The following is a 113,597-nucleotide window of genomic DNA, read 5'->3' on the forward strand; positions in this document are numbered from 1 at the left end:
GCCCTCGAGAATTAAATAACACATACTCTGCCCGTTAACCTGGAGATCAAGTTGCTCACCGGGATCGGTTTTATACGTGGCGCAGTGCGGCTGTAAGTGGGAAATCAGTTCCTGGGCATAGGGAGAGCCGCGATGCGATGGTTTGTCAGAAGACATAGCGTTAACCTGGAAAGAGACTGTACTTTCTATAGTGTCGCTCTTATTTTCCACCTTCTCCAGAGATAAAAACAGCCTCAGTACTTGCGGGGTAAGTGATGGATCTCGATTAGCACGCCGCGCTCCATAGTGATGTATTTCCCCGTCCGCAACTCCGCCAGGATCCGCATAATGCCGCTGCGTGAAAGATAGGTGCGGCTTTTGATATAGGCTGCGGCGGTAATGCTTTGTCTTATGGCTTCCGGCTCCTGCATCAGTTCTACCAGCTGAAAGCGGATAATGTCGTAAGCCGACATCTGCGATATCTGGGCACAATGTTCGTAAACGCGCGATGCGGTATAGATCAGCAGGTTCGAGAAGGACTCCCATAAATTCTGTTGTGCGACTACGTGATTAAAACGCTCCAGCGTAACGCTAGCCACCTCTGAAGTTTCCAGCGCTCTGACGTAGAGGTGCTCAGAAGAAAACTGGCTGCTCACGCCGAGTATAAAAGGTGCGGATTCGGAATTTAAGACGATACCGTCACCTCGACGATGCAATGCCACGCTGCCATGTAACAGTAAAAAGCACTGGCGGATATCACCGGAATAATAATGGATGACTTCACCTTTAGCCATGATGCATCTTTCCGTATGCGGCAAAACATTATCGATTATTTTTTCAATGTGCTTAAGAGGCTTAGCGCCAAGCACTGTTGTTATTTCATTGCCTGAAACGGGCGCAATACGGGTGTTCATAAGAGGCCTCATACACTGATGCGATCATTTTTTGATCGACATAAAGAATTATCTTAAAAAACAGTTAGTCAGGGAATATTTTCGTCGAGTCTAATTATAGACTTGCCTATTAATGAGTGTTAATTAGTTGAATTTGAAACATTTTTGACTTAGGTCTAAAAGTAGACCGGGGACTTTATTGTTAAGATATTTCCAAAGTAATTTGTTTTGTTTTTGTTAAAAGAGAGTCTACAGCTAGACCCTAAAATCGATTGTGCGTAGAAAAAGAGTTGTATAAATTTTGATTCGTCGAAAGGGGTTTTATTTCTGCAACTGAATATCGGTAATAAATAAAGTAATACAGGAAAGAGAATTATGAATAAAAAATTGATGATGGCAATGTTAGCGGCAGGTTCTGTACTCACCATGACCAATGCATTTGCAGCGGCAGGTACCGTTAATTTTAACGGAAATATTCTGGATTCTGCCTGCGACGTAGATGTGGCATCTCAGAACCAGGTGGTGGTATTGGGCGATTATTATAAAACGGAATTCCCGACGGCGGGAGCCAGAACGGCTGCGACGCAGTTTAATATTATTTTGAAAAACTGTCCTGTGACGGTCACTAATGCAAAAGTCCGTTTTGACGGTACGCCGGATTTAACCAACGCCAGCCTGCTGGCGATTGATACGTCCGTGGCGGGGGCGGCCACAGGGGTAGCGATTAACCTGATGACTGCAGATAAAGCCGATCTGCCGCTGTACGGCAGCAACAGCTATACCTACGCGCTCAGCAGTACGGCTGATAATACACTGAACTTCTACGCGCAGTATATCTCCACCGCAGCGTCCGTGACCGCGGGCCCGGCTAACTCGGTCGCGAACTTCTCAGTGGTTTACAACTAAGTCATTGGCAGTAATTAGCAGGGGGCTTCCCGGCCCCTTGTTTTATGAGGTATTGAAATGCGTTTTATAACGACAACTGGCCTGGCGATGGCGCTGTTATCGCTGACGTTAACATCCGCCAGTGCTGGAGTAGTTATTGGCGGCACCCGCATTATTTTCGATGGGGCAAAAAAAGAAGCGTCAATAAGTATCACCAATCCTGATGACGTTCCTTATTTAATCCAGTCGTGGATTGATGTTCAGGATGGGCAATCCGGTAAAGCGCCTTTTATTATTACGCCTCCGCTGTATCGGCTGGATGGCGGGCAAAAAAACCTTGAGCGTATTGTCATGACAGGCTCGCTGCCTCAGGGGCAGGAGAGTTTATTCTGGCTGAACATTAAAGCTATTCCATCAGCTTCAAAGCAGATGAACTCGCTGCAAATTGCCGTCAAAACGCGCATTAAACTTATTTATCGGCCAGAGAGCCTTCGTGCGTCTACCCCTGAGGAACAAACCAACAAATTAACCTGGCATCGTGCGGGAAATGCTCTGCAGGTAAATAACCCAACGCCGTACGTTATCAATTTCAATGAAATAACGGTCGGGGGTAAAAAACTTGATGATGTCACGTACGTAATGCCTTCAGGCTCAGTTCGTTTCCCGTTACCGAATGGGACCAATGGCAATACGCTGACGTTTAAAGTCATTAACGATTATGGCAATCCTGGCGAATTACACCGGGCCAGTTTGTGATCACTTTGCATTAATCGGGTGCTCGTCATGACAACGGCATTTAATACAGTGCAGCCTGCGCGCCTGGCAATATTCATTGCCCTCGCGCTTGCGGGTTTCTCTCCCACACTGTGGGCCAGTGAGACGTTTAATACGGAACTGGTAGAACTGGATAATCCCGGAATGGGAAAAGCGGATTTATCTGCCTTTGAATCCGGCTCGCAGGCGCCCGGGACGTACCACGTGGATATTATTCTTGACGAGCGGCTGCTGGAAACGCGGGATATTCGTTTCATGGCCGTGAAGGATGCTAACGGCAGTGAAACGTTGCAGCCGTGCCTGAGTATCAGGCAGTTAAAAGCGTGGGGCGTGAAAACGGCGCTTTTCCCGCAGCTCGACGCCGGGCAAGGAGAATGCGCCGATCTCAAGGCGATTCCACAGGCCAGCGCGGACTTCCAGTTTGGCGCCCAGCGTCTGGCAATCAGCATCCCACAGGCGGCCATAGATCTGCCAGCGAGAGGTTACGTTCCGCCGGAGATGTGGGATGAAGGCATTACCGCGGCCATGCTCAACTACAGCCTGAGCGGCGCGAACAGCCGGGCAAGAAGCGGGGCAGGCACCCGCAGCGACAGTCAGTATGCAAACCTGCGACCGGGGATCAACGTCGGTCCCTGGCGGTTACGCAACTACACCACCTGGTCCCGCGATGCGTCCGGCCAGGATAAGTGGGACAATGTCTATACCTTGATGCAGCGCGCGATTATTCCCCTGCAAGCCCAGCTTACGCTCGGAGACAGTTCCGCCCCTGCCGATGTCTTTGACAGCATGCCTTTTCGCGGCGTCCAGCTGGCGTCCGACGACGATATGCTACCGGATTCCCTGAAAGGCTATGCGCCGGTGGTGCGCGGTATTGCGCGAACTAACGCGCAGGTCGTGGTGCGTCAGAATGGCTATCAAATCTACCAAAGCTATGTGGCGCCGGGCGCGTTTGAGATCGCGGATATGTATCCCACCGGCGGCGCGGGCGATCTTGATGTCACGATCGTCGAAGCCGATGGCAGTGAGCAACATTTCACCCTGCCGTACGCTTCGCTGCCGGTCCTGCAACGGGAGGGGCGCCTGAAATATGCCCTTACCGCCGGGCAGTATCGATCGTATAACCGTAGCGTGGAGAAAACCCCCTTCGGGCAACTGACCGGAATCTACGGCCTCCCTTACGGCCTCACGCTCTATGGCGGCGTTCAGGGGGCAGATAAGTACCAGTCGGCGGCTCTGGGGGTGGGCAAGAACATGGGCGTTCTCGGGGCGATATCCGCAGACCTCACCCAGGGCTGGTCAACGCCGGAGCATGCCGCGAAAACAAGCGGTCAGTCGTGGCGGGCCCGATACAGCAAGAATTTTATTAATTCCGGGACGAACTTTTCGATTGCCGGGTATCGCTACTCGACCCGCGGCTATTACGGGATGCAGGAGGTCCTCGATTCGTACGGCGACAGCAGCGCGCTTCAGGACAGGCGACGTAACCGTGCCGAGCTGACAATGAGCCAGACGCTGGGGGACAACCTGGGCGCGCTCACCCTCAGTGCGGCGCAGGAAGATTACTGGAATGACGGTAAGTCGATGGCTTCGTGGAGCGTCGGCTATAGCAACTACTGGCACAACATCAGCTATGGCCTGACATGGACCTACAGCAAAAATGTCCGCTCAGCGTCAGAAACCCGCGACAACCAAAAAAACGCTGTTCACGACCAGCTTCTGGCGTTCAACATCAGCATTCCGCTGGATAAATTTTTGCCGCAGACATGGGCGAACTATGGCATGAACGCCAGCAGGAATAACGGGACGACACACAGCATCGGTCTGAACGGGGTGGCACTCGAAAACCGAGCCCTGAACTGGAACGTGCAGCAGGGATACGGCACAGAGGGCGTGGGCTATACCGGCAACGTTAACGCGGACTACAGAGGCACCTATGGCGAAGCCACGGCGGGGTATGGTTATGACAAAAACAGTGAACGCCTGAATTACGGGCTACAAGGCGGCATCCTCGCCCATGCTGATGGCATCACGCTTTCTCAGCCGCTGGGGGAGACCAACGCCTTAATTAAAGCGCCTGGCGCCCACGGCGTGGATATCCGCAATCAGCCCGGTGTACGGACAGATTTTCGCGGTTATACGGTCGTGAGCAACCTTTCGGTCTACCGAAAAAACGATCTCACTCTCGATCCGGAAAATATGCCGGAGGATGTCGAACTGGAGATCAACACCCGCACGGTGACGCCGACGCGGGGAGCGGTGGTGAGAGCCGATTATTTGCCGAAGTCAGGTCGCCGGGTGCTGATGACCTTGACCGACAACGAACGCGCCGTTCCGTTTGGGGCGGTGGTCACCCTTGTCGGTGATGAGAGCAGCAGTTTTATTGTGGGCGATCGCGGTCAGGTTTATTTAACCGGTATGCGCGAGGAGGGGACGTTAGTCGCGACATGGGGGAGTCAGCCCAGCCAGCAATGCCGCGCTGATTTCAGCCTGCCGACACACTCAACATTCGGTGGGATCGCTGACATGCGCGCCTCCTGCCGTCAGGAACGTTAACATGAAATGGCTTATCGTGATTTTGCTTCTCTGTTTGCTCGCGGCGGGAAACCTCGCCCGTGCCGGTACGTGCACCACCATCACGCCGCAGCTGTCAACCCTGTCCGTGGGGACGATTAACGTGCAGCGTGATGCGCCTGTCGGCACGGTGGTCTTTTCCGGCGCGGCGACAGCCACCGGTTCCTATCTTACTGGATGTGCTAATCCGCTGATGCTGGGATTCAGCATGCGCTACAACAGCGCCACGTTGAGCAGCTACGGCAATCATGTTTACAACACTAACGTCAGCGGGATAGGCATACGCTTTTCCTCTAACGCCTATTTTGAAAACCCGAGCAATACGTTCTCGTACAATGCGCAGACCTCCTATGTCGACTGGTATGGCGGGAGGATTGAGCTGGTGGTGACTGGCCCGGTCTCATCGGGGGCGTTAACCCCGGGGGCGATCGGCGTCGTGACGCTTCAGGGGAGCGACGGCATCTATCGTGACGGCCTGACCACGCAGCTCACCGCCGGAACCATTAATGCCATGGCGTGCACGGTGAATACGTCACAGCTGACGTTTCCGATCGGGGATATCCCCGCCTCGGCGTTCGGCAACGTGGTGGGCACCACGCCAGCGGGAGCACAGAATACGCAAAACCTGGGCTTAACCTGCGCCGCCGGAACCAATATTACGGTCTCGCTCAGTGGAATACAGAATCCGGACAGCGCCAATACCAGCGTGATGGCCTTAACCGGGCAGGGAAATGCCGGCACCGCAAAAGGGGTTGGGGTGCAGCTTATCTATAACGGTGTGCCGCTGGTGATGAACAGCCGACTATTCTTGCGGCAGTCTGCCGGTGGGCAAGAGACATTGCCGTTAACGGCCCGATATTACCAGACGTTGAACCGCGTGGAGTCAGGTTCAGCAAATGCCTCCGCCACCCTTAATTTGACCTATCAGTAGCAGGTACGAAGATGAAAATAATATACGGGACACTGCTGTTACTGGCTTTACTCAGCGGGAAGGCTTTCACCGCTGATAGCGTCAACATTGGTGTGACGGGAAATATCGTTGCGTCGCCGTGCATATTTAATGGCGGGAGTAACAGCCTCGATGTCAATCTGGGCAATATTCAGGCAACCAATATGGCGACGCCGGGCTCAACATCGGATCCGGTGCCATTTAGTCTGCTGTTCACCCAGTGCCCAACGGGAACGCAAAGTGTGACCGTCTCTTTTACCGGCAGCCCCGATCCCGCGGCGGGCGCGGACTATTTTATGAACAGCGGTTCGGCCACGCACGTGGCGATAGCCATGCGCGATGCCCAAACGGGTACGCTTAAAGGAACAGGCTCTGGCATGACTCAAACTATTGGTGCCGACAGAACCGCGACAATGGCTATGCAGGCCTCGGTTAAATCCGTGACGGGTGGCGTCACGCCGGGAAGCATCAGTGCAGTTGTGGTGATGACGATGCAGTACAACTGAGCGCCGGTGATATGCCTTTTTTAAAGACGTTGGTATGAGCTATGTTAAATATTCTGATTCAGGAAACCGATCTATTTTTTCAGGCTGGGCTACATGAATTTTTCGAGGATTTTTTTAAACATAACTTTCATCGTGCCATCACATTTAACCTGGCGCTGACCCATGAAAACGTCAGTCAGGCCGATATTATTGTCCTGTCATTATGCCAGGGTGAAACACTGACCTGTTTTCCCGAGTTACTCGCCCGGCAAAAAGGGATTGTGCTAGGGTTTGTCGACGATGAACTGCGCTTTTCGGCGTTGCCCTCCTGCTTTCAGGACATTATTTTTCTCCCTCGCCGTGCATCGCTTGATCGTATCAGTGGCGTACTGTTTATCGCGTGGTTCAGGACGCAATTACCGGGTTACACATGGACTAAACATAACTGCTTCGACTGCCAGCATAAAGGGTTATCCCGGCAACAAATTCGTATTCTGGTCAATTTTTACCGAGGGCTGTCGGTAGTGCAGACCGCTCAGGCGCTGGAGATGAGCCAGAAAACGGTCTTTACCCATAAATATATGCTGATGCAAAAATTTAATCTGCGAAGCGATTACGAGCTGATCGTACTATTGAGAAGGCTGATGGAGAAAAAGAGCCGTCCGAACCTGCTTCGCGATTACCTTGAAAATAACCAGGCCTGATGGGGTAATTTCCGAATAGCCTACGCTTTTGCTGAGTTATGTGGCTATCGAATGTGGGCAGAACAATGGTATTTTCATTTGCTTTAGATGAAGATTAATTCGCTATGCAAATTCATAAAACCATCAAGCCGATTTTCGTGAGAAATTTTCAGTGTGTTGGGCCGGAGTGCTTAATGTCCTGTTGTCGTGGATGGACTATTTCCATCGATAAGAAAACACATGGGAAGTATATTTCCTCAACGAATACGGAAATCTCTCGTCTTGCAAAAGAGAACCTTATTCCACTGCAGAAGGGGAAAAACAGTTACTCAAGAGTGAAGTTAAATGAGGAAGGCAATTGTCCATTTATCGACGAAGATAAACTTTGCCTGATACATCGCGAGTTAGGTGAAAGCGCGCTGTCCCATACCTGTAGCACCTATCCGCGCGGTTCAACGCGTTACGAAGAAGAAACCCGGCATACAATGACGCTTTCATGCCCGGAGGTGGCCAGGTTAGTGCTTTTCGACCCTGATGCCATGCTCCTCCAGGAGGAGGAATCGTTACGGGCAGTATACAAAACCAACCTTATAGGTCGTCGTCAGTCTATGTCTGAAGTCGATCGGGTTATCCACCTGTTTGCCTGGAATATCATTCGGTCTCCGTCACGTAACGTTGAAGAAAACTTGATGGCGTTGGCTCATTTTATTGTATGCCTGCAACATGTTGATTTTGATCTGCATAATAAGCTTAACCAGGTAGAAGACTATTATGAAATGCTGATGGCCGATCTGAGAAATGGTCATTCTCTGTTAAAGACAACTAATATAGGTCGTTCAAACGCCATGAAGTATCTGGCGTTATCTGTCATGGGGTCTACTGTTGCTCGCTTTTCTGCGAGGGAAGAAATCATTCTAAGTGGACATAGAGCTATTGCGGACTATCTGGATTTCAATCAGCATCATGACCCTTTGGAACTGGATAAAAAATTTGACGCCCTCACTCAGCAATGGCATTCGCTTTGTGAAGATAGCTGTTTATCCGAACCGCATGTTTTACGGAACTACCTTTTATACAAATTATATAGCAGTTACTTCCCTGGCAATACGCGTGCCACCATCCTGCGTCAGTTTTATCGCATTGTTCTGGATTTTTTCTATCTGAAAATATTCCTGAGCGTGAAGGCGAGTCAGGAAGAGATTCATCCGCATACCCTAATGAAAACTATCGCAGGTTTCTCAGAAAAGACGATGCATAACTCAAGCATTGATGCGCGACTGGATAACGCGATTGATAAAATCAACGGCGGCGACGATTTGTCTTGTCTGCTGCTTATTGGCTAGAGCATTACGGATAAGAGGCTCGCTCTGCGAGCCTTCAGGATATGGAATCAGGGACAAAGAGAGAAAATTAAAGATCGTCCATAGTATAACCGACAACAATTTCCAGCGTCTTGCGGATCACATCCGCCTTAACGACATCGTCGGTGGTTTCCAGCGTCTGGATCAGCCAGAGAATGATCGCTTTGTTGGTCAGATGACCTTCAGAAGCGAGAACACAACGAACCGCAGTCGAAAAAATGGCAGACTCTTCAGCAAAGCGATCGCCTGCGTGACGGAAATACTCCGACAACGCGCTATCTAAAAAGGCGGAGTGGTATTCGGGTTGAAGCTGAATATTTTGTCTCATTTGTTCTCACCGTTGCTGTAAAGTTGTAGTCAATGCATCTTTTTGGGATCGGACGGTTTTCCATTTCCAAATAACGGCACTACATTTTCTCGATTATTTTTGAGAGATCCCTCTCTCTGTATTCGTCCTTGTGCGGTTCTGCGACCTTTAAAAGCGACCGTGCCTGTGCTGATTTCAGCTATCACCCTCGCTAATGTCTCCCGCCGCTGGGGATCCGTCTCACAGGCTTGCATGTTACGCAGACGCTGAACCAATCCCTCGGTCGTCACGGGACCTCGCTCCTTCAAAAGTGAAAGAGCGGCTTCTCCAATGAGCTGGTCGATCAGTCTGTCCGCATCACTGCTATTCATAACATTAACGTTCGAAGAGCAGACCAAGAAGCAGGTGATAATGATGTTCCTCTTCCGGACCATTGGCCCTTTCAAGGCGACTCAACAGTTTTGTGCAGAGCGATTTGCGATTCAGATTCCGCCCATCGCTAAGGATTTCAACAACAACCTGACCCAGGGTTTCCTGTTGGGTTGGAAGCGCGGCTTTATCGAAGTACTGCGCAATCGCTGTTGCTGAGTCTGCGACGTATCCGTTCTGCTGCATGTTTCGCTCCTGTAAAATTCTGTAATCAGTAACGTTACATTTAAGGTATACATAATTTTCAAATCTGTACATTTAAAATGTACAATTTTTTAAATATTTTATAATACATTTTATAAAATCATTATTTATCAGATGCTTATTCTTATACGATTTACTGCGGTATTCACAAGATATATTGTACAATCCGAAGCGGCGTCGCAGAGTTGTACAAGCCCGTAAATGACGCAAAAAAGCCGTGTAAATCGTTGAGATGTAAATTATTTGTTGGGCAATTAATGTGCTATAACAGAGTTTTCCCCACGTGTTTTCGTGGTCACCCCCTCAATCTTCAGGATTAGCATGCTCACAACCATCATTTACCGCAGTCATATCTGCGAGGACGTTCCAGTGAAAGCGCTGGAAGACATGGTCGCTGCTGCAAATTGTAGAAATCGCCAGTTCGATGTGACGGGGATTTTGCTGTTTAACGGCACACACTTTTTTCAGTTACTTGAAGGGCCCGCTGATAACGTTAAGGAGATCTATGAGCTCATCTGCCGTGACCCACGGCATCACAACGTGGTCGAATTGTTGAGCGATCACGGGCCTTCAAGACGTTTTGGCAATGTGGGTATGGAGCTCTTCGACCTTCGTCAGTACGACACCAACGAAGTGCTGCAACAGGTTCTTGATAAAGGCACAAGCCGCTATCAGCTAACCTATAACGATCGCGCCCTGCAATTTTTCCGCACCTTCGTTGAGGCCACTGAAAAAGCCAACTACTTTGAGCTGCCTCCTGCTGACGCCTGGGAGTTTATCACCGAAAACACGCCGTTATCCTCCCAGCCGACGGTAGTGGCAAAGGGAGCGGACTGTAGTTTCGCGTTTCAACCTATCGTCGATCCGTTTATGCAGCAGGTTGTTTCCTGGGAAGCCCTGATCCGCACGCCGTCCGGTGAGTCCCCGGAAAGCTATTTTGCCCACCTGTCGCGTGAGGCGCTGTACGAATCGGATCTGAAGAGTAAACAGGTGGCTTTGTCGATGGCCAGCGCGCTGGGCCTACAGACTCAAACATTGTCCATTAATCTGCTGCCGATGACGCTGGTCAATGTTCCTGGCGCCGTCGATTTTTTACTGACGGCAATTGAGGCGAACGGTTTTGTGCCGGAGCAAATTGTAGTCGAGTTCACCGAGAGCGAGGCCATCTCGCGCTTTGAAGAGTTCACCAGCGCGGTCAGACAGCTTAAAAGCGCCGGGATCAGCGTGGCCATCGATCACTTTGGCGCGGGATTCGCCGGTCTGCAACTGCTGGCCCAGTTCCAGCCGGACAGAATCAAGATCAACCGTGATTTGATTGCCAACGTGCACAAGAGCGGCCCGCGTCAGGCGATCATTCAGTCGATCATTAAATGCTGTGCGTCCCTGGAAATTCTGTTCTGTGCGGTTGGCGTAGAGCTGGCTGAAGAGTGGATGTGGCTGGAATCAGCCGGGATTTCTCAGTTCCAGGGACACCTTTTCGCCAGCCCGCGTCTGGGGGGCATTCCGGCGATTGCCTGGCCCGAGAAAAAGTACGATTTATAAAAACCTGTACGTAACTCTTAATAGTGACCTGTACGTACGGCTAAATTTATACAACAATACATTAACGAGTGAGGGGTTCTTTGAGCCATTCACTTGTCTCAGAACGAGGAGTTAGTTATACAAATGATTTGTACAATCTGATAAGGTTGGTTTGGTTAGGTATGGAAGTATTGTGCGTGAGGGAGTTAATGGCCTATTACAGTATCGGCGAAGTGGCCGAACGATGCGGTATCAACCCCGTTACGCTGCGTGCCTGGCAGCGCCGTTATGGATTGTTGAAGCCGCAGCGAAGTGAAGGGGGTCATCGTCAGTTTGACGATGAAGATATCCTGCGTATCGAAGAGATCAAACGCCTGATGAAAACGGGTGTTTCGGTCGGTAAAGTAAAAGCGCTTCTTGAAAATACAGAAGTGATGACTCAGGGGAACTGGGCATCGTTTCAGGAAGAGATGTTAACCGTTCTGCGCTATGCCAGCCCGGCAAAACTGCGCGCCAAAATCAGTGAGTTCCGCCGCGACCATGCGATGGATGTTCTGATAGATAACATCATCACCCCTGTGCGTCAGCGAATGAATCAGGATCAGAATACGGTGCGTCATATGGCGAGCCTGCTCGACGGTGTCCTGATTGAGTTTGCCGTTACTAGCCTGGTTGAATCACGAAAAAAAGCAGGTAAAGATGCGCTACTGGTTGGATGGGAGTGCGACGACCGTACGCATTTGTGGCTGGAAGCGGCCCGTCTTGCCTATAAGGGCTGGCATATTGACGTGCTGGCTGAGCCGATTGATTCTCCGCGTCCGGAACTCTTTCCCGGGCAAAAAATTTTCGTCTGGACCGGTAAAGCGCCTACGCCTCGTCAACAGGAGCAGCTTGACCACTGGCGTGAACAGGGTTTCGCCGTTTCGTTCCATCACTGATGTTAAGGGGGCCAACGGTAAACCGCCAGCGCGGGTTTTTAGCCTTCTGGCGATACGACAGGGGTATCCGCGAAGATGCATAGCATCAGTACCCCTGTCATATCGTCGGTTTATTCCATCATCAGGTTGTCTGAAATATTCATACTGGCCACGGATTCAACTTTCCACACGCCATCTTCCTTGACCATGCAGTCAATTACGGTGTGATCCCGCTTTTTGCCGAATGAGATATAAACCTGCATACAGGCGGCATCGTAATCCAGCGCCCGCGCACTGACGATGCCCCAGTCATCTTCATATCCCTGAGCCTTGATGAACATATCGACGTCAGGCACGTCATATTCATCTGGATCCAGCTTATCCATGTCTTTGAGTTTGCTGATGGTTTCACGGGTTACATATGGCCTCAGCGCTTCATAGTTTTTCAGGGGCTCTTTCCCGATAATAATTTGCGAGATGTACCACTTATTAAACTGAAGGGCAGCGGAGACCTCAGGGGGTAACTTCTGTGCAGCGGATGCGAGAGTGGGCAGAAGCAGGATCGCCAGAATTAAATTGCTTTTCATATCCTTAGCATAATGTGTGTTCTGTAGATTAGCACCGCCGGCGCGAATGAATTTTGAAACAAATTCTGCACATCTTTTCTGGCTATACTGACCTGCATGCTGGCGAGCATGAACTGCGGCTTTATGGGCACTCCACATAATTTAATCCCTTACTGAATAAATGGTTAACAAGGGAAACATTACGCCGAAAAGGGACGAGTTTATGTAATTAATCATGATCGGAATTTAACCACTATCAGACTGATAAATAATGGTTAACTTATCCATCAAACGTCTTTATGCGCGCCCAGGTAAGGCAAAAAAGAATTAAAAAGAACCTGGCTTAAGGGGGAGGCATACGTAAAAAATGTATATGATGCCTGGGCGTACTTTAGCTATCTTAAAAATAGGTATTTTCAATACAATTTTTATTATTGCCCGCCACCTTACCGCCTTTCTTATGAAATGCATTATTTATCAATGCATTGAACAAAACTAACCCATCCATCCGCATCCCGTCACAGGGTCTATGCTTAATGAAAGTAGCCAAAAAGGGCGGTTTAGCCCAAAGCCCCTGCTCGCAGGGGGTTGAAGTGATAATCGTTATCACTAACATGGTGTTATGCCCTGGTGGCTTATCAGATGAGGTGGACCTATGGAACTGCATTCAGAAACCTTCAATCCGGCCGATTTTGCCTGGCGTGGCTTAACGCTGACGCCCGCGGCGGCGGCGCATATTCATGAGCTGGTGGCAAAAAATCCCGACATCCTCGGCGTACACTTAGGCGTTAAGCAGACGGGCTGCGCAGGATTTGGCTACGTGCTGGATACCGTAACCGAACCCAAAAAGGACGATCTGGTCTTTGAAACCGACGGTGCAAAGTTATACGTCGCGCTACAGGCTATGCCGTTTATCGATGGAACCGAAGTCGACTACGTTCGGGAAGGTTTAAACCAGTTATTCAAATTTCATAACCCGAAAGCCCAGAACGAATGCGGCTGCGGCGAAAGCTTTGGGGTATAGGCGGTACTATGTCTCGTAATACTGAAGCAACGAGTGATGTAAACACCTGGAGCGGCGGACACCTCAACTATAAAGAGGGTTTCTTCACGCAGCTGCAAACTGACGAGCTGGCGAAAGGCATCAACGAAGAGGTCGTGCGCGCCATTTCGGCCAAACGTAACGAGCCGGAGTGGATGCTGGAGTTTCGCCTGAGCGCATTCCGCGCGTGGCTGGAGATGGAAGAACCCCACTGGCTGAAAGCGCATTACGATAAGCTGAACTATCAGGATTACAGCTATTACTCCGCGCCCTCATGCGGCAGCTGCGATGATACCTGTGCCTCGCAGCCCGGCGCGGTACAGCAAACCGGTGCCGAGAACAGCTTCCTGAGTAAAGAGGTGGAAGAGGCCTTCAATCAGCTCGGCGTGCCCGTGCGCGAAGGTAAAGAGGTGGCGGTGGACGCCATTTTTGACTCCGTCTCGGTGGCAACCACCTACCGTGAAAAGCTGGCGGAGCAGGGGATAATTTTCTGCTCCTTTGGGGAAGCCATTCACGATCACCCGGAGCTGGTGAAAAAGTACATTGGCACCGTGGTACCCAGTAACGATAACTTCTTCGCGGCACTGAATGCGGCGGTGGCGTCAGACGGCACCTTTATCTACGTGCCTAAAGGTGTGCGCTGCCCGATGGAGCTCTCGACCTATTTCCGCATCAACGCGGAAAAAACCGGCCAGTTTGAACGCACCATCCTGGTGGCCGATGAAGGCAGCTACGTCAGCTATATCGAAGGCTGTTCGGCGCCGGTGCGCGACAGCTACCAGCTGCACGCGGCGGTGGTAGAGGTGATCATCCATAAAGACGCGGAAGTGAAATACTCTACGGTACAGAACTGGTTCCCGGGCGATGGCAACACCGGTGGTATTCTGAACTTCGTCACCAAGCGTGCGCTGTGCGAGGGTGAAAACAGTAAGATGTCCTGGACGCAGTCAGAAACCGGCTCCGCCATTACCTGGAAATACCCGAGCTGTATTCTGCGCGGCGACAACTCCATCGGTGAGTTTTACTCCGTGGCGCTGACCAGCGGTCATCAGCAGGCCGATACCGGTACCAAGATGATCCACATCGGCAAAAACACCAGATCGACCATCATCTCCAAAGGGATCTCTGCCGGTCACAGCCAGAACAGCTATCGCGGGCTGGTGAAAATCATGCCGACAGCCACCAACGCACGTAACTTTACCCAGTGCGACTCCATGCTGATTGGTGCGGACTGCGGGGCGCATACCTTCCCCTATGTCGAATGCCGCAATAACAGCGCCCAGCTCGAGCATGAGGCGACTACGTCACGTATTGGTGAAGATCAGCTGTTCTACTGCCTGCAACGCGGGATCAGTGAAGAAGATGCGATTTCAATGATTGTTAACGGCTTCTGTAAGGACGTGTTCTCTGAACTGCCGCTGGAATTTGCCGTTGAAGCCCAGAAACTCCTCGCCATTAGTCTTGAACACAGCGTCGGTTAAGGAAAGCACATGTTAAGCATTAAAGATTTACAGGTTAGCGTGGAAGAGAAAGAGATCCTGCGTGGGCTCAATTTTGACGTCAAACCGGGTGAAGTTCACGCCATCATGGGGCCAAACGGCTCCGGGAAAAGTACGCTTTCAGCGACGCTGGCAGGACGCGAAGATTATGAGGTCACCAGCGGCTCCGTTGAGTTTAACGGCAAGGATCTGCTGGAGATGTCGCCTGAAGAGCGTGCCGGTGAGGGCATCTTTATGGCCTTCCAGTATCCGGTGGAAATCCCGGGCGTCAGCAACCAGTTCTTCCTGCAAACCGCGCTGAACGCGGTGCGCAAGTATCGCGGACTTGAGGCGCTGGATCGCTTTGACTTCCAGGATCTGATGGAAGAGAAAATCAAGCTGCTGAAAATGCCGGAAGATCTGCTCACCCGCTCGGTGAACGTGGGTTTCTCCGGCGGTGAGAAAAAACGTAACGATATTCTGCAAATGGCGGTTCTTGAGCCGGAGCTTTGCATTCTCGATGAAACCGATTCAGGGCTGGATATTGATGCCCTGAAGATCGTTGCCGACGGCGTAAACTCTCTGCGTGACGGTAACCGCTCATTTATTATCGTGACTCACTACCAGCGTATTCTGGACTACATCAAACCGGACTATGTCCACGTGCTTTATCAGGGGCGCATTGTGAAATCCGGTGACTTTACGCTGGTTAAACAACTGGAGGAGCAGGGTTATGGCTGGCTTACCGAACAGCAGTAATGCACTCCAGCAGTGGCACCGGCTGTTTGAAGCGCAGGGTGGAGCGCGCTCTGAACAGGCTCAGCACCATCTCCAGCAGATGCTGCGTCTCGGTTTACCGACGCGTAAGCATGAGAACTGGAAATATACCCCGCTGGACGGCCTGCTGAACGGCGAGTTTGTCACCCGTCTGGCGCAGGTTAGCCCCGGTCAGCGCGATGTGCTGGCGCTGAGCGTGGATGCCGTGCGTCTGGTGTTTGTAGACGGGCAGTTTCGTGAGGAACTCAGCGACAGCGTACAGGAGAGCGGGTTCGATATCGCCATTAACGACGAGCGCCAGTCGCTGAGTGCTCCGGTCCAGCCTGACGTCTTTCTGCACCTCACAGAGAGCCTGTCTCAGTCTGTCACCCATATTCACGTTAAGCGTAACCAGCGCCCGGCGAAACCGCTGCTGCTGATGCATATCACCCAGGGTGTTGAGGGCGACGAGATCAACACCGCCCACTATCGCCACCATCTCGAGCTGGCAGAAGGGGCAGAAGCGACGGTAATTGAGCATTACGTTAGTCTGAACGACACCCGCCATTTTACCGGCTCGCGTCTGACGATGAACGTGGCGGCCAACGCCCAGCTGCACCATATCAAGCTGGCGTTTGAGAATCCGCTCAGTCACCACTTCGCCCACAACGATATTCTGCTGGGCCAGGATGCCGCGGCGTACAGCCACAGCTTCCTGCTTGGCGGCGCGGTGCTGCGCCACAATACCAGCACCCAGCTGAACGGTGAGAACACTACGCTGCGTATTAACAGCCTGGCGATGCCGGTGAAGTCAGAAGTATGCGACACGCGCACCTGGCTTGAGCATAACAAAGGCTACTGCAACAGCCGTCAGCTGCACAAAACCATCGTCAGCGACAAAGGACGTGCGGTGTTTAACGGCCTGATCAATGTGGCGCAGCACGCCATCAAAACTGACGGGCAGATGACCAACAACAACCTTTTGCTGGGACGTCTGGCAGAGGTGGACACCAAACCACAGCTGGAAATTTATGCGGACGACGTGAAATGCAGCCACGGCGCAACGGTCGGGCGTATTGACGATGAGCAGATGTTCTACCTGCGCTCTCGCGGGATAGACCAGCAGGCCGCGCAAAAGATGATTATTTACGCCTTTGCGGCTGAGCTGACGGAAGCGCTGCCCGATGGCGGACTTAAACAGCAGGTGCTGGCCCGTATCGGTCAGCGGCTGCCTGGAGGCGAAGCATGACATTTCCCGTAGAGAAAGTCCGGGCAGATTTTCCGGTACTGACCCGTGAAGTGAACGGTCTGCCGCTGGCCTATCTCGACAGTGCGGCCAGCGCGCAAAAACCGAATCAGGTGGTGGATGCGGAAGCCGAGTTTTACCGCCACGGTTATGCGGCGGTCCATCGCGGGATCCACACTCTGAGCGCCGAGGCGACCCAGCGCATGGAAAACGTGCGCACGCAGGTTGCGGCGTTTCTCAACGCGCGTTCGCCGGAAGAGCTGGTGTTCGTGCGTGGCACCACCGAAGGGATCAACCTGGTGGCTAACAGCTGGGGCAATGCGCAGGTGCACGCGGGGGATAACATCATCATCACCCAGATGGAGCACCACGCTAACATCGTGCCCTGGCAGATGCTCTGTGAGCGTATGGGGGCGCAACTGCGGGTGATCCCGCTAAACGAAGACGGTACGCTTCAGCTTGAACAGCTGGACGCCCTGCTTGACGACAGAACGCGGCTGGTAGCGGTGACCCACGTTTCAAACGTGCTGGGGACGGAAAATCCGGTGGCGCTGATCGTCGACAAAGCCCATCAGGCCGGTGCGAAAGTGTTGATTGATGGCGCCCAGGCGGTGATGCACCATGCGGTTGACGTTCAGGCCCTGGACTGCGATTTCTACGTCTTCTCCGGGCACAAGCTGTATGGTCCGACGGGCATCGGCGTGTTGTATGTGAAGGAGGATATTCTCCAGGCCATGCCGCCGTGGGAAGGGGGCGGGTCAATGATTGCCACCGTCAGCCTGACGGAAGGCACAACCTACGCCCGGGCGCCCTGGCGCTTCGAGGCGGGCACGCCAAACACGGGCGGGATCATCGGGCTGGGCGCGGCCATTAGCTACGTATCTGAAACGGGGCTGGCGGCGATTCAGGAGTACGAACAGCTGCTGATGCAATATGCCTTGCAGGAGCTTGCCGGCGTCCCGGATCTGACCTTATATGGCCCTGCTGACCGTCTGGGTGTGATAGCCTTCAACCTCGGCAAGCATCACGCTTATGATGTGGGCAGTTTCCTGGATAATTACGGCGTCGCCGTACGTACCGGGCATCACTGCGCGATGCCACTGATGGCGTATTATCAGGTACCGGCCATGTGCCGCGCATCGCTGGTGATGTACAACACAACGGAAGAGGTCGACAGACTGGTGGCGGGACTGAAACGTATTCACCAGCTGCTTGGCTAACGGAGAGGCGAGAGATGGCAGATTTGCCGGACAGAGATAAATTGCTGCGTAACTTTGGGCGTTGCGCAAACTGGGAAGAGAAATACCTTTATATTATCGAGCTAGGTCAGCGCCTGCCGCCGCTCAGCGAAGCGGCGCATAACCGGGACAACATCATTCAGGGCTGCCAGAGCCAGGTCTGGATCCAGATGCAGCAGACGGAGGATGGCGTAATCGATTTACAGGGTGACAGCGATGCCGCCATTGTGAAGGGGCTTATTGCCGTCGTATTTATTCTTTATCACCAGATGTCGGCGCAGGATATTGTCGCCTTTGACGTTCGCTCGTGGTTTGAAAAAATGGCCTTAACCCAACACCTCACCCCGTCCCGCTCCCAGGGACTGGAAGCGATGATCCGCGCCATACGCGCCAAAGCCGCAATCCTTAGCTAAACTGACAGAACAGCATTCATTCTGTTTCGCGGGGTGGTTTCCACCTCGCTGGTTTTTCAGCTTTCTGACGTTTGGTCAGTGAATAAGGAATCTCAGCATGAAGCGCGCGTCTCTAATAACTCTATTACTCCTTGGTTCGCTCGGTGCTGTTAATTCAGCCAGGGCGGTTGATTATCCTTTACCGCCCGCAGGCAGCCGCCTGATTGGGCAAAATCAGACATACACCATTCAGGAAGGCGACAATAAGCTCCAGGCTATCGCTCGTCGGTTTAATACCGCCGCACAGCTTATCCTTGAAACCAATAATACCATTGCACCGGTAAACCCTGCGCCAGGAACGGTCATTACCATTCCTTCCCAGATGCTGCTCCCGGACACCGAGCGTGAGGGCATTGTGGTGAATCTGGCGGAGCTGCGTCTTTACTTCTATCCGCCTGGCGAAAATATCGTGCAGGTCTATCCGCTGGGTATTGGTCAGCTTGGGCTGGAAACACCGGTCAGCACCACCCGTGTGAGTCAGAAAATCCCTAACCCTACCTGGACCCCCACAGCGGGCATCAGAGCGCGCTCACTGGCGCAGGGCATTAAACTGCCGCCTGTGGTGCCCGCAGGGCCAAATAACCCGCTGGGGCGCTTTGCGCTGCGTCTGGGTATCGGGAATGGGGAATATCTTATTCATGGCACCAGCGCGCCGGACAGCGTAGGGCTACGGGTCAGCTCGGGCTGTATGCGAATGAACGCGCCGGATATCAAAGCGTTGTTTGAACAAGTGCGCGTCGGCACGCGGGTGCAGATTATCAATGAGCCGGTGAAGTTCTCCGTCGAGCCGGACGGCAAACGTTATATCGAGGTGCACAGGCCGCTGGCGCAGGCTGAGGGCGAAAACCCACAGACGGTGCCGTTCACGCACTCAGCGGCGTTTACCGCCTTCGCAGCGGAATCAGGTAGCGATAAAACGCTAATCGACAAAGCTCTGGCGCGCAGAGCCGGGATCCCGGTTGCCGTTTCAGCAGGCAATGGTTCGTCAGCCAGCAATTCTGTCCTGTCGGTTCAGAACAGTCGTGTCTCAGCGGCGGTGACGGAAGGCGAGGGAGAGAAAGCGCTTCAGTAGAGGTTTGACGAAGGCAAAAAAAATGGCGCACAATGTGCGCCATTTTATTAACAGGTACTATTACTTACGGTATTTAGTAGCCTGGTTGTCCAGACGCTGGTTAGCGCGAGCTGCGTCGTCTTTAGCAGCCTGAACGTCGGAACGCATTGCGTTCACGTCGTTGCTCAGCTGGTCAACTTTAGCGTTCAGAGTCTGAACGTCAGAAGACAGCTGATCGATTTTAGCGTTGCTGGAGCAACCTGCCAGCAGAGTAGAACCCAGGATTACCGCGCCCAGTACCAGTTTAGTACGATTCATTATTAATACCCTCTAGATTGAGTTAATCTCCATGTAGCGTTACAAGTATTACACAAAGTTTTTTGGGTTGAGAATATTTTTTTGATGGGATTACGCCTATTTTTGATCGTTCGCTCAAAGAAGCAACGAAATCGGCAATTTTGACGAAAAAGCTATGTTAAAAAAGGCATTTTTCATCGGATTCATCTTAGATAAATCGCGATTAAATAGAAAAACCCGATTTGCTTTTTGAATAGTTCTGGTTAATGGCGGGAATAAAAAAAGCGCCCCGAAGGACGCTTTTTAACAAAACAATAATTTGTTCGTGAAATATTACAGTACGTGGACAGATGCAGTGTTGGTTGTACCGCTTGGTACCAGTGCACCAGAAACCATAACCACCACGTCGCCTTTCTGAGCCAGGCCACAATCAACCAGTTCCAGAGCCACTTCTTTACCCAGACGATAGAAATCATCGGTAGAGGCAATCTCTTTCACCAGGTGTGGGATCACGCCTTTGCTCAGCACCAGCTGACGCGCGGTGGTTTCGTTGGTGGTCAGCGCCAGAATGGTCGCATCCGGGAAGTATTTACGCACGGCACGCGCAGATTTACCGCCCTGGGTCGCCACGACAATCAGTGGGGCTTCCAGTTTCTCGGCGGTTTCTACCGCACCACGGCACACGGCTTCGGTGATGCGCAGTTTACGGCTGTCGTTGTTGTAATCCAGACGGCTTTTCATCACGCGGTCGGTACGCTCACAGATGGTCGCCATGATGCCGACCGCTTCCAGAGGGTATTTCCCTTTTGCAGATTCGCCAGACAGCATAACGGCATCGGTACCGTCGAGGATGGCGTTCGCCACGTCGCCGGCTTCAGCACGGGTAGGGCGTGGGTTTTTGATCATGGAGTCCAGCATCTGCGTTGCGGTGATAACCACTTTACGCGCGCGAACGCATTTCTCGATCATCATCTTCTGCGCGAAGATCACTTCTTCAACCGGGATTTCTACGCCCAGGTCGCCACGCGCTACCATGATACCGTCAGACGCTTCAAGGATTTCGTCGAAGTTGTTCAGGCCTTCCTGGTTTTCGATCTTGGAGATGATCTGAATGTTCTCACCGCCGTGCGCTTTCAGGTGCTCACGGATCTCAACCACGTCAGAACGTTTACGGATGAAGGACGCCGCAACGAAGTCCACACCTTGTTCGCAGCCGAAGATCAGGTCTTGTTTGTCTTTTTCAGCCAGCGCTGGCAGAGCAATGGACACGCCCGGCAGGTTAACGCCTTTGTTTTCGCCCAGATCGCCGTTGTTCAGCACTTTACAGATAACCTTGTTACCTTCAATCGCGGTCACTTCCATGCCGATCAGGCCGTCATCTACCAGCACGGTGTTGCCAACGGACAGATCGCTGGTGAAGCCTTCGTAGGTCACGGCAACGATTTCGTTATTACCTACAACGGATTTGTCGGTGGTGAAGGTGAAGGTCTGGCCCGCTTTCAGGGAAACGTCGTTACCGCCTTCCAGTTTGATGGTGCGGATTTCAGGACCTTTGGTGTCGAGCAGGATTGCCGCTTTTTTCCCGGTCTTGCTCATCACGTTGCGCAAGTTCTGAATACGCTGACCGTGTTCAGCATAGTCGCCGTGGGAGAAGTTCAGACGCATCACGTTCATGCCGGCATCCAGCATTTTGCTCAGCATCTCTTCGGATTCGGTTTTCGGGCCGATAGTACAAACAATTTTCGTCTTTTTCATGACAGTCTTAGTCTTTAAGTTGGGAAGGATATGGAAATCTCGCTCCGGGGGCGCACCGCCGCGGAGTCAAACCTGTGTTGCGAAAGAGTATATGACACGCACTAAGAATAGGTGACATCAAATGAGCGTGCAGAAGAAAGTGTGCCTGAGTGCCAGCCCAACGAAGGAGAGGAGAAGTTGTACGTTGTTTTTTGTATTCCAAGCGCTGAAACCATTCACCAGGGATTTGGCGCGCATTATACGCTGATTCACAGTAAAAAGGAAAATGGAAACAGCGTTTCAAAAACAATCTGTGCAGATTCACATAAGTTTGTTATCAAGGCGTTAAGGCCTAATGTCATCTTATGACGGCAGGCACAACGCCCGCCGTTTTTTGCTCACTTTTCCAGCGCCTGCTGAAGGTCGGCGATCAGATCCTTCGCATCCTCAATCCCCACCGACAGGCGTATCAGCTGCGGCACAATGCCGTTTGCAAGACGCTGCGCCAGTGGAATGGAGGCGTGGGTCATGCTGTAGGGCTGGCTCACCAGACTCTCCACCCCGCCCAGGCTTTCCGCCAGGGTAAAGAGCGTAAGATGACGAATCACCTCTGTCGCGCGTTGCGCATCGCCTTTAATCACAACGGAGATCATGCCGCCCGGCAGCGCCATTTGTCTGCGGGCAAGCGCATACTGGGGGTGTGACTCCAGCCCGGGATAGAGCACGCTCTCTACCTGCGGATGCTGCTCCAGCCATTGCGCAATCGCCAGCGCGTTGGCGCTGTGCTTCTCAACGCGCAGGGCGAGGGTGCGAATCCCCCGTAGCGTCAGGAAGCTGCTGAACGGATCCAGAACGCCGCCAACCGCGTTTTGCAGATAGCCCAGACGCTCCGTGAGATCCTTATTTGCCCCGACAACAGCCAGCCCGGCAACCACGTCTGAATGACCGTTGAGATATTTGGTGGCGGAGTGAACCACAATGTCGAACCCCGCCTCCAGCGGCCGGTGAATGACCGGGGAGGCGAAGGTATTATCCGCCACGCTGATCGCATTATGGCGCCGGGCAATGTCTGCGATGGCCTCCAGGTCGGCCAGTTTCAGCAGCGGGTTCGTCGGCGTTTCCACCCAGATCATGCGGGTGTTCGGGCGAATGGCGGCCTCAAGTCCGGCTATATCGTCCGGCTTAACCCAGCTCACCTGTAACCCGGTGCTGCGCTTGCGCACGTTTTCGATCAGGCGATACGTACCGCCATACACGTCGTCAATGGCAACGATATGGCTGTCTTTATCCAGCAGTTCGAGCACGGTGGAAATGGCCGCCAGCCCTGACGCGAAGGCGTACCCGCGCGTGCCGCCTTCCAGTTCGGCGATGGCGGTCTCCAGCGCATGGCGGGTTGGGTTGCCGCTCCGGGAGTATTCGTAGCCGGTATGTTCACCCGGTGCCGGTTGCGCAAACGTCGACGTGGCGTAAATTGGCGGCATCACGGCGCCGTGCGTGTCGTGATACTCACCGCTGTGAACGCTGAGGGTGGCCAGGTTTTTCATCTTTTGCTCCTTTTATTTCGTCAGGCGGTTACGCCAGGTGGTGAGTACGTCACTGCGTGTGATCAGACCCAGAAAGCGGTCTTCGTCATAAATAATCGCCACCAGGCCACGGTCAAAGATGGTGTACAGGGCGCTCTCCGGGGCCAGCTTATCCAGATATTCGACCTGACGCGTCATGGCCGCCGTCACGGGGAGAGAGAAGCGATCGGCATTTCCCTCAATGTGTCGCAGCAGGTCCCACTCGTCGATGATGCCGACGACCTTGTTGTTATCGAGCACCGGCAGCTGGGAGATGTCATACAGGCGCATGCGGGCCAGCACGGTGGAAAGCGTGTCGTCCGGGGCGGCAGTCACCGTCGCGCCTTCATCGTGGCGCAGGGCAATATAGTCCGAGAGATCGCCTGCCTGCGGACGTGAAATCAGCCCCTGCTGGCGCATCCAGTCGTCGTTGAACATCTTTGAGAGGTATTTATTGCCGCTGTCGCAGGCGAAGGTGACCACACGTTTTGGCGTAGTCTGCGCCTGGCAATATTTCAGCGCCGCCGCCAGCAGCGTGCCGGTGGAGGAGCCTGCCAGGATCCCTTCCGTTTTTAGCAGATCGCGGGCGGTGGTGAACGCCTCGCGATCGGTAATGCGCCAGGCGCGGTTAACCCCTTCGATGTGCGCCAGCGGAGGGATAAAGTCTTCGCCAATCCCTTCAACCAGCCACGATCCGGCATCGTGATGACGTCCGGTCTCAACCTGGTCCGCCAGCACCGACCCGGCCGGATCGGCAAGCACAAATTTCGTCTGCGGCGAATGTTCTGCAAACCACGCCTGTAAGCCACCCAGCGTACCGCCGGACCCCACGCCGACGACGATGGCATCGATCTGGCCGTCAAGCTGTTCAAACAGTTCCGGTGCGGTAGTGGTGCGGTGCGCCAGCGGATTGGCCGCGTTATTGAACTGGTCGATATAAAACGCGCCTGGCAGTTCGTTCGCCAGCCGCCGGGCATAATCCTGGTAGTAGGCCGGATGCCCTTTATTCACATCTGAACGGGTCAGCACGACCTGCGCCCCTAACGCGCGCAGGTGGAAAATCTTCTCGCGGCTCATTTTGTCCGGCACCACCAGGATCAGCGAGTATCCCTTTTGCGCCGCAATCAACGCCAGCCCCAGGCCGGTGTTCCCCGCCGTGGCTTCAATAATGGTGCCGCCGGGCCGTAGCTGCCCCATACGCTCGGCTTCGTTAATCATCGACAGCGCGACGCGGTCTTTAATCGAGCCGCCTGGATTCTGATTTTCCAGCTTCAGAAACAGCGAGCAGGGGCCGGTATCCAGCTTGTGCAGCTGGATGAGTGGCGTATGGCCAATTAGTTCGGTGACGGAGTGGTAAAGCGTCATGGTCATGTCCTGTGAAGAGGTGATGACCGGATGATAGGACCACGAAATTTTCTCAATAAAGAACGTTTCACTGGGTTTTAGAACAGAAAGGAATAATCCTTATGTTTTTGGGTGGAAAGACAGCAAGACGTAAAGTTGTCTGGATGTGAGGATGGCTATATCAGCACATAGTGCTGAAAAATTAACCAATTTCGTCGAATGAATAAGACCTGATATGCAAAAGGCAGATAATTATTGCAGATATTCATCTAAATGCTTTTCACCCGCCAGTTCGCTGCTTATTCCGCCGCATTATAAGAAATTCTTTTTTGGTCATTTAAAAGCTGATAACGGCTGTTTACTATCTTTTGGACATCCATACTGCTAAACCGCTATATGCGTAACGGATAACGAATAAGAATGATCGTACTCAGTAATATTTCGAAGGTTTTTGACAACGGGAAGCTGGCGCTGACAGCCGTTGATAACGTCAATTTGACGATAGAGCAGGGACAGATTTACGGGATCATTGGTTACAGCGGGGCCGGGAAAAGTACGCTTATCCGTCTGCTGAACGGTCTGGAAAAGCCCAGCGCCGGCAGCGTCACTATTAACGGTCAGGATATCTCCGCCGCGAAGGGAGAAGCGCTGCGTCAGGCACGCCTGAAAATCAGCATGGTGTTCCAGCACTTTAATCTGCTCTGGTCGCGCACGGTGAAGGAAAACATCGCCTTTTCAATGCAAATTGCCGGTGTGCCAAAAGCGCAAATTCAGGCTCGCGTTGCCGAGCTGGTGGAGCTGGTCGGCCTGAAGGGGCGCGAGAATGCCTACCCGTCGCAGCTGAGCGGCGGGCAAAAACAGCGTGTGGGCATTGCCCGCGCGCTGGCCAATCATCCGGACGTACTGCTGTGTGACGAAGCCACCTCGGCGCTAGATCCGCAGACCACCGATCAGATCCTCGATCTGCTCCTGGACATTAACCGTCGTTTTAACCTGACCATCGTACTCATTACGCATGAGATGCATGTGGTGCGCAAAATCTGCGACCGCGTGGCGGTAATGGAGAACGGCAAGGTGGTGGAAGAGGGGGAGGTGCTGAGCGTGTTTACGCATCCTCAGCAGCCGATCACCCGGCAGTTTGTCCGCCAGGTGAGCCAGTACGCGGAGGAAGAGACCTTCAATACCGAACTGGCAAATGAGCTGGAGGGCGCGGTCATCAAGCTCACCTTCACCGGGCACAGCACGCACAGGCCGATCGTCGGTGAACTGACCCTGCGCTACGGCCTGCCGTTTAACATCCTGCACGGCAAAATGACGCAAACCGCCCACGGTGTTTTCGGGCAGCTCTGGGTGCACGTGGTGGCATCGGATGAACAACTGAACAATATCCTCGCCGACCTGAAGCAAAGCGATATTGAAGGCGAGGTAATCAAGCATGGCTGAAGAACTCTTTCCGCACCTGAAGTGGGATCAACTTTGGGCTGCAACCCAGGAGACGCTCTACATGACCGCGCTTTCCGGCGTGGCGACGTTTGTTCTGGGGATCGCGCTCGGTCTGGCGCTGTTTTTAACCGCCCGCGGCGGGTTATTCCACAACCGCACGGTCTACAGCGTGATGTCGATTGTGGTGAACGTGTTCCGCTCGATTCCGTTCATCATTCTCATTGTTCTGCTGATCCCGTTCACCAAGACCGTTGTGGGGACCATTCTCGGCGCTAACGCTGCGCTGCCCGCTCTGATTGTGGGCGCCGCGCCGTTTTACGCCCGTCTGGTCGAGATTGCCCTGCGGGAAGTGGATAAAGGGGTAATTGAAGCCACGCGTTCGATGGGCGCGCGGCTGAGCACGTTAGTGTTTCGGGTTTTACTGCCGGAATCTTCACCCGCACTGGTTTCAGGTATGACGGTGACGCTGATTGCGCTGGTGAGCTACAGCGCAATGGCGGGGGTGATAGGTGCCGGCGGTTTGGGAAATCTGGCTTATCTGGAAGGATTCCAGCGCAACCATGGTGACGTCACGCTGGTGGCAACGGTGACCATTCTGATCATCGTGTTCATTATCCAGTTCTGCGGCGATGCCATTACTTCACTGTTAGATAAACGCTAATAAATACACACAGGAACCACATCATGAAAAAGACACTGACACTGATCGCCGCAGCCACCCTGAGCGCCCTGAGCTTTGCCGCCTGGGCGGATACGCTGACTGTGGGGGCATCCAACACGCCGCACGCGGAAATTCTGGAGCAGGCTAAGCCGATTCTGGCGAAGCAGGGTATTGATCTGGAGATTAAACCGTTCCAGGACTACATTCTGCCCAACACCGCGCTGGCGGGGCGTGACATCGACGCCAACTACTTCCAGCACATCCCTTATCTGAACAGCGTGCTGAAAGATCACGCGGGCGATAAGGATTATGATTTTGTCAGTGCCGGCGCTATCCACATTGAGCCGATCGGTATCTATTCGAAAAAATACAAATCGTTGAAGGATCTGCCGGAAGGCGGCAAAATCATCATGCGTGATGCGGTTTCCGAGGAAGGACGTATTCTCTCCATCTTCGAAAAGGAGGGGGTGATCAAGCTGAAGCCAGGCATCGATAAAGTGACCGCGCGCATCAGCGATATCGTGGAAAACCCGAAAAAGCTGCAATTCACCCCTAACGTCGAGGCATCTCTGCTGCCGCAGATGTACAACAACGACGAAGGTGCTGCGGTGGTGATCAACGCCAACTACGCAATTGATGCTGGTCTGGATCCGGTCCACGATCCAATTGCGGTTGAAAGCGGTGAGAATAACCCGTACGCCAACATCATTACCGTTCATCGCGGTGATGAGAAGAAGAAGGATATCGTCGCGCTGGTGAACGTGCTGCACTCCAAAGAGATTCAGGACTGGATCCGCACCAAATACAAAGGCGCGGTCATCCCGGTAAACAACTAATCGCCTGATTTTCCAGACGAAGCCCGGCGAACAACACGCCGGGCTTCTTTTTTGTATCCAGCCGACGAATGATTTAAGCTGACGGTTTAGGGCAACGGAGTGATGGCAATGGGCAATGTGACCAAAGACGAAGCGCTGTACCAGGAGATGTGTCGGGTGGTAGGCAAGGTCGTTCTGGAGATGCGTGACTTAGGGCAGGAGCCCAAGCATATCGTGATTGCCGGGGTACTACGTACCGCGCTGGCGAACCAGCGCGTTAAGCGCAGTGAGTTGACCACCAAAGCGATGGAAACGGTGGTTAAAGCGCTGGCCGGTTAGGACGAAGCGTCTCGCGAGTTTTTCAGATCCCGCATATCAACAGTCATTATTGTTATTTCCTCTTCATGATGAAGGCGTGTTTAACTGAGTCCAGGTTAAGCGAGAAGGGTAATGACGATGAAAAAATGGATAAGCACGTTACGGCGGTTTTTTGCGCCCCGACCAGCGAATGCGGAGAACAGCGCGCAACGTGTTCTTGAGTCAATACTGCCTGTCGCCAGCCTCTATGGCGTGGACGTAGCCAACATCGACCCGGAGTGGTTCTATGTTAAAACGTCACGCTGAACTTCGCCGGACGCGCGAAATGTACTGGAATGAGCTGTGCGTGATGCGTGTAAAGTGAGAATGAAGGGAAAAATGCCCTGGCTAATCCTCGGTAAACGATAGCCGTTTTGTTACCACTATCTCCTTTCTCAGATGGAGATGATAATGAAACGGACAGTATTAACCCCCGCGCTTTCTGCCACCGTGCTATTGCTTGCCATGCAGGCGGCACACGCTGGTCCACAGGCGCATGTTGTATGCAGTTATTCCCATACCCTCGGCGATGATGCCATTATGATGTACGGCATGCCCAACGAGGCCATGCTGCACGATTTTTTTGGTAACGTGCAAACGGATGCTTACTCCAGCCGTGAATCGCTGCGTACCCAGGAAAAGACCACCTGCGATAACAAAGCAGACAGCTCGGCCTACTGGGCTCCGTCGCTAAAATTACCGGACGGAACGGTGGTCAAACCCGCCTATCAAAAAACCTATTATCAGGCATCGAACGTTGACGCCTGGCCACTGCACCCGTTCCCGGCGGGGCTGTCGCTGCTGGCGGGGGATCATCACGGCACCGCGCCAAATCCACATATCACCTTTTTATGCGCCAACGGCAAGGGCTACACCACCAGAACGGGTGAAGTCTGCGGTTTACGCAAGGCGAAGGATGCCGTGCAGTTTAATATCGGCATTCAGTTCCCGAACTGCTGGGACGGGGCCAACCTGAAGCCCGCCCACGGCCTGGCTAACGCCACCTACGATACGAAAGGACAGTGTCCGTCCGCCTTCCCGGTGAAGATCCCGACGGTGAACATGAATATTGCGTACGTGCTTCCGACAATTAGCTCTCTGGATACCAGTAAAGTCCAGCTTTCCCTCGACCCCACCATGCATGGCAGTGAACGTGAAGAGCGATGGGGGAGCCTGTATACGGCGCATGCTGACTTCATGAACGGCTGGACGGAAGATGCCGCGCGCTTTATGACCGACCTGTGCATGAACCGCGGAATGGATTGCGGCACCACCGTGCCGTATGGTTATTCAAAAGCGAAGGCCAACGTCTGGCTCAGCAGCATGGAACCCGCACTTTCACAACCCGATCCCCAGGTCTTACTGGTGCAGGATAACTGGAAGAACGGTGGACGCACGAAAAACAGCGAAACATTGTCGCTGGTGAAGTTCAACATCCCTCCGCTGCCTGCCGGACAGGATCCTGCCCAGTTTAAATACCGCGTGAGAATTTATGGCGGGAAAGTGGAAACCAACGGCGCGGATCAAATCTTCTTCTATCCGGCGAGTAACGACTGGGATCCGGCCACCGTGAGCTGGCATTCACGGCCGCCCTGCAACTATCGCTCGGATGCGGTGCTTTACCTGAACCACTCCCGCGAATACCGGATGGTGGACGTGGATAAAGCGGTGCGCAAGGCGCTGGCAGAAGGGAAAACCGATATTTCGTGGTATATCGGCGGCGATCGTCAGGGAAATCACTATCAGTTTGAGACGGGGTCATCTCAACAAAGCCTGATCCTGATGCTGACCGGGTTTAGCAAAACGCCGGAGATCTGATAACGCCCGCGTTTTTTTGTTCTCAACAGCGTTAACTGGTAATGTCGACAGCCTGAATGACTGCGCCCGTTAACGCTATGAGCTTAAATAAGATGATAAAGCGCAGCATCGCTGCATGGGTGGCGGTCTGCCTGATAAGCGGTATGCTGCTTTATGCGGAACAGATACGTCGCCAGTACTGGGAGCGCGATCGCGAGTTTACGGCACGCTATTCGGCGATCGGCGCGGTGCTGACGCAAAACGAATCGGTGCTTCCGCTTCTGAGCGGCGATGAAGATATTACCGCGTTACGCAAAAAGTTTCCTTCTGTCCTGGCCCTGGAAAAAACCGCGGGGCGTGCGCTGGACGCCCCGCGTGTGGAGCCGTTTCGCGGCGTGCAGTACTGGTTATATAATCCCTGGCGGCAGATACGCGTGCTGGTCGACCTAAGCGCGCTGATTCCCGCGCGCCATAGCTTTGCGCAGCTGCATCTTAACGTCACGAACGGCGATGGTCCGCCATCCTCCGGCGCTTTCTGGCGCTGGCAGCGCGCTTTCCCGCAGCATACCCAGCCCTTCGTTCTTACAGCCGAGGCAGAGCCTGACTGGTTCAGCGTTTCCCTGCTGCCTTACCTGCTGCTCTTTCTGACGTGGGGGGTAGCGATTGCGGGCGTGGGAAGCGTGCTCTGGCAGCGCAAACAGCGGCAGCAGGCCGAGCAGCGCGCCCGCTATTATCAGCATGCCAGGCTTAACACGCTGGGGGAGATCACCGCGGGCATTGTCCATGAAATTAACCAGCCGCTTACCGCCGTGCAAACCTGGATCCAGGGGGCGCAGCGACAGCTCGAGGCTAATCCGCAGGCCGTGCCGCAGGCGCTTGCGGCCGCGCTGCTGCAAACGCAACGCATCAGCGCCCTGCTGACGCGCTTTCGCGAGCATGTGGTACAGGAGAAGGTGACTCTGCGCGAAACCGATCTGGTGCAGTGCTGGCAGCAGGTTGAGAGCCTGCTGGAGCACGAGCGCAAATCGAACCGTATCGCGGTCATCCACGCGTTTGCAGCGGACGCCACGACCGTGCTGGCAGACAGGCTCTGGCTGGAGCAGATACTGCACAACCTGCTCAGCAATGCGATTCAGGCTCAGCAGGAGAGCACGCACGGCTGGGTGCGAATCGACAGCCAGAAAAACGAGAAGGGCATTCTGGTCACGCTTACTGACGGCGGGCCGGGATTTAGCCCGGAGGCCCTGCAAAACGCTTTTATGCCCTTCTTTAGCGGACGCCCCGGCGGAACGGGGCTGGGGATGACGTTAACCGAAACGCTAATAACCCGCATGACCGGCTCGATTGCCCTGGGCAACGCCCCGCAGGGTGGGGCGCAGATCCGGTTGCAGCTCGCAGAAGGTAAGGAGACAAAGCATGGATAAGGTGGTCTGGCTCATTGATGACGATGAGTCCATCAGGGAATCATTGACGTTTTTACTCTCCGGAATGGGCTGGCAGGTTAAGGCATTCGAGAGCGTCGATGCCTTTACGCTGGCGCACGGCGGCGAAACGGCGCTTGTCGGCTGTCTGCTTCTGGATATGCGCATGCCGGGCAAGAGCGGGCTTGCCTGGCTGGAAGAGGGTGAATGGCCCTGGCCGCTGCTGCCAGTCGTTATCATGACCGGGCACGGAACGGTCGACGCCTGCCGTCGCGCGTTTCGCAACGGCGTGTTTGAGTTCTTCACCAAACCCCTGGATGCCGACAGGCTTATCGAAACGGTTGGCATGGCTTTCGAAGAGAGCCTGCGGCGATCTGCCGCCTGGCAGGATATCTCGCGGATTAAAGCGCGATTCGAACAGCTAACCGCGCGGGAGCACGAGGTGTTGACCGTGCTGATGGAAGGATGCAGCAACAAAGAGGCGGCTGCGCGTCTTAACCTCTCCCCGAGGACCGTGGAAGCGCACCGCGCGGCGGCGTTTGCCAAGCTTGGCGTCAGCAGCCTGGTTCAGGCGAGCCGGGATTATGACAAATTGCAATCCGTATAACTACCAGGTGGAGTGCGTAATCAACCGAATTACGTGTAAACGCGCGCTTCAGTAATCTCGGGTTGTCTCCCAACACTCGAGGAAGTGCAATGAAAAAAGTATTGATGGTGGCGGCACTGGTTGCAGGTAGCGTAAGCCTGGCTGCACGGGCGGATGCGCTGAATCAGAAAAGCCTCTCTCTGGCACAGGCTAACGCGCTGGCAACGTCTGCTGTTAAGGCCTGTATGGCAAAGAACTATCAGGTTACGGTGACCGTGGTTGACCGCGCAGGGGTTGTTAAGGCGGTGCAGCGCACGGATAACGCTGGTCCACATACGGTAAAAGCCAGCGAAATGAAGGCATATACCGCGCTGAGTACGAAAAACGCGTCAGGCAAGGTAATGGAAGCTGCACAGACTAACGCGGGCGCGCAGAATATGCGTGATGTTCCCGGCTTCCTGCTGCTGGCGGGTGGTTTACCGGTAAAAGAGGGCGATGAGGTGATTGGGGCGATTGGCATCGGCGGTGCGCCGGGCGGTCATCTTGATGAAGCCTGTGCCCAGGCGGCCATTAACGGGGCCGGACAGTAATTCATAAAAAAAGCACCGGCATGGCCGGTGCTCTGTATTCAGATCTTGCAGGCATCGCCGCAGTCGTCATCGGCGACAATCGCCTGGGCTTTTTTATCCGCATCGTCGAGACGTTCCGCGTTGCGCTCTTCTGCTTCATCCAGCCCGTTAAAGACTAAGTTATCGAGATCAATTTCCATGTGCCACCTGCGTTATTCAGTTTTTGATACTGGCACAGTATAAGTCAAAAAAAGCGGGCCAGGCACCCCTCAGCACATATGGATAATCCCTGCCATACTCAGTGCTTTATTGCTGAGGAAAGCCGATGATTACACTCTGTAAAACCTGCGGTACCGCTTACGATGAACAGCCCAAAAACTGCCCGATTTGCGACGATGAGCGCCAGTATGTCCCGGTGACGGGCCAGGCATGGACGGACTTCGACAGCCTTACGACCACGCACACCAACAAATGGCAACAGCTGGAGCCGCAGCTGTTCAGCATCAAAACCGTTCCCGCTTTTGCCATCAACCAGCGGGCGCTTCTGCTGAGTACGCCGCAGGGCAATGTTCTGTGGGACTGCATCGCCAACCTCGATCCGGCGACCAGAGCGTTAGTTGACGCGCTCGGGGGCATCAGCGCGATCGCGATTTCGCACCCACATTACTACACCACCATGCAGGAGTGGGCCGCCGCGTTTAACGCGCCGATCTATCTGCACGCCAGCGATCGGCAGTGGGTGATGCGTGACAGTCCGGCGATACGCTTCTGGGAGGAGGACGCCCTGGAGATTATGCCGTCGGTGACGCTGCTGCGTCTGGGCGGGCATTTTGCAGGCGGCACGGTGCTGCACTGGCAGTCAGGCGACGGCGTGCTGCTGGCCGGTGATATTTTGCAGGTTACGCCTGGTAAGGACGCCGTGTCGTTTATGTGGAGTTATCCGAATATGCTGCCGCTGCCTGCCCGCACCGTTGAATCGGTGATCGGTCGACTGACCGGGAAAACGTACCAGCGACTGTACGGGGCCTTTGAAGGGCAAAACATCCCGGCGAACGCAGATGAGATTGTGCAGCGGTCGGGCCAGAAATATATTGCTTGTCTCCGCTAAGGCACGGTGGTTAAATTTTACGAGTGTGATCGCGATCATACCTAAACTAAAACAGATAAAAGAGAAATGGCTATGCAACATATCATTGAAGGTTTTCTCAGCTTTCAAAAAGAGATTTTCCCGCAACGTAAAGAGCTTTTTCGTAGTTTAGCGTCCAGTCAGAATCCCAAAGCGCTGTTTATCTCCTGCTCCGACAGCCGTCTGGTTCCGGAACTGGTCACGCAGCAGGAGCCAGGACAGCTCTTTGTCATTCGAAACGCGGGCAACATTGTGCCACCGTTCGGGCCGGAGCCTGGCGGTGTCTCTGCAACCATCGAATACGCGGTAGTGGCCCTTGGCGTGACCGATATTGTTATTTGCGGCCACTCCAACTGCGGCGCGATGAAGGCGATTGCTGACAACGCCGATCTGGAGCCGATGCCAGCCGTTTCCCACTGGCTGCGCTATTCTGATGCGGCAAAAGCGGTGGTTGAGAAGAAAACCTGGGATCAGCCAATCGATAAAGTGAATGCGATGGTGCAGGAGAACGTCTTTGCTCAGCTGAGCAACATCAAGACCCATCCGTCGGTGGCGGTAGGCCTGCGCAACAACGCCATTCGCCTGCACGGCTGGGTATATGACATCGAAAGCGGCAAAATCCTTGCCCTGGACAAGAACACTAAATCCTTCGTGTCGTTGTCGGAAAACCCGGAAGTCTTCTTCGAGTAATCCGACACCGCAGGGCAGGGAAGCCCTGTTAAAACTCCGTGTAAGGTAACTTCCGTCGCACGCCAGATGCAGGATTCCCCGCCGCTTTCGCCATCGCTTTACCAATTTCAGCGCACTCAGACAACCCCTGAACAAACGGATGATCGTGCATCAGCCAGGGGATCGCCCCAAAAGCGATACGTCCGCGCAGAGACGCAGGTGACAGCAACGTGTAGTCTTCCCCCACGTCCGGTATTTCATCCCCCGTTTCCTCAAGCTGTTTGCGCAGCGTCGGGAAGGGAATATCCTTATTTCTGAGCGGTTTCTGCCCGCGGGCATCGATAAAGACGTCGAAGCGATAACGCTTTTCTTTCGTGGTGATGACGGTCTGATCGCTGCCGATATCCAGGTCGTAATCATCACCGAGTGCGACTACGCTAATGATCCCTGCCTCGCGCAGTGCCAGTAACCGGCGGATAGACTGCGGTGGAATGGCGGCATAGTTATCAATAAACACACGCTCCAGCCCGGATTTAAACCGTTCTCTGTCACGTTCATTGAGTGAAGGGACAATGGCCTGAACTACTTCATGCAGACGAAGCACGGTATAGCGCCAGGCAACGGTGCGTTTCTCGCACTTGTTGCGCTCCACTTCTTTCAGATTCGCTTCGGCCCAGGTGAAAGGACCATGCTTTTTACGATCCTCAAACCAGACATCACGAAGCGTGTCAGCATTCAGCGTGCCGATCGCTATCGCCTGGCACCAGCGCGGATCGGCCAGCTCAAGCTCTTTCACCATCAGCGCAAAGATGCGGTCAAGCAGCCCGTCAGGGCCTTTGGCAATTTCGCTTTCTGCCACAGACTCCGTTAACACCGACAGCGGTTCATAAGGGATAGGGCAGTAAAAGTCGGCCTCCGGAAGAACGCCCGAGCGGGACATCAGCGTGATGTTTAGCCCCTCACTACCTTTATTGACAACGAACTGCTCCCCGCTAAAGCGACCATGCTGCATTACTACCGCCATAGCAGCGTCCAGTCCGCTGAGGGAGGTACCCATAATCCCCACCTCACAGGCTCGGATATCCGCGTCCATCAGCCCCGACCATGGGCTTGGGAAATAGTCGCGGGTGGATTCATCTTCATCAGGCCAGACGTGACCGGTGGCGACCACTGCAAGATCAAACCGCCTTGAGAAAGGGGCATCGTTCACTGACAGGGCCACGCCGTCTGCATCAGCCTTAATATCTGTGACTTCTGCGTTGGGATGAACCTCGATATGAAACCCAGCCTTTTTCGCCTCGGCAACGACGGCGAGAAAGCGGTCGTGGAAATATTCACCCAGCAGAATACGCGGCAGAAACTGCCGTTCATTCAGTCTGTCTTTGTCGACGTTATAGCGGGCAAGATGGGCTTCACTCTGCTGTTTGAGCCAGTCGAGGTAGGTGATAAAAATGGGCGGGATTTCGATACTGGCGATATTCGCCAGCATCAGTCGGGAGTTATCTTCATCGCTGTAAGGCATACCGACGCCGGGCTGATCTGCTTTTTCGAACACGGTGATCGAAAGCGGTGCTGCGTTGTTAAGAAGTGAGTAAAAGGTGTAAATCCCTGTTGGGCCTGAGCCGATAATGGCGATTTTTTTCATCGAAAGCGTTCCTGCGTTTCTGAACCATACAACAAGCGTAGCAGGAGAAAGGTTAAGTCATTCAATGAAGGGAAAAATTAAAACGTTCAGAAGAGGATTTTTGCACCATTTCAGGACTGAAATGGTGCGTCCGAGTGGACTCGAACCACCGACCCCCACCATGTCAAGGTGGTGCTCTAACCAACTGAGCTACGGACGCAGAATGGTGCGTTCAATTGGACTCGAACCAACGACCCCCACCATGTCAAGGTGGTGCTCTAACCAACTGAGCTATGAACGCATTGTGTTGTCGGTGACAACGGGGACGAATATTAGCGGCACAGCCCCAAGGTGGCAAGAGGGAAAATGCATTTTTCTCTCTGATTTCACGCGATTGCTTCATTACCGCGCAAAGTGAAGAGAAAGTAGCCGCCAGCCGGCGGCTACTGTGTCATTAACGCGCAGCGCGTTGCAAAATTACCGCAGACGACTGACGTTGCAGGAAGCGCATGCGCAGCATCATCATAATGGCTGCAGACGTTAAGCCGATGATAAAGCCCATCCAGAATCCGGCTGGCCCCATGCGATCCACCACCAGATCCGTGAGCGCCAGAATATACCCACTCGGCAGGCCCAGAACCCAGTAAGCGATAAAGGTGATAAAGAAGATGGAACGCGTATCTTTATACCCACGCAGCACGCCGCTGCCAATTACCTGGATGGAGTCAGAGATCTGGTAAATGGCCGCAAGCAGCATCAAATGCGAGGCCAGAGTCACTACTTCCGGGTTGTCGTTATAGAGCAGGGCAATTTGCTCACGCAACAGCACGGTAAAGAGCGCGGTACAGACTGCCATGCAGACGCCGACGCCCAGCCCGGTGCGGGCTGCCGTTTGCGCATCCAGCGTCGAGCCTTGCCCCAGACGGAAGCCCACGCGAATCGTCACCGCAGCAGCAAGGGACATCGGCAGGACGAACATCAAAGAGCTGAAGTTCAGGGCGATCTGGTGGCCTGCCACGTCAATAATCCCTAACGGCGAGACCAGCAGGGCGACAACGGCAAACAGCGTCACTTCAAAGAACAGCGCCAGCGCAATGGGCAGACCCAGTTGGGTAAGGCGGCTCATCATCGACCAGTCAGGCGTGCTAAAGGCGGTGTCGTTACGAATGTCGCGCATGGATCGCGCATGTTTAACGTAGGTGAGCATACAGCCGAACATCACCCAGTACACCGCAGCCGTCGCCACGCCACAGCCCACGCCGCCGAGTTCCGGCATGCCAAAATGACCGTAGATGAAGATGTAGTTCACGGGAATGTTCACCAGCAAGCCGATAAAGCCCATCACCATGCCCGGCTTGGTTTTTGCCAGCCCTTCACACTGGTTACGAGCCACCTGGAAGAAGAGATAACCGGGCGCGCCCCAGAGCAGGGCGCGCAGATAACCGACTGCTTTATCTGCCAGTGCCGGGTCGATATTATGCATGGCGCGAATAATATACCCGGCGTTCCACAGGACGATCATAATCAGTACGGAGACACCCCCGGCCAGCCAGAAGCCCTGGCGCACCTGATGGGCTACGCGGTCGCGTCGACCGGAGCCGTTAAGCTGCGCGATAACGGGCGTCAGCGCCAGCAGCAGGCCGTGACCAAACAGAATGGCCGGGAGCCAGATTGAGGTTCCGATCGCCACGGCGGCCATATCGGTGGCGCTGTAACCACCGGCCATTACCGTATCCACAAATCCCATTGCAGTTTGGGCTACCTGCGCGACGATCACCGGTATGGCCAGTGCCAATAACTGACGCGCTTCGATCATATACTTCTGCACGTGAACACCTTTGTATTGTAGTTATTTGAGAGACTAAAAAGGCCGCCGTTACTGGCAGCAAGAAGAAAAAACAGAGGGATGCCAGCTATTGTAGCGGGGTTTAACTAATTATCTAGTGAAAAAATCGCCAGAAATTGCGCATCACTGGCAACCTGTTTTTTCAACTGTTATTGTGGTGGGATTATACGGTGTCATCGCCGTTCGGAATGAACAGGAGCTGTAAGCATGTTTACTGGTATTGTGCAGGGCACTGCCAAAGTGGTGTCCATTGATGAAAAACCGAATTTCCGCACTCACGTAGTTGAGCTGCCTGAATATATGCTCGACGGCATTGAAACCGGGGCGTCGATAGCGCATAACGGCTGCTGCCTGACGGTGACCGAAATTAACGGTAACCAGATAAGCTTTGATTTAATGAAAGAGACGCTGCGCATCACTAACCTGGGTGAGCTGGTGGTGGGGGATACCGTCAACGTTGAACGCGCGGCGAAATTCAGCGATGAGATTGGCGGGCATCTGATGTCGGGCCATATTATGACCACCGCAGAAGTGGCGAAAATCGTGACCTCGGAAAATAACCGTCAAATCTGGTTTAAGGTGCAGGATCCGTCATTAATGAAATACATCCTTTATAAAGGATTTATTGGCATCGATGGGATTAGTCTGACCGTCGGTGAAGTGACGCCGACGCGTTTTTGCGTGCATTTAATTCCTGAAACGCTGCAACGTACTACGCTTGGCGCAAAAAAACTGGGGCAGCGCGTAAATATCGAAATTGATCCGCAGACCCAGGCGGTCGTGGATACCGTTGAGCGCGTGCTGGCGGCGAAAGAGGCGGCGATAATAAAGGCCGTGGAAGAAGAATAAAAAATAACCCCGGTTACCCGGGGTTATTTTTCAGCGGGCCACGCGCAGGCCGTGCTCAATCCCACGACTAAACACCACCTGCCACAGCTGTATATCCCGCGCGCGGAACGCACCCGCGCAGGCATTCAGATAATAGCTGAACATCCGTTTGAATCGTTCCGAATAGTTGTCGGCGATTTCAGGCCATGCAGCCTGGAAACGTTCATGCCAGGCCATCAGCGTGGTGTCGTAATCTGCGCCGAAGTTATGCCAGTCTTCCACAATAAAATGCGGTTCGCTGGCGTTCGCAATCTGGCGAACAGAGGGCAAACAACCATTCGGGAAGATATATTTGTTGATCCAGGGATCCACATTGTTATCGGTGCGTTTAGAGCCGATGGTGTGTAGCAGGAAAATTCCGTCAGGCTTCAGGTTATGGTCGGCGACGTCGAAATAAGTCTTGTAGTTCTTTGGCCCCACGTGCTCGAACATACCCACGGAAACAATCCGATCGAACTGCTCATTCAGGTCGCGGTAATCCTGAAGCCGAATATCGACATCCAGACCCAGACAGCGTTCCTGTGCCATCTTCTGCTGTTCAGCTGAAATCGTGACGCCGACTACGCTGACACCGTAATGTTTCGCCATAAACCAGGCAAGGCCGCCCCAACCACAGCCGATGTCCAGCACGCGCATGCCGGGCTGCAACTGCAACTTATCGCAAATCAGCTGTAGCTTATCCTGCTGCGCCTCTTCCAGGGTTGTCGCTTTTTTCCAGTATCCGCAGGAGTACTGCATTAACGGGTCGAGCATACGGCTGAAAAGATCGTTGCCCAGGTCATAATGCTCTTTACCGACGATCCACGCGCGCTTTTTACTTTGCAGATTGAACAGGCGGGCGGAGGCGATACGTAACGTATCTTTGAAATGACGAGGGAGCTGATTTTCAAGACCGGCGCGTAAAACGCTGGAGAAGAACATATCCAGCCGCTCACACTCCCACCAGCCGTCCATATAGCTTTCACCCAGCCCTAACGATCCCTCCTGTAACACGCGTTTGAAAAAATCGGGATGTTTAATCTGGGGGTCGGAGGGGGATGAGCCATTAATCGTAATGCCCGCACGTCCCAACAGTTCACTGACGATCCGGGACCAGTTATCGTCCGGAACGCTGACTTCTTCTATACACGATGAACTCATAGCTTCTCCATCACCTTGCTGTGATCAGAACCTTAAAACAGCGTAGACGCTTTTTTGGTTTGTGAGAAATCTCACGGTAAATGCCCGCGAGGCTAATATCCGACGTAGAACAGAGGAAGGGAGATAACCCTTGCCGAAATGCCTTCCATGGTAAAACGGGAGCGCTCCGGCTCCCGTTAACACTTAATATTTATCGTATTTAATCGAACCAAATTCAGTATAGGCCGCAAAATTTGGTGATTCAACAGAAAATTGTTAGCAACCTAATCACTGGTTTTTAACATAGTTTCCCGTGCAATCAGGCGTGCGACGTTTCTGTCTGCGCGTTTTCACTCTGCTCGCGATGGGCGGAGGACTGCATGCGATAACCCAATCCTGCCAGCACAACGGTGAACAGCATCACGCTGGTGGTGGTGAGCAGCGGGGTTGCAATCAACGCAGAGACCACGAGACTTGCCAGGAAGCACAGGCCAAGTTGCAGGGTATTTTGCAGCGCGGCAGCGCGGCCTGTCGCCTGCGGGAATGGACGCAGCGCCTGGGCTACAACGATAGGGTAAATGGCCCCGTTAGCGATCGCCATGACGCAGAACGGAATCAAAATTTCTGCAAGCCCGGCGCCGGGAATAAAGCCGACAGCCCAGGTCGCAATCACGCTTAGCGCATACAGCACCAGCAGCCAGGGTAGCATCTGCTGGCCTTCCCATTTTTGCAGCGCGGCGCGACAGCCATAGCCACCCACCAGGAAGGCGATGGTCTGTGGTACATAGCTCAGGCCGATAGCCGCCGGGCTGTAGCCCATGTCATGCAGAATGAACGGTGAACCGGTAAGCCAGGCAAAGAAGCTGGCAGAGCAGGCGGCATAAATCAGCACGTTACCGCGATAGGCTTTCGACCGCAGTAAAGAGGTAAAGGTAATGGGCTTCGCGTCCGGATGCGTCTCTTTTTTATGCGCAGGTTTAAGCCCGAACGCGGGCAGCATCAGGACCAGCGTGATCGCAAAGAGCGTGGCGAAAATGGCCTGCCAGTCGAAATGCGCCAGGATCCAGCTGCCCAGCAGCGGAGCGAGCGCCGGAGACAGGCCGACCAGCGGCATGATGGTGGCGAAAATGCGGTTAGTGCGTGAGGCGGGGTAGTAATCGGTCACCAGCGCCTGCCAGGTGACCGCTGCGGCACAGACGCCGACCGCCTGAATGAAGCGCAACACCAGTAACCAGGCGGCATCGCGGACCCACAGCATGCCCAGACAGCCTACGGCAAAAATCGCCAGTCCCAGCAACAGAACGGGCTTACGGCCAAAACGATCAGAGAGCGGCCCCCAGAGCAGTTGCGCAAAAGCAAAGCCGGCGAGGAACAAACTCAAACTGGCGCTGATGGCGGCGGCAGGGGTTTGCAAATCTTCCTGCATCGCGGCGAATGCGGGCAGATACATATCGGTCGCCAAAAAGCCCAGCACGCTTAAGCCGCCGAGCCAGACTAAAAATCCTTTCCTGGGTTGCACTTTTTTTCTCCTGAGGAGGCAGGTGTACGTTGGCGCAGAGTGTAGGGAGTGCAAAGCGGCTTGTGAAACGCTAATATTTGGTGGGTGCATTCAAAAAATTTGCAGGCTAAAGATGTGGTCAGATTATTCCCTTGAAGTGGTTGATGCCGTGGCGCGTAACGGCAGCTTTACCGGTGCCGCCCAGGAGTTGCACCGCGTTCCCTCGGCTATCAGCTATACGGTGCGCCAGCTGGAAGCGTGGCTGGCAGTCCCGCTGTTCGAGCGGCGTCATCGCGACGTGGAGCTCACGCCTGCCGGCGCGTGGTTTTTGAAGGAAGGTCGGTCTGTTATCAAAAAAATGCAGATCACCCGTGAGCAGTGCCAGCAGATCGCCAACGGCTGGCGCGGGCATCTCGCTATCGCGGTGGATAACATCGTTAAGCCGGAGCGGACCCGGCAGATGATCGTCGATTTCTATCGTCATTTTTCCGACGTCGAACTGCGTGTGTCGCAGGAAGTGTTCAACGGCGTATGGGATGCGCTGGCGGACGGCAGGGCGGAGATGGCGATTGGTGCAACCCAGGCGATCCCGGTTGGCGGGCGCTACGCGTTCCGTGACATGGGCATGCTGAGCTGGACCTGCGTGGTCGCGCGCGATCACCCGCTGGCGGCGCTGGACGGGCCGCTGAGTGATGACACCTTACGCAACTGGCCCTCGCTGGTGCTGGAAGATACCTCCCGCTCGCTGCCCAAGCGCATTACCTGGCTGCTGGATAATCAGCGCCGCGTGGTTGCGCCGGACTGGGAGTCGTCAGCCACCTGTCTGAGCGCGGGGCTGTGCGTTGGCATGGTGCCGGTGCATTTTGCGCGCCCGCGCATCGACGCGGGAGAGTGGGTGGCTCTGACGCTGGAAAACCCTTTCCCGGATGCTGCATGCTGTCTGACGTGGCAGCAAAACGACGTCTCGCCCGCCATGGCCTGGCTGCTGGATTATCTGGGAGACAGCGAAACGCTGAACCGGGAGTGGTTGCGGGGACCAGCGTAGCTGGCCCCGTAAAGAGATTAACGTCGGTAGTCGCGGAACGGACCGTCGGCAACGGAACGGCGTTCAATCAGGCGCGGGTGGACCTCAATGGACTGGGACTGTTCTCGCTTGTTGACGATCCTGTCCATCAGCATATTGAAGGCCGTTTCACCCAGCGAATCTTTCGGCTGGTGAATGGTGGTCAGCGCCGGGGTAAAGAAACGGGCGTTGCGAACGTTATCATAGCCGATCACCGAGATGTCCTGCGGAACGCGCAGGCCGAGTTCATCCGCCGCGCAGAGCGCGCCCATTGCCATGATATCGCCGCCGCAGAACACAGCGGTAGGGCGATGCGGCTGGGAGACGATCTGCTGCATGGCGCGATAGCCCGACTCCGGCTCGAAATCGCCCTGGACAATCCAGTTTTCTGGCACGGTAATCAGCGCCTCTTCCATCGCTTTCATGAAACCGGCCAGACGGCCAGCACCGGTGTTACGCTCCAGCGGGCCCGGGATCACGCCAATTTCACGATGCCCGCGTTCTACCAGATAACGCCCGGCCATGTAGCCGCCTTCAAAGGCGTTATCAATAACAGAGTCGGTGAAGTCTGCGCGCGCCTCGCCCCAGTCCATCACTACCATCGGAATGTGGCGATACTCTTCCAGCATGGAAAGCACCGACTCAGGGTATTCAGAACACATGACCAGCAGGCCGTCGACGCGCTTTTGCGCCATCATCGACAGGTAAGCGCGCTGTTTTTCAATGTTGTTCCACGCGTTGCCCAGAATCAGGGTATAGCCTTTCTGAAAGCAGTTTTTTTCAACGGCTTCGATGATTTCAGCAAAGTAAGCCGCTTCACTGCTGGTGGCCAGCAGGCCAATCGATTTGGTGTGATTAACCTTCAGGCTACGGGCGACCGCACTTGGCGAGTAGTGCAGTTCTTTGATTGCTGCCCAAACGGCATTACGCGTCTCTTCTGCGACGAAACGCGTTTTGTTAATAACATGTGATACGGTTGTAGTGGAAACGTTTGCGCGTTTTGCTACGTCTTTAATTGTTGCCATTAAATGTCACTCCAGACCATATCCTAAGCTCCTGAAAAAAATGAAGGTAAACGTTTGCCTTCTCTCACCCTTATTACGCAAACATGAGTTGCGACACGCCGGGAAAACGACACAGGACGTCAGGAGGGGGTCAGTGGCCGGTACGCTAATAAATTTAGCGTGGAATTTTGTCCTATCTTGATGAAAAGGGGAAGAGGTAAAGTGGATATCCGTTTAAATCCTGGAAGATTTTTGACCTGAACTGTGTAAAAATGAGCAAGCTCACTTTTCGTAGGGTGAATAAAAGGAGAAAAATTGATGAGTACCGATCTGAAGTTTTCGCTGTTTACCACCATTGTTGTTCTTGCCCTGATTGTTGCGGGTGGTTTAACCGCTGCGCTGCACTGATTCAGGAGGGGGGAGAACCTTCTCCCTCTCTTGCCGCTATTGTTACCTCTCCGGCAAAAATCTTTTGCCAAAATGTTAACTTCTCATTTTTTGTGATTGATGTCATGCTTTTGCCTTCTTTGTTCTGTGCCGGGTAACGGCACGGTATCCGGAGTCTTTTCATGAAAATCAATTTTCCCCTGCTGGCCCTGGCGATTGGCGCCTTTGGGATTGGCACCACTGAATTCTCCCCGATGGGGTTATTGCCTGTTATCGCCCGGGGTGTGGACGTCTCTATCCCTGCGGCCGGTATGTTGATTAGCGCCTATGCGATCGGCGTGATGGTGGGCGCACCGCTGATGACGCTGCTGCTTTCGCACCGCGCGCGACGCAATGCGCTGATTTTCCTGATGGCAATTTTTACTCTCGGAAATGTGCTTTCCGCGATTTCGCCGGATTACACCACGCTGATGCTTTCCCGTATTCTGACCAGCCTGAACCACGGCGCTTTCTTCGGGCTGGGCTCGGTTGTTGCCGCAAGCGTAGTGCCAAAACATAAGCAGGCCAGCGCGATAGCCACTATGTTTATGGGCCTCACTATCGCTAATATCGGCGGCGTTCCCGCTGCCACCTGGCTCGGAGAAGCCATCGGCTGGCGTATGTCTTTCCTCGCAACCGCCGGACTGGGCGTGGTCGCGATGGTCGCGCTGTTCTTCTCGCTGCCGAAAGGAAGTGCGGGAGAACGTCCGGAAGTACGTAAAGAGCTGGCGGTGCTGATGCGTCCTCAGGTGTTGTCCGCGCTGCTCACCACGGTGCTGGGGGCAGGGGCGATGTTTACGCTCTACACCTATATCTCCCCGGTGCTGCACGACATTACCCACGCAACGCCACTCTTTGTTACCGCGATGCTGGTGCTGATTGGTGTCGGGTTCTCGATTGGCAACTATCTCGGCGGGAAATTTGCCGACCGCTCCGTCAGCGGGACGCTGAAAGGTTTTTTAACGCTGCTGATTGTCATCATGGTGGCGATCCCGTGGCTGGCGCGTAACGAAGTGGGCGCCGCGGTTGCCATGGTGGTGTGGGGCGCCGCAACCTTTGCCGTGGTGCCGCCGTTGCAGATGCGCGTGATGCGTGTTGCGCATGAGGCGCCGGGGCTCTCATCATCCGTGAATATCGGTGCGTTTAACCTGGGAAATGCGCTGGGAGCCGCAGCGGGCGGGGCGGTGATTTCCGGTGGTTTAGGTTACAGCTTTGTGCCGGTGATGGGGGCGATCATCGCCGCACTCGGCTTGCTGCTGGTGTTGATGTCCGGGCGTAAACAGCCAGAAGCGGTGTGTACGGCGGAATAAATAAAAACGCAGAAGGGTTGCCCCTTCTGCGTGTCCCTTATGCGGCGAAGTTCTTCGCAACAAATTCCCAGTTAACCAGTGCCCAGAAATGTTCCAGGTAGTTCGGACGCGCATTACGGTAATCAATGTAATAGGCGTGTTCCCATACGTCCACGGTCATCAGCGGCGTTGCGCTGGTGGTCAGAGGGGTACCCGCATTAGAAGTGGAAACGATAGCCAGTTTGCCATCAGCCTCTTTTACCAGCCAGGTCCAGCCGGAGCCAAAGTTTTTAACGGCGGCGTCAGTAAATTTCGCTTTGAAATCCGCGAAACTGCCGAACGCGGCGTTAATCGCTGCGGCCAGCTCACCGGTAGGTTCTCCGCCTGCATTTGGAGCCAGGCAGTGCCAGTAGAAGGTGTGGTTCCACACCTGAGCGGCGTTGTTGAATACGCCACCGTCTGAACTGCGCACAATCTCTTCCAGCGTTTTGCCTTCAAAATCGGTGCCCTTGATCAGGTTATTCAGGTTGGTGACATAGGTCTGGTGATGCTTGCCGTAATGGTACTCCAGGGTTTCCGCGGAAATGTGCGGAGCCAGGGCGTCTTTTGCATACGGTAGTGCAGGTAATTCGAACGACATTGCTACTCTCCTTATAGTTTTATACGTTGCCAATAACCCTACAGACAACAAGGACAGAATAGCAAATTGAAAGGGTATGCAAAAGAGGAACTTACCCCGCCACGGAGGCGGCAGGGCAGGGTCTAGCGAATGGTTTTTGGCGTCATCACTCGGCGCGCACCCACATAGTGGCGCACCCAGTAATCTTCACTGAGGGAGGTGATCTGAATGTCCTGACCGCTGCGCGGTGACTGGATAAATTTACCGTTACCCACATACACCCCAACGTGATCGGCCGTGCCGCGTCCCTGGGTGCGGAAGAACACCAGGTCGCCATTTTGCAGTTCGCCACGGTTTACAGGCGCGGCGTCGCGCAGATGGTACATCTCATTGGCGGTGCGTGGAATGCGAAACTTCACCAGATCTTTATAGGCATAATAAACCAGCCCACTACAGTCAAAACCGGTGCGCGGAGAGGTGCCACCCCAGCGATATGGTTTACCTATTTGCCCCATCAGTTTATTCATCGCCGTTTTTTGCGCTTTCTGCATACGCGCTTTATGCACGTCAGCCAGCTTCGTCACTTTGGCGCATTTCGTTTTATGGCCTTTGCGCACGGTGCATTTATCATTCACCAGGCTGGCGGTCGTGCGAGTGGTTTTGTGCGTGCCGGAACGGAGAGTTTTGGTTTTACTGGAGGCGGTCTTTTTGGTGTGAGCGGTGGTTTTCTTCTTTACTGTTTTGCTGGTGGTTTTTTTCTTACGTTCTGTGGTTTTTGCCAGATGCGTTTTTTGTACAGCAGAATGCCGCGCCTGTTCGGAGGCGTTCGCCGCTGGCGTAAATGAGAGTGTGGTAAACAGTAAAGCACAGAGCGTCATCGAGATTCTAGTTATCCGCGCCACTGGGCAGTCCCCTGATAAGTGCGAGCCAAATTACATACCCGCATGAGATTTACAAAACCAGTCGATTCTAATCCATAAAATCGGAATAAGTTAATAGCATTTTTCATTCAAAAATTGTGTTTCGTTAGCAAGTGCAAAAAAATTCACCATTCTGTCGCACTCTTGTTCGCTCCTTAAGCAAAACCGCACGGCGCGTAGCCTTAAACGTCATTATCAATGCAACTTTACGCGATAGCGGATAAAATAATGAGACGTGACAAAAATGTTATTTTCCGATGTCGGCCTGACCCGCTACAATGTCAGACTGATGCCGTAACAGAAGTTAAAGGAAGCAAGACATGAGCACCACTATTGAAAAAATTCAGCGCCAGATCGCTGAAAACCCGATTCTCCTGTACATGAAAGGTTCTCCGAAGCTGCCAAGCTGCGGCTTCTCCGCGCAAGCGGTTCAGGCGCTGTCCGCCTGTGGTGAGCGTTTTGCTTACGTTGATATCCTGCAAAACCCGGACATCCGCGCTGAGCTGCCAAAATACGCAAACTGGCCGACCTTCCCACAGCTGTGGGTTGACGGTGAACTGGTTGGCGGCTGTGATATTCTGATTGAAATGTATCAGCGCGGCGAACTGCAACAGCTGATCAAAGAGACTGCGGCGAAGTATAAAACCGAAGAGCCGGACGCAGAATAAGTTTTCTGCGAATATAAAAAAGCGACCACATTATGTTGGTCGCTTTTTTTTGTCCTGTGGGGCTGTTGATTACCCAGTCTACGATTGAAGATCGGCCTCGTCGCCCATCGGCAGCGGCCAGCCACCCAGACGTTTCCAGCGGTTGACGATCTCACAGAACAGCTCCGCCGTACGCTCGGTATCGTATAACGCGGAATGCGCCTGAGTGCCGTCAAACGCAATACCCGCCGTGATGCAGGCTTTAGAGAGCACGGTTTGCCCCAGCGCCAGGCCGCTCAGCGCGGCGGTGTCGAAGGTCACAAACGGATGGAATGGATTACGCTTTAGCGAGGCGCGCTCGGCGGCAGCCATGGTGAAGCTGTGATCGAACGTAGCGTTGTGGGCCACCATGATGGCGCGGCTACAGTCATTCTCTTTCATGCCTTTGCGCACCATTTTGAAAATGGCGTGCAGCGCTTCATATTCGCTTACCGCCCCGCGCAGCGGGTTTGTCGGATCGATACCGTTAAAGGCCAGCGCCTCTGGTTGTAAGTTTGCCCCTTCAAAGGGTTCAACGTGGAAATGCAGCGTGGTGTCCGGTACAAGCCAGCCCTGTTCATCCATCTTCAGCGTGATGGCGGCAATTTCAAGCAGCGCATCGGTTTTAGCGTTAAATCCGGCTGTTTCTACATCAATGACAACGGGATAAAAACCACGAAAACGGTCGCACAGACCGGTAAATTGAGCGTTATCGGACATCAGGGTCTCTTACAAGGGGGAAAAAGCAGTGCGCATTATGGCAAATTTTGAGAGGGGATGCAGCAAAACAACGGGCGCATAGTGCGCCCTGCGGGATCAATTGCCCAGACCGCGACCAGCGTCTTTAGCTTCGATCAGTTCGATTTTATACCCGTCCGGATCTTCAACAAATGCAATCACGGTGGTGCCGCCTTTAACCGGACCGGCTTCACGGGTGACGTTACCGCCATTGCTGCGGATACGTTCGCAGGCTTCAGCCGCATTATCCACTTCCAGCGCGATGTGGCCGTAAGCCGTACCCAGCTCGTAGCTGTCCACGCCCCAGTTGTAGGTCAGCTCGATGACCGCTTCTTCAGATTCCGGGCCGTAACCGACAAACGCCAGAGAGTATTTATATTCCGGATTTTCGCTGGTGCGCAGCAGCTTCATGCCCAGAACGTTAGTGTAGAAATCGATGGAACGTTGCAGGTCGCCAACGCGCAGCATAGTGTGAAGTAGGCGCATAATTTCCTCATTAAACAGTGGAATGGATTATCTTTTTGAACAGAAACGATGTTTTAGTATAGCGGCGAAAGGTCGCCGCTATCAATGTACAAAGCGGGATTACAGTGAAGGGTAGTCGGTATAACCTTCCGCGCCGCCGCCATAGAAGCTTTCAGGGCGCTGCGGGTTCAGTTCGGCTTTCTTCTGCAAACGGGCAACCAGATCCGGGTTAGCAATGTAATCACGGCCAAAGGCCACGGCGTCGATCAGACCTTTACCGATCAGATCCTCGGCTTTCTCTGCCGTATAAGCGCCCGCCCCGATAATCACGCCGTGGAAGCGCTCGCGAACTTTCTGGCGGAAGGCTTCGCTGTAGGGCTTGCCGCCTGCCCAGTCCGGCTCGGACATGTGCAGATACGCGATACCGCGTTTAGCCAGCTCTTCAATCAGATACAGCGCATCCGCTTCTTCGTTCGGACCGTTGTCGACGTTCTGGAAGGTACCAATTGGGGAAACTCGAATACCAATGCGATCTGCGCTCCACTCATTACACACGGCATCTACCACTTCAAGCACCAGACGCGCGCGGTTTTCAACGCTGCCGCCGTACTGGTCGGTACGCTGATTGGAAGACGGTGACAGGAACTGGTGCAGCAGGTAGCCGTGCGCAGAGTGCAGCTCAACCAGGTCGAAGCCCGCTTCACGGGCGTTGGCGACGGCCTGACGGAAATCATTCACGATACCCGGGATCTCGTCCAGCTCAAGCGCGCGTGGCGTGGTGGTGTCGACGCGAATAGCATTACCGTTTTCATCGCGCAGGGAAGTGCGGGTATTCGCATTCAGGGCAGAGGCAGAAACGGGCGCCTGACCGCCAGGCTGGATGCTGCTGTGCGAGATACGACCGGTGTGCCACAGCTGAACCGCAATACGGCCATCTTCAGCATGAACGCCTGCGGTGATTTTTTTCCACGCGGCGATCTGTTCCGGGCTGTGCAGACCCGGCGCACCGGCGTAGCCTTTGGCCTGGGCAGAAATCTGCGTGGCTTCGGAAATAATCAGGCCCGAGCTGGCGCGCTGACGGTAATACTCACCCATCAATGGCGTTGGGATATCTCCCGGCTCGATGCTGCGCAGACGGGTAAGTGGGGCCATAAACACGCGGTTTGGGGCAGTAACGGCACCCACTTTCAGTGGGGTAAATAGCTTTTCAGCGGACATAATGGCTCCTGAGTAGACCAGTCGACTAGTAAAAGGGTAAATAAAAACGCCGGCTACACGCCAGGCGCGGTAATACAGTTTTTCACATGCGCCAGCGCGCTTTCGAGCGGCACGGCGCTGCGAGACATTTTTGCCTGCAGGTTGGCGCCTAACCAGAGGGAATAGAGCACCTGTGCCTGCGTGAGCGGATCACCGGAGAAGGAGAGCGTTGTTTCATCGCGGCCTTTTTCCAGCGCCTGAGCCAGCAGAGCGATTACGCCGCTGGCCCCTTTATCCATGGCGGTGCGCATATCTTCGGAGAGATCGCACACTTCGGCAGACAGTTTTACCGTCAGGCAGCCGCTGATGATGCCCTGCTGACAGAACTGCGTCAGCGTTTCCTGATAGTAGTTCAGAACACGATCCCGGTAGTCACCTTCGCCGCTGGCGAAGTGGGCTGCCAGGCGCTGATGGTAGCTGGCGTAGTGCCGCTCCAGCATGGCTACGCCAAACGCCTCTTTGGATCGAAAATAGTGATAAAACGATCCCTTAGGCACTTCAGCGGTTTTTAATAACTCGCTCAGCCCCATACCGGTAAACCCGCGATGCATGCAAAGGCGCTCGCCGGTAGCCAGCAAATGTTCTCGTGTATCGTGTTCTGTATGTCTGCTCATGCTCTTACTCTAATAGACCGTTCGGTCTAATGCAAGCCCGCTTAGCGACGACATTGCGACAAAATATCCAGCTGCGGCTGATAAACCACTGATTTCACGTCCATCATGCCCAGAACCGTGGCAAACAAATTGTCCTGTGAAACTGCCTCTTTTGCAGCATGGTTACGTAGGCAATCCGTGTTTACGCCGAAGTTTTTCGCATAGTCCGGGGAGAGCCAGAACATAAACGGAATATGCGTTTGCTGCTCCGGGGCCAGCATATACGGCGTACCGTGCAGGTAAATTCCGCTTTCGCCCAGCGATTCGCCGTGATCGGAGAGGTAAATGAGCGCTGTGTTCATACTGGCCTGCCGGGCTTTTAGCGCGTCGATGGTTCGGCTGAGCACGCTATCGGTATACAGAATCGAGTTGTCATAGGTATTGATCAGCGACTGATGATCGCAATCCTGAATTTCATTGGTATCGCAGGTTGGGGTGAATTTCCGGAAGCGGTCCGGGTAACGGTTGTAATAAGCCGGACCGTGGCTGCCCATCAGGTGTATCACCAGTACGGTATCCTGCTTTATTCCGTCCAGCACGTTGTCCAGGCGGTACAGGTTGACGTCGTCGATACAGGATTTGTCCTTACAGAACTGTTCCAGTTTCCACTGGGTCATATCCGTGTGCGGCACGCGGTCGCAGGCACCTTTACACCCGCCGTCATTGTCGCGCCACAGCAGGTTGAACCCGGCGTGGTTAAGCACATCGAGCAGTCCTTCCTGATGATGGGCGAGGTCCGCGTCATATTTTTTTCGCGTCATGCCGGAGAACATGCAGGGGACGGAAACGGCGGTTTCCGTGCCACAGGAGGAGGCCTGTGGGAAGTTGATGACATCCCGCTTTTTCAGCTCGGGGTTGGTTTCACGGGGGTAACCATTTAACGAATAGTTTGCAGCGCGGGAGGCTTCACCCACCACCAGAACCAGCACGGTTTTCTTACGTTGGCCGGAAATCAGCGCCCCTTTATGGGCATCCTCGCCAATGCGGACCAGCGTCTGGTCGCCGGCAAACCAGCGCATTTTGCTGTACTTCACAACGGCGCTCACGTAGTTCGCCGGAGTGACCATTTTGACGATGCTTTTGTTATTGCGGAACAGCGAAGCATAGTCTTTATAGAACACTGCCGCGACGAGAATGATCACCAGCAGCGCACCGAGTATAGCGGCGAAACGTGTTAGCAGGGCATACCACCATTTTCCGGTTCGAATGCGCGTCAGGGCTAAGATGACGGAAGGGACCAGACCCGCGACGGCCAGCCACAGGATCAGCTGCGGCGTTACCAGGGCTGTCGCTTCCTGGGAGTTAGTCTCAAACACGTTCACAATCATGTTCTGATCGATAACCGCGCCATAGGTGTACATAAACCAGGTCGCGGCGGCGCATCCTATGGTCAGGGCAATCATGAGCGGCTTGCGAATAAAGGGAATATTCAGCAGGCTAAAAACAATGACCCAGCCGCAGAACAGAACCAGCGGCACACTGGCGGCAAAAAGCACGTCGTGCAGACGGGCAGGTGCGATGATTGACCAGCTGTGCTGGATAAACAGCGCATTGAACACGGTGAAGAAAAGCGCACAGGCGAGGGTAAATTTCGTATCGTTACAGTGTAACTTTTTAGTGAGCCACATGATGACCAGACCATTCGTTATATCAATGCGGCGAGTATAAGAATGGAAGATTAGCGAAACCTTAATGCCCTGTTTGTGACGGACACGCCTTGCATGCAGGCCATTTAGGGTCTTCACTGTAGGGAATAATGACGTTCTGGAGGTAGGTGTGGCAGAGCAACTGGAATTTTTCCCTGTCCAGAGCCCGTGCCGGGGTATTTGCCAGGTTGATGAACGAGGATACTGCCGTGGCTGCATGCGCACACGCGATGAACGTTTTAACTGGCAAAATTTCAGCGACGCGCAAAAGCAGGAGGTCTTACGGCTATGCCGACAACGTCTGCTGCGCAAAATTCGTGCAAACAAAGCGGTTGAAACCGAAGAACCTCAGCAACCTTCACTGTTTTAGCAGGGTAATTGCGTATACTGGTGACATGACTTCCTTGAGGAAAATGTTATGGTTCAGCGTATTACCCTTGCCCCGCAGGGCCCGGAATTCTCCCGATTCGTTATGGGCTACTGGCGCCTTATGGACTGGAATATGTCTCCGGTCCAGCTGGCGGACTTTATAGAAGAGCATCTCGATCTCGGGATCACCACCGTCGATCACGCTGATATTTATGGCGGCTATCAGTGCGAGGCCGCTTTTGGCGAAGCGCTGAAGCGTGCGCCAGCGCTGCGTGAACGTATGGAGATTGTGACCAAATGCGGTATTGCCACCACAGCAAAACCGGAGCATGCACTTGGGCATTACATCACTGACAGCGCGCATATCGTTAAAAGCGCTGAGCAGTCACTGGTCAACCTGGCCACCGATCGTATCGACCTGCTGCTGATCCACCGTCCCGATCCATTGATGGATGCGGATGAGGTTGCGGAAGCGTTCCTGACGCTACACCAGAGCGGCAAAGTGCGTCATTTTGGCGTGTCTAACTTCACCCCGGCACAGTTTGCGCTATTGCAGTCTCGCCTGCCGTTTACGCTGGCGACGAATCAGGTGGAGATTTCGCCTGTTCATCAGCCGCTGCTGCTGGATGGCACGCTCGACCAATTGCAACAGCTGCGCATCCGTCCAATGGCATGGTCCTGCCTGGGAGGCGGCCGCCTGTTTAACGATGAAGCATTCCAGCCGCTGCGTAACGAGCTTGAAACGGTGGCCCGCGAACTGAATGCGGAGAGTATTGAGCAGGTGGTTTACGCCTGGATCCTGCGCCTGCCGTCTAAACCGCTGCCGATTATCGGCTCCGGCAAAATTGAGCGTGTCCGCGCTGCGCTTGTTGCTGAAGAGCTGGATATGACGCGTCAGCAGTGGTTCCGCATCCGCAAGGCGGCGCTGGGCTACGACGTACCCTGAGCACGCCTGAACCTGACTTTCCGGTGAAATCTGCGCCGCTGGTATAAACTTAAGGTGCAAAAAATAACCCGTGGAGGTCATATGAAGCGTTTTGCTCTGGCAGTGGTCACGCTGGTTGTTTGCGCAGGAGCGCAGGCAGCCAGCGAAGAAGTTGAAATGAATCTCGTCACTTCTCAGGGAGTAGGCCAGTCCATCGGGACGGTGAAAATCACCGAAACCGATAAAGGGCTGGAATTTACTCCCGATCTCAAGGCCCTTCCACCCGGTGAACATGGTTTTCACGTTCATGCCAAAGGCAGCTGTCAACCTGCAATGAAAGAGGGGAAACCTTCAGCCGCTGAGGCCGCTGGGGGGCATCTGGATCCGCACAACTCTGGTAAGCATGAAGGCCCGGAAGGTATGGGGCACCTCGGCGATCTGCCGGTGCTGGTGGTGAATAACGACGGTAAAGCCACCGATCCGGTTGTTGCGCCCCGGCTGAAAAAGATTGACGAGGTCAAAGGCAAGGCGCTGATGGTCCATGTGGGCGGCGATAACATGTCCGATCAACCTAAACCGCTTGGCGGCGGCGGGGCGCGCTATGCCTGCGGCGTGATCTGATCGCCAATTGTTCCGGGTGGCGGCGCCTGTTCAAGCTGTGACAGGGAGCAGTGCAGCCGCCAGATAATGGACGCCAGATCGCGGGCCGCAGGCTGATGGTGGTGCGCCAGAGCGTCGCAAATACGCTGAAGCTCGGCGAGCGTGACGCTCAGGGGGCGTTGCTGAACTCCGCGCTCGCTCATGACATCGCGGAGCATGGAAATACAATTATCGCGGACCTGCGAAAGCGGGTCGGAACGCGTCTCCCAGGCACGCAGCTGCCACACCACGTGCGAACAGTTCAGCAGCACCACGCCCCAGCGCAGTAGCCAGCGACGGGAGAGGGAATCCTGGCTGTTGTTCAGCTGGCTGACATGATGGTAAACCAGCGATTCATACTCGCTTTCACGCAGATGCGGCCTGCGGCTCAGTTGATCGACAAAACCCCTGCGCAGCTCACGAATATGCCTGCGGCTTTTACGCGCATCCGAGCCCGGGCGTAGCACGGCGAAAGCCAGCCACGCCAGCCCCACGCCGAGGATCTTCGCCAGGTTATCGTTGAGAAAATCAGCGTAATCGTAAACCGGAGGATTCGTTACAGAGATAAATGAGCCCATAAAAACAATCAACTGACCCCACAGACCGGCCAGTTTTGGCATTTGCAGTTTGAGCAACTGCATGGTGGTTAACAGCGGGAACAGAAACAGCAGAAATTGCCAGAGGTCGGTTATCTGCACCATCAAACCAAATTTCACCACGAAGCTGAACAGCGACAGCAGTACCAGCGTACGCAGCAGAAGCGTCAGGGAATTAAACGGGGAAGCTGCGACGGAATAGAGCACGCAGCTGATTGCCGCAAGCGTCAGGGCTGCACTGCCCGCTTCCCATTGGGTGGTGATGGCCCATGCGCCCACGGCCGTCAACGCGCAAAACGTACGAAAACCGCTCCACAGCGCCTCCATTGCGTCGGTATGGCGTGCCAGAGCTGGGCTACCGGGAACGGAAAATTCGGTGACGGGCGTGGCATTTTCGACGGCTTTTAACCAGCGGCTGCTGCGCAGATACAGGCGGCAGAAATAGTTCAGACGCTGCCAGAAGGCGCGGTGCCGGTAATCATATTCATCCGTTGGGGCGAGCGGCGCGATAATGCGGGCCACGGTATAGATATCGGCATCCGGACGCGCAAGGGCGGCGAGCAGCGCCTCGATAACTTCCCGGGTATGGGCTGGCGGCGCAGGCCAGTTCAGCAACATCCGGCGAAGGCTTGAGATCGCACTCGTCATCCGCAATTGCTGGTGTAGTAAATAGTTCAGGAGCGTGTTCTGGCGACGAAAACGGTAGTGGCTCCAGAAAGCCTGGATGCGCAGCAGATTCATGGTCAGGATCTGGCCGATGACCTTTTCGTGTGCTAGACGGATGTTATCGCTGCTATCAGGCTGCCAGAGCAGGCTGGCATGTTCCAGCAAACGCGCGTGCATCGTTTTAAGGGCGGTGATAAGCGTAGTGCCATCAGAGGTGCTGGGCAGGATCATCATCATGACGCCGCCGCACAGAATGCCGACCATCACTTCACATACGCGTGCCTGGGCGATGTCCCATAGCTCGGTGGTATCCAGCACGTTGACGACCGGAAAGGCGATAATGGCTGCGGTGTAACCTGCCAGTTGAAACGCGTACGCAACGTTGTTGGTAAAATGTGCGCAGGCCCAGGTGCACAGCCCCAGCCATGCCGACATGCTTAACAGAAAGAGCCAGGGATCGTTCAGGGTATGGCCGGCAAGAAGCAGTGCAGCGGTCGCACCCAGCAGGCTACCCGCCACGCGCCCGAGGCTTTTACTGATAACGCCCCCGACGGTAGGGAAGCTGACGACCGCCGCAGAGGTCATCGCCCAGTAAGGCTCATCCAGATTCAGATAATAGGCTACCGTAAGCGCAAGGCACATGGCGATGCCGTTACGCAGCGCGTAACGCCACTGCGGCCGTGTCGCTTTTATCCACGGCGTATTGCGCCAGGAGAAAGCTCCCAGGTTCATCATCGCGATCCGATGGCGACGGTGCAGGTTGTGCCAGAGACCAGAGTAATGTCTTTCGGCAGTTGCTCTAACTCGACGCGAACAGGCACCCGCTGAGCCAGACGCACCCACGGTACGTTGGGTTTGATGTCAGGCACCAGACCAGAATCGGTTTCCACGCTCTGATCGTAAATTGCCCGACCTATGCTACTAACGTGACCCTGTAACTTTTCTGCACCGCTGTAAAGCGTGATCCGGGCAGGCGCACCCTCGCGGATATGCCGCAGCTTGGTCTCTTCAAAATAACCTACAACATAGAAAGAGTGGCTATCTACCAGGGCAAAGACCGGCTGGCCTGTGGTGGCGTAATCCCCCACACGTGTCGACAGGCTCGTGATCCATCCATCCACCGGAGCTTTGACCACGGTCTGGGTCAGTTGCCACTCGGCCTGTTTCAGCGTTGCCTCTGCAACCTTCAGGCTGGCCTGCATGGCTTTTACATTGATATTGGCGGTATCGAGATCTTCCGCAGAGATGTAATTCCTCGACAGATGTCGGCGACGTTCGGCTTCGTTATTGGCTTTTGCCAGATCTGATTGAGCTTTTGCGAGCTGCGCCTGGGCATTGAGCACCGCAATGTGGAAAGGGGTCTCATCGATGCGGAATAACACATCGCCCGCATGAACGAACTGGTTGTCCTTCACCAGCAGCGCGCTGATACTGCCGGACACCTGTGGCGTGATGCTGACCTGTTCTGCGCGGATCTTGCCGTCACGCGTCCAGGGCGACTGCATGTAATAATTCCAGAGCCACCAGCCGGCCATAAGCGCCAGCGCTAAAACGAAAAGAGTGGAAAAATATTTTAACGTTTTCAATGCTATTCTCACCACACGGTTAACACGGCAAGGCCAAGACAGACGGAAAGGGTAAACAGGGAGAGATCCATTAACATCGGGTGCCAGATTTCACCGGAATACATCCAGTCGCGCAGCAGACGATGCGCAATGAGCCAGATCACAAAACCGACCATCACGGCTTTAAACAGTGGCGGAAAGTAGACCGATGCGCCGACAATCAGATCCTGGAGCGGCAACCCTGCGGAGAGGGAAAAGAACGTCACAAGCAGTGATCCTTTGCAGTGGGGTGAGGGCCACAATGGCATATTTCAATGCGATGGCGCATTACCGTTCAGTGTAAATCATCCTTTAAGGAATGATGAATACCGTGATTGCATTTGTTTTGGCAATACAAATACTGCAAACTATTCTAAAATCACTATAATCACTTAGCAAGCTAATTATAAGGAGATGAAATTGGAATCGCCATTAGGTTCTGATCTGGCAAGGTTGGTACGCATCTGGCGTGCTCTGATTGACCATCGCCTGAAACCTCTGGAACTCACGCAGACGCACTGGGTTACGCTGCATAACATTCATCAGCTCCCGCCCGACCAGTCACAGATCCAACTGGCAAAAGCGATTGGCATTGAGCAGCCGTCACTGGTGCGCACTCTTGACCAACTGGAAGAGAAGGGACTTATCTCCCGACAAACCTGCGCCAGCGACCGTCGCGCCAAGCGGATCAAATTGACGGAAAAAGCGGCCCCGATTATTACTGAGATGGAAGCTGTCATCAGTAAAACGCGTGGGGAGATCCTTGAAGGTATTTCCCCCGCTGAGCTGGAGATGCTGATAGGACTCATCGCCCGTCTTGAGCAGAACATCCACGATCTGCAGTCTCGCGACTGACCGAACGTAAAGGCCTTGCGAAATCAAGGCCTTTCTTATTATCTGAACACCACCACCCGGTTGCGCCCTGTCTCTTTTGCCTCATACATGGCTTTATCCGCGCTCTCCACGCAGGTTTCCGCACTGGTTTCCGGCGAGGTTGCGGTGAATACGCCCATGCTGATGGTAATGGGTTCCGGCAGATGACCGCCGCTGCTGGCTTTATCAAACCCGCTCAGCTTGAGGCGAATGCGCTCGGCCACCTGCCGCGCGGCGTCTGAAGGGGTATTTGTCAGCATCAACACAAACTCTTCACCACCGATTCGGGCCGCGATATCCTGGGGGCGCACGGAATCCGTCAACAGATTAGAGACGAACTGTAATACCTTATCGCCCTGCAAATGCCCGTAACAGTCGTTGATACGTTTGAAACGGTCAAGGTCGCTTACCACCACCGATACCGGGTGTGCCTCCGTTGCAGAGCTGAGGGCATAGTTTAATGAATCATAAAAATAGCTGCGATTATAAAGACGGGTAAGCGGGTCGCGGATTGAATTTTGATATGACTGCTGGTATTTGACGTGCGAGTCACGATACAAATTAAAGACGTCGGAAAGCAAAATGAAAATAATCATTAATGTCGCGACAGTTTCGAATAACCGGGCGCGGTACCATGATACATCTTCTACGTATCCACCTAACAACAGCATTAACAGCGTGACGACATAACAGACGCATAAAAAATTGCCGCCCGCCCAGAACAAATTTTTTATCCGGGTCACGACCATCAGGGTGATTAATGTGACAACCCAAAGAATGACCAAAATGATGTTGATGGTCTGGCTCCAGAGAATCATGAACTGCCGGGTTTCATTATCCACAAGATCCAGGGTTAACGTCGTGGAATGGCTGGAATAGAACCACGCCAGCCAAAGCATGCAGCCCGTAAAGAGAGCCGATCCGACAACAATACCGATGTGGGTGCTTCGTGAAAGGGGGGAAACGCGAAGCGTATAAAGTAAGGCTGAGGCCATCATGAGCACCGCCATTAAGAGGTGTCGGAACATATAAAAGATCATCGCGTCATTATAGTTCGCCTCGTTGAACTGATAGAGATCCAGCCAACCTGGAAAACTGGATAGCGTACCCACCATCAGCAGTGCTGAACCGGCAAAGGCTGACGCAATCGGAACGAGATATAGCCGTTTTTTATCACACCAGTATTTCATTGCCATAAAACAGGCGATAAACAGATGGAATACCAGAAGAAAAATAGTGAGCGTTGGGAAAAATAGCGGAGAGAATGAAGGAACCCATTCAACAAGTTTTATAAAACAACCTTGTAACACGGCAATGATAAAAATGCACCCAAGTGCAAAGGCCACAAAGCGGTTCATTACAAATCGACAGTTCGCAAGCATAGAATGTTAAAAAATTAAAAAGAGGAAAAAGAGAATCAGACGAGTCTAAAGGAGGGAAATAAAAAATACTTTGCGCAGGAACAATATCAGAGGGAATTAATTATACGCCGTGTGAATGTATTTTTATAAATACATTTTTTAAAATGATAGTTTTTGTAAATGGATGCGGCCCGAAAGGACCGCATCCGTCGGGATATTAACGCGGGGAGACGGTGACCTGGCTACCGTTGCTTGCCAGTACAACACGCTGGCCTGCAGAAAAGCGAGTATTACCCTGTTTCTGCACAACCATAATGGTGCTGCCATCGTCTTTACGGATTTCCAGCTCAACGCCCTGAGTTTTGTTCATCGCACCCTGAACGCCCTGACCCGCTACGCCGCCTGCAACTGCGCCTGCTGCGGTAGCCAGAGAGCGACCGGTGCCGCCACCAATGGTGTTACCCAGGAAACCACCCAGCACAGCACCACCGATTGCGCCCACGACGTTCGTGTCATCACCACCCTGAATCTGAACAGGACGGGCATTAACGATAGTACCGTAGGTCACGTTCTGTACCTGTTTAGCTTCAGAAGCACTATATACGTCGCCGGAGAGTGAATTGTCGTTCACACAACCCGCCAGTGTTAAACCAATCAGCGAAACGCCCAGTACACGTAAAATCATTTGACTCTCCTGTTCACCAAAAAATGCCCGGTTGGGGCATCCGTTATGGCTAAATTATATGGCATTCCTGACCACAGTTCATATCTTTGCATGCCGAATAGATAAATTTTACCTGAACGGGGCTTAACGGGACATAAACAAAAACCGTCTGTGCTACAGGTCTGAGATTGTTAAAAAATATTATCACCGGATAGCAAAGCAGCGTTATTTATGATGGAGTGGTTGCACTTAGCCCATGTAACGTAAGGAAAGCGCATGAAATCGGGTCGCTATATCGGTGTGATGTCTGGTACCAGTCTTGACGGTGTGGATGTCGTTCTGGCCGCCATTGATGAAAACATGGTGGCGCAGCAGGCAAGCCTGACCTGGCCTATTCCGGTCTCGTTAAAAGAAGAGATCCTGAGCATCTGCCAGGGGCAACAGCTGACGCTTTCCCAACTGGGCCAACTGGATGTGCGTCTGGGGGCGCTGTTTGCTGATGCGGTACTGGCTCTGATGCAGCAAGAAAGACTTCATCCGCAGGATGTCGTGGCAATAGGCTGCCATGGGCAGACCGTCTGGCATGAACCTGTCGGCGAGGCGCCGCACACGATGCAAATTGGCGATAATAACCAGATTGTGGCAAAAACCGGCGTGACGGTGGTGGGGGATTTCCGTCGTCGCGATATGGCCCTCGGCGGGCAGGGGGCGCCGCTGGTTCCGGCATTTCATCAGGCGCTGCTGGCGCACCCGGTGGAGCGCAGAATGGTCCTGAACATTGGCGGGATTGCCAACCTGTCGATGCTCATTCCCGGGCAGCCCGTGCGTGGATACGATACCGGGCCCGGTAATATGCTGATGGATGCCTGGATCTGGCGTCAGAACGGTAAACCCTACGACAAAGACGCGCAGTGGGCCAGTCAGGGGAAAGTGATCCTTCCCTTGCTGCAAGCCCTGTTAAGCGATCCATTCTTTGCCCTGCCAGCGCCGAAAAGCACGGGGCGAGAGTATTTCAACTACGGCTGGCTTGAACGTCATCTGGCACGCTTCCCCGGCCTTGCGCCACAGGATGTGCAGGCTACGCTGACTGAGCTTACCGCCGTGTCGATTTCTGAACAGGTGTTGCTCAGCGGCGGGTGCGAGCGCCTGCTGGTATGCGGAGGCGGAAGCCGCAACCCGCTCCTGATGGCACGCCTCGCCGCCCTGCTGCCGGGCACCGAAGTCACGACCACTGACGAAGCCGGGATCAGCGGAGACGACATGGAAGCGCTGGCCTTCGCCTGGCTTGCCTGGCGTACGGTTGCCGGTCTGCCCGGGAATTTACCCTCCGTAACCGGTGCGCGGGAGGCGAGCGTCCTCGGTGCTATTTTCCCGGCAAATCCGCGCCATAATCAGAGTTAACTGAAATTCAGCGGGAGGCATAACCCGTAAAATAGGGAAAAACAGGAGGGCGGTTAGGCCCTCCAGGACCAGGATAGTCTTCGGAATCTGCCCATGAAAAAACTTCTTCTCATTGCTGTACCTTTTCTTATGACCGGATGCAGCGTCTATAACCAGTTCGTTGAGCGTATGCAAACCGATACGCTGGAATATCGTTGTGATGAAAAACCGCTGACGGTGAAGCTGAACAACACTCGCCAGGAAGCCAGCTTTGTTTATGACAATAAGTTGTTGACGCTGAAGCAGGGGATGTCCGCCTCCGGGGCGCGTTACACGGATGGGATCTACGTCTTCTGGTCAAAAGGTGACAGCGCCACCGTCTATAAGCGAGACCGCATTGTGCTGAACAATTGTCAGCTGGAAAATCCGAAGCGTTGAGATTTTTGAAGGGGGCGCGCACAATAGCGCCACCCAACCTCACTTTCAGCTAACGCCATGTCAGAAAACGACGAACTACAGCAAATTGCGCATCTGCGCCGTGAATACACCAAAGGCGGTCTGCGCCGCCAGGATCTTCCCGCCGAACCGCTGGTGCTTTTTGAACGCTGGCTGAAACAGGCCTGCGAAGCGAAACTGGCCGACCCGACGGCGATGGTCGTTGCCACGGTTGATGAAAACGGTCAGCCGTATCAACGCATCGTTCTTCTTAAGCATTATGACGAGAAAGGGCTGGTGTTCTACACCAACCTTGGTAGTCGTAAAGCGCATCACCTGGAAAATAATCCGCGTATTAGCCTGCTCTTCCCGTGGCATATGCTTGAGCGCCAGGTGATGGTTACCGGCAAGGCAGAGCGCCTCTCTACGCTCGAAGTGGTGAAATATTTCCACAGCCGACCGCGCGACAGTCAGATTGGCGCCTGGGTTTCTAAACAGTCCAGCCGAATCTCGGCCCGCGGCGTACTTGAAAGTAAATTCCTCGAACTCAAACAGAAGTTTCAGCAGGGTGAAGTGCCGCTGCCGAGTTTCTGGGGCGGGTTCCGCATCCCCATTGAGCAGATGGAATTCTGGCAGGGCGGTGAGCACCGCCTGCACGATCGCTTTTTATACCAGCGCGACAACGGTGGCTGGAAAATAGACCGACTGGCACCGTAATCCCCAAAATTTGTTGATTTAAGCGCTAGCGCACACCGCGCTGGCGCTTTATTCTATGGTCCTTTCGCATCAGGCGAAAAGTCGTGTACCGGCAAAGGTGCAGTCGTTTATACATGGAGAATTTGATGGCAAGCAGTAACTTGATTAAACAATTGCAAGAGCGGGGCCTGGTGGCCCAGGTGACGGACGAGGAAGCGTTAGCAGAGCGACTGGCGCAAGGCCCGATCGCGCTCTATTGCGGCTTCGATCCCACCGCTGACAGCTTGCATTTGGGGCATCTTGTTCCATTGTTATGCCTGAAACGCTTCCAGATGGCGGGTCATAAGCCTGTTGCCCTGGTTGGCGGTGCGACTGGTCTGATTGGCGACCCAAGTTTCAAAGCCGCTGAGCGTAAGCTGAATACCGAAGACACCGTGCAGGAGTGGGTGGATAAGATCCGTAAACAGGTTGCACCGTTCCTGGATTTCAACTGTGGTGACAACGCTGCGATTGCGGCGAACAACTACGACTGGTTTGGTGGCATGAACGTGCTGACGTTCCTGCGTGACATCGGCAAACACTTCTCTGTTAACCAGATGATTAACAAAGAAGCGGTCAAGCAGCGTCTTAACCGTGACGATCAGGGTATCTCTTTCACCGAGTTCTCCTACAACCTGTTGCAGGGGTATGACTTCGCCTGCCTGAACAAGCTGCACGGCGTGTCGCTGCAAATTGGCGGTTCTGATCAGTGGGGTAACATCACCTCCGGTATCGATCTGACCCGTCGCCTTCACCAGAATCAGGTGTTTGGTCTGACCGTGCCGCTGATCACCAAAGCAGACGGTACCAAGTTTGGTAAAACCGAAGGCGGCGCAGTATGGCTTGATCCGAAGAAAACCAGCCCGTACAAATTCTACCAGTTCTGGATCAACACGGCGGATGCCGACGTTTATCGCTTCCTGAAATTCTTCACCTTTATGGATATCGAAGAAATCAATGCGCTGGAAGAAGAAGACAAGAACAGCGGTAAAGCACCGCGCGCCCAGTATGTGCTGGCCGACGAAGTGACCAAACTGGTTCACGGTGAAGAAGGTTTGGCAGCGGCGAAACGCATTACGGCGAGCCTGTTCAACGGGACCCTGAGCGATTTAAGCGAAGCGGATTTCGAACAGCTGGCGCAGGATGGCGTGCCGATGGTGGAGATGGAAAAAGGCGCCGATCTGATGCAGGCGCTGGTCGACTCCGAGCTCCAGCCGTCTCGCGGTCAGGCGCGTAAAACCATCGCCTCTAACGCGATCACCATTAATGGCGAAAAACAGGCCGATCCGGAATACACCTTTACCGACAACGACCGTCTGTATGGTCGCTACACGCTGCTGCGTCGCGGTAAGAAAAACTACTGCCTGGTCTGCTGGAAGTAATTAAAAGTACGCAGGGGCGTGGGAAACCACGCCCCTTTTGTTTTGACAGGGTTTGGTAAGTACAACATGAAGAACATCCTCGCCATTCAGTCCCACGTTGTTTTTGGACATGCTGGCAACAGCGCTGCGGAATTCCCGATGCGCCGCCTTGGGGCCAACGTCTGGCCCCTCAATACCGTCCAGTTCTCGAATCACACCCAGTACGGTAAATGGACCGGCTGCGTAATGCCGCCGTCGCATCTGACGGAGATCGTTCAGGGGATTGCGGATATCGACCAGCTTAAACGCTGCGATGCCGTACTGAGCGGTTATCTGGGTTCGGCGGAGCAGGGGGAGCATATCCTCGGCATTGTGCGCCAGGTGAAAGCGGCAAACCCCGCGGCGAAATATTTCTGCGATCCGGTGATGGGACATCCGGAAAAAGGCTGCATCGTCGCGCCGGGCGTTGCGGAGTTTCATGTCCGTCATGCATTGCCTGCCAGCGATATTATTGCGCCCAACCTGATTGAACTTGAGATCCTGTGCGAGCATCCAGTCAACAGCGTAGAAGAGGCTGTACGCGCCTCTCGCGAGCTAATTGCTCAGGGGCCTGAGATTGTGCTGGTGAAGCACCTGGCACGCGCAGGGTTGAGCCAGGACCGTTTTGAAATGCTGCTGGTGACGAAGGATGAAGCCTGGCACATCAGTCGACCGCTGGTGGATTTCGGTACACGTCAGCCTGTCGGGGTCGGGGATGTGACCAGCGGTTTGCTGCTGGTGAAGCTATTGCAGGGCGCAAGCCTGCGCGATGCGCTGGAGCACGTCACCGCAGCCGTTTATGAAATCATGATTGCGACGAAGACGATGCAGGAATATGAGCTCCAGGTGGTCGCGGCGCAGGATCGCATCGCGAAGCCCGAGCATTATTTCAGCGCAACCCAATTGTAAGAGCAGGGATAGTGTAGGCCGGGTAAGCGCAGCGCCACCCGGCAACACAGGCCGTTCGGTTAATTCAACCCTTCCGCTTTCAGCGCCGCCGCCACCGCAGGACGCTCCGCCACGCGCGTCATATACGACGCGACATGGGCTAACCCTTCCATGTTCAGCTTAACCGCGCGTGCCCAACGCAGAACGGTAAACAGATAGGCATCGGCGATGGTGAAACGCGAGCCACAGATCCACTGGTCGTCTTTCAGCGCGTCGTTAACGTACTGCAACTTTTTCTCCAGCAGCGTGCGCACGGTCGGTTTGTACTCTTCAGGGGTATCCGGGCGGAACAGGGGCGTAAAGCCTTTGTGTAGCTCGGTGGCAATATAGTTCAGCCACTCCAGCGTCTTATAACGTGCAATGCTGCCGGTAGGAGCAAGGAGCTGACGATCCGGTACGTTGTCCGCCAGGTACTGCATTATCGCCACGCCTTCGGTCAGCAGCGTACCATCATCCAGCAGCAGGGCCGGAACCTGCCCTTTTGGGTTAATCGCAAAAAAGTCACCCCCGTTTTCCAGGCGCTTTTTCATCAGGTCAACGCCGTCCAGCGTGAAATCCTTACCGCTCTCGCGAAGGGTGATATGCGAAGCAAGAGAGCAGGCGCCCGGTTTATAGAACAGTTTCATCGGTAACTCCTTTTTGCTGAGGTTCCCGCTATGTTAGTGCGCGTTCAGATAAAAAAAAAGCCGCTAATCAATTAGCGGCTTCTGTTCAGTCGTTTCCCGATGACATTACGCGTTCGCGGTGTTGGTCGCTTTAGCGGATTTGTCGTCGTCCTGCGTCATACGATTGAGTTTTGGTGCGGTGAGCAGCATCAGCACGGCAATTACGGCTGTCGCGATACCAATTTGCATGAACACGGTACCGTAGACGTTCAGGGAGACCAGCGGGTCGGTAACGTTGTCCGGTACCGCCATCAGGTTCGCAATCTTACCTGCAATGATGGCTGCGCCAGCGGTCGTCAGGAACCAGCTACCCATGATGAAGCCCATCAGACGCTGAGGGACCAGCTGTGCAACCATCGCCAGGCCCAGACCGGAGATCATCAGTTCACCGATGGATTGCAGCGCATAGCTCAGGATCAGCCAGTTAACAGACACGATACCCGCGTCGGTCGCGAATTTCGTCCCCAGCGGCAGCACCAGGAATGCGCCAGAGCACAGCACCATACCGATCGCGAACTTGTGCGGCATCGGCAGACGGTCGCCCATCTTGTTATAGATAGCGGCCAGAATCGGGCTACCAATCATGATCCAGAACGGGTTCAGTGCCTGGTACTGCTCCGGCTCGAACGCGATACCCAGGATGGAGTGCTCAACGTTGCGGATTGCGAAGAAGTTCAGAGACGTCGGCATCTGGCTGTACAGGACGAAGAAGATAATCGCTTCCAGCATCAGGATGAACGCCACAATCATCTTACGACGTGCCGCACCCTGCATCGCGAAGGCTTCTTTAGCGAAGATAATCACGATACCCAGCGCAACCACGGCCAGTACGGCACGTGCAATACCCTGGTTGTGCAGCAGCCAGGTCGCGACAGCGGCCAGGATCACAATGCCGACGATGGTTGCCAGCAGTTTGCCCATATGCACGGGTTCGAAGTCTGGTTTAGAACCATAATCTTTAACCCAGCTGCGACAGAACAGGAAGTTCACAACGGTGATCAGCATACCCACGAAGCTCAGCGCAAACGCTACGCTCCAGCCGAATTTCGCGGCCAGCCATGGGGTTGCCAGCATAGAGAAGAATGAACCGATGTTGATGGACATGTAGTACATGGTAAATGCACCGTCCAGACGCGGATCATCTTTGTTGTAGCAGGTAGAAAGCAGGGAGGACGGGTTAGCCTTAAAGAGGCCGTTACCTACCGCGATGGTAGCCATGCCCATGTATACCACGCCCGCATCGTGCCCGGACCATGCAACCAGACCATAGCCAATCGCCAGAACCACGGCGCCCAGCATAATGACACGTTTCGTACCGAGAACTTTATCGCCTAACCAGCCGCCGATGGCGACCAGGCCATAGACCAGAGCGCTGAAGGACGAGAACAGCGTGATGGAATCGGCTTCGGACATACCCAGTTGCTTAACCAGGTAAACGGCCATAATCCCTTGCAGGCCGTAGTAGCCAAAACGCTCCCATAATTCGATAGAGAAAATGAGATAGAACGCTTTAGGCTGTTTGAAAGCGTTAAGACTTACGCTCTCATCTGTTGGTTTATTGTTTGCAGTAGACACATATACCTCTTTTTTTACATCCCATATTAACGGGGGTGTTCATAGCATGATGACCGTAGTCCATCCGCTTTATAGTTATATTGGGAGGGGAAACGGCGGGTAATGTTCACTATCCAGCCCCATCTGGCAATACGTTTGTAATAATCTGTTACATATAACTGTGGCGGTATAATCATCGGTTCATGCAAATGTTATGCAGCGTTAAATTTCATCCGTTGAGAATTGGTGGTTTTTTTCACTGTAAATGACCCTGATGAATGGCTGTATGGCGATATGTTCTGCTATTTTGGGTGAAAGGCAGTGATATAGCCCATATTCTGAAAAATGACTGGTCTTATATGCGGTGAGTAAAGGATGAGATCTTGTCTGGCAAAGGCGTGGAGAGGCTTTTAACAACAAAAATCCAACATCAAGTTATCAGAGTGATCGCGATCACAGATGTATAGAAATTTTTGGTGATGAAAAAACTATTAACCTGTTTGAGTGTTAAATATCGGCAGAATCGACAACACTTTATGGACAATGAGAGGGAAAATTACGGCCAAGGGAGAAGATATCAGAGCCCTTGTTTAATCTAAGGGCTTGAACAGTAACAAGTGGATGTACCTTCACGGATAGACTTTTTCTTTGTATTCACAGAGATCTTCGATAATGCAGGAGCCGCAGCGTGGCTTACGTGCAATACAGGTATAGCGCCCGTGAAGGATTAGCCAGTGATGGCAATCCACCTTAAATTCCGCAGGGACCACTTTTAATAGCTTTTCTTCCACCTCTTCCACGTTTTTACCCGGCGCGAACCGGGTGCGATTAGAAACGCGGAAGATGTGAGTGTCCACGGCGATCGTCGGCCAGCCAAACGCCGTGTTGAGCACGACATTTGCCGTTTTACGCCCGACGCCTGGCAACGCTTCCAGCGCTGCGCGATCTTCCGGGACTTCACCGCCGTGCTGCTCAAGCAGGATCCGGCAGGTCTTAATGACGTTTTCGGCCTTACTGTTAAACAGGCCGATGGTCTTGATATAGGATTTTACCCCTTCAACCCCCAGCTCCAGCATAGCCTGCGGCGTATTGGCGACAGGGTAGAGCAGGGCCGTGGCTTTGTTGACGCTCACGTCAGTGGCCTGCGCAGAGAGCAGCACCGCGATCAACAGTTCAAACGGCGAGTTAAAATTCAGCTCTGTCGTTGGATGAGGATTCTCATCGCGCAGGCGCGTCAGGATCGCAATGCGTTTCTCTTTATTCATACTGCTTTCTCGGGGATCCCTTCCTGTACGCTGCGTTCAGCGGCGCGGCGTTTACGTTTTTCATCAATCAGGTATTTTAACGCCAGCATCATTCCAAGGCCAATGAATGCGCCTGGCGGTAGCATGGCCAGCAGGAATGGGGTGTCCGTATGGAACACCTCGATACGCAGCGATTTCGCCCAGCCGCCAAGCAGCGCGTCCGCACCGTCGAAGAGCGTACCGTTGCCCAGAATTTCACGCAGAGAGCCGAGGACGAACATGGCGGCAGTCGCGCCCATGCCGATGGAAAACCCATCCAGCGCGGAAATTGCCGGGTTGTTTTTCACCGCGAAGGCTTCAGCGCGTCCCACGACAATACAGTTAGTCACGATAAGCGGAATGAAGATCCCGAGCGACTGGTACAGGCCAAATGCGTAGGCGTTAATCAGCATTTGCACGACGCTGACCACCGATGCAATGATCATGACATAAATCGGAATACGGATTTCCGATGGCGTCCAGCGGCGCAAAACAGAAATGGAGAAGTTGGTCAGGGTCAGCACCAGCGTGGTCGCCAGCCCCAGCCCGAGCGCGTTGGTGGCGGTAGACGTCACCGCCAGCAGCGGGCACAATCCCAACAGCTGTACCAATGCCGAGTTGTTCTTCCAGAGTCCCTGGACGATAACCTCTTTAACCTGGCTCATGGTCACTCCTCACAGGCGGAAAGATGATTGATCTGCGCGGGCAGCGTTTCGGCATACAGACCGGCGCGTTTGACGGCGTTGACGACCGCGCGGGGCGTAATCGTGGCGCCCGTGAACTGGTCAAACTCACCGCCATCTTTTTTCACCGCGAAAGCAGGATCGTCCTCGCCATGAATCATCTTACCGGCAAAGTGTAAAATCCAGTCGCTCAGGCGTGTTTCAATTTTGTCGCCAAGGCCCGGCGTTTCGTGATGTTCCGTCACGCGCGTACCCAGCACGGTGCCGGAAAAATCGCTGCCTACCAGCAGCTGAATTGCGCCAGAGTAACCGTCCGGCGCGGTGGCTTCCATGATGGCACCCACCGGGTTCTCGCCCTTACGGGCAATATAAACGCGGTGGCTTCCTTTACCGAGCTGCGGGGCCTGCACGACAAAGCAGCTTTTTTGCAGGTTATTATCATAGAAGTCTGATGGGATCACCTGATCGAACAACGCCTTTTGCTGCTTCATTGCCTGCTCTTCAATGGTGCTTTTCGTCAGTTCATTTACCAGCGCGGTCAGCCCGGTGAGGGCGGCGGCGAAGATCGCCAGCGTGACGCCGTGTTTTTGCATAGTCTTTAGCATGGCGTAACCCTTAGCGATGACCGTACACGCGTGGACGCGTGTAGTAGTCGATGAGCGGAACGGTGATGTTAGCCAGCAGTACGGCAAATGCCACGCCGTCCGGATAGCCACCAAAGCTGCGAATAAGCCAGACCAGCAAGCCCGCCAGCGCGCCGAAAATCAGACGACCTCGGTTGGTGGTAGAGGCGGTGACCGGATCGGTCAGAATAAAGAATGCCCCGAGCATGGTCGCGCCGGAGAGCAGATGGAGCTGCGGGCTGGCCAGTGACTCAGGTGAGATGACCCAGCCGAGCGTTGAACAGACGGCCAGCGTCACCAGGAAGCTCACTGGAATATGCCAGCGGATCGCTTTTTGTTGCAGCAGGAAGGCACCGCCCAACAGGTAGGCCAGATTGACCCACTGCCAGCCCGCACCCGCCAGTACGCCGCTGTAAATAGACGATTTCATCACCTGCTCGACGCTGTGGCCGGCACGCAGGGAGGTTTTGAAGGTATCGAGCGGGGTGGCCTGGCTGATGCCATCCACGCCCATGCGAAGCGCGTTCATATCCGCGCCCATCGCGGTGTGGCCAGTAAAGATAACGTTCAGGGCATCCATAAAGCCGGGCACCGTGGCGGCGATCTCATGCGGCGGCAGCCAACTGGTCATCTGTACCGGGAAGGAGATCAGTAGCACCACGTAACCAATCATTGCCGGGTTAAACGGGTTATGGCCCAGCCCACCGTACAGCTGCTTGGCGATGATCACCGCAAATACCGTTCCCAATACTACCATCCACCACGGGGCGAACGGGGGAATGCTGATGGCAAGCAACAGGCCGGTCAACAGGGCGGAGTTATCGCTCAGGATGCGAGTCACCTCCATTTTGCGCAGCTTCAGGATCGCTGCTTCCGCTGCGACGGCACTGGCGCAACCCAGAACTAACTGGAAAAGCGTACCCCAGCCGAAAAACCAACACTGTACGGCAATACCTGGCAACGCGGCCAGGCACACCAGCATCATAATACGCGATGTCTGGCGCTGGTTATGGGTATAAGGGGAACTTGCAATTCTGAAAACCATTTAATCCTCGTTAACGGCTTGCTGCGCGGCTTTCTTTGCCTGAACACGCGCAATCGCGGCGGCGACTGCGGCTTTGCGTGGATCGTCGTTGGCGGCCGCAGGCCGTTCGTCCTGCTGTGCGGCTTTTCGTGCTTTGGCACGGGCGATGGCCGCTTCAACGGCGGCTTTACGTGGGTCGACAGGCGCTTCACTCTCTTCGGCAGGCTGAAGCTGTGCCGCTTTACGTGCTTTGGCGCGGGCGATAGCGGCTTCAACGGCCGCCTTGCGCGGATCGGTCGCTTCCTGTTCAACCACCACTGTCTGCTGACCGGCTTTACGGGCTTTTGCCCTGGCGATAGCCGCTTCCACCGCCGCTTTACGCGGGTCTGTGTCGGTTTCCGGTTTGGCGTTTTGCGCCTTCTCCGCCTGACGTGCGCGCGCTTCGGCTTTACGCGCTTCGCGGGCGGCAATCGCTTCGCTATTGTCCGGCTTTTGGCCAGCCACGATCGCTACCGGCTGAGCGGCAGTCGCGTTCTTCTCCCGCACACGGGCGAGGGCAGCGTTAATCGCATCCTGATCTTTCGCCGCAGGCTGCACGGCAGCCTGCTTATGGCGTTCCTGACGGGCTTGTTTCTCGCGCTCCAGTCGCGCCTGGCGCGCTTCAAAGCGGGCCTTCGCTTCAGCGGCACGTTTTTCTTCCATGGAGATAGCGTAGATTTCGGCTTTCTCCTGACGGAAGTACTGCACCAGCGGAATATTGCTTGGGCAGACCCAGGCACAGGCACCGCATTCAATACAGTCAGCCAGGTTATGCGCCTGGGCTTTATCGTGCAGCTGGCCTTTGCTGTACCAGTACAACTGCTGCGGCAGCAAGTCTGCCGGACACGCATCCGCGCAGGCGCTACAGCGTATACAACCTTTCTCTTCCTGCGTTTCGCCCATCTCCGTTGGGGAAGGGGCGAGCAGGCAGTTGGTAATCTTCACCACTGGCACATCCAGCCACGGCAGGGTAAAGCCCATCAGCGGGCCGCCCATAATGACCATCTGCTCGCTCCCCGGGCAGAAGCCAGCCTGTTCCAGCAGATGATGCACCGGCGTACCCAGACGCGCCCAGACGTTGCCGGGACGGGAGACGGACTCGCCGGTCAGCGTGACGACGCGTTCGGTCAATGGCTCGCCGTCAATCACCGCACGTTTCACCGCGTAGGCAGTACCCACGTTTTGCATCAGCACGCCGATATCGGACGAACGGCCCCCGTGGGGGACCTGTTTTCCGGTCAGGATCTGCGTCAGCTGCTTCGCCCCGCCGGACGGGTATTTGGTCGGGATCACGCGCAGGGCGATATCATGGCTGTCCGCCAGTACCGCACGTAGCATCGAAATGGCCTGCGGTTTATTGTCTTCAATACCGATCAGCACTTCGCGGGGTTGCAGGATATGCGCAAGAATGCGAATACCTTCCACCACCTGCGCGGCACAGTCCTGCATCAGACGATCATCGGCGGTGATGTACGGTTCGCACTCGGCGGCGTTAATAATCAGCGTTTCGATTTTATCGCCGCCGCCGTGAAGTTTGGCGCCGGTCGGGAAGCCAGCGCCTCCAAGACCTGCTACGCCAAACTGATGAATGCGTTCAATCAGCGCTTCACGGCTGCGGGAACGGTAGTCGCTCCAGCCGTCACGATCGATCCAGAGATCTTCCCCGTCGGCTTCAATGATGACGCTCAGCTCAGACAACGCCGAGGGATGGGCAACGGTATGGGGGGCAACAGCCACCACCTTGCCCGAAGTCGGGGCATGTATCGGCAACATACGTCCACGACCAAAGGTCAGCGGCTGGCCGCGAAGGACGGTATCGCCTTCTTTCACGCACAGCTCGCCTTCCGCGCCGATGTGCTGTTTCAATGGCATCACGTAGCGGGTCGCCAGCGGAATTTGACGCAGCGGCGTACCGTTTGACTGGGTTTTCATTTCCGGGGGATGGATACCGCCGTCGAAGTCCCAGATCTTCTCTTTTCTGAAAGCAGAAAATAACTTAAGCATGTTGTTCCACAGGAATATTGCGAACCGGAATGGTCTGAAGATCCCATTTCCAGCTTTCGGTCGTCGTTTCAACCGGGCGGAGTTCTATACACTGCGTCGGGCAGGGGGCCACGCAGAGGTTACAACCGGTGCACAGGTCCGCCACAACGGTGTGCATGGCGCGGGTTGCGCCTACAATGGCGTCGACAGGGCACGCCTGAATACATTTGGTGCAGCCGATGCAGTTGGCTTCGTCGATAACAGCAAGGGCACGAACGGGCTCCTGCGCCTGTTCATCGCCGTCGACAGGCTGCGGATCGACATTCAGCAGGGCAGCTATTTTAAGCATGACCGCTTCGCCACCCGGCGCGCAGCGGTTGATCTTTTCTCCCTGCACGCCCACCGCCTCAGCGTAAGGACGGCAGCCAGGGTAGCCGCACTGCCCACACTGGCTCTGCGGCAAAAGCTCATCAATTTTTTCAACCACCGGATCGTCCTCTACCGCAAACCGGCGGGAGGCATAACCCAGAATGATGCCAAAGACGAGTCCCAGTACGCTGATGGACGCGATGGCAATCCAGATAGCACTCATTACAACTTCACCAGACCACTAAAGCCCATAAAGGCCAGAGACATTAAACCTGCGGTCACCAGAGCGATGGCGTTACCGCGAAACGGCGCGGGAATATCCGCCGCTGCCAGACGCTCGCGAATCGACGCGAACAGGACCATAACAAAAGAGAAACCGACCGCCGCGGAAAAACCGTACAGCGCCGACTGCATGAAATTATGCCCAAGGTTGATGTTGAGCAGCGCCACGCCCAGCACAGCACAGTTGGTGGTGATGAGGGGCAGAAAAATACCCAACAGGCGATACAGGGCAGGGCTGGTTTTACGCACTACCATTTCGGTAAATTGCACCACCACCGCAATGACCAGAATAAAGGACAAGGTGCGCAGGTAGAGCATGTCCAGCGGGATCAGGATCCAGGTATCAATCAGCCATGCGCAAATGGAGGCCATCGTCATCACGAAGGTGGTGGCCAGCCCCATGCCCATTGCCGTCTCCAGCTTTTTGGAGACCCCCATAAACGGGCACAGGCCAAGGAACTTCACCAGTACGAAGTTATTAACCAGCACAGTTCCGACAAAGAGCAGTAAGTAATCGGTCATTATTTAGCCTGAAATAAAAGAGCCGCCTATTATCGGATAAACGACAACAGGCCACAACAGGTTAACTGTAAGGTTATTACGGGTTAACGAAGGTCTTCTTAACGCGCGTCGACCGCTTGAAATAGGGCACCAGAAGCGCCGTTGCAAGCAACGGAAAGAGTAGCTGGCGAACCGCCAGTGCGTCAGAAACTGGCGAAAAAGCGAACGCTTTGACGGCAAGCAGCACGGAGACCAGCAGCCAGATAATGTAATGTTTCGGCACGCTTTTGCGGCGTTTGAAGAAGGCGATGGTCAGCCAAAGCGTGTAGTACCACATCGCGATTGCGAAAACGAACGACACAAACCACGTCGCAATATTGAGCGCGCTCTGAGACATCAGTGTCTGGATAGCATGAGGAGTAACCAGTGCAGTGGTGTAAAGCAACAGCGCCAGCGAAGCGCTTAATAAAGCCACCAGCAGCCATGCCAGCGGGGCGATTAACCAGCCCCCAATTCTCTCTCCAGGCAATGCGGTCATACGCTCTCCCATAGTCTGCGCGAAATGTTATACAGAAATTTGCAGGGCGGAGAGTATATAACATTTCACGCCGAAGGCTACTTTCTTATACAACGTAACGCCAGACAGATTTAGGTACTTCCCCCACGTTGAACAGACGACCGCCAGAGACGAGTTCGGCGCGACGATGGTCAGCCGCGCGGTACATATTGATGATGTCCTGATTATCCGACAGCGTGTAGTTCAGATGGTCAAACAGTTTTTCCAGGCTTTCGAGGGAATTGATCTTGCGAAATTTTAATAAATAGTCCTGAACTGTCATATTAATAAGTTTCCATATAAAAGGGTAATACCCATAAAGGTAATGCGTTCGAATAATAAACGGATTAATAAAGACGTAAACTGTCCACTCGGGTAACGCGACGAAATTAGGAGTTTTCTTTGCGAAGATTCAGGCATCAGCAGATGCCTGGAAGAGAAGGGTAACCCCGTTCATTACGGCTGGCAATACGTTCCATGACGTAATGTGTCACGCTTTATGACGATGCGGCTTACTTTTGTTGAGCAACAGTAACAGGCTCCGGCGGCTGGTAGTTATCGATATGGCTGGCAATGCCGAGCAACACGACTGAAACGCCAAGGACAATCCATCCCGCTAATTCAATGATTCGATTAATTATTGATGACATATTTTGTGTTTGTAATTTATCCATAAATACAGATTACAAATGTTACAGCGGCCTTTTCGACAGAGCAAGCGCTTTGGGAACGATTCCCGGGCCGCATATACACACTTTAATGCGAGGTAACAAAAAAAGCTGTCGCGAGATGCTATTTTAACTCACAGGGCACATTATTAATCTGTGCGTTAAGCACAAGGCCAGTGATAAATAAGCGCACAGCGAGGGGGCATACGATGAGTGAAAACATCCGCGTCGGTCTTATTGGCTACGGGTACGCAAGCAAAACCTTTCATGCGCCGCTGGTTGCCGGCACGCCGGGAATGGAACTGGCGGCTATCACAAGCAGCGATGAAACCAAAGTCCATGCCGACTGGCCAGCCGTGCCGGTGGTAACGGAGCCTAAGCATCTGTTTAACGATCCTAATATTGACCTTATTGTCATTCCCACCCCTAACGACACCCATTTCCCCCTGGCGAAAGCGGCGCTGGAGGCTGGCAAACATGTCGTTGTCGATAAGCCTTTTACCGTGACGTTGTCACAGGCGCGCGAGCTGGATGCGCTGGCGCGAAGCCTGGGTCGGTTATTGTCGGTCTTTCACAACCGGCGCTGGGATAGTGATTTCCTGACGATCAAAGCGCTGATAAACGAAGGCACGCTCGGCGAAATTGCTTTTTTTGAGTCTCACTTCGATCGTTATCGTCCGCAGGTGCGAGATCGCTGGCGCGAGCAGGCGGGACCGGGCAGCGGCATCTGGTATGACTTAGCGCCGCATCTTCTCGATCAGGCCGTTCATCTGTTTGGTCTGCCCGTAAGCATGACGGTCGATTTAGCGCAGCTCAGGCCGGGGGCGCAGACCACCGACTATTTCCACGCCGTTTTGAGTTATCCGCAGCGGCGCATTGTGCTGCACGGGACAATGCTTGCGGCGGCGGAATCGGCCCGCTATATCCTTCACGGGGCGCGCGGCAGCTATGTGAAGTTCGGCCTGGATCCGCAGGAAGAGCGCCTCAAAAATGGCGAACGCTTACCGCAGCAAGACTGGGGCTACGACATGCGGGATGGGGTGGTGACGCGTGCAGAAGGTGAGGTACTGGTCGAAGAGACGGTGTTGACCCAGCCGGGGAACTATCCGGCGTATTACGCCGCAATTCGTGACGCGCTGAACGGTTCAGGTGAAAATCCGGTTCCGGCGAGCCAGGCAATCCAGATTATGGAGCTCATCGAGCTGGGGATCGAATCCGCCAAACATCGCGCAACGCTCTGTCTGGCATAAGTGCCAAACGCTTTCGTAGGCCGGGTAAGCGCAGCGCCACCCGGCAGAAAAGAGGACTACTGAGCAACTTTATCGCGCAGCGCCTGTTTCTCTTCAGGCGTCAGGAAGGCGATCTCCAGCCCGTTGATTTGCGCCTGACGGATCTGCTCGCGGCTCAGCCCGGCCTGCGGCGCGGCGATGTTGTATTCGTGAATAATATCCACGCCCTGAACCGCCGGATCGTCCGTGTTCAGTGAAGCCAGCACCCCGTGTTCAAGGAAAGTTTTCAGCGGGTGTTGCGCCAGCGACGCCACTGTACTGGTCTGAATATTGGAGGTCAGGCAGGATTCGATTCCAATACGTTGTTCGGCGAGGAAATCCATCAGCGCGCGATCTTCAATGGCTTTCACACCGTGACCAATACGTTCCGCACCCAGTTCACGAATGGCCTGCCAGATGCTTTCCGGCCCCGCGGCTTCGCCAGCATGAACGGTAATATGCCATCCTGCATCACGTGCGCGGTTGAAATGAGACAGGAACAGGCTGCCCGGGAAGCCCAACTCATCACCGGCCAGGTCGATGGCGGTGATCTGGTCGCGATGCGCCAGTAACGCTTCCAGCTCCTGAAGACAGGCCGCTTCACCGAAGGTACGGCTCATAATGCCGATCAAACGCGCCTGAACGTCAAAGGTTTTGCAACCTTCACGCACGCCCTCAATGACCGCTTCAACCACGCCCGCTACGGGGAGACTGTGGGTCATCGCCATATAGCCCGGAGAGAAACGCAGTTCGACATAGTGCAGGCCGTTGCGAGCGGCATCTTCGATGTTTTCAAAGGCGACACGGCGACAGGCATCGAGCGAGGCCAGCATCTTCACGCCCCAGTCAAGCTTGCTCAGAAAACTTACCAGATCCGGCTCGTTCGACGTCACCTGGACATGGGGGATCAGGGTTTCAAGCGTTTCGGCAGGGAGCGTTAAATTGAACTGGCGACCAAGATCGAGAATAGTTTGGGCACGAATGTTCCCGTCGAGGTGGCGGTGAATATCAGTTAAAGGCAGGCGTGTATCAATCATGGTCGCACTCTTTGCTGGTTAAAGTGCGCCATATTATAAAAACAAAACGGGGGAAAAAGCTATTTGCGCAAGGGAATATTCCGTTGCGCAAATTATTTACAGCAGACTGTTGATGGCAGCGATAAGGCGCTGAACGCCCTGTTCAAGCTTACTACGCGGACAGCCAGCGTTCAGTCGCACATAGCCTTTTCCTTCATCCCCATAAGTATATCCCGGCATGATGGCCACTTTTTGTTGTTCAATCAGCACGATTTGCAGCGTTTTGTCATCAATACCGAGTGGGCTGAGATCAATCCAGGCCAGATAGGTGGCCTCTGGCGGTTGCCAGTTGAGTGTCGGAAACGCAGCATTCAGTTCGTCAGCAATGTAGCGCAGGTTTTCTTCGAGATAGGTCCGCAGCGCGTCCAGCCAGGGTTCGCCCTGCCGGTAAGCAGCAATGTGCGCGGTCAGCGCCAGCACGGAAGGGGAAGAGAGTCCGTCCCGCCCTTTTAAGGCATTCAGATAGGCGTTACGGCTGTCGTCATCGGCGATAAGCCCCCAGGCGCCCGTCAGTGCCGGAATATTGAAGCTTTTGGAACCGGAGGTCAGCAGCGCCCATTTACCGCGTGCAACCTCATTCCACGGGGTATGGCGATGCGTGCCCCATACCATGTCCATATGAATTTCGTCGCTGATTACCGCCACATCATGACGGCTGCAAAGCGTTGCAATAGTGGCCAGCTCTTCCCGCGTCCAGACTTTGCCGGTTGGATTTTGCGGGCTACACAGCAGCAGAACCGTGTTTTCCGGTTTTGCCAGCGCCGCTTCCAGCGCGGCCATATTGCCGTCCCAGCCACGCGCCGTTTTCTGCATCGGCACGGAAACAACGGTACGCTGGTTGCCTTCAATGGCTTTATAAAAGGCATCGTAAGCCGGGGTATGAACCACCACACCGTCGCCAGGCGCGGACCATATGCGGATCAGCTCCGAGACCATATAAATGACCGACGGCCCATACACTACGGTTTCGGTATCAATCTGACTGTTAAAGCGTTGCCGGAACCAGTGCGCCACGGCAGCCAGAAATTCGTTATTTTTCCAGCGGCTGTAGCCAAACACGCCGTGGTTGATGCGCTGGTGCAGCGCATCGGTAATACAGGGAGCGGTAGCGAAATCCATATCAGAGATGGTGAAGGGCAGCAGGTCGGCAGCCCCAAAACGGTCAGCGACATAATCCCACTGGGTACACCAGGTGCCGTGTCGATCCACGACGGTAGAAAAATCAAACATGACGGTGCTCCGTAAAGTAAAACCCCCTCATGACGAGGGGGGCGAGGCATCAGGCTTCGACGGTTCGCATCAGGGTTGCCAGCTCATCCTTCACTGACTGTACCTGCGGGCCAATGACGACCTGCAAATTGTGTTGATTTAACTGTACCACGCCGATAGCCCGGTTAGCTTTAAGTGCGTTGGTATCCACTTTGGACATGTCCGCCACCGACAAACGCAGGCGGGTGATGCAGTTATCCAGAGAGGTAATGTTATCCGCACCGCCCAGCGCCGCCAGAATAGCCGGCGTGTTATATCCGGATTTCCCAACGGTACCGGCCACTGCCTGTTCAACGCTGGTGGCCGTATCGGTATCGCGGCCAGGCGTTTTCAGGTTAAAGCGGGTGATGGCGAAGCGGAAGATCCCGTAGTAAACCGCGAACCAGATGGCGGCCACAACCGGCACCAGATACCACTTGGTGGACAGGCCGTGCAGGATACCGAATACCACGAAGTCAATCACGTTACCGTCAGTGTTACCGATGGTCACACCGAGCACAGCCATCACGGTGAAGCCCAGGCCCGTCAGTACGGCGTGGATGAGGTATAACACCGGTGCCACGAACAGGAACAGGAACTCGATAGGTTCTGTCGTACCGCCCACCACGCAGGCAATAACGCCGGAGATCAGCAGGCCTTTAATTTTATGACGATTTTCCGGGCGGGCGCAGTGGTACATCGCCAGCGCAGCGCCCGGCAGGCCGCCGAGGAAGGCAGGCATTTTACCCTGAGAGAGGAAACGCGTCGCACTTTCAGAGAAGCCGTGCGTGGTCGGGCAGCTCAGCTGGGCCTGGAAGATGGTCAGCGCGCCGCTAACGGAATGACCGCAAACGTCCATAGTACCGCCTGCTTCAGTAAAACGGATCAGGGCAACCAGGATGTGCTGTAAACCAAATGGCAGCAGCAGACGTTCACCCGTACCGAAAATCATCGGGCCGAAATCACCCGCGCCGTTGATAATGCGGCCAATACCGGTGATCCCCATGGCAAAAACCGGCCAAATCAGAGGGATGATCAGACCAAACAGACCCATCACAACCAGCGTAATGATTGGCACAAAGCGGGTGCCGCCGAAGAAGGCCAGCGCATCGGGCAGGCGGATGTTATGAAAGCGCTCGTGCAGCATCCAGATGATCACTCCCGCGATCACGGCTCCAAGGATCCCGGTATCGATGGACTGAATACCAATCACGCTCTGAATGTTATTGGCTTTCAGTACCGCCGCGTCGGTCGTCGGCAGGATCCCTTTGGCGGTCAGCCAGAAGTTAACCGCAAGGTTCATGACCGCATAGCCAACGAAGCCCGCAAACGCCGCCACGCCTTTGTTTTCCCGCGCCAGACCCAGAGGAATGGCGATACAGAACATTACCGGCAGGAAGCTAAAGGCAAAAGAGCCGACCTTGCTCATCCAGATGAAGATCGCCTGCAGTACCGGATTTCCGAGGAAAGGGATTAGAGTAATGACGTCATGGCTGCTTAACGAGCTGCCGATCCCCAGCATGATCCCGCAAAAAGAGAGAAGCGCCACGGGCAGCATAAAGGTTTTGCCCAGTTGCTGGAAAAACTCCCACAGCGATATTTTTTGTGCTGCTTTCGTCGTCATAAAACGACTCCTTAAATGGTAGAAAGAGATTTAACGACCGCGATGGGGCGAGAAGATAAAACGTTTTATCAAACTTTAGTGCGCGCTAAATCACATTCTCAGGCTTTTACTGGTAGTATAAAGATAACGTATTGATAAAACGTTTTAGCGATCTCATTATCAAGGAGTCACGCCACCACATGGCTGTAGCGAAAAAGATCACCATCAACGATGTCGCGCTGGCGGCGGGGGTTTCCGTCAGCACCGTTTCGCTGGTATTGAGCGGGAAGGGGCGCATCTCTCCTGCTACGGGTCAGCGCGTCAACGAGGCCGTTGAGCAACTGGGCTTTGTGCGTAATCGCCAGGCGTCGGCGCTGCGCGGTGGGCAAAGCGGGGTGATAGGGCTGATTGTTCGCGACCTCGCGTCGCCGTTTTATGCAGAACTGACCGCCGGGCTTACCGAGGCGCTTGAAGCGCAGGGGCGAATGGTTTTCCTGCTCCACGGTGGGCGCGAACCGGAGCAACTGCTCTCCAGGCTGGATATGCTGCTGACGCAAGGGGTGGATGGGGTGATCGTGGCCGGCGCGTCCGGTGTGGGCAGTGAATTGTGTGAGCGCGCGGCGCAGAAAGGCGTACCGCTGGTGTTTGCGTCGCGCGCCAGCTATCTCGACGAAGCCGATACCCTTCGGCCGGATAACATGCAGGCCGCGCAAATGCTGACCGAGCATCTTATTCATCGCGGCCATCAGCGCATCGCCTGGCTCGGCGGTAAAAGCTCGTCCCTGACGCGTGCGGAGCGGGTGGGCGGTTACTGCTCCACGCTCATCAAATACGGCCTGCCGTTTCACAGCGAATGGGTGGTGGAGTGTGAGTCCAGCCAGAAAAAAGCCGCCGAAGCCATCGGCACGTTGCTTCGCAACAGCCCGACAATCAGCGCGGTGATTTGCTATAACGATGTGATTGCGATGGGGGCGTGGTTCGGCTTGATCCGCGCCGGACGCCAGAGCGGTGAGGGCGGGGTAGAAACGTTCTTCGGCCATCAGGTGGCGCTGGGGGCATTTGCGGATGTCGGTGAAAATGCGCTAGACGATCTCCCCATCGTCTGGGCGACGACGCCGGCTCGTGAAATGGGGTACACCCTGGCAGACCGAATTATGCAGCGTATTGAAAATACGGACGTGCAGGCCGGGCATCAGATTGTGGCGGCGCGGTTAGTGACGGTGAAGTAATCTCCGCTGCACATCGCCTGGCAATAAAAAAACCCCTCATGCGAGGGGTTTTTCGTTTACTGCTGCGGTACTGCTGGCGGCGCTGCCGGTTCAGCCGGTGCCGGAATGCCCAGCGTCGGCATACCAAACATGCCGACAAAATCTTCCAGCGGCATTTTGTCGCCGTTGAGCGTTACCTGGCCATTAGCATATTGCAGGCTGGTGGAAATGGTGTTGTCTTCCACCTTCGTGATGCGGAACATCTGGCCCATCGCCGCCAGGCCTTTCACCTGTTGGTTTGCCAGTTTACCTGCATCTTCTTCACCATACCCTTCGAGTTTCGCAATCTGCGTCATGAACTCGGTTGCCATATCCATCGGGATGGTCAGCTTGCTGTCGAGCGATTTCACGCTGCGGTCAACTTCCTGCGCCAGGGTCTGCGGCTCGCCGGTCGCGGCCGCCGGATCCTTCAGGAACAGCGACAGGTTGAAGTTGGTTTCGCCTTTGTCGTTTTTCCAGCTCAGTGGCGCAACGGTAATTACCGGCTCGCCTTTCAGCAGGATCGGCAGGTTATTAAACAGCACGGCCATCGCCTGCTGCTGGTACGCCTGCGGGTTCTGTTGCAGGGCGGCATCGGTCAGCAGAGCCTGACTCTCTTTGCTGTATTTCTGGCTAAATTCGTGCCATGCCTGGCCGTCAATGTTGCCAATTTTCAGTGACAGCTTGCCGGTACCCAGGTCCTGATTCTGTACTTTCAGGCTTTTCAGGCTGTAATCCAGCTGGGTGTTGATGCTTTTACCGTCTTTGGAAACGTCAGACTTGCCGTCCAGATCCATGCCTTCCAGCACTGCCATCTCTTTACCTTCAATCGCAATGGCGATCTTATCGAGGCTCAGCTTCTGATCGCCAATACGCTCGTCAAAATCGGTCATACGGCTATTGCCGCTGGCTTTCAGGTTGTTGAAGGTAAGCTGGACCTTCTGGTTATATTCATTGACTGAATTCACCAGGCCGCTGGCGGCATCGCCGGTCAGAGAGACATTCTTGCCGTCGCGATCGGCATCAAGCTGGAAATTACCGCCGCTGAAGGCGACTTTATCGGTGCCTTGTTCGTAATTCAGCGCTTTCAGGTCGATGTCGGAACGCGTATCACCGGCATAGCTGATGCGGGTATTGATCTCGAACGGCGACTCATTTTTCGCCATATCGAAAATTGGCTTCGTCACCTCGTTATTTACCAGTACGGTTCTGGCGGATGCCATAGAGGGGATCAGGTTAAACTTTTTCAACTGTGCCAGCGGGAACGGACCGTGGCTGACCACTTCATCCAGTACCACGCTCTGGCCCGGTTTCAGCCAGGCGTTCTGATTGCCCGCTACCGGCTTCACCACCACCTGCATATGGCTGGTAAAGACGCCACGCTGGTAGTTCTGGTAGCTCAGCTCCAGGCCTGCTTCAGGCGCGCTGCGCTTAATCTCGCTGTTTGCCTGCGCCATCATCTCTGCCAGACGGCTTTCCAGCTGTTTCCCGGTATACCAGGAAGCACCCGTCCAGATCACGCCTAAAGCAACAATCACTCCTACCGCTACGACCGATTTTTTCATTGCGATTATCCCTAAAATGAAACCAGGCGGTTAAAACCGCCTGGTGTTACAACGCCTGTTACTAGCTTAGCAAGAGTTGTTAAAAAATTCAGTAAGTCCCTAAAGCTTATTAAAAACGCGCGCCAGGCGACCAGTGCCGCTCACGAAGACAGGCGACTCGTTTGCCGGGACAAAAGCGGACTCCCCCGGTTTAAGCAGCAGACGCTCGCTACCGTTATGCAACGTCGCTTCGCCTTCCACACAGAACAGGATCGCGGCGCTCTCCTGTGCAATGGCGGTTTCGTCTGCGCTGAGGTCATGCAGGGAGAAGGCAAAATCGTCAACCGGAATCGGGAAGTCCAGCTCTGCGCCGTTTTTCACCGGCTGAGTAAGCAGCTCCGCAGCAGGTTTCGCCACGAACTTCACGTTGGCAACCAGCTCAGGGATGTCGATGTATTTTGGCGTCAGGCCCGCGCGCAGTACGTTATCGGAATTAGCCATCACCTCCAGTGCCACGCCGTTCAGGTAGGCGTGCGGGGTTTCAGCGAACAGGAACATTGCTTCGCCCGGGTTGAGCTTCACCACGTTCAGCAGCAGCGGAGAGAAGAGGCCGCTGTCGTCCGGATAAAACGCGGAAATTATGCGAATGGTGTCCCATGGCTCACCCTGCTGGCCGTTCAGCGCGGCTTTCAGCACCGCCAGCGCGTGGGATTTTTCCTCGCCCTGCATATTCAACAGGCTGGCAAACAGCGCGCTCAGGGCTTCTGCGTTCGGGTTTTCCAGGAAGTGGGCGATCGCGTTGTGAGCCCCAGCGACCGGTTGCAGCAGGGAGATGATCTCGGAAAACTCGCGGAAGGCATTCATCGCCAGGAAAGGGGTAAGGGCGAAAACCAGTTCCGGCTTGTGGTTAGGATCTTTGTAGTTACGCTCTGCGGCGTCTAACGGAATACCGGCGGCATTTTCTTTGGCAAAGCCCAGCTCAGAGGCTTTTTTGTTCGGGTGAACCTGAATGGAGAGCGGCTGGTCGGCGCACAATACCTTGAACAGAAAAGGCAGCTCACCAAAACGATTCGCCACTTTATCGCCGAGCAGCGCGGCTTTGTCGGCATCGATGACATCACGCAGGCTGCGCACCTGGCCGCTGGCATCTTCAATTTTTGAGCTGCTCTTCGGGTGCGCGCCCATCCACAGCTCTGCCATCGGCAGGTTGTCCGGGTTGGCGATACCGTAGAGATCCGTTAACGCAGTTTTACTTCCCCAGGCGTAGTTTTGCACTGAGTTGATGAGTTTTTGCATTATCAAGCCCTGATTCATATGTGGAATTAACTTCGCGTATTAAAGCAATAAACCGAATGGAAGTAACCTGGGGATGTAAAAAGTCGTACTAGTCTCAGTTTTTGTTAAAAAATTGTGTAGGATAAGCTGACTCGCTTTTAAGCCGGGCAGCGGAACATCTGCCCTGAATAAACAGACCGAAGCAGTAAGTGAGAGAATAATGTCGAATAAACCCTTCCATTATCAGGATCCTTTCCCCCTCAGTCAGGATCGGACCGAGTATTACCTGTTAACCCGCGATTACGTTTCTGTCTCTGAGTTTGAAGGGCAGGAGATCCTCAAAGTTGACCCGCAGGCGCTGACGCTGCTGGCGCAGCAAGCCTTCCACGAAGCTTCCTTTATGCTCCGTCCGGCGCATCAGCAGCAGGTTGCCGATATTTTGAGCGATCCGGAAGCCAGCGAGAACGACAAGTACGTTGCCCTGCAATTCCTGCGTAACTCTGATATCGCGGCGAAAGGCATTCTGCCGACCTGCCAGGACACCGGCACGGCGATTATCACCGGTAAAAAAGGCCAGCGCGTCTGGACCGGCGGCGGTGACGAAGCGGCGCTGGCGCGCGGCGTTTACAATACCTACACCGAAGATAACCTGCGCTATTCGCAAAACGCGGCGCTGGATATGTACAAAGAGGTGAACACCGGCACCAACCTGCCTGCGCAGATTGACCTCTACAGTGTCGACGGTGACGAGTACAAATTCCTCTGCATTGCCAAAGGCGGCGGTTCAGCCAACAAAACCTATCTTTACCAGGAAACCAAAGCGCTGCTTACCCCGGGCAAGCTGAAGAACTATCTGGTTGAGAAGATGCGCACCCTCGGCACGGCGGCCTGCCCGCCGTACCATATCGCGTTTGTGATTGGCGGTACGTCTGCTGAAAGCACCCTGAAAACCGTTAAGCTGGCCTCAACCAAATACTACGATGGCCTGCCAACGGAAGGTAACGAACATGGTCAGGCGTTCCGCGACGTGCAGCTTGAGCAGGAATTGCTGGCCGAAGCGCAGAATCTGGGGCTGGGCGCGCAGTTTGGCGGCAAATACTTCGCGCATGACATTCGCGTGATCCGCCTCCCGCGCCACGGTGCATCCTGTCCAGTGGGGATGGGCGTGTCGTGCTCTGCGGATCGTAACATCAAAGCGAAGATCAACCGCGACGGCATCTGGATCGAAAAGCTGGAGAACAACCCGGGCAAATACATCCCTGAAGAACTGCGTAAAGCGGGTGAGGGCGAAGCGGTACGCGTTGACCTGAATCGCCCAATGAAGGAGATCCTGGCGCAGCTTTCGCAGTATCCGGTTTCAACGCGCCTTTCCCTGAACGGGACGATTATCGTGGGCCGCGACATCGCCCATGCGAAGCTGAAAGAGCGCCTGGACAACGGTGAAGGGCTGCCGCAGTACATTAAAGATCACCCGATCTACTACGCAGGCCCGGCAAAAACGCCTGATGGGTATGCTTCCGGCTCGTTAGGCCCAACGACGGCGGGCCGTATGGACTCCTACGTCGACCAGTTGCAGGCCAACGGTGGCAGCATGATCATGCTGGCGAAAGGCAACCGCAGCCAGCAGGTGACGGACGCGTGCCACAAGCACGGCGGCTTCTACCTCGGCAGCATAGGCGGCCCGGCAGCGGTGCTGGCACAGGGCAGTATCAAGAGCCTGGAGTGCGTGGAGTACCCGGAACTGGGTATGGAAGCGATCTGGAAAATTGAAGTGGAAGACTTCCCGGCGTTCATTCTTGTGGATGACAAAGGTAACGACTTCTTCAAACAGATCCAGTCTTCCCAGTGTTCGGCGTGTGTGAAGTAATTCTGTAAATTGCCGGGTGGCGCTGACGCTTACCCGGCCTACATTCTCGTAGGTCGGGTAAGGCGCAGCCGCCACCCGACATCAAAAAGAGCGCACAAAGCGCCATAACGTTTCTCAGAAGTCATCAATACTTATCTCTTAAGCATGTGAGCAATCCCATCTTTGTTATCAAGGAGTAAGTAATGACAATGCATCGCCGCGAGAAAGACTCCATGGGCGCCATCGACGTCCCGGCCGACAAGCTATGGGGCGCGCAAACCCAGCGTTCGCTGGAGCATTTCCGCATTTCGACAGAGAAAATGCCCGTCTCGCTAATCCAGGCGCTGGCGTTGACCAAACGCGCTGCCGCCAAAGTCAATCAGGATCTGGGCCTGCTGGATGCCGATAAAGCCTCCGCCATCATCAATGCCGCCGACGAAGTGCTGGCGGGCAAACATCCCGACGAATTCCCCCTTGCCATCTGGCAGACCGGCTCAGGCACCCAGAGCAACATGAACATGAACGAGGTGCTGGCGAACCGCGCAAGCGAGCTCCTTGGCGGCGTGCGCGGCATGGAGCGGAAGGTTCACCCGAACGATGACGTGAATAAAAGCCAGAGTTCCAACGACGTGTTCCCGACGGCCATGCACGTGGCGGCCGTCATCGCTATCCGCGAGCAGCTTATCCCGCAACTCAACGTGCTCAAATCTACGCTTAACGAGAAAGCGCAGGCTTTCGGAGACATTGTAAAAATTGGTCGTACGCACCTGCAGGACGCCACGCCGCTGACGCTTGGCCAGGAGATCTCCGGCTGGGTGGCGATGCTGGAGCACAATCTTAAGCATATAGACAACAGCCTGCCGCATCTGGCGGAGCTGGCGCTCGGCGGAACGGCGGTTGGCACCGGGTTAAACACCCATCCCGAGTACGCGGTGCGCGTGGCCGAAGAGCTGGCGAAGATCACCGGGCAGCCGTTTGTTACCGCCCCGAATAAATTCGAAGCCCTGGCGACCTGTGATGCGCTGGTCCATACCCATGGCGCGCTGAAAGGGCTGGCAGCCTCGCTGATGAAAATCGCCAACGACGTGCGCTGGCTGGCCTCCGGCCCGCGCTGCGGCATCGGCGAAATCAGCATTCCGGAAAACGAGCCGGGTAGCTCCATTATGCCGGGTAAAGTAAACCCGACGCAGTGCGAAGCCATGACCATGCTGTGCTGTCAGGTGATGGGTAATGACGTTGCGGTCAACATGGGCGGCGCGTCGGGTAACTTCGAGCTTAACGTCTATCGCCCGATGGTGATCCACAACGTACTGCAATCGATTCGTCTGCTGGCCGATGGCATGGAGAGCTTTAACGAGCACTGCGCGGTGGGCATTGAGCCTAATCGCGAGCGAATCAGCCAGCTGCTGAATGAGTCCCTGATGCTGGTCACGGCGCTAAACACCCATATTGGTTATGACAAAGCGGCCGAAATCGCTAAAAAAGCGCACAAAGAGGGGCTTACCCTGAAAGCCTCTGCGCTGGCGCTGGGCTACCTGACGGACGCCGAGTTTGATGCCTGGGTCCGCCCGGAAGCGATGGTGGGCAGCATCAGGTAATCACTGCGCCACATACAGGTGCAGCCGCGGGATAATCAGCTGTAGCGGCTGTGCCTGGGGTTTATAGCGATGCTGAACGTTTTCAGCATCGTAGTTCAGCAGTTCTCCTATATCCGGCACCACCGCACCCTGATCGGCATCGTAGAGCGCAATCAGCGGTGTCGGGCAGGCGTATTGCACCTGCTTTTGCTGTCCCGCATACCAGACACGAGCGATAGGCTGCACCTTCACCGGACGCTTTATTTTAAGACGGGTATCAGCCGGCAGGGAGGCAATGCTGTGGTACTCCTGCTCAAGCCGTTCAATCCACTGTTCCCGCGACCACGGGGCGACCGTTCGCGGCGACTTCAGGCTTTTCTCCAGCTGAGCCAGGATCTCGTCGCGCGTGAAGTTTTTAATGATGTGCTTGTTGGCCCAGCCGAAGCGCAGCGTGGCGGGGTGGCGCAGTACCGTCAGCGTGCGGTAAGCATTCAGGGTGATCAGCCCCGGAAGCTGGCGATGCACCCATTCAAAACGGGCAGCCGGTGCCAGCCCGGACTCAACGGTCACGATTTTCTCGAAGGCGGCTTTCAGCGTATTAATATGCGTAATTTGCGCCTCAATGGCTTCACGCGTTGCGGTATCCGTCTGCAGACAGATGACGCCGGGCAGGCGAACGGCGGCCTTACTGCTGCGATTTTCGGACTGCTGCTGGATGAAAAGGCGGCGATAGTGCTGCAACGTCAGTTCCAGCGCCACTTTACCGATATGCTGCGTTACCTCAATGGTGTTCAGCGGGTCGTGTTCCGCGCCTTTCGCCACCTCGGGCAGGGAAAAGACGCGGGCGGCCAGCAGGCGGCAGCCCTGTAGTTGCGCCGTCAGGGTCAGTAACGCCTGCTCTATTTCCCGAAATGTGGTGTTAAGCCTTTCGATGAGATCGTAAGTCGCCATAATAGCCCTTAATTAGTTACAACATACTACTGATATAGCACAACACGCCGGGTCAGGCCAGCGTGCGGTTTAGTTCAGGCAGGTATGGGAAGAGGAATGTTGTGATAGATCGGCCAGCTAAAGACGAACCGGGCCCCGCCCAGCTCGCTCGCTTCGCAGCGAACCGAACCGCCCATCGCCTGGGCAATAGAACGGACAATAGCCAGCCCCAGACCACAGCCGCCGGTAGCACGGTCGCGGCTGGGGTCGAGGCGCACAAACGGCTCGAAAACTTTTTCACGCTCCGCTGGCTCAATACCGGGGCCATCGTCTTCCACACAAAGAATTGCCTGGCTCCCCTGCAAATCTAAACCTATGCGCAGCGTGGTTTCGCTGTAGCGCATGGCGTTGTTCATCAGATTATCCAGCACGCGTTCCATCAGGCGCATGTCCAGCGCGCCGTACGCGCCGGGGGTAATGGCTGTAAGCAGTTTTCGCTGAGGGTTAACGCTCTGCACATCGTTAATATGCGTCTGTAGCCAGACGGGAAGATCCGGCGTACTGAGGTGCAACTCCGTCTGAGGCCGATCGAGGCGGGCATAGGTCAGCAGCTCTTCAATCAGCGCTTCAAGCTGGCCAATATCCCGATTGAGGGCCTGCGATTCTGCGGCGGTGAGGTTCTCGCTCATCTCCAGGCGATAACGCAGGCGTACCAGCGGAGTGCGCAGTTCATGCGCAATGCCGTCGATAAGCTGCTTCTTGCTGGCAATCAGGGCGTTGATGTTATCGGCCATCTGGTTAAAGGCAATACCGAGACGGTCAAAACTGGAACCGCTATCGAAATGTATGCGTTCAGTTAAATGACCCTCCCCAAAACGCTGTGCGGCGGATTCCAGTTTCAGCATGTCCTGCCAGTGCGGTCGCATCCAGATGAACACAGGGAAAGCGAGCGAGATGGCAATAAAGCCCAGCAGGGCGAGATCCAGCAGGCGCATCTGGTGCAGGTAATAGAGATAGGGCACTGGCCCGACGGCCAGGACATAGTGGCTGCGCGGAATACGCTGAATGAAGGTATATTTCTCGTCCAGTGCGACGATGTCTCCGTCGCGCAAACGCTGCATCGCCGGCGGCGCTAAATCAAAATCCTTCAGGGGTTCGATACGCAGATCAAACGACAGATTCAGATCCAGCTCTTTTAACGTACGTGCCCAGTCATGCGGAGGAATTTCGCGCAGCTCGCTACGCATCAGGTAGAGCGAGCTTTTCATCAGATCGTCCAGGGATTGTCTGCCCGCACGCTCTGCGGTGAACTTATAGACCAGCCCGACCAGCATGGTCATCACCAGAAAGCAGACAAACAGCAGTAAATAAAACTGAACAAACAGCTTCTTCATTAATTTCACCGAAACAGGGGCTTCACTACACGTCTTTTACCAGCAGGGTCGCTATGGGCGCAAGTCAGGCATGATGCGTTGAAAAGGGGTATTCGTCGAAAGGTAATTAAACACGGCATCGCTTTATTCCATCAATGCCCGGGTAATCCGTTTACGCTTCGCTATACGAGTTTATTTGCGATTGAGAGTATTTGTGAACAGAATAACAATGACAAAGGCCACCTGCGGGTGGCTTTATTTATGGCGTTTACCAGTGAGAGGTATCCGGCGCAAACGGTGCGACAAAGATACTTATCTTTGTAACCTGAACATTACCAACATTCGTTAATGTCTGGATTTGACTGTGCTGACAATCAGTGGATTCGTGGCAAACCCATGCGGACACTTACGCGCGTTGCAATGCACCGCGTAGGTACATATCTCCTCTTCCTGGTTTCGATTGTATGGGCAGGCCATCTTGTTTTTAATTTCACTCCATAACATCTCGTTGTAAGGGGAGATGTTGTATATCGATATTGGCTTGAAAACACCATTAATGAAGACGCCATTCTTTGTCGGATATATCCTATCGCCGGGGTACAAATAAACATCGCTTTCATACCAAATGATGAGTTTCAAGAACTTGAGTCCCAAGATGCTTGAATAAACGATCCCCGTGTTAGGACAAATTACCGAGCTAATGACTCTCCATGACATTGCTATACCTCGTTCATTAAATAATTGAGAGAGTATAAGGTTTAGCATGAGAATTAGATTTCTGCAAACGCGTAAGCTATTGAAAAAGATCGATATTATTTATATGCTAACTATATCCCCTTTGTTTTCATAAGGATAAGATAATAATTTAGTCAATTGTAAAGTTCATTTTTAACACAATGTGCATTTAAGTGACGGATTTTTGATCGATAATGGTTCCTGAACTGCTGAATATATATTGTACTATAGCAATGAAATACATTAGAGCTACTTTTGTTTACGCGAAAAATGCACATCGAAATTGAACAGGTAAGAGGAATGTGATCAAGGGATACTTCATGACTAACGATGCATATAATCGAAAACTTACGACGTATACCGATAACATTCCTGATGCATCGCAATTTATTTTTCGAAATTTACTGTGTAGTTTTTTTTCAGGTTTCCCATGCGTGCGGGGCAAACAGGTAGCCCTTATTACGTACGGTTTTAATGCGGTAGGGCTCGGTGGCGCTGTCCTGCAGTTTTTTTCGCAGGCGAGAAATCGCCACATCAACGCTACGATCCATTCCGTCGTAACTTACGCCGCGCAGATTTTTCAGCAATGCATCCCGGTCCATAATTTGCCCCGCATGAGTTGCCAGCTCCCACAGCAGGTCAAAATCTGCGGTTGAGAGCGCAATTAGCTCCCCGGAAAGCATAACCTGTCGGTTGACCGGGTCGATAGAAAGCGTGCCGAACCGCATCGCCTTATGCGGCGTTAAAGAGGGCGCAGGCGCTTCACGCTCAGCGCTGGCACGCTGACGCAGATGAAGGCGCAAACGGGCAAGCAGGACCGCCGGCGGCGTGGTTTTCAGGATGTAGTCATTCGCGCCCATCTCAAGGGACAGAATATGATTCATATCGCTGTCGAGAGAGGTCAGCAGCACGATCGGGCCGTCCCACTTCGCGCGCAGATCCCGGCAAAGCGTCATGCCATCTTTTCCGGGCAGCATAATGTCCAGCAACACCAGGTCCGGATTTTCGCGGGTGACGACGTCTTCAGCGCGATCGCCACGAGGTTCGACAACCACTTCAATATCATGTTTACCCAGATAAGCGGCGATCAATTGACCCACTTCGGGTTCATCTTCAACATAAACAATCTTATTCATACTACGTCTGTCATCGCGAAAAACGTCAACATACACCGCACAACCTTAACCTTCCATTAATCTTTCATAATTAGCCGGAGTTCCGTTATCCTGCACGGGAATGTTATTTGATTGTTAAGGGAAAAGAATGGGGCTGTTGATCAAAGCCGCGCTGGGTGCGCTGGTCGTGCTGCTGATTGGGGTGCTGGCTAAAACGAAGAACTACTACATTGCCGGGCTTATCCCGCTGTTTCCCACCTTTGCGTTAATTGCGCACTATATTGTGGCCTCTGAGCGGGGTATAGAGGCGCTGCGTGCCACCATTGTATTCGGGATGTGGTCAATCATCCCGTATTTCATCTATCTGCTGTCGCTGTGGTACTTCACCGGTTTTCTGCGTCTGCCCCTGGCGCTGGGCGGGGCGGTGGTCTGCTGGAGCCTCAGCGCCTGGGTGCTCATCTTCTTCTGGAGCCGCTTTCACTAGCGCAGCGGGCGGCCACCGTCCACGGCAAACGTCCTTCCCGTGACGTAACAGCTGGTCAGCAGATAATCGATCAGGTCGATCACCTCTTTCTCGCCGGGCGCAATTTTCATCAACGATTTGTTAAGCGCCTGCTGACGATACTCGGCATCATCGCCCTCGTTAAATAAAATCATCGCCGGGGCAATCGCGTTGACTTTTACCTCGGGGGCCAGCTTGCGCGCGAACGAGCGAGTCATATTATCCAGCGCGGCTTTGCTGGCCGCGTAGGCGATGTGTTTATCGCTGCCTCGCTCCACCACGTAATCGGTGAAATGGATAATGTCGCCTGCGGCATGGCCGTGTCCGCGTAGCAGATCCTGTAGGGCATGGTTGAGCAGATAAGGCGCATTAACGTGGATCTGCATCATGCAGGCGAGCGTTTCGCTGAGCGAATGTCCTGCTTTTTCAGGAAGCCAGGTACTGGCGTTGTGAATAACCGCCCGCAGCCCGGGGGTGGTCGATTTCACTTTTTCCGCGAAAGCAAGAATACCTTCATCCGTGGAGAAATCCGCCTGAATGCAGACGGCTCCGGCATGTCGTAGCCCTTCAATGGAGGGATATTCCGTGCGGTAACTGACGATAACCGGATGGCGAAGATTGAGAAAGTGATGGGCGAGGGCGAGGCCGATGCGACGGCCTGCGCCAGTGATCAATATTGGGCGTTGCTGCGTGTGTCCCATCGTAATCTCCTTTTCAGTTCAACAATGGGACAGGCGGCGCTATCCCATTAACATCCACGTTGCCGGTACGGCAGCGACTAACAGCAAACCTATCAACGCCATTTCGCGGCGCTTAAGGGCATTATCAAGCTGATGCGTACGGCGAGCGTAGATAAACACCAGCAGGCCTGGCGCGTAGAGCACCACGGACAGCAGCAGATGCATCGGGCCGGAAGCATACAATAACCATAGACCGTAAATACAGGCACCTACGCCTACCGCATAGTGTGCCGGGCGGGTCGCAATTTTTAACAGATATGCGCCCACTAAGAAATAGGGTACCAGAATCATCTCGGAGGCGATGGTCAGCAGCGTGTTATAGTCCGAACCTGTGAGCCAGATCAGCACCAGACAGACCTGCACGCTGATGTTGGTGAGCCACAGAGAAGCCGATGGCGCACTGTTTTTATTCTGACGGGCAAACAGGCGCGGGAACGCTTTGTGCGTGGCGGCCAGGAACGGAACTTCCGCCGCCATAATGGTCCAGCTCAGGTACGCGCCGCAGACGGAGACAATCAAACCTGCCGCGATAACCACATCACCCCAGGGACCGAGCATTTTCACCATCAGCCCGGCCATGGACGGATTACGCATCTCCGCCAGTTCAGGGCGGGCCACCACACCGAGCGACAGCAACGTCACCAGCAGATAAACGCCCAGCGCCGCCAGGACGGCCAGCAGTGTGGCGCGTCCCACGTCGCGTTTGTTACGCGCGCGGGCAGAGACCACGACGGCACCTTCAACACCGATGAACACCCACAGGGTAATCAGCATGGTATTTTTCACCTGCTCCCAGACGGGAACGCCCAACGCAATACCGCTGAAATCGAGCGTAAAGACATCGAGACGGAAGGCGAGGAAGGCCAGCACGACGAACAGGCCAAGCGGCACCAGCTTGGCCAGCGTCGCCACCAGGTTAATGCTGGCCGCGGTCTGAACACCGCGCAAAATCAACCAGTGAACAATCCACAGCAGCACCGAGGCGCCGACGATGGACTGCCAGGTATTGCCGTCACCAAACAGGCGCAGTTCGGGCGTATCGGTAAAGAAACTGAGCGCCGAGAAGACGATAACCAGATAGGAGACGTTGGCGATCACCGCGCACAGCCAGTAGCCCCAGGCGGAGCAGAAGCCAATCAGCTCGCCAAAACCTTCACGGGCGTAAGTGAATATTCCGCCGTCCAGATCCGGTCGGATACGCGTCAGCAGCAGCATGGCGAACGCCAGCAGCAAAATCCCGACGCCGGTGATGCCCCAGCCAATCAATAATGCGGCCGGGCTGGCGACGGCCGCCATGTTCTGCGGCAAACTGAATACGCCCGCGCCCAGCATTGAGCTCAATACAAGTGCAGTTAACGCACTCAGGCCAAGTTTCTTTTCCATTGGCTTCCTGTTATGAAAAGTCCAAATCCAGAATAATTATTTCGCTAAGGCGCATAAAAATGGTGGATCACGCTAAGGCGCGGGATTTTACGGAGTGTGACGGATGCATGCAATGACATGGGGCAGAAATCAGAAAAAAAGTAACAAAAAAGGCGGCACTGCGCCGCCTTTATGAAACCGTTTTGTTACTTGTACAGATCGGCACTGATGGTCAGGTTGTTGCCACGTTCCTGCCACTGGCGGGTGATGTGGTAATACTTCGCGCCTTTCTTCGCAGCACGCTTCGCCACCTGATAGGAGATTTCTGTCATGTTGCCATAGTTGCCCGTAAACTTGATGCTGTCGAACGGCACCATCTGCGCGGCAGTGGCTTTGTTCAGCTCTTCAATTTTCGTGCCGTCTGGTAACGTAACGGTATAACGACCGCCTTTGGTGGATTGGGTTTCAAAGAAACGACCCACTTCTGCGCTTGGTGCCGCAGACGTTGCTACGCCCGGAATTTCAACTTTCTTCGCTTCTTCACCGCCTTTTGCTAACGCAGCACGACCGGCTTCTGAATCCGCTGGAATCGCATCCGGGCTTTGCACTACGCGTTTTTTCGCATCTTGCTTATAGATGAAGGCGGTAATGCGCTGGTTTCCGCCCTGGTTGGCATCAACCTGACGCACGATATAAAACGCGTAAGCGCCTTTTTCTCTCGCGGCTTTGGTGATGGCATCGTTAACTTCAGGCTGGCTGCGGTAGAAGCCCTGAACGGTCACGGTGTCATACGGTTCCAGCTGAACAGCCTGATCTTTCGGCAGTTCAACAATGCCGTTAATCACGCGGTTTTTCTGTTCATCTGCCTTTGGGGCATTCTCTTTGTACAGCGCAACAGTCACGCGCTGGTTACCGCTGTTGCCCTGATCGGACTGGTCAACAACGTAAAACGAGGCAGCGCCGTTTTTATCGGCGGCTTTTGATGCGGCGGCGACGGCATCGCCAATGGAATTATACCGACCCACAATGACCGTATGGTCAAAAGGTTTTAACGCTGCCGCTTGCTCCGGCGTCAACTCTGTCGCAGCATTCGCTGACAGGGCGGTCGCGGAAAGAAGTGCGGACGCCAGGAGTGTGTTCTTAAGCTTCATAAAAATAATCCTTCGCCTTGCGCAAACCATGTACTGGTGTTGTTGTTAATTTGAGACGGTCCCGATTATGGCATTTAACACCCGTCGCTGTCTGCGGCATTTTTCACAGCCTGTGCTCAGCAAAGGACCTGATTCGATAACATTTTGTGATATGTGGAAAAAACAGGCGTTTCACAAGAAAAACTGATTAAGCATATGACTTTTACAAGTTAATTTAATGTTAATGAGTTGTTCTTTTATGGCGCTATATCATGTTTTTACCGCTTCGCTTGCGCGATTTATCGGTCCTGAAGGCGAATTTAAGGTAAATATCTCTGTCAGTGACCCCGATCGCTTATTTTTCACAGATAAAATAAGAAATAGTGTTTTCTGGCGGTAGATCACGGGCGCTATTTTCAGTAGGTTATAGAAAGTTTGTTACTGTTTTATTTTCCGGGGTTAATCATTCTCCGTCGTTATCGCGATGGTGAAAATTGATACGAACCGCGGGCAATTATCGACAAACCATCATCACAAACCGATGGAAGGGAAAACTATGCGTATTGGGGTACCAAAAGAACGGTTAGCCAATGAAACCCGCGTAGCGGCAACACCAAAAACGGTGGAGCAACTGCTTAAACTGGGTTTTACCGTCGCGATTGAAAGCGGCGCGGGCAAACTGGCGAGTTTCGATGACGAGGCCTTTACTCAGGCTGGCGCGGACGTAGTGGACGGTGCTGAGGTCTGGCAATCACCCATTATTCTGAAGGTAAACGCACCGGAAGAGAGTGAAATTGAACTGCTGAACGCGGGCACGACGCTTGTGAGCTTTGTCTGGCCAGCCCAAAACCCGGAGCTGATGGAGAAGCTGGCGGCACGCGGTGTCACCGTGATGGCGATGGATTCCGTGCCGCGTATTTCGCGCGCGCAGTCTCTGGATGCGCTGAGTTCTATGGCAAACATTGCCGGCTATCGCGCCATTGTCGAAGCTGCGCATGAGTTTGGTCGCTTCTTTACCGGTCAAATTACGGCCGCAGGCAAAGTACCACCCGCGAAGGTGATGGTAATTGGTGCCGGTGTGGCAGGTCTTGCCGCTATTGGGGCCGCAAACAGCCTGGGCGCTATTGTTCGTGCGTTTGATACCCGGCCGGAAGTGAAGGAGCAGGTGCAGAGTATGGGCGCCGAATTCCTTGAGCTGGACTTCAAGGAAGAAGCGGGCAGCGGTGATGGTTACGCGAAGGTCATGTCTGAAGCCTTTATTAAGGCGGAAATGGCGCTCTTTGCGGCGCAGGCAAAAGAGGTGGACATCATTGTCACCACCGCGCTTATTCCGGGTAAACCGGCACCGAAGCTGATCACCCGTGAGATGGTGGATTCCATGCAGCCGGGCAGCGTGATTGTCGATCTGGCGGCGCAAAACGGCGGTAACTGTGAGTATACCGTGCCAAATCAGGTCACGACGACCGCGAACGGCGTGAAGGTGATCGGTTATACCGACCTGCCAGGACGTCTGCCAACCCAGTCCTCTCAGCTGTACGGCACGAACCTCGTTAATCTGCTGAAGCTGCTCTGCAAAGAGAAAGACGGCAACATCACCGTTGATTTTGATGATGTGGTGGTGCGCGGCGTGACCGTGGTGCGTGAAGGGGAAATCACCTGGCCTGCACCGCCGATACAGGTTTCCGCTCAGCCTCAGGCTGCGCCGAAAGCGGCGCCTGAGCCTGCAGAACCAGCGAAACCTGCGTCGCCGTGGCGCAAATACGCCATCATGGCGCTGGTCATTATCCTGTTTGGCTGGCTGGCGGACGTCGCGCCAAAAGAGTTCCTTGGCCACTTCACCGTCTTCGCGCTCTCCTGCGTGGTGGGTTACTACGTCGTGTGGAACGTTTCCCATGCGCTGCATACCCCGCTGATGTCGGTTACCAATGCCATCTCCGGGATTATCGTGGTTGGGGCATTGCTGCAAATTGGTCATGGCGGCTGGATCAGCTTCCTGAGCTTCATTGCAGTGCTGATCGCCAGTATCAATATTTTCGGTGGTTTCACCGTGACTCAGCGCATGCTGAAAATGTTTCGTAAAGGCTAAGGGGTAGCATATGTCTGGAGGATTAGTTACAGCCGCATACATTGTTGCTGCAATCCTGTTTATTTTCAGTCTGGCGGGGCTTTCCAAACACGAAACGTCTCAGCAGGGAAATAACTTTGGTATCGCCGGGATGGCGATTGCGCTGATTGCCACCATCTTTGGGCCGGACACCGGCAACGTGGCGTGGATCCTGGTGGCGATGATCATCGGTGGTGCGATTGGTATTCGTCTGGCGAAACGCGTTGAAATGACCGAGATGCCGGAGCTGGTTGCTATTCTGCACAGCTTCGTGGGTCTGGCCGCGGTGCTGGTGGGCTTCAACAGCTATCTGTACCACGAACCGGGTCTGGAACCGATTCTGGTGAACATCCACCTGACCGAAGTGTTCCTCGGCATCTTCATTGGTGCGGTGACCTTCACCGGCTCAATCGTGGCGTTCGGCAAACTGCGCGGGAAGATCTCTTCCAAACCGCTGATGCTGCCTAACCGCCATAAGCTGAATCTGGCGGCGCTGGTCGTTTCCTTTGTGCTGCTGGTGGTCTTCGTGCGTACCGAAAGCGTAGGCTTGCAGGTGCTGGCGTTACTGGTGATGACCATTATCGCGCTGGCCTTCGGCTGGCATTTGGTGGCTTCTATCGGCGGGGCAGATATGCCGGTAGTCGTCTCCATGCTGAACTCCTATTCCGGTTGGGCAGCGGCGGCAGCAGGCTTCATGCTGAGCAACGACCTGCTGATTGTCACCGGTGCGCTGGTCGGTTCTTCCGGTGCGATCCTGTCTTACATCATGTGTAAGGCGATGAACCGCTCGTTTATTAGCGTCATCGCGGGTGGCTTCGGTTCTGACGGTTCATCAACCGGTTCTGATGAGGAAGTGGGTGAACACCGTGAAATCAGTGCGGAAGACACCGCAGAGATGCTGAAAAACTCGCATTCCGTTATCATCACCCCGGGCTATGGCATGGCGGTGGCGCAGGCGCAGTATCCGGTGGCGGAAATCACCGAGAAACTGCGCGCGCGCGGTATCAAGGTTCGCTTTGGTATTCACCCGGTGGCGGGGCGTCTGCCAGGCCACATGAACGTGCTGCTGGCGGAAGCGAAGGTGCCTTACGACATCGTGCTGGAAATGGACGAGATCAACGATGATTTCGCCGACACCGACACCGTGCTGGTGATTGGCGCCAACGACACCGTTAACCCGGCGGCGCAGGACGATCCGCGCAGCCCGATTGCGGGTATGCCTGTTCTCGAAGTGTGGAAGGCGCAGAACGTCATTGTCTTCAAACGCTCTATGAACACCGGCTATGCTGGCGTGCAGAACCCGCTGTTCTTTAAAGATAACACCCACATGCTGTTTGGCGACGCCAAGGCCAGCGTGGATGCGATTCTGAAATCTCTTTAATTCCGCTTCATCCTGACAAACCGCCCCCGGGGGCGGTTTTCTTATTTCTGCGGTCAGCCATTCTCCTCTGTCTATACTTTACCCTTTGTGTAATACGAGGAGGTGTAATGCAATTTCTGTCCCGCTTTGACATCATCGCGCTGATGATGACGCCATCATTCTGGATTGGCGTCGCCACGGTAGTCTTTGTAACTCTGCTGGTGTACTGGCTGCTGACGCGCCTGATCGCCTTTGTTAAGAAAGGGATCACCACCTGGGGCGACAAGCATCCCACCACCAACCGGATGCGTTTTATCCTGACGGATATGCTTAACCGCACCAGCCGCTTCCTGCTTTTTGTCGTGGCGCTGCTGTTCAGCCTGCGTTTCGTCGACTTACCGGATCATCTCTTTGGTACCGTGAGCCACGCCTGGTTCCTGGTCTTCGCTATCCAGGTGGCGCTGTGGATGGATCAGGGGGTGGTGTCGTGGCTTCGTCACGTCATGCTGGCGCCGGGAAGCCATAAAAACCCGGTGACGCTGGTGATCACGGGGCTTATCCTCCGTGCCATTGTCTGGTCAGTGATGCTGCTGTCTATCCTTGCTAACGCGGGCGTCAACATCACTGCTCTGGTTGCCAGCCTTGGGGTAGGGGGTATTGCTATCGCCCTCGCGGTGCAAACGATCCTGAGCGACGTGTTTGCATCGCTCTCCATCGGTTTTGATAAGCCGTTCGAAATCGGCGATTTTGTGGTGTTTAACGATGTCGCCGGGACGGTAGAGCACATCGGCCTGAAAACCACCCGTATCCGTAGCCTGAGCGGGGAGCAGATTGTCTGCGGGAACGCCATCCTGCTGCAACAGACGCTGCATAACTACAAGCGGATGCAAACGCGCCGGATCGTCTTTACCTTCGGGGTCGCCAGCGACACGGCGCCGGAAAAACTGCGTTCAGTGGGTGATATGGTCAAACAGATCATTACCGACGTCGGGGAAACGAAGTTTGACCGCGCCCATTTCCTGGGCTTCGATCGCGATCGCCTGACCTTCGAGGTGGTCCATATTGTTAATACGGCTGATTACAACAAGTACATGGATATTCAGCAGGAGATCAATATTCGTATTCTGGAGGGGCTGAACCAGCAAGAGATCAAGCTGGCGCTGCCGAGCATGGTTCTGCACGCGCCCTGGATGAATGCTGGCGACGAGGCACCGGCGCAACGGTTGAGCGAAGCGCAATAAAAAAAGCCCGCCGTTACCGGCGGGCTTTCATTTTGGGGTCAATCGTCTTCCTCATCGTCCAGTTCAACCGGCGTCTGATACTGATCCGGCTTGATAACCAGAAGGTCGCAGCGAAGATGGTCGATCACCTGCTCGGCGGTATTACCCAGGAACGCGGCAGAAATACCGGTCCGGCCAATGGTGCCCAGCACCACAATCCCGGCCTGCAAATGCTCCGCCAGATCCGGAATAACCTCTTCCGGTAACCCTTTTTCTACGTGGGTCATGTTCTCATCGATACTGAATTTCTGGCGCAGCGCTTTCATGGCCAGCAGATGCTGACCGCGAATCGCGTCGTTATACACGCTCGGGTCAAATTCAGGCAGTTCGATGGCGATATTGATTGGCGTAACCGGATAGGCACCCACCAGATGGACTTCAGTGTGGTTAACCTGGTCGGCAAGCTGAAGGGTCTCCTTCACCAGCTTCTCGTTCAGCGAATTGTGATAATCCTCTTCGCTGGCCAGATTGACCGCCACGACGGCTTTCCCGCCCTCAGGCCACGGCTGATCTTTCACCATCCATACCGGACAAGGGCATTTGCGCAGCAGGTGCCAGTCGGTCGGGGTGAAAATCACGGATTCCAGTTTGTCATGCTGGTGCGCCATTTTCAGCAGCAGGTCATGCCCACCGGCCACCACTTCCTGAATAATGGCTTCGAAAGGACGGTTGTGCCAGACCACCTTGATATCGATAGGTACGCCCGCTTCCAGATAATACTTCGCCTGCTCGCGGATCCACGCGGTACGCTGGCTGATCACTCCCTGACGCATAGCGGTGCGCTCGTCAGGCGACAGAAGGGTGGTCATCTCGTATGAGAAGTCATAAATCGGCAAAAAGGCTTTAATTTTGCCACCAATCCGTTGATGTAAATACACAGCACGTCGTAATGCTGGCTGATCGTCCTGATTCGGATCGATAGCCACCAGCATATTTTGATACTTTGCCATACAGGTCTCCTTACTACTGTCACCACAGTCTGTAAGTAAAAGAGTAACCTATATATCTTGAATGAAACAGGGGGGAAGTTTTTGCCAGATCAATAATCATGAAAATTTATCGACCTGGCATAAGATATCCGGGAGAGTTATGCCACGTTACGTGAGTGACCCGCCAGAATGGCCAGGGCTTCACCGTTTTCAATGGTGATGTACTTACCTTTAACCGCCAGCATTCCGCTCTTCTGGAAACGACCCAGCAGACGGCTGATGGTTTCCACGGTCAGGCCCAGATAGTTACCAATATCGCCACGCGTCATGGTCAGACGGAATTCGCGTGGGGAGAAGCCACGTTCCGCGAAACGGCGGGAGAGGTTATAGATAAAGGCGGCCAGACGCTCTTCGGCATTCTTTTTGGAAAGCAGCAGGATCATATCCTGATCGCCTTTGATCTCACCGCTCATCAGACGCATCATCTGCTGACGCAGGTTCGGCATCTTACCGGACAGATCGTCCAGCGTTTCAAACGGGATTTCACAAACCATAGAGGTTTCCAGCGCCTGAGCAAAGCTCGGGTGATGGCCACTGCCGATGGCGTCAAAGCCGACTAAATCGCCCGCCAGATGGAAGCCAGTGATCTGCTCGTCGCCCTGTTCGGTAATGGTGTAGCTTTTGATGGTGCCAGAACGGATAGCATAGAGCGATTTCAGTTCGTCTCCCGCTTTAAACAGCGTCTGCCCTTTCTGAATAGGCTTTTTGCGCTCGATGATATTGTCAAGCTGATCGAGTTCATGCTCATTCAGAGTAAACGGGATACAGAGCTGGCTGATGCTGCAATCCTGGCAATGGATAGCACAACCGCCAGACTGAATGCGTCGTATAATTCGCTTTTCCGGGATCATAGGTTTGCTCAAGCCTTAATTGATATTGGTCAATTTTAACATCTTTTTGGTAAGGACGTAAGTCTGGCAAACCCCCAATAAAGACAAGAGACGGCAGCGAGTTGCCATCTCCTTGAAATTCCACAGAATGATTAAGGATTATTAGCCTAACAGGAAGAAAATTAAGCACAAAAAGCCTGGGAATTACAGCAGAAAATACCCTTCGTGACGCAGCAGCCACTCTTTACGCTGTACGCCCCCAGCATAGCCGGTGAGGGTGCCGTTGCGCCCGATCACGCGATGGCAAGGCACCACAATGCTGACGGGATTTGAGCCATTCGCCGCACCGACTGCGCGCGCCGCGCCGGTACGGCCAAGCTGCTCTGCCAGCTGACCGTAGTGCATCACCTGCCCGCAGGGAATGTTACGTAGCGCCTGCCACACCTCGCGCTGAAAAGGGGTACCCGCCGTGGCGGTTGGCAGGGTATTAATAATGCTGAGATCGCCCTCGAAGTAGGCCGCCAGTTTATCGCTCAGCCCGCCAGGATTACGGGCTGTAATACGCTCGTAACCCTCGGCGCGATAATGAATGTTGAGCAGCTCAACCATCCGGTCGCTGTGCTCTTCCCACTCAACAGCGCGAAGATTGAACGCTTCATCCGCGATAACCCACAGCGGCCCCAGCGGTGTCGCAATCTTGTCTTCGAGTAATCTCAGCATCAGTATTCCTTAGTTCAGCCTCGGGTAAATACCCGGTCCAATCGGCAGGCCGACAAGATACCACGCCACCAGCATCACCAGCCATACCCCTAAGAAGATAAGCGGATAGGGCAAGACCAGCGAATAGTAGGTACCCAGCTTAGCCTCCGGTCTGTAGCGTTGCAGGAAGCCTAAAAACAGCGGAACGAAGGGTGACACGGGCGCCAGCGGGATCACCGAAGAATCGGCGACACGGAACAGGATCTGGGCGAACGCCGGATGAAAGCCGAGCATCATAAACATGGGGACAAAGATGGGGGCCAGAATCGACCAGATGGCCGACCCGCTGGCAATAAACATGCACAGCAGGGACGACAGCAGCGCCAGGCCGACAAACGCCGGAACCCCGCTCAACCCCGCCGCCTCCAGCGCGTCCGTCAGGCTCACGGCCATAAACTTGCCCATGTTGCTCCAGTTAAACATGGCCACAAACTGCGCCAGCGGGAACACCATCACGATAAAACCCGCCATCTCCTTCATCGGCTCGATCATCAGGTGCGGCAGATCTCCCTGACGGCGGATTTTACCGGTAGCGATGCCGTAGGCGAGCGAAACGACGAAGAAGAAGAGAATTATCAGCGGCACAATACCCTGAATAAACGGCGAGGGAAGTACGGTGTGTTTGATCGGATCGCGCAACACGCCATTCTCCGGCACCACCATCAGCGCCACAGCCGCAATGAACGCCAGCGAGACGATCCCGGCGACGCGCAGGCCGAATTGCTGCTCTTTGCTCAGCGTCTCCAGCTTTTCATCGCTCCGGCCTTCCCATTTACCCAGGCGCGGCTCAACGATCTTATCGGTAATCAGCCCCCCGACAATCGTCAGGACAATCACCGAACTGGCCATAAAGTACCAGTTGTCGATCACGCTGACGTGCATGGCCGCATCGATGGTGCTGGCAGCCTCCGTGCTGATGCCGGAGAGCAGCACATCGGTGGTCACGATAAGCAGGTTAGCGGTAAACCCACAGCCGACGCCTGCGATCGCCGACAGCAGGCCCGCAACAGGATGACGGCCAACGGCGAGGAAAATCAGCGCCCCCATCGGCGGCATGATCACCAGCGCCGCGTCGGACGAGATATGGCTGAAGAAGGCAATAAACAGCACCATATAGCTGGCATAACGCGCGCTGACGTGCGAGGCCATTTTCACCATCAGCGCGGGCAGCAGACCCACACGTTCGGCCAGACCCGCGCCTAACACCAGCGCCAGGATGGCGCCCAGCGGCGCAAAACCGCTGAAGTTTTTAATCACGTTCGGCAAAAACCAGTGCAACCCCTCCACGCTGAGCAGATTTTTTACGGCCACCATGCTGCCGTCGGCCGGGCTGCGCACGCTCACATCAAAGGCGGACAGCACGGCTGTCGCGACCATCAGGATGACAATTAAATAGATAAAAAGCAGGAAAGGGTGCGGCACTTTATTGCCGATCCTTTCAACCCAGCCATAGAGCTTACCGGATGGGGAATGCGAAGGTATGGAAGACATACTCATGGGCGTTCCTCGGGACTGTTGTTGTGTTGTGTTGTGTTTTTTTATTTTAAAGGTGACGGTGTCACGTCCTGCGGGATCGGACACTCGTACGGTTTTTGTGTTATGTGTTGTTCGAATTCTTCCCGACATTTTCGCAGCAGGTCGGCATCCTGAAGCAGATGCAGCGCGGTCGCGCCCATCACTTTTCCGGCCAGCAGCATGCCTTTATGGGCAATAGAGGTACGCCCCTGCGCCACCAATTGCCAGGTATGCAGCGGGGTGCCGACGGTAAAACAGGGGCTAAAGCACTGTGCGACAGGCATCTTCCAGCTGACATCCCCCACGTCGGTGGAGCCTGCCAGCACGTTATCGGTGATGGCGTAAGGGGCAACTTCATCCACCAGTAGCGTTTCGTGATGGCGTCGGGCAAAGGCTTTTCCCTCTTCGGCCCCCGTTGCGGCTATGTTTTTCAGGCTGTTTTGCAGGTCGTTTGCCGTGAGCGTGGCGCGGATTTCACGGGCAAATTCGCGTTCTTCTTCCGTCCAGTCCGGCGTGCCGTAATGCTGCAATGCGCGGTACATGGCCCCTTCGAGCGTACGGTTCGGCAGATAGCTGGAGCAGGCTTTATCAAAGCGACACTCGACAGTGGTTTCGGTCATCATCGCCGCGCCCTGGGCGATTTTCTCGATGCGCGCGTAGATCTGCTGCGCATCGGCCATCTCCGGAGCGCGGATCAGGTACAGCACTTCTGCCTGAGCCTGCACCACGTTAGGCGAAATTCCGCCGGTATCGGTGATGGCGTAATGAACGCGCGCTTTTTCAATGATGTGTTCGTTGAGGAAGTTTGTGCCGGTGGTCATCAACGTCACGGCATCCAGCGCGCTACGTCCCAGATGTGGGGAGTTTGCGGCGTGGGCGGCGATCCCCTTAAACCGCCAGGCGGCCTGAATATTGGCCAGCGTGCTGACGTTAAACATTCCGGCAAAGGCTTCCGGATGCCAGGTCACGGCAGCGTCCACGTCGTCAAATAATCCTTCACGCACCATAAAGGTTTTACCAGAGCCGCCTTCCTCGCCGGGGCAGCCGTAAAATCGTACCGTTCCGCTGCCGCCGTGCTGTTCCAGCCAGCTTTTCACCGCCACCGCACCGGCAAAGGCAGCAGTACCCAACAGGTTATGCCCGCAGCCATGGCCGTTAGCCCCCGGGGTGGCGGATTGCGCCGTCGCGCAGTGCGCCTGCTGGCTCAACCCGGCCAGGGCGTCGTATTCGCCCAGAAGGGCGATAACGGGCTTGCCGCTGCCGTAGCTGGCAATAAAGGCGTTGGGAATGCCTCCGGCTTCCCGCATCAGGGTAAAGCCCTCGGCTTCCAGCGCGCTGGCGAGCCGTTCGGCGGACCAGAACTCTTCAAAGCGCGTTTCGGGATGATCCCAGATGTCGTCAGCAATATCGGTAAACGTCTGACATCGCGTGTCGATGGCATCAGCGATAAAAGCGTAGTTCTCCTGCATTACACACCTCGCGTCCACGGGAAATTAAGCGCAGTTCGCGCCAGTGTTTCGATGGCAACGTTCATCACCTGCTCATCAAAATCGAATTTTTCGTTGTGATGTCCGGCGCTCAGTTCGGTGCCGAAGACCATATACGAGGCCATGCCGCCGTTCTGCTGCACGCGGGCCATCATTAGCGTGGCATCTTCGGAGCCCGCAGGCGCTTTGACCTTATTAATGGCATGAGTCACGCCGGGCACCTGGCTTGCCTGTTCGCGCAGATAATCGACCCAGGCCGGGGAGGGGGCACTGGAGGTCGCCGCCCCCATCAGGTTTATCCCGGCTGTTACGCCGTAGAGTGCTGCCGCGCCGGTAATCACCGCCTGCGCGCGCTCAAAGACATACTGATTAATCGCCTCGCTTTCACCGCGGGTTTCAACCTTAAGCAACGCATCAGCCGGAACCACGTTGCGTCCGCTGCCCGCCTGCATGACTCCGACGTTAACCCGGGACGCGCCTTCGCTGTGTGGCGCGATGCCATGCAGCGCGATTGCGGCCTGGGCCGCCGCGAGCAGGGCGTTACGGCCCTCTTCCGGTTTACCGCCAGCGTGTGCGGCAACGCCGGTAAAGCGCACGTCAAATTTGGTGGTCGCCATGAAGTTATCGCTGCCGCAGATCACCGTCCCTTCCGGAACGCCAGTTCCAATATGAATGGCGGTAAAGTAGTCCACGTCGTCCAGCGCCCCTGCAGCGACCATAGCGCGGGCGCCGCGCGTACCCTCTTCGGCAGGCTGGAAGATCAGTTTGATGGTGCCGTTGAGCTGGGCTTCATGCTGCTTAAGCACCTGCGCCAGCCCCAGACCAATGGTGGTGTGGCCGTCATGCGCGCAGGCGTGCATCATGCCCGGGTTGCAGGAGGCAAAACCGTCGCGGTACGGCCGGTGGCTGTCGTCATGCGCTTCGCTCAGATCAAGCGCATCCATGTCCACGCGAAAGGCCAGCGTCGGGCCGGGGCGACCAGTATTCAGGGTCGCGACAATGCCGGTGAACCCGCCTTCGAACGGCGCGAGCCATTTCTCCGGTGCGCCTTGCGCGCGGGCGCGGGCAAATTCCCGCGCCAGGGTTGCGTCATCGGGCAACCCCATCCGGCTTTCGGCATCCACGACATCGCGACCCATCGCCAGCTCGTAACCCAGCGAGTCCAGGATCTCCGAGACTTTCGCGGCTGTGCGAAACTCCACCCAGCCGGATTCCGCGAAATGGTGAAAATCGCGACGCCATGCGCTCAGTTGGGGGGATAATGTGTGGATGTACTGCGCCAGTGCGTTCATATCTTTTCCTGTCATCATTAAAATATGTGAACTGCTTCACGCTGTGATAGTTTTTACTTATCACTAAGCGATTTTTCACAGTTTTAACCGTTCAGGAATTACCCTCGCACATCCGATTCCATTAAAGTAGATGACAGTTTCTTTACTCTGATAAACAACGGTTATCGGTCGGGCTATGTCATTTCAGATTAAATTTCATCAAATTCGGGCTTTTGTCGAAGTGGCGCGTCAGGGCAGTATTCGCGGAGCCAGCCGGGTGCTGAATCTTTCGCAGCCCGCGCTGACTAAATCCATTAAAGAGCTGGAAGAGGGCATGGCGGCACAGCTGTTTGTGCGCCGGAGTAAAGGTGTCGCCCTGACCGAGTGCGGGGAAGGGTTTTATCACCGCGCTAATTTGATTCTGGAAGAGCTTCGCGCAGCGCAGGATGATATCCGTCAGCGTCAGGGGGAGCTGACCGGGCAGATCAATATTGGGATGGGTGCCAGCGTGGCGCGCAGCCTGATGCCCGCCGTTATCTCCCGTTTTCATGCGCAGCATCCTCAGATCAAGGTGCGGATTATGGAAGGTCAGCTGGTATCAATGATCAATGAATTACGCCAGGGTGAGCTGGACTTTACCATCAATACCTATTATCAGGGGCCTTACGATCACGAATTTACGTTTGAAAAACTCTTTGAGAAACCTTTTGCGGTATTTTGTCGGGAAGGACATCCGGCGTTGGGGGCTACCTCTATTAATGAACTTCTTCATTATAACTGGACAATGCCAACGCCGCGGGGAAGTTATTATAAGCAGCTTGAGGATATATTTCATCATCGCTCGCAGATACCGCGTATTGGCGTCGTTTGCGAAACCTTTTCGTCCTGTATTAGCCTTGTCGCACAAAGTGACTTCCTGAGCGTGCTGCCGCAGGAGCTGGGCTGCGACCCGCTGCTGGCGCACCGGCTGGTCATGCTGCCGGTTGTGGAAACACTTCCCAGAGCGGCCTATTATTTAATTCAGCGCCGTGATGCACGCCAGACGCCTCTGGCTGAATCATTAATTACACAATTCAGAAGGGAAGCGAGAAAAATAGTTTTATCGTGAAATTGCCAAAGAAAAAATAGAGCCTGTCCGACATCAGACAGACCCTACAGTACACACAGCAGTGCGTCCTTTCGCAAATCCTGGGTATTATATCCATGAGGCAGGTATATTTAGGTATAACATCTTTCCTGAAAAAAGAAAGGCGGCACGTCATTGGTTTTACAAAATTTCAACGCAAATCACTTATTTTAACTCTGCTGTAGTTTTAGTTAAGTAATATTTAAATAACTTTAATGGTAGCTATATATATTCATCAGATTAATATTTATCTTGCCCCTTGCGGTAAGGGTTATTGAGGCCCCTGCCCGGTGCAGGTATAGTACAAGCCCCGATGTGCCCGGAGGATTTCCATGAACCCTGACGACAAATCACTTTTTCTTGACGCCATGGAGGATGTCCAGCCCCTGAAACGCTGCACCGATATCCACTGGCAGCAAAGCCGTAATACCCGGGTTCGCCAGGAGATCGATACCGAGCAGCTCGACAACTTTCTCACACTGGGTTTCCTGGAACTCTTGCCGCTTGAAGAGCCGCTGATGTTCCAGCGCGAGGGCGTTCAGCAGGGCGTTATTGACAAGCTGCGCTCGGGTAAATACGCCCGACAGGCCAGCTTAAATCTGTTGCGTCAGCCCGCCGAACGCTGCCGCCAGATGCTGTACGCCTTCATTCGCCAGGCCAGCCGCGACGGTTTACGTAACCTGATTATCATTCACGGGAAGGGCCGCGAGCAGAATTCGCACCCGAACGTGGTGCGCAGTTATCTTGCCCGCTGGTTAACTGAGTTCGAGGACGTGCAGGCTTTCTGCGTGGCGCTGCCGCATCACGGCGGCAGCGGGGCATGTTATGTTTCACTCCGAAAATCCGATGAGGCGAAACAGGAAAACTGGGAACGTCACGCCAAGCGCAGCCGTTAACAGTAAGGCCTAGAACGTCTCCCAGTTTGTGTCACCTGAGGCACTGACCGTGGCGGGACGCAACAGTTGCGGTGCTTTTGTATTTTTTGGCCGCGGAGCGGTGTTTTCCTGCATGTTCAGCCGGAAAGCCGCCACGGCCTGGCGCAGCTGTTCAGACTGATCTTCCAGCGCCGCCGCCGCCGTTGCCGACTCCTGTACCAGCGCGGCGTTTTGCTGCGTTACGCTGTCCATCTGCGAGACCGCCAGGCTGACCTGTTCAATACCGCGGCTTTGCTCGTCAGACGCCGACGAGATTTCAGCCATAATATCGGTTACGCGTGTCACGGCCGCGACGATCTCTTTCATGGTCGCACCCGCCTCGCTCACCTGTTCCGAGCCGGTATTCACCCGGCTGACGGAGTTTTCAATAAGCCCTTTGATCTCTTTTGCCGCCTGCGCGCTGCGGCTGGCCAGCGTCCGTACTTCGCCTGCCACCACCGCAAAGCCGCGGCCTTGTTCGCCGGCACGGGCGGCTTCAACCGCCGCGTTGAGCGCCAGAATGTTGGTCTGGAAGGCAATGCTATCGATAACGCCGGTGATATGAGCAATTTGCTGAGAACTGTCGGCAATGTCATTCATGGTACGCACTACATTATTCACCACCTGGCCGCCGCGTGCGGCGGTTTCAGACGCATTCTTTGCCAGCAGCGTCGCCTGACGAGCGTTATCCGAGTTCTGTTTCACCGTGGCCGTCAGCTCTTCCATGCTGGCGGCGGTCTCTTCCAGCGAGGCTGCCTGCTGCTCGGTTCGGGCCGAAAGGTCGTTACTCCCGGCGGCAATTTCTCCTGCGCCCGTGTAGATAGAATCTGTGCTGCCGCGCACGGCGCTGACGGTGCTGACCAGCGACTGTTGCATCTCATGCAGACCGGCGGCCAGCTGGCCCATTTCGTTGCGCCCGGTAATCGCGACGTTTTGCGTCAGATCGCCGCTCGCGATGGTGCGAATATGGTTCATGATGGCGTTGAGCGGTCTCAGGAGCAGGTGCTGTAAACCCTGCCAGATCACCACCAGCACGGCGATAACGGTCAGGAAGATCGCCGCCAGCGTCCACTGCATCTGGGTAAAGCTGTTCTGGTTCTCTTCGGCGGCGGCTTTCAGCAGCACGTTGTTTTCCGCGCGCCAGCGGGTATAGACCGCCTCCATCTCATCCTGCGCCTGCTGGGCGTCCAGGTCGCCATAGGCCTGATAGTTATCGGCGCGCAAGTACGCAATGGACAAGCGCATTACCTCGTGCATGTTCTTCCAGGCTTTCTGCATCTCTTCGGTGAGCGCGGCATTTTGCCCCTTCACCTGCGGAATCGCCTGCCAGTTTTTGTAATAGTCTTCGGCTTTGGCCAGCGAACCGTTCGCGGTGCCCAGCAGCGTATTGATTGCCGCGAGAGAGGCCGGGTCGCGCTGGTTTTTCAGGTAGCGGATCGCCACGCGGGTGACGGTAACGCGCGTTTTCACCAGGGTGTTCACACTGTCGCTCAGGCTCTCCTGCTGGGCATTGAGCAACCCGGAGTTCTGAAAGTTGTGACGATCGTTGTTAACGGCAGAGTAGAACAACCCTCCCGTGACAACTTGCAGCAGACAGAATATGGTGAGGGCAAAGATAATACCGGTAATCACGTGCAGATTTTTCAGCATGGCGGTCATCCGTAATAGAAGAGGCAGGGTTACATCAATACTATCGTCGTAGCGAATTTAAACTTTAATTTTACTATTGCTTAACTAATGGTTTCGTTGCGGAACCTGTTGTAAACCCGGATCATTTTAATGAGGAAGGTCAGCATGAGCAGCATAGATAAATGCGGAACATTCACGCTCGGAACGCGTACGGTTAAACGGTATGGCTATGGCGCGATGCAGCTTGCCGGACCTGGCGTTTTTGGTCCGCCAAAAGACAAAAATGCGGCGCTGGCGGTGTTGCGTGAAGCGGTAGAGTCGGGGGTAAATCACATTGATACCAGCGATTTTTACGGCCCCCATGTGACCAACCAGCTTATTTGCGAGGCGCTTCATCCCTACCGGGACGACCTTACGATTGTGACCAAGATCGGAGCCCGACGCGGCGAGGACGCCTCCTGGCTGCCGGCGTTTTCCGCCCAGGAGCTGACGCAGGCGGTGCATGACAACCTGCGCAACCTGAAGCGAGATGTGCTGGACGTGGTTAACCTGCGGATCATGTTTAGCGCCCACGGACCAGCGGAAGGCTCGATTGCCGCGCCGCTAAGCACCCTCGCGGAGCTGCAACAACAGGGGCTGGTTCGCCATATTGGGCTGAGCAACGTCACTGCTTCGCAGGTGGCTGAAGCGCAGAAGATGGTTTCCGTGGTATGCGTACAGAACATGTACAACGTGGTGAATCGCGGTGACGATGCGCTGGTAGATTCGCTGGCGCAGCAGGGGATTGCCTGGGTGCCGTTCTTCCCACTGGGTGGTTTCACGCCACTGCAATCTTCCGGGCTACAGGCGGTGGCGGATTCACTGGATGCGACGCCTATGCAGGTGGCGCTGGCATGGCTGCTGCAACGCTCGCCAAATATCCTCTTGATCCCGGGTACTTCTTCGGTGGCGCATCTGCGTGAAAACCTGGCGGCAGCCGATCTGGTATTGCCGCCTGAGGCGCTGGAGACGTTAAATACGCTGGTGGAGTAATCCAGACAGCAGCAAAAGCCCGGGGGATTTTTCGGGCTTTTGGTGTTTATGACGCAATCTGATTCCTTTGGCGGTGAAGTGCTAACGCTTCCGCCACGATTTCCTGCTTACTTTTCCGTGTTTCATACGCAGTAATGCGGATGTACTCCATCAGCGCTGGATCGATGCGCGCACTTAACATCCTGAGATCGGCCTCCTTTGCTACACCGCGAGCAACACGCTTGTCGGGATAATCACGGGCTGGCATAGAAAACGTCCTCCAAAAATTGTCTTGTTAATTTGTGCTGTAAAATATGCGCTAGTCTTGGTGTAAAGTCAATGGCTAGTGAAGGCGCAGTGAACTACTGTTTGGATTTTCTGTGATTCAAGACTTCATTAAGTGATTTAATAGTGTTTGTATTGCCACGCTGTGAGTCCGCTTTGATGCGGAAAGTCACATTTTCAGTGCTGATAATGACGGAATGTTCAACGCACCAGACGCTCTAAAATTATTGATAATTTCTTCCTGAAACTTAACTCAGGTTTATCCCTGTGCTTATTCATGGTTATTGCTTAATTAAATCTTCTGTTTGAAGGCTCAGCTGTAAAAATCTGACGCTATAAGACCGGCCTTGGGGGAATCCTGATATTAATCCTTTAAGCAACTTCCGGCTGGTCATATATTCCAGCATAGGTGACGTAGTTAGCGATATTCGCTATTTTAACCCTGTTAAATCCATGTAATTTCGCTGGTTTTCATTTCTTCCGACATAATAGATTTTGTCTACGGTCTCTTTTTAATTTATGCTTCGCATACGAACAATTAGCGTTGTGCAGGGTTTTAACATCGTGGCAGTTAATAAAACCCTGCTTTATATAAAGTAATCAGGAGATTCATTTTTATGTCAGACAATAATCCCCGCCCATTGGGCTGGTTAGGCCCGTGGTGCCTGCTGGTGGGTGTGGTACTTCTTGTGACGGGGCTGTTTTTTGCCATCGGCGGTTTTAAACTGGCTTCCCTGGGGGGGAGTTGGTACTTTCTCATTGCCGGGGTTTTCACGCTGCTCTCTGCTATTCAGTTTTTCCGCCGCAAGTCCTCTGCCGTAGGGCTGTTTGCTCTGGTGTTTCTTGGCACCCTGATTTGGGCATTTTTCGATGCCGGACTCGACTTCTGGCCCCTGGTTTCCCGATTAATGGTACCCGCCGGGCTGATGGTGCTGGCAGCAGCCACCTGGCCTGCATTGCGTAAGCGTGAAGGAAAACCGTCCTCCACGAAAGGGGCGATAGCGGTCTGCGCGGTCCTTATTATCGGCATGGGCGTCACCTTTGTTCAGATGTTTCAACCCCATCCGACCGTGCCGTTTAGCGGCGAAAAGCGCCCGCTGGTGCCGGTAAAAGAAGAGGCGAAACAGCAGAACTGGGATCACTACGGTAATACGGCTGGCGGTAGTCGCTTTGTGGCGCTGGACCAGATAACCCGTGACAACGTGAAAAACCTGAAACCGGTCTGGACCTACCATACCGGTGATATTCCGCAAAGTCCGGATGGCAATGGCGCAGAAGATCAGCAAACGCCGCTACAGGTAGGCGATCGTGTCTTCCTCTGTACGCCGCATAACAACGTGATTGCCGTTGATGCCGATAGTGGGAAAGAGATCTGGAAAGCGGAAATCAACGCTAAGTCTGCAATCTGGATGCGCTGCCGTGGCCTGGCGTACTTTGATGCCACCAAACCGCTGGCACAGCCAACGGTAGCCGGCTCCACACCGGTTCTGCCAGCGCAGGTCGCACCGGGCGCGGCATGCCAGCGCCGTATCCTGATGAATACCATTGACGGTAAGCTGATCGCGTTAGACGCCGATAACGGCAAATTCTGCCCGGACTTCGGTACTAACGGCAGCGTTAACCTGCATGAAGGAATGGGCGACGCGTCAGATCCAACCTATGTGTTGACGTCGGCCCCGACGCTGGCGGGTACCACGGTCGTGGTTGGCGGCCGCGTTGCGGATAACGTCAG

At 54.4% G+C, this 113,597-nt stretch carries 113 protein-coding genes and 2 tRNA genes (2 of these 115 running past the window's edge); 53 read left to right on the forward strand and 62 right to left on the reverse strand.

Annotated features, from left to right (window positions below; translation table 11 throughout):
- On the reverse strand, positions 1-156 hold the 5' portion of the coding sequence (locus ACNQ0T_RS09020) for a helix-turn-helix domain-containing protein (RefSeq protein ID WP_108367686.1). 474 nt of this gene lie to the left of the window's left edge; 156 of the gene's 630 nt are visible here — the first part of the coding sequence; its start codon is at positions 154-156; its stop codon lies beyond the left edge, outside the window.
- A 77-nt stretch (positions 157-233) separates the two neighbouring features.
- Positions 234-893 carry a winged helix-turn-helix transcriptional regulator gene (locus ACNQ0T_RS09025; RefSeq protein WP_022647860.1) on the reverse strand — a complete coding sequence of 220 codons (660 nt, stop codon included), beginning with the start codon at positions 891-893 and terminating at the stop codon, positions 234-236.
- A gap of 354 nt (positions 894-1,247) precedes the next feature.
- Between ACNQ0T_RS09025 and ACNQ0T_RS09030 the strand changes: the two genes are divergently transcribed.
- The 7 genes from ACNQ0T_RS09030 to fliB all read left to right on the forward strand — a co-directional run bounded on the left by ACNQ0T_RS09030 (position 1,248) and on the right by fliB (position 8,562).
- Positions 1,248-1,778, forward strand: a complete 531-nt coding sequence (locus tag ACNQ0T_RS09030) for a fimbrial protein (RefSeq protein WP_022647861.1) — start codon at positions 1,248-1,250, stop codon at positions 1,776-1,778.
- Between the two features lie 57 nt (positions 1,779-1,835).
- Positions 1,836-2,513, forward strand: a complete 678-nt coding sequence (locus ACNQ0T_RS09035) for a molecular chaperone (RefSeq protein ID WP_022647862.1) — start codon at positions 1,836-1,838, stop codon at positions 2,511-2,513.
- A gap of 27 nt (positions 2,514-2,540) precedes the next feature.
- Positions 2,541-5,084, forward strand: a complete 2,544-nt coding sequence (locus tag ACNQ0T_RS09040) for a fimbria/pilus outer membrane usher protein (RefSeq protein ID WP_417929917.1) — start codon at positions 2,541-2,543, stop codon at positions 5,082-5,084.
- A 1-nt stretch (position 5,085) separates the two neighbouring features.
- The gene (locus tag ACNQ0T_RS09045) at positions 5,086-6,033 is read left to right on the forward strand and encodes a fimbrial protein (RefSeq protein ID WP_023299925.1); all 948 of its coding nucleotides are present in this window, start codon (positions 5,086-5,088) and stop codon (positions 6,031-6,033) included.
- An 11-nt stretch (positions 6,034-6,044) separates the two neighbouring features.
- Positions 6,045-6,557 (forward strand): fimbrial protein, encoded by a 513-nt coding sequence (locus ACNQ0T_RS09050; protein ID WP_022647865.1) that lies wholly within the window; start codon positions 6,045-6,047, stop codon positions 6,555-6,557.
- A 41-nt stretch (positions 6,558-6,598) separates the two neighbouring features.
- A complete protein-coding gene (locus ACNQ0T_RS09055) occupies positions 6,599-7,240 on the forward strand; it encodes a helix-turn-helix transcriptional regulator (protein WP_058647194.1) in 642 nt (213 codons plus the stop codon).
- A 104-nt stretch (positions 7,241-7,344) separates the two neighbouring features.
- Positions 7,345-8,562, forward strand: a complete 1,218-nt coding sequence (gene fliB / locus ACNQ0T_RS09060) for a flagellin lysine-N-methylase (protein WP_069596476.1) — start codon at positions 7,345-7,347, stop codon at positions 8,560-8,562.
- Between the two features lie 67 nt (positions 8,563-8,629).
- Here fliB and ACNQ0T_RS09065 read toward each other — a convergent pair whose 3' ends face one another.
- Genes ACNQ0T_RS09065 through ycgZ form a run of 3 tightly spaced genes read right to left on the reverse strand, consistent with a single transcriptional unit; the run spans position 8,630 to position 9,502 of the window.
- The gene (locus ACNQ0T_RS09065; protein ID WP_022647868.1) at positions 8,630-8,908 is read right to left on the reverse strand and encodes a biofilm/acid-resistance regulator YmgB/AriR; all 279 of its coding nucleotides are present in this window, start codon (positions 8,906-8,908) and stop codon (positions 8,630-8,632) included.
- Positions 8,909-8,937: 29 nt separating this feature from the next.
- Complete coding sequence (locus tag ACNQ0T_RS09070) at positions 8,938-9,258, reverse strand: hypothetical protein (protein ID WP_063148167.1); 321 nt, start codon at positions 9,256-9,258, stop codon at positions 8,938-8,940.
- Positions 9,259-9,262: 4 nt separating this feature from the next.
- Positions 9,263-9,502 carry a regulatory protein YcgZ gene (ycgZ, locus tag ACNQ0T_RS09075; protein ID WP_046620268.1) on the reverse strand — a complete coding sequence of 80 codons (240 nt, stop codon included), beginning with the start codon at positions 9,500-9,502 and terminating at the stop codon, positions 9,263-9,265.
- Between the two features lie 339 nt (positions 9,503-9,841).
- Between ycgZ and ACNQ0T_RS09080 the strand changes: the two genes are divergently transcribed.
- Both ACNQ0T_RS09080 and ACNQ0T_RS09085 read left to right on the forward strand, forming a co-directional pair.
- Complete coding sequence (locus tag ACNQ0T_RS09080; RefSeq protein ID WP_417929921.1) at positions 9,842-11,062, forward strand: diguanylate phosphodiesterase; 1,221 nt, start codon at positions 9,842-9,844, stop codon at positions 11,060-11,062.
- A gap of 188 nt (positions 11,063-11,250) precedes the next feature.
- Positions 11,251-11,979, forward strand: a complete 729-nt coding sequence (locus tag ACNQ0T_RS09085; RefSeq protein ID WP_417929922.1) for a MerR family transcriptional regulator — start codon at positions 11,251-11,253, stop codon at positions 11,977-11,979.
- Between the two features lie 110 nt (positions 11,980-12,089).
- Here ACNQ0T_RS09085 and ACNQ0T_RS09090 read toward each other — a convergent pair whose 3' ends face one another.
- On the reverse strand, positions 12,090-12,683 hold the full coding sequence (locus tag ACNQ0T_RS09090) for a DUF3828 domain-containing protein (protein ID WP_417929923.1): 594 nt from the start codon (positions 12,681-12,683) through the stop codon (positions 12,090-12,092).
- 496 nt (positions 12,684-13,179) lie between these two features.
- On the opposite strand from ACNQ0T_RS09090, the gene sufA reads away from it, so the two are divergent.
- From sufA to ldtE, 7 genes are all read left to right on the forward strand, one after another.
- Positions 13,180-13,548 carry a Fe-S cluster assembly scaffold SufA gene (gene sufA, locus ACNQ0T_RS09095; protein WP_417929925.1) on the forward strand — a complete coding sequence of 123 codons (369 nt, stop codon included), beginning with the start codon at positions 13,180-13,182 and terminating at the stop codon, positions 13,546-13,548.
- Positions 13,549-13,556: 8 nt separating this feature from the next.
- Positions 13,557-15,047 carry a Fe-S cluster assembly protein SufB gene (gene sufB, locus ACNQ0T_RS09100; protein WP_023299931.1) on the forward strand — a complete coding sequence of 497 codons (1,491 nt, stop codon included), beginning with the start codon at positions 13,557-13,559 and terminating at the stop codon, positions 15,045-15,047.
- A 9-nt stretch (positions 15,048-15,056) separates the two neighbouring features.
- Positions 15,057-15,803: a Fe-S cluster assembly ATPase SufC gene (sufC, locus tag ACNQ0T_RS09105; RefSeq protein WP_022647874.1), complete on the forward strand. Its 747-nt coding sequence runs from the start codon at positions 15,057-15,059 to the stop codon at positions 15,801-15,803.
- Positions 15,778-17,049 (forward strand): Fe-S cluster assembly protein SufD, encoded by a 1,272-nt coding sequence (gene sufD, locus ACNQ0T_RS09110; protein WP_058647191.1) that lies wholly within the window; start codon positions 15,778-15,780, stop codon positions 17,047-17,049. The genes sufC and sufD overlap by 26 nt, the downstream gene beginning before the upstream one ends.
- The gene (sufS, locus tag ACNQ0T_RS09115) at positions 17,046-18,266 is read left to right on the forward strand and encodes a cysteine desulfurase SufS (protein WP_023299934.1); all 1,221 of its coding nucleotides are present in this window, start codon (positions 17,046-17,048) and stop codon (positions 18,264-18,266) included. Before sufD ends, sufS begins: the two co-directional genes overlap by 4 nt.
- Before the next feature lie 14 nt (positions 18,267-18,280).
- Positions 18,281-18,697, forward strand: coding sequence for a cysteine desulfuration protein SufE (sufE, locus tag ACNQ0T_RS09120; RefSeq protein ID WP_023299935.1), 417 nt, complete (start codon positions 18,281-18,283; stop codon positions 18,695-18,697).
- Positions 18,698-18,794: 97 nt separating this feature from the next.
- Positions 18,795-19,808, forward strand: a complete 1,014-nt coding sequence (gene ldtE / locus ACNQ0T_RS09125; RefSeq protein ID WP_023299936.1) for a L,D-transpeptidase LdtE — start codon at positions 18,795-18,797, stop codon at positions 19,806-19,808.
- Positions 19,809-19,868: 60 nt separating this feature from the next.
- Here the strand turns inward: ldtE and lpp are convergent, their stop codons facing one another.
- The 4 genes from lpp to ACNQ0T_RS09145 all read right to left on the reverse strand — a co-directional run bounded on the left by lpp (position 19,869) and on the right by ACNQ0T_RS09145 (position 24,745).
- Positions 19,869-20,105: a murein lipoprotein Lpp gene (lpp, locus tag ACNQ0T_RS09130; protein ID WP_001082307.1), complete on the reverse strand. Its 237-nt coding sequence runs from the start codon at positions 20,103-20,105 to the stop codon at positions 19,869-19,871.
- Positions 20,106-20,417: 312 nt separating this feature from the next.
- Positions 20,418-21,839 (reverse strand): pyruvate kinase PykF, encoded by a 1,422-nt coding sequence (gene pykF / locus ACNQ0T_RS09135; RefSeq protein WP_015570703.1) that lies wholly within the window; start codon positions 21,837-21,839, stop codon positions 20,418-20,420.
- Between the two features lie 377 nt (positions 21,840-22,216).
- Positions 22,217-23,362 carry a trans-sulfuration enzyme family protein gene (locus tag ACNQ0T_RS09140; RefSeq protein WP_417929928.1) on the reverse strand — a complete coding sequence of 382 codons (1,146 nt, stop codon included), beginning with the start codon at positions 23,360-23,362 and terminating at the stop codon, positions 22,217-22,219.
- A gap of 12 nt (positions 23,363-23,374) precedes the next feature.
- Positions 23,375-24,745, reverse strand: a complete 1,371-nt coding sequence (locus tag ACNQ0T_RS09145) for a pyridoxal-phosphate dependent enzyme (RefSeq protein ID WP_063200884.1) — start codon at positions 24,743-24,745, stop codon at positions 23,375-23,377.
- A gap of 399 nt (positions 24,746-25,144) precedes the next feature.
- Here ACNQ0T_RS09145 and ACNQ0T_RS09150 point away from each other — a divergent pair, with 399 nt between their 5' ends.
- The 9 genes from ACNQ0T_RS09150 (at position 25,145) to ACNQ0T_RS09190 (ending at position 32,394) form a co-directional block, all read left to right on the forward strand.
- A complete protein-coding gene (locus ACNQ0T_RS09150) occupies positions 25,145-26,167 on the forward strand; it encodes a methionine ABC transporter ATP-binding protein (protein WP_023299939.1) in 1,023 nt (340 codons plus the stop codon).
- A complete protein-coding gene (locus ACNQ0T_RS09155) occupies positions 26,160-26,828 on the forward strand; it encodes a methionine ABC transporter permease (protein ID WP_017384621.1) in 669 nt (222 codons plus the stop codon). Before ACNQ0T_RS09150 ends, ACNQ0T_RS09155 begins: the two co-directional genes overlap by 8 nt.
- 23 nt (positions 26,829-26,851) lie before the next feature.
- Positions 26,852-27,664 carry a MetQ/NlpA family ABC transporter substrate-binding protein gene (locus ACNQ0T_RS09160; RefSeq protein WP_371186367.1) on the forward strand — a complete coding sequence of 271 codons (813 nt, stop codon included), beginning with the start codon at positions 26,852-26,854 and terminating at the stop codon, positions 27,662-27,664.
- A gap of 108 nt (positions 27,665-27,772) precedes the next feature.
- On the forward strand, positions 27,773-27,982 hold the full coding sequence (fumD, locus tag ACNQ0T_RS09165) for a fumarate hydratase FumD (protein WP_003857676.1): 210 nt from the start codon (positions 27,773-27,775) through the stop codon (positions 27,980-27,982).
- Positions 27,983-28,099: 117 nt separating this feature from the next.
- Positions 28,100-28,267 (forward strand): hypothetical protein, encoded by a 168-nt coding sequence (locus ACNQ0T_RS09170; RefSeq protein ID WP_022647883.1) that lies wholly within the window; start codon positions 28,100-28,102, stop codon positions 28,265-28,267.
- A 144-nt stretch (positions 28,268-28,411) separates the two neighbouring features.
- On the forward strand, positions 28,412-29,818 hold the full coding sequence (locus ACNQ0T_RS09175) for a DUF1996 domain-containing protein (protein ID WP_417929930.1): 1,407 nt from the start codon (positions 28,412-28,414) through the stop codon (positions 29,816-29,818).
- Positions 29,819-29,910: 92 nt separating this feature from the next.
- Positions 29,911-31,221, forward strand: a complete 1,311-nt coding sequence (locus ACNQ0T_RS09180; protein WP_023305997.1) for a sensor histidine kinase — start codon at positions 29,911-29,913, stop codon at positions 31,219-31,221.
- On the forward strand, positions 31,214-31,825 hold the full coding sequence (locus ACNQ0T_RS09185) for a response regulator transcription factor (protein WP_022647886.1): 612 nt from the start codon (positions 31,214-31,216) through the stop codon (positions 31,823-31,825). Before ACNQ0T_RS09180 ends, ACNQ0T_RS09185 begins: the two co-directional genes overlap by 8 nt.
- A gap of 89 nt (positions 31,826-31,914) precedes the next feature.
- Complete coding sequence (locus tag ACNQ0T_RS09190) at positions 31,915-32,394, forward strand: GlcG/HbpS family heme-binding protein (RefSeq protein ID WP_022647887.1); 480 nt, start codon at positions 31,915-31,917, stop codon at positions 32,392-32,394.
- 38 nt (positions 32,395-32,432) lie between these two features.
- Here the strand turns inward: ACNQ0T_RS09190 and ACNQ0T_RS09195 are convergent, their stop codons facing one another.
- The gene (locus ACNQ0T_RS09195) at positions 32,433-32,573 is read right to left on the reverse strand and encodes a hypothetical protein (RefSeq protein ID WP_003857665.1); all 141 of its coding nucleotides are present in this window, start codon (positions 32,571-32,573) and stop codon (positions 32,433-32,435) included.
- A 125-nt stretch (positions 32,574-32,698) separates the two neighbouring features.
- Here ACNQ0T_RS09195 and ACNQ0T_RS09200 point away from each other — a divergent pair, with 125 nt between their 5' ends.
- Together ACNQ0T_RS09200 and ACNQ0T_RS09205 are read left to right on the forward strand one after the other, a co-directional pair.
- Positions 32,699-33,481, forward strand: a complete 783-nt coding sequence (locus tag ACNQ0T_RS09200) for an MBL fold metallo-hydrolase (protein ID WP_169441056.1) — start codon at positions 32,699-32,701, stop codon at positions 33,479-33,481.
- A gap of 72 nt (positions 33,482-33,553) precedes the next feature.
- Positions 33,554-34,189, forward strand: a complete 636-nt coding sequence (locus ACNQ0T_RS09205; protein WP_022647889.1) for a carbonic anhydrase — start codon at positions 33,554-33,556, stop codon at positions 34,187-34,189.
- A 28-nt stretch (positions 34,190-34,217) separates the two neighbouring features.
- On the opposite strand, the gene ACNQ0T_RS09210 is transcribed toward ACNQ0T_RS09205, so the two are convergent.
- The 4 genes from ACNQ0T_RS09210 to mdtK all read right to left on the reverse strand — a co-directional run bounded on the left by ACNQ0T_RS09210 (position 34,218) and on the right by mdtK (position 37,620).
- Positions 34,218-35,813, reverse strand: a complete 1,596-nt coding sequence (locus tag ACNQ0T_RS09210) for an FAD-NAD(P)-binding protein (RefSeq protein WP_063853908.1) — start codon at positions 35,811-35,813, stop codon at positions 34,218-34,220.
- Positions 35,814-35,935: 122 nt separating this feature from the next.
- Positions 35,936-36,012, reverse strand: a tRNA-Val gene (locus ACNQ0T_RS09215).
- Positions 36,013-36,016: 4 nt separating this feature from the next.
- Positions 36,017-36,093: transfer RNA gene (locus tag ACNQ0T_RS09220), tRNA-Val, on the reverse strand.
- A gap of 153 nt (positions 36,094-36,246) precedes the next feature.
- Positions 36,247-37,620, reverse strand: a complete 1,374-nt coding sequence (gene mdtK / locus ACNQ0T_RS09225) for an MdtK family multidrug efflux MATE transporter (RefSeq protein WP_032622176.1) — start codon at positions 37,618-37,620, stop codon at positions 36,247-36,249.
- 225 nt (positions 37,621-37,845) lie between these two features.
- On the opposite strand from mdtK, the gene ACNQ0T_RS09230 reads away from it, so the two are divergent.
- Positions 37,846-38,487, forward strand: a complete 642-nt coding sequence (locus ACNQ0T_RS09230) for a riboflavin synthase (protein ID WP_022647892.1) — start codon at positions 37,846-37,848, stop codon at positions 38,485-38,487.
- A 30-nt stretch (positions 38,488-38,517) separates the two neighbouring features.
- Here the strand turns inward: ACNQ0T_RS09230 and cfa are convergent, their stop codons facing one another.
- Together cfa and punC are read right to left on the reverse strand one after the other, a co-directional pair.
- Positions 38,518-39,666, reverse strand: a complete 1,149-nt coding sequence (gene cfa, locus ACNQ0T_RS09235; RefSeq protein ID WP_022647893.1) for a cyclopropane fatty acyl phospholipid synthase — start codon at positions 39,664-39,666, stop codon at positions 38,518-38,520.
- 298 nt (positions 39,667-39,964) lie between these two features.
- Positions 39,965-41,164 carry a purine nucleoside transporter PunC gene (gene punC, locus ACNQ0T_RS09240; RefSeq protein ID WP_126503421.1) on the reverse strand — a complete coding sequence of 400 codons (1,200 nt, stop codon included), beginning with the start codon at positions 41,162-41,164 and terminating at the stop codon, positions 39,965-39,967.
- A 112-nt stretch (positions 41,165-41,276) separates the two neighbouring features.
- Here punC and punR point away from each other — a divergent pair, with 112 nt between their 5' ends.
- Complete coding sequence (gene punR / locus ACNQ0T_RS09245) at positions 41,277-42,188, forward strand: DNA-binding transcriptional activator PunR (RefSeq protein ID WP_022647895.1); 912 nt, start codon at positions 41,277-41,279, stop codon at positions 42,186-42,188.
- A gap of 17 nt (positions 42,189-42,205) precedes the next feature.
- Here the strand turns inward: punR and purR are convergent, their stop codons facing one another.
- Positions 42,206-43,231, reverse strand: coding sequence for an HTH-type transcriptional repressor PurR (gene purR, locus ACNQ0T_RS09250; RefSeq protein WP_006809011.1), 1,026 nt, complete (start codon positions 43,229-43,231; stop codon positions 42,206-42,208).
- A gap of 297 nt (positions 43,232-43,528) precedes the next feature.
- Here purR and ACNQ0T_RS09255 point away from each other — a divergent pair, with 297 nt between their 5' ends.
- Together ACNQ0T_RS09255 and ACNQ0T_RS09260 are read left to right on the forward strand one after the other, a co-directional pair.
- A complete protein-coding gene (locus tag ACNQ0T_RS09255) occupies positions 43,529-43,618 on the forward strand; it encodes a YnhF family membrane protein (protein ID WP_003857632.1) in 90 nt (29 codons plus the stop codon).
- Positions 43,619-43,779: 161 nt separating this feature from the next.
- Positions 43,780-44,946 carry an MFS transporter gene (locus ACNQ0T_RS09260; RefSeq protein WP_417929933.1) on the forward strand — a complete coding sequence of 389 codons (1,167 nt, stop codon included), beginning with the start codon at positions 43,780-43,782 and terminating at the stop codon, positions 44,944-44,946.
- A gap of 37 nt (positions 44,947-44,983) precedes the next feature.
- Here the strand turns inward: ACNQ0T_RS09260 and sodB are convergent, their stop codons facing one another.
- Both sodB and ACNQ0T_RS09270 read right to left on the reverse strand, forming a co-directional pair.
- A complete protein-coding gene (sodB, locus tag ACNQ0T_RS09265; protein ID WP_017693553.1) occupies positions 44,984-45,565 on the reverse strand; it encodes a superoxide dismutase [Fe] in 582 nt (193 codons plus the stop codon).
- A gap of 122 nt (positions 45,566-45,687) precedes the next feature.
- Positions 45,688-46,446, reverse strand: coding sequence for a C40 family peptidase (locus ACNQ0T_RS09270; RefSeq protein ID WP_058678002.1), 759 nt, complete (start codon positions 46,444-46,446; stop codon positions 45,688-45,690).
- Between the two features lie 338 nt (positions 46,447-46,784).
- Here ACNQ0T_RS09270 and grxD point away from each other — a divergent pair, with 338 nt between their 5' ends.
- Positions 46,785-47,132: a monothiol glutaredoxin 4 gene (grxD, locus tag ACNQ0T_RS09275; protein WP_003832760.1), complete on the forward strand. Its 348-nt coding sequence runs from the start codon at positions 46,785-46,787 to the stop codon at positions 47,130-47,132.
- A 78-nt stretch (positions 47,133-47,210) separates the two neighbouring features.
- Here grxD and rnt read toward each other — a convergent pair whose 3' ends face one another.
- From rnt to eptA, 5 genes are all read right to left on the reverse strand, one after another.
- Complete coding sequence (gene rnt / locus ACNQ0T_RS09280; RefSeq protein ID WP_003857625.1) at positions 47,211-47,870, reverse strand: ribonuclease T; 660 nt, start codon at positions 47,868-47,870, stop codon at positions 47,211-47,213.
- A 96-nt stretch (positions 47,871-47,966) separates the two neighbouring features.
- Positions 47,967-48,374 carry a lactoylglutathione lyase gene (gloA, locus tag ACNQ0T_RS09285; protein WP_022647898.1) on the reverse strand — a complete coding sequence of 136 codons (408 nt, stop codon included), beginning with the start codon at positions 48,372-48,374 and terminating at the stop codon, positions 47,967-47,969.
- Between the two features lie 99 nt (positions 48,375-48,473).
- Positions 48,474-49,571, reverse strand: a complete 1,098-nt coding sequence (locus ACNQ0T_RS09290) for an alkene reductase (protein WP_023299948.1) — start codon at positions 49,569-49,571, stop codon at positions 48,474-48,476.
- 53 nt (positions 49,572-49,624) lie between these two features.
- On the reverse strand, positions 49,625-50,224 hold the full coding sequence (locus ACNQ0T_RS09295) for a TetR/AcrR family transcriptional regulator (protein WP_022647900.1): 600 nt from the start codon (positions 50,222-50,224) through the stop codon (positions 49,625-49,627).
- Positions 50,225-50,265: 41 nt separating this feature from the next.
- Positions 50,266-51,891, reverse strand: coding sequence for a phosphoethanolamine transferase EptA (eptA, locus tag ACNQ0T_RS09300; RefSeq protein WP_417929936.1), 1,626 nt, complete (start codon positions 51,889-51,891; stop codon positions 50,266-50,268).
- A gap of 148 nt (positions 51,892-52,039) precedes the next feature.
- Between eptA and ACNQ0T_RS09305 the strand changes: the two genes are divergently transcribed.
- The 3 genes from ACNQ0T_RS09305 to sodC all read left to right on the forward strand — a co-directional run bounded on the left by ACNQ0T_RS09305 (position 52,040) and on the right by sodC (position 53,824).
- Positions 52,040-52,279, forward strand: coding sequence for a DUF1289 domain-containing protein (locus ACNQ0T_RS09305; protein WP_023299951.1), 240 nt, complete (start codon positions 52,040-52,042; stop codon positions 52,277-52,279).
- Between the two features lie 48 nt (positions 52,280-52,327).
- Entirely contained in the window at positions 52,328-53,224 is an 897-nt protein-coding gene (locus ACNQ0T_RS09310) for an aldo/keto reductase (protein WP_003857612.1), read from the forward strand.
- An 81-nt stretch (positions 53,225-53,305) separates the two neighbouring features.
- The gene (sodC, locus tag ACNQ0T_RS09315; RefSeq protein ID WP_417929937.1) at positions 53,306-53,824 is read left to right on the forward strand and encodes a superoxide dismutase [Cu-Zn] SodC; all 519 of its coding nucleotides are present in this window, start codon (positions 53,306-53,308) and stop codon (positions 53,822-53,824) included.
- Here the strand turns inward: sodC and ACNQ0T_RS09320 are convergent.
- From ACNQ0T_RS09320 to ACNQ0T_RS09330, 3 genes are read right to left on the reverse strand one after another with little or no spacing between them, the layout of a single operon-like run.
- Positions 53,803-55,836 (reverse strand): FUSC family protein, encoded by a 2,034-nt coding sequence (locus ACNQ0T_RS09320; protein ID WP_063148176.1) that lies wholly within the window; start codon positions 55,834-55,836, stop codon positions 53,803-53,805. The two genes, sodC and ACNQ0T_RS09320, sit on opposite strands and share 22 nt — an antisense overlap.
- Positions 55,836-56,696, reverse strand: coding sequence for an HlyD family secretion protein (locus ACNQ0T_RS09325; RefSeq protein ID WP_038417029.1), 861 nt, complete (start codon positions 56,694-56,696; stop codon positions 55,836-55,838). Before ACNQ0T_RS09325 ends, ACNQ0T_RS09320 begins: the two co-directional genes overlap by 1 nt.
- Positions 56,697-56,698: 2 nt before the next feature.
- Positions 56,699-56,935 carry a DUF1656 domain-containing protein gene (locus ACNQ0T_RS09330; RefSeq protein ID WP_022647907.1) on the reverse strand — a complete coding sequence of 79 codons (237 nt, stop codon included), beginning with the start codon at positions 56,933-56,935 and terminating at the stop codon, positions 56,699-56,701.
- A 187-nt stretch (positions 56,936-57,122) separates the two neighbouring features.
- Between ACNQ0T_RS09330 and slyA the strand changes: the two genes are divergently transcribed.
- The gene (slyA, locus tag ACNQ0T_RS09335; protein ID WP_032623345.1) at positions 57,123-57,563 is read left to right on the forward strand and encodes a transcriptional regulator SlyA; all 441 of its coding nucleotides are present in this window, start codon (positions 57,123-57,125) and stop codon (positions 57,561-57,563) included.
- 38 nt (positions 57,564-57,601) lie between these two features.
- Here slyA and ACNQ0T_RS09340 read toward each other — a convergent pair whose 3' ends face one another.
- Positions 57,602-58,963, reverse strand: coding sequence for a GGDEF domain-containing protein (locus ACNQ0T_RS09340; protein WP_032671098.1), 1,362 nt, complete (start codon positions 58,961-58,963; stop codon positions 57,602-57,604).
- Between the two features lie 196 nt (positions 58,964-59,159).
- A complete protein-coding gene (slyB, locus tag ACNQ0T_RS09345; protein WP_022647910.1) occupies positions 59,160-59,627 on the reverse strand; it encodes an outer membrane lipoprotein SlyB in 468 nt (155 codons plus the stop codon).
- A 255-nt stretch (positions 59,628-59,882) separates the two neighbouring features.
- On the opposite strand from slyB, the gene anmK reads away from it, so the two are divergent.
- From anmK to pdxY, 5 genes are all read left to right on the forward strand, one after another.
- On the forward strand, positions 59,883-61,007 hold the full coding sequence (gene anmK / locus ACNQ0T_RS09350; protein ID WP_032624364.1) for an anhydro-N-acetylmuramic acid kinase: 1,125 nt from the start codon (positions 59,883-59,885) through the stop codon (positions 61,005-61,007).
- A 93-nt stretch (positions 61,008-61,100) separates the two neighbouring features.
- Positions 61,101-61,424 carry a C-type lysozyme inhibitor gene (mliC, locus tag ACNQ0T_RS09355; RefSeq protein WP_022647912.1) on the forward strand — a complete coding sequence of 108 codons (324 nt, stop codon included), beginning with the start codon at positions 61,101-61,103 and terminating at the stop codon, positions 61,422-61,424.
- A 57-nt stretch (positions 61,425-61,481) separates the two neighbouring features.
- Positions 61,482-62,138: a pyridoxamine 5'-phosphate oxidase gene (pdxH, locus tag ACNQ0T_RS09360; protein WP_023299958.1), complete on the forward strand. Its 657-nt coding sequence runs from the start codon at positions 61,482-61,484 to the stop codon at positions 62,136-62,138.
- 125 nt (positions 62,139-62,263) lie between these two features.
- Positions 62,264-63,538: a tyrosine--tRNA ligase gene (gene tyrS, locus ACNQ0T_RS09365; protein ID WP_417929940.1), complete on the forward strand. Its 1,275-nt coding sequence runs from the start codon at positions 62,264-62,266 to the stop codon at positions 63,536-63,538.
- Between the two features lie 66 nt (positions 63,539-63,604).
- A complete protein-coding gene (pdxY, locus tag ACNQ0T_RS09370; protein ID WP_022647914.1) occupies positions 63,605-64,465 on the forward strand; it encodes a pyridoxal kinase PdxY in 861 nt (286 codons plus the stop codon).
- Between the two features lie 59 nt (positions 64,466-64,524).
- Here the strand turns inward: pdxY and gstA are convergent, their stop codons facing one another.
- The 12 genes from gstA to blr form a co-directional block, all read right to left on the reverse strand.
- Positions 64,525-65,130: a glutathione transferase GstA gene (gstA, locus tag ACNQ0T_RS09375; RefSeq protein WP_417929942.1), complete on the reverse strand. Its 606-nt coding sequence runs from the start codon at positions 65,128-65,130 to the stop codon at positions 64,525-64,527.
- A gap of 105 nt (positions 65,131-65,235) precedes the next feature.
- Entirely contained in the window at positions 65,236-66,744 is a 1,509-nt protein-coding gene (gene dtpA, locus ACNQ0T_RS09380; RefSeq protein WP_023299961.1) for a dipeptide/tripeptide permease DtpA, read from the reverse strand.
- Between the two features lie 608 nt (positions 66,745-67,352).
- Positions 67,353-67,988 carry an endonuclease III gene (nth, locus tag ACNQ0T_RS09385; protein ID WP_015570668.1) on the reverse strand — a complete coding sequence of 212 codons (636 nt, stop codon included), beginning with the start codon at positions 67,986-67,988 and terminating at the stop codon, positions 67,353-67,355.
- On the reverse strand, positions 67,985-68,671 hold the full coding sequence (locus ACNQ0T_RS09390) for an electron transport complex subunit E (protein WP_003857592.1): 687 nt from the start codon (positions 68,669-68,671) through the stop codon (positions 67,985-67,987). Before ACNQ0T_RS09390 ends, nth begins: the two co-directional genes overlap by 4 nt.
- Before the next feature lie 2 nt (positions 68,672-68,673).
- Entirely contained in the window at positions 68,674-69,294 is a 621-nt protein-coding gene (gene rsxG / locus ACNQ0T_RS09395; protein WP_022647917.1) for an electron transport complex subunit RsxG, read from the reverse strand.
- Between the two features lie 10 nt (positions 69,295-69,304).
- Positions 69,305-70,357 (reverse strand): electron transport complex subunit RsxD, encoded by a 1,053-nt coding sequence (rsxD, locus tag ACNQ0T_RS09400; RefSeq protein ID WP_022647918.1) that lies wholly within the window; start codon positions 70,355-70,357, stop codon positions 69,305-69,307.
- The gene (gene rsxC, locus ACNQ0T_RS09405) at positions 70,358-72,379 is read right to left on the reverse strand and encodes an electron transport complex subunit RsxC (protein ID WP_417929944.1); all 2,022 of its coding nucleotides are present in this window, start codon (positions 72,377-72,379) and stop codon (positions 70,358-70,360) included.
- Positions 72,372-72,950 carry an electron transport complex subunit RsxB gene (gene rsxB, locus ACNQ0T_RS09410; protein WP_015570664.1) on the reverse strand — a complete coding sequence of 193 codons (579 nt, stop codon included), beginning with the start codon at positions 72,948-72,950 and terminating at the stop codon, positions 72,372-72,374. The genes rsxC and rsxB overlap by 8 nt, the downstream gene beginning before the upstream one ends.
- Positions 72,950-73,531, reverse strand: coding sequence for an electron transport complex subunit RsxA (gene rsxA, locus ACNQ0T_RS09415; protein WP_022647920.1), 582 nt, complete (start codon positions 73,529-73,531; stop codon positions 72,950-72,952). Before rsxA ends, rsxB begins: the two co-directional genes overlap by 1 nt.
- 76 nt (positions 73,532-73,607) lie before the next feature.
- A complete protein-coding gene (locus ACNQ0T_RS09420) occupies positions 73,608-74,048 on the reverse strand; it encodes a DUF2569 domain-containing protein (RefSeq protein ID WP_015570663.1) in 441 nt (146 codons plus the stop codon).
- A gap of 85 nt (positions 74,049-74,133) precedes the next feature.
- Positions 74,134-74,349 (reverse strand): transcription modulator YdgT, encoded by a 216-nt coding sequence (ydgT, locus tag ACNQ0T_RS09425; protein WP_000217941.1) that lies wholly within the window; start codon positions 74,347-74,349, stop codon positions 74,134-74,136.
- Between the two features lie 229 nt (positions 74,350-74,578).
- On the reverse strand, positions 74,579-74,704 hold the full coding sequence (gene blr, locus ACNQ0T_RS09430; protein ID WP_151884424.1) for a division septum protein Blr: 126 nt from the start codon (positions 74,702-74,704) through the stop codon (positions 74,579-74,581).
- A gap of 239 nt (positions 74,705-74,943) precedes the next feature.
- Between blr and ACNQ0T_RS09435 the strand changes: the two genes are divergently transcribed.
- Positions 74,944-75,984, forward strand: a complete 1,041-nt coding sequence (locus tag ACNQ0T_RS09435) for an oxidoreductase (protein WP_058647170.1) — start codon at positions 74,944-74,946, stop codon at positions 75,982-75,984.
- A gap of 56 nt (positions 75,985-76,040) precedes the next feature.
- Here ACNQ0T_RS09435 and add read toward each other — a convergent pair whose 3' ends face one another.
- From add to malX, 3 genes are all read right to left on the reverse strand, one after another.
- Positions 76,041-77,039, reverse strand: a complete 999-nt coding sequence (gene add / locus ACNQ0T_RS09440) for an adenosine deaminase (RefSeq protein WP_022647922.1) — start codon at positions 77,037-77,039, stop codon at positions 76,041-76,043.
- A gap of 96 nt (positions 77,040-77,135) precedes the next feature.
- Positions 77,136-78,308, reverse strand: coding sequence for a MalY/PatB family protein (locus ACNQ0T_RS09445; RefSeq protein ID WP_417929946.1), 1,173 nt, complete (start codon positions 78,306-78,308; stop codon positions 77,136-77,138).
- A gap of 49 nt (positions 78,309-78,357) precedes the next feature.
- Complete coding sequence (gene malX / locus ACNQ0T_RS09450; protein ID WP_023299967.1) at positions 78,358-79,950, reverse strand: maltose/glucose-specific PTS transporter subunit IIBC; 1,593 nt, start codon at positions 79,948-79,950, stop codon at positions 78,358-78,360.
- Between the two features lie 179 nt (positions 79,951-80,129).
- Between malX and ACNQ0T_RS09455 the strand changes: the two genes are divergently transcribed.
- A complete protein-coding gene (locus ACNQ0T_RS09455) occupies positions 80,130-81,158 on the forward strand; it encodes a Mal regulon transcriptional regulator MalI (protein WP_022647925.1) in 1,029 nt (342 codons plus the stop codon).
- Between the two features lie 56 nt (positions 81,159-81,214).
- Here the strand turns inward: ACNQ0T_RS09455 and ACNQ0T_RS09460 are convergent, their stop codons facing one another.
- Entirely contained in the window at positions 81,215-82,741 is a 1,527-nt protein-coding gene (locus tag ACNQ0T_RS09460; RefSeq protein WP_022647926.1) for a YdgA family protein, read from the reverse strand.
- 99 nt (positions 82,742-82,840) lie between these two features.
- Positions 82,841-84,016, reverse strand: a complete 1,176-nt coding sequence (gene manA, locus ACNQ0T_RS09465; RefSeq protein ID WP_048966442.1) for a mannose-6-phosphate isomerase — start codon at positions 84,014-84,016, stop codon at positions 82,841-82,843.
- Between the two features lie 199 nt (positions 84,017-84,215).
- On the opposite strand from manA, the gene fumA reads away from it, so the two are divergent.
- Positions 84,216-85,862 carry a class I fumarate hydratase FumA gene (fumA, locus tag ACNQ0T_RS09470; RefSeq protein WP_417929948.1) on the forward strand — a complete coding sequence of 549 codons (1,647 nt, stop codon included), beginning with the start codon at positions 84,216-84,218 and terminating at the stop codon, positions 85,860-85,862.
- Positions 85,863-86,044: 182 nt separating this feature from the next.
- A complete protein-coding gene (fumC, locus tag ACNQ0T_RS09475) occupies positions 86,045-87,439 on the forward strand; it encodes a class II fumarate hydratase (protein WP_022647929.1) in 1,395 nt (464 codons plus the stop codon).
- Here the strand turns inward: fumC and tus are convergent, their stop codons facing one another.
- The 4 genes from tus to rstA form a co-directional block, all read right to left on the reverse strand.
- Positions 87,440-88,369, reverse strand: coding sequence for a DNA replication terminus site-binding protein (tus, locus tag ACNQ0T_RS09480; protein ID WP_022647930.1), 930 nt, complete (start codon positions 88,367-88,369; stop codon positions 87,440-87,442).
- A 74-nt stretch (positions 88,370-88,443) separates the two neighbouring features.
- Entirely contained in the window at positions 88,444-89,742 is a 1,299-nt protein-coding gene (gene rstB / locus ACNQ0T_RS09485; protein WP_023299971.1) for a two-component system sensor histidine kinase RstB, read from the reverse strand.
- 324 nt (positions 89,743-90,066) lie between these two features.
- On the reverse strand, positions 90,067-90,486 hold the full coding sequence (gene iraM, locus ACNQ0T_RS09490; RefSeq protein WP_048966459.1) for an anti-adapter protein IraM: 420 nt from the start codon (positions 90,484-90,486) through the stop codon (positions 90,067-90,069).
- A 389-nt stretch (positions 90,487-90,875) separates the two neighbouring features.
- Positions 90,876-91,592, reverse strand: coding sequence for a two-component system response regulator RstA (gene rstA, locus ACNQ0T_RS09495; protein WP_032671147.1), 717 nt, complete (start codon positions 91,590-91,592; stop codon positions 90,876-90,878).
- 127 nt (positions 91,593-91,719) lie between these two features.
- Here rstA and ACNQ0T_RS09500 point away from each other — a divergent pair, with 127 nt between their 5' ends.
- Positions 91,720-92,055 carry a GlpM family protein gene (locus ACNQ0T_RS09500; RefSeq protein WP_022647934.1) on the forward strand — a complete coding sequence of 112 codons (336 nt, stop codon included), beginning with the start codon at positions 91,720-91,722 and terminating at the stop codon, positions 92,053-92,055.
- On the opposite strand, the gene folM is transcribed toward ACNQ0T_RS09500, so the two are convergent.
- The 3 genes from folM to ydgH all read right to left on the reverse strand — a co-directional run bounded on the left by folM (position 92,052) and on the right by ydgH (position 95,326).
- A complete protein-coding gene (gene folM, locus ACNQ0T_RS09505) occupies positions 92,052-92,774 on the reverse strand; it encodes a dihydromonapterin reductase (RefSeq protein ID WP_022647935.1) in 723 nt (240 codons plus the stop codon). The genes ACNQ0T_RS09500 and folM overlap by 4 nt on opposite strands.
- Before the next feature lie 39 nt (positions 92,775-92,813).
- Positions 92,814-94,196 carry an amino acid permease gene (locus tag ACNQ0T_RS09510; protein WP_023306086.1) on the reverse strand — a complete coding sequence of 461 codons (1,383 nt, stop codon included), beginning with the start codon at positions 94,194-94,196 and terminating at the stop codon, positions 92,814-92,816.
- 185 nt (positions 94,197-94,381) lie between these two features.
- Complete coding sequence (gene ydgH / locus ACNQ0T_RS09515; RefSeq protein WP_022647937.1) at positions 94,382-95,326, reverse strand: DUF1471 family protein YdgH; 945 nt, start codon at positions 95,324-95,326, stop codon at positions 94,382-94,384.
- A gap of 535 nt (positions 95,327-95,861) precedes the next feature.
- Between ydgH and pntA the strand changes: the two genes are divergently transcribed.
- From pntA to ACNQ0T_RS09530, 3 genes are all read left to right on the forward strand, one after another.
- Positions 95,862-97,391, forward strand: coding sequence for a Re/Si-specific NAD(P)(+) transhydrogenase subunit alpha (gene pntA / locus ACNQ0T_RS09520; protein WP_017384575.1), 1,530 nt, complete (start codon positions 95,862-95,864; stop codon positions 97,389-97,391).
- A gap of 10 nt (positions 97,392-97,401) precedes the next feature.
- On the forward strand, positions 97,402-98,790 hold the full coding sequence (gene pntB / locus ACNQ0T_RS09525) for a Re/Si-specific NAD(P)(+) transhydrogenase subunit beta (RefSeq protein WP_022647939.1): 1,389 nt from the start codon (positions 97,402-97,404) through the stop codon (positions 98,788-98,790).
- A 107-nt stretch (positions 98,791-98,897) separates the two neighbouring features.
- Positions 98,898-100,010, forward strand: a complete 1,113-nt coding sequence (locus tag ACNQ0T_RS09530; protein WP_022647940.1) for a mechanosensitive ion channel family protein — start codon at positions 98,898-98,900, stop codon at positions 100,008-100,010.
- Positions 100,011-100,048: 38 nt separating this feature from the next.
- Here the strand turns inward: ACNQ0T_RS09530 and uspE are convergent, their stop codons facing one another.
- The 6 genes from uspE to ACNQ0T_RS09560 form a co-directional block, all read right to left on the reverse strand.
- Positions 100,049-100,999: a universal stress protein UspE gene (uspE, locus tag ACNQ0T_RS09535; protein WP_003857535.1), complete on the reverse strand. Its 951-nt coding sequence runs from the start codon at positions 100,997-100,999 to the stop codon at positions 100,049-100,051.
- Between the two features lie 137 nt (positions 101,000-101,136).
- Positions 101,137-101,889, reverse strand: coding sequence for a fumarate/nitrate reduction transcriptional regulator Fnr (fnr, locus tag ACNQ0T_RS09540; protein WP_000611906.1), 753 nt, complete (start codon positions 101,887-101,889; stop codon positions 101,137-101,139).
- A 183-nt stretch (positions 101,890-102,072) separates the two neighbouring features.
- Complete coding sequence (gene ogt / locus ACNQ0T_RS09545) at positions 102,073-102,588, reverse strand: methylated-DNA--[protein]-cysteine S-methyltransferase (protein WP_023306088.1); 516 nt, start codon at positions 102,586-102,588, stop codon at positions 102,073-102,075.
- A gap of 9 nt (positions 102,589-102,597) precedes the next feature.
- The gene (gene abgT / locus ACNQ0T_RS09550) at positions 102,598-104,124 is read right to left on the reverse strand and encodes a p-aminobenzoyl-glutamate transporter (protein ID WP_022647942.1); all 1,527 of its coding nucleotides are present in this window, start codon (positions 104,122-104,124) and stop codon (positions 102,598-102,600) included.
- Between the two features lie 41 nt (positions 104,125-104,165).
- Positions 104,166-105,611 carry a M20 family metallopeptidase gene (locus ACNQ0T_RS09555; RefSeq protein WP_417929950.1) on the reverse strand — a complete coding sequence of 482 codons (1,446 nt, stop codon included), beginning with the start codon at positions 105,609-105,611 and terminating at the stop codon, positions 104,166-104,168.
- A complete protein-coding gene (locus ACNQ0T_RS09560; RefSeq protein ID WP_417929952.1) occupies positions 105,611-106,921 on the reverse strand; it encodes a M20 family metallo-hydrolase in 1,311 nt (436 codons plus the stop codon). The genes ACNQ0T_RS09555 and ACNQ0T_RS09560 overlap by 1 nt, the downstream gene beginning before the upstream one ends.
- A gap of 175 nt (positions 106,922-107,096) precedes the next feature.
- On the opposite strand from ACNQ0T_RS09560, the gene ACNQ0T_RS09565 reads away from it, so the two are divergent.
- The gene (locus ACNQ0T_RS09565; RefSeq protein WP_046620072.1) at positions 107,097-108,008 is read left to right on the forward strand and encodes a LysR family transcriptional regulator; all 912 of its coding nucleotides are present in this window, start codon (positions 107,097-107,099) and stop codon (positions 108,006-108,008) included.
- A 350-nt stretch (positions 108,009-108,358) separates the two neighbouring features.
- On the forward strand, positions 108,359-108,922 hold the full coding sequence (gene smrA / locus ACNQ0T_RS09570) for a DNA endonuclease SmrA (protein ID WP_023299979.1): 564 nt from the start codon (positions 108,359-108,361) through the stop codon (positions 108,920-108,922).
- Positions 108,923-108,931: 9 nt separating this feature from the next.
- On the opposite strand, the gene tcp is transcribed toward smrA, so the two are convergent.
- Positions 108,932-110,590, reverse strand: coding sequence for a methyl-accepting chemotaxis citrate transducer (tcp, locus tag ACNQ0T_RS09575; protein ID WP_023299980.1), 1,659 nt, complete (start codon positions 110,588-110,590; stop codon positions 108,932-108,934).
- Between the two features lie 144 nt (positions 110,591-110,734).
- On the opposite strand from tcp, the gene ACNQ0T_RS09580 reads away from it, so the two are divergent.
- Complete coding sequence (locus tag ACNQ0T_RS09580; RefSeq protein ID WP_417929954.1) at positions 110,735-111,601, forward strand: aldo/keto reductase family oxidoreductase; 867 nt, start codon at positions 110,735-110,737, stop codon at positions 111,599-111,601.
- Positions 111,602-111,647: 46 nt separating this feature from the next.
- On the opposite strand, the gene ACNQ0T_RS09585 is transcribed toward ACNQ0T_RS09580, so the two are convergent.
- Positions 111,648-111,848 (reverse strand): hypothetical protein, encoded by a 201-nt coding sequence (locus ACNQ0T_RS09585; RefSeq protein ID WP_022647949.1) that lies wholly within the window; start codon positions 111,846-111,848, stop codon positions 111,648-111,650.
- Between the two features lie 634 nt (positions 111,849-112,482).
- Between ACNQ0T_RS09585 and ACNQ0T_RS09590 the strand changes: the two genes are divergently transcribed.
- Positions 112,483-113,597, forward strand: partial view of a glucose/quinate/shikimate family membrane-bound PQQ-dependent dehydrogenase gene (locus ACNQ0T_RS09590; protein WP_417929956.1) — the start only. Its footprint extends 1,315 nt past the window's final position; the window shows 1,115 of its 2,430 coding nt (coding positions 1-1,115); it begins with the start codon at positions 112,483-112,485; the stop codon falls past the right edge of the window.

It is taken from the genome of Enterobacter cloacae complex sp.6700776, from assembly GCF_048284255.1.
GTDB lineage: Bacteria > Pseudomonadota > Gammaproteobacteria > Enterobacterales > Enterobacteriaceae > Enterobacter > Enterobacter intestinihominis.

Bases quoted from the DNA above. Each gene is read 5' to 3' on its own strand.
- ACNQ0T_RS09025 (WP_022647860.1), bottom strand. From the start codon at position 893: ATGAACACCCGTATTGCGCCCGTTTCAGGCAATGAAATAACAACAGTG.
- ACNQ0T_RS09030 (WP_022647861.1), top strand. From the start codon at position 1,248: ATGAATAAAAAATTGATGATGGCAATGTTAGCGGCAGGTTCTGTACTC.
- ACNQ0T_RS09035 (WP_022647862.1), top strand. From the start codon at position 1,836: ATGCGTTTTATAACGACAACTGGCCTGGCGATGGCGCTGTTATCGCTG.
- ACNQ0T_RS09040 (WP_417929917.1), top strand. From the start codon at position 2,541: ATGACAACGGCATTTAATACAGTGCAGCCTGCGCGCCTGGCAATATTC.
- ACNQ0T_RS09045 (WP_023299925.1), top strand. From the start codon at position 5,086: ATGAAATGGCTTATCGTGATTTTGCTTCTCTGTTTGCTCGCGGCGGGA.
- ACNQ0T_RS09050 (WP_022647865.1), top strand. From the start codon at position 6,045: ATGAAAATAATATACGGGACACTGCTGTTACTGGCTTTACTCAGCGGG.
- ACNQ0T_RS09055 (WP_058647194.1), top strand. From the start codon at position 6,599: ATGTTAAATATTCTGATTCAGGAAACCGATCTATTTTTTCAGGCTGGG.
- fliB (WP_069596476.1), top strand. From the start codon at position 7,345: ATGCAAATTCATAAAACCATCAAGCCGATTTTCGTGAGAAATTTTCAG.
- ACNQ0T_RS09065 (WP_022647868.1), bottom strand. From the start codon at position 8,908: ATGAGACAAAATATTCAGCTTCAACCCGAATACCACTCCGCCTTTTTA.
- ACNQ0T_RS09070 (WP_063148167.1), bottom strand. From the start codon at position 9,258: ATGAATAGCAGTGATGCGGACAGACTGATCGACCAGCTCATTGGAGAA.
- ycgZ (WP_046620268.1), bottom strand. From the start codon at position 9,502: ATGCAGCAGAACGGATACGTCGCAGACTCAGCAACAGCGATTGCGCAG.
- ACNQ0T_RS09080 (WP_417929921.1), top strand. From the start codon at position 9,842: ATGCTCACAACCATCATTTACCGCAGTCATATCTGCGAGGACGTTCCA.
- ACNQ0T_RS09085 (WP_417929922.1), top strand. From the start codon at position 11,251: ATGGCCTATTACAGTATCGGCGAAGTGGCCGAACGATGCGGTATCAAC.
- ACNQ0T_RS09090 (WP_417929923.1), bottom strand. From the start codon at position 12,683: ATGTGGAGTGCCCATAAAGCCGCAGTTCATGCTCGCCAGCATGCAGGT.
- sufA (WP_417929925.1), top strand. From the start codon at position 13,180: ATGGAACTGCATTCAGAAACCTTCAATCCGGCCGATTTTGCCTGGCGT.
- sufB (WP_023299931.1), top strand. From the start codon at position 13,557: ATGTCTCGTAATACTGAAGCAACGAGTGATGTAAACACCTGGAGCGGC.
- sufC (WP_022647874.1), top strand. From the start codon at position 15,057: ATGTTAAGCATTAAAGATTTACAGGTTAGCGTGGAAGAGAAAGAGATC.
- sufD (WP_058647191.1), top strand. From the start codon at position 15,778: ATGGCTGGCTTACCGAACAGCAGTAATGCACTCCAGCAGTGGCACCGG.
- sufS (WP_023299934.1), top strand. From the start codon at position 17,046: ATGACATTTCCCGTAGAGAAAGTCCGGGCAGATTTTCCGGTACTGACC.
- sufE (WP_023299935.1), top strand. From the start codon at position 18,281: ATGGCAGATTTGCCGGACAGAGATAAATTGCTGCGTAACTTTGGGCGT.
- ldtE (WP_023299936.1), top strand. From the start codon at position 18,795: ATGAAGCGCGCGTCTCTAATAACTCTATTACTCCTTGGTTCGCTCGGT.
- lpp (WP_001082307.1), bottom strand. From the start codon at position 20,105: ATGAATCGTACTAAACTGGTACTGGGCGCGGTAATCCTGGGTTCTACT.
- pykF (WP_015570703.1), bottom strand. From the start codon at position 21,839: ATGAAAAAGACGAAAATTGTTTGTACTATCGGCCCGAAAACCGAATCC.
- ACNQ0T_RS09140 (WP_417929928.1), bottom strand. From the start codon at position 23,362: ATGAAAAACCTGGCCACCCTCAGCGTTCACAGCGGTGAGTATCACGAC.
- ACNQ0T_RS09145 (WP_063200884.1), bottom strand. From the start codon at position 24,745: ATGACGCTTTACCACTCCGTCACCGAACTAATTGGCCATACGCCACTC.
- ACNQ0T_RS09150 (WP_023299939.1), top strand. From the start codon at position 25,145: ATGATCGTACTCAGTAATATTTCGAAGGTTTTTGACAACGGGAAGCTG.
- ACNQ0T_RS09155 (WP_017384621.1), top strand. From the start codon at position 26,160: ATGGCTGAAGAACTCTTTCCGCACCTGAAGTGGGATCAACTTTGGGCT.
- ACNQ0T_RS09160 (WP_371186367.1), top strand. From the start codon at position 26,852: ATGAAAAAGACACTGACACTGATCGCCGCAGCCACCCTGAGCGCCCTG.
- fumD (WP_003857676.1), top strand. From the start codon at position 27,773: ATGGGCAATGTGACCAAAGACGAAGCGCTGTACCAGGAGATGTGTCGG.
- ACNQ0T_RS09170 (WP_022647883.1), top strand. From the start codon at position 28,100: ATGAAAAAATGGATAAGCACGTTACGGCGGTTTTTTGCGCCCCGACCA.
- ACNQ0T_RS09175 (WP_417929930.1), top strand. From the start codon at position 28,412: ATGAAACGGACAGTATTAACCCCCGCGCTTTCTGCCACCGTGCTATTG.
- ACNQ0T_RS09180 (WP_023305997.1), top strand. From the start codon at position 29,911: ATGATAAAGCGCAGCATCGCTGCATGGGTGGCGGTCTGCCTGATAAGC.
- ACNQ0T_RS09185 (WP_022647886.1), top strand. From the start codon at position 31,214: ATGGATAAGGTGGTCTGGCTCATTGATGACGATGAGTCCATCAGGGAA.
- ACNQ0T_RS09190 (WP_022647887.1), top strand. From the start codon at position 31,915: ATGAAAAAAGTATTGATGGTGGCGGCACTGGTTGCAGGTAGCGTAAGC.
- ACNQ0T_RS09195 (WP_003857665.1), bottom strand. From the start codon at position 32,573: ATGGAAATTGATCTCGATAACTTAGTCTTTAACGGGCTGGATGAAGCA.
- ACNQ0T_RS09200 (WP_169441056.1), top strand. From the start codon at position 32,699: ATGATTACACTCTGTAAAACCTGCGGTACCGCTTACGATGAACAGCCC.
- ACNQ0T_RS09205 (WP_022647889.1), top strand. From the start codon at position 33,554: ATGCAACATATCATTGAAGGTTTTCTCAGCTTTCAAAAAGAGATTTTC.
- ACNQ0T_RS09210 (WP_063853908.1), bottom strand. From the start codon at position 35,813: ATGAAAAAAATCGCCATTATCGGCTCAGGCCCAACAGGGATTTACACC.
- ACNQ0T_RS09230 (WP_022647892.1), top strand. From the start codon at position 37,846: ATGTTTACTGGTATTGTGCAGGGCACTGCCAAAGTGGTGTCCATTGAT.
- cfa (WP_022647893.1), bottom strand. From the start codon at position 39,666: ATGAGTTCATCGTGTATAGAAGAAGTCAGCGTTCCGGACGATAACTGG.
- punR (WP_022647895.1), top strand. From the start codon at position 41,277: ATGTGGTCAGATTATTCCCTTGAAGTGGTTGATGCCGTGGCGCGTAAC.
- purR (WP_006809011.1), bottom strand. From the start codon at position 43,231: ATGGCAACAATTAAAGACGTAGCAAAACGCGCAAACGTTTCCACTACA.
- ACNQ0T_RS09255 (WP_003857632.1), top strand. From the start codon at position 43,529: ATGAGTACCGATCTGAAGTTTTCGCTGTTTACCACCATTGTTGTTCTT.
- ACNQ0T_RS09260 (WP_417929933.1), top strand. From the start codon at position 43,780: ATGAAAATCAATTTTCCCCTGCTGGCCCTGGCGATTGGCGCCTTTGGG.
- sodB (WP_017693553.1), bottom strand. From the start codon at position 45,565: ATGTCGTTCGAATTACCTGCACTACCGTATGCAAAAGACGCCCTGGCT.
- grxD (WP_003832760.1), top strand. From the start codon at position 46,785: ATGAGCACCACTATTGAAAAAATTCAGCGCCAGATCGCTGAAAACCCG.
- rnt (WP_003857625.1), bottom strand. From the start codon at position 47,870: ATGTCCGATAACGCTCAATTTACCGGTCTGTGCGACCGTTTTCGTGGT.
- gloA (WP_022647898.1), bottom strand. From the start codon at position 48,374: ATGCGCCTACTTCACACTATGCTGCGCGTTGGCGACCTGCAACGTTCC.
- ACNQ0T_RS09290 (WP_023299948.1), bottom strand. From the start codon at position 49,571: ATGTCCGCTGAAAAGCTATTTACCCCACTGAAAGTGGGTGCCGTTACT.
- ACNQ0T_RS09295 (WP_022647900.1), bottom strand. From the start codon at position 50,224: ATGAGCAGACATACAGAACACGATACACGAGAACATTTGCTGGCTACC.
- eptA (WP_417929936.1), bottom strand. From the start codon at position 51,891: ATGTGGCTCACTAAAAAGTTACACTGTAACGATACGAAATTTACCCTC.
- ACNQ0T_RS09310 (WP_003857612.1), top strand. From the start codon at position 52,328: ATGGTTCAGCGTATTACCCTTGCCCCGCAGGGCCCGGAATTCTCCCGA.
- sodC (WP_417929937.1), top strand. From the start codon at position 53,306: ATGAAGCGTTTTGCTCTGGCAGTGGTCACGCTGGTTGTTTGCGCAGGA.
- ACNQ0T_RS09320 (WP_063148176.1), bottom strand. From the start codon at position 55,836: ATGAACCTGGGAGCTTTCTCCTGGCGCAATACGCCGTGGATAAAAGCG.
- slyA (WP_032623345.1), top strand. From the start codon at position 57,123: ATGAAATTGGAATCGCCATTAGGTTCTGATCTGGCAAGGTTGGTACGC.
- ACNQ0T_RS09340 (WP_032671098.1), bottom strand. From the start codon at position 58,963: ATGCTTGCGAACTGTCGATTTGTAATGAACCGCTTTGTGGCCTTTGCA.
- slyB (WP_022647910.1), bottom strand. From the start codon at position 59,627: ATGATTTTACGTGTACTGGGCGTTTCGCTGATTGGTTTAACACTGGCG.
- anmK (WP_032624364.1), top strand. From the start codon at position 59,883: ATGAAATCGGGTCGCTATATCGGTGTGATGTCTGGTACCAGTCTTGAC.
- mliC (WP_022647912.1), top strand. From the start codon at position 61,101: ATGAAAAAACTTCTTCTCATTGCTGTACCTTTTCTTATGACCGGATGC.
- pdxH (WP_023299958.1), top strand. From the start codon at position 61,482: ATGTCAGAAAACGACGAACTACAGCAAATTGCGCATCTGCGCCGTGAA.
- tyrS (WP_417929940.1), top strand. From the start codon at position 62,264: ATGGCAAGCAGTAACTTGATTAAACAATTGCAAGAGCGGGGCCTGGTG.
- pdxY (WP_022647914.1), top strand. From the start codon at position 63,605: ATGAAGAACATCCTCGCCATTCAGTCCCACGTTGTTTTTGGACATGCT.
- gstA (WP_417929942.1), bottom strand. From the start codon at position 65,130: ATGAAACTGTTCTATAAACCGGGCGCCTGCTCTCTTGCTTCGCATATC.
- nth (WP_015570668.1), bottom strand. From the start codon at position 67,988: ATGAATAAAGAGAAACGCATTGCGATCCTGACGCGCCTGCGCGATGAG.
- ACNQ0T_RS09390 (WP_003857592.1), bottom strand. From the start codon at position 68,671: ATGAGCCAGGTTAAAGAGGTTATCGTCCAGGGACTCTGGAAGAACAAC.
- rsxG (WP_022647917.1), bottom strand. From the start codon at position 69,294: ATGCTAAAGACTATGCAAAAACACGGCGTCACGCTGGCGATCTTCGCC.
- rsxD (WP_022647918.1), bottom strand. From the start codon at position 70,357: ATGGTTTTCAGAATTGCAAGTTCCCCTTATACCCATAACCAGCGCCAG.
- rsxC (WP_417929944.1), bottom strand. From the start codon at position 72,379: ATGCTTAAGTTATTTTCTGCTTTCAGAAAAGAGAAGATCTGGGACTTC.
- rsxB (WP_015570664.1), bottom strand. From the start codon at position 72,950: ATGAGTGCTATCTGGATTGCCATCGCGTCCATCAGCGTACTGGGACTC.
- rsxA (WP_022647920.1), bottom strand. From the start codon at position 73,531: ATGACCGATTACTTACTGCTCTTTGTCGGAACTGTGCTGGTTAATAAC.
- ACNQ0T_RS09420 (WP_015570663.1), bottom strand. From the start codon at position 74,048: ATGACCGCATTGCCTGGAGAGAGAATTGGGGGCTGGTTAATCGCCCCG.
- ydgT (WP_000217941.1), bottom strand. From the start codon at position 74,349: ATGACAGTTCAGGACTATTTATTAAAATTTCGCAAGATCAATTCCCTC.
- ACNQ0T_RS09435 (WP_058647170.1), top strand. From the start codon at position 74,944: ATGAGTGAAAACATCCGCGTCGGTCTTATTGGCTACGGGTACGCAAGC.
- add (WP_022647922.1), bottom strand. From the start codon at position 77,039: ATGATTGATACACGCCTGCCTTTAACTGATATTCACCGCCACCTCGAC.
- ACNQ0T_RS09445 (WP_417929946.1), bottom strand. From the start codon at position 78,308: ATGTTTGATTTTTCTACCGTCGTGGATCGACACGGCACCTGGTGTACC.
- malX (WP_023299967.1), bottom strand. From the start codon at position 79,950: ATGACGACGAAAGCAGCACAAAAAATATCGCTGTGGGAGTTTTTCCAG.
- ACNQ0T_RS09455 (WP_022647925.1), top strand. From the start codon at position 80,130: ATGGCTGTAGCGAAAAAGATCACCATCAACGATGTCGCGCTGGCGGCG.
- ACNQ0T_RS09460 (WP_022647926.1), bottom strand. From the start codon at position 82,741: ATGAAAAAATCGGTCGTAGCGGTAGGAGTGATTGTTGCTTTAGGCGTG.
- manA (WP_048966442.1), bottom strand. From the start codon at position 84,016: ATGCAAAAACTCATCAACTCAGTGCAAAACTACGCCTGGGGAAGTAAA.
- fumA (WP_417929948.1), top strand. From the start codon at position 84,216: ATGTCGAATAAACCCTTCCATTATCAGGATCCTTTCCCCCTCAGTCAG.
- fumC (WP_022647929.1), top strand. From the start codon at position 86,045: ATGACAATGCATCGCCGCGAGAAAGACTCCATGGGCGCCATCGACGTC.
- tus (WP_022647930.1), bottom strand. From the start codon at position 88,369: ATGGCGACTTACGATCTCATCGAAAGGCTTAACACCACATTTCGGGAA.
- rstB (WP_023299971.1), bottom strand. From the start codon at position 89,742: ATGAAGAAGCTGTTTGTTCAGTTTTATTTACTGCTGTTTGTCTGCTTT.
- iraM (WP_048966459.1), bottom strand. From the start codon at position 90,486: ATGCTAAACCTTATACTCTCTCAATTATTTAATGAACGAGGTATAGCA.
- rstA (WP_032671147.1), bottom strand. From the start codon at position 91,592: ATGAATAAGATTGTTTATGTTGAAGATGAACCCGAAGTGGGTCAATTG.
- ACNQ0T_RS09500 (WP_022647934.1), top strand. From the start codon at position 91,720: ATGGGGCTGTTGATCAAAGCCGCGCTGGGTGCGCTGGTCGTGCTGCTG.
- folM (WP_022647935.1), bottom strand. From the start codon at position 92,774: ATGGGACACACGCAGCAACGCCCAATATTGATCACTGGCGCAGGCCGT.
- ACNQ0T_RS09510 (WP_023306086.1), bottom strand. From the start codon at position 94,196: ATGGAAAAGAAACTTGGCCTGAGTGCGTTAACTGCACTTGTATTGAGC.
- ydgH (WP_022647937.1), bottom strand. From the start codon at position 95,326: ATGAAGCTTAAGAACACACTCCTGGCGTCCGCACTTCTTTCCGCGACC.
- pntA (WP_017384575.1), top strand. From the start codon at position 95,862: ATGCGTATTGGGGTACCAAAAGAACGGTTAGCCAATGAAACCCGCGTA.
- pntB (WP_022647939.1), top strand. From the start codon at position 97,402: ATGTCTGGAGGATTAGTTACAGCCGCATACATTGTTGCTGCAATCCTG.
- ACNQ0T_RS09530 (WP_022647940.1), top strand. From the start codon at position 98,898: ATGCAATTTCTGTCCCGCTTTGACATCATCGCGCTGATGATGACGCCA.
- uspE (WP_003857535.1), bottom strand. From the start codon at position 100,999: ATGGCAAAGTATCAAAATATGCTGGTGGCTATCGATCCGAATCAGGAC.
- fnr (WP_000611906.1), bottom strand. From the start codon at position 101,889: ATGATCCCGGAAAAGCGAATTATACGACGCATTCAGTCTGGCGGTTGT.
- ogt (WP_023306088.1), bottom strand. From the start codon at position 102,588: ATGCTGAGATTACTCGAAGACAAGATTGCGACACCGCTGGGGCCGCTG.
- abgT (WP_022647942.1), bottom strand. From the start codon at position 104,124: ATGAGTATGTCTTCCATACCTTCGCATTCCCCATCCGGTAAGCTCTAT.
- ACNQ0T_RS09555 (WP_417929950.1), bottom strand. From the start codon at position 105,611: ATGCAGGAGAACTACGCTTTTATCGCTGATGCCATCGACACGCGATGT.
- ACNQ0T_RS09560 (WP_417929952.1), bottom strand. From the start codon at position 106,921: ATGAACGCACTGGCGCAGTACATCCACACATTATCCCCCCAACTGAGC.
- ACNQ0T_RS09565 (WP_046620072.1), top strand. From the start codon at position 107,097: ATGTCATTTCAGATTAAATTTCATCAAATTCGGGCTTTTGTCGAAGTG.
- smrA (WP_023299979.1), top strand. From the start codon at position 108,359: ATGAACCCTGACGACAAATCACTTTTTCTTGACGCCATGGAGGATGTC.
- tcp (WP_023299980.1), bottom strand. From the start codon at position 110,590: ATGCTGAAAAATCTGCACGTGATTACCGGTATTATCTTTGCCCTCACC.
- ACNQ0T_RS09580 (WP_417929954.1), top strand. From the start codon at position 110,735: ATGAGCAGCATAGATAAATGCGGAACATTCACGCTCGGAACGCGTACG.
- ACNQ0T_RS09585 (WP_022647949.1), bottom strand. From the start codon at position 111,848: ATGCCAGCCCGTGATTATCCCGACAAGCGTGTTGCTCGCGGTGTAGCA.